The organism is Maribacter sp. HS (assembly GCF_048059195.1).
Classification (GTDB): domain Bacteria; phylum Bacteroidota; class Bacteroidia; order Flavobacteriales; family Flavobacteriaceae; genus Maribacter; species Maribacter dokdonensis.
The window spans coordinates 518833-634175 of the sequence record NZ_JAYLVV010000003.1 but is presented as its reverse complement, the minus strand read 5'-3'; the positions used below and the strand labels follow the sequence as shown (position 1 = coordinate 634175).

Genomic DNA, 115343 nt, shown 5'->3' with positions numbered 1-115343 from the left:
AATAGGATAAGGGTATGCCATTTCGCCCTGAACACCGGCAATTTCGTTCTCTAGCTGTTTAACTGCTTTTACCCCGGTACCAGAAACAGACTGGTAGGTTGAAACGACCACACGTTTCATTTTATATTTTTTATGTAAAGGGTGTAACGCCATGACCAATTGTATGGTAGAACAGTTGGGGTTGGCTATAATTTTATCTTCAGCGGTAAGCTCATGGGCATTGATTTCTGGAACCACTAATTTTTTTGTAGGGTCCATTCTCCATGCTGAGGAATTATCCACGACCGTAGTACCAACTTCGGCAAATTTTGGAGCCCATTCTAAAGAAGTGTCGCCACCGGCAGAAAATATGGCAATATTGGGTCTTGCAGCTACAGCATCTGCTAAGCCTATAACCGTATATTCATTTCCTTTAAAGGTCATTTTCTTACCTACGGAACGCTCAGAGGCAACCAATAATAATTCCGTTAACGGAAAATTACGTTCTGCCAAAACTTTCAACATTACATCGCCAACCATGCCTGTGGCACCAATAACAGCTACTTTCATTTGTGAAACAATTATATTAAGCGGCAAAAATACGTATTACAAGTACTTGCACAAGCAAAAAAGAAAAGAATAATCAAAATATAACAAAATGTTTTATTTGTAACAATTAATTGTTGATGTGAATTTGGATAGTAAACAAAAAAGAACCGTCAATGTTGTTAGCGAAACAACGTTGACGGTTTAAATTAAAATAGGTTGCAGTGCAACGGTTCCCTTTTCCAAGGGTATATTATAAATTACTTTTTTAAAGCATCTCTAATCTCTACCAATAATTCTTCAGCAGTAGGTCCTTTTGGAGCCTCTTCAACTGGAGCAGGAGGAGTTTTAGTTTTGTTGTAAGCTTTAACAATGATAAATAATACAAAACCAACGATAACCAAGTTGATGATAGCATTGATCCACTTACCGTAAAGAATAGCATTCTCTGGTTTGGTCACTGATCCATCGGCAGCAACAACAGCTTCATCCAATACAACTTTCATATCGGCGAAATCAAGTCCACCACTAAAATGACCAACAATTGGCATCATTACATCGCTAACGAAACCGCTAACAACTAATCCCATAGCGCCTGCAAGTAATACGGCTACGGCTAAATCTATGACATTACCTGTCATAATAAACTCCTTAAATTCTTTTAACATGTTCTAGTGTTTTTATTAATGGTTAAATATAATAAGTGAGGCAATTTACAAAAAAAAGCGATTCCTTAAATAAATGTTAACAAATCAGTGAACGATTATTCTTTTAATTCGCTGTGAAAGACCTGTTAAAAGTTCATATGAAATGGTTTGTGCGGTTTCGGCAAATTCGTTTGCCGGTAAGGGTTTTCCAAAAATAATGACCTCATCGCCCTCATCGCATGCAATAGAAGTAACATCTATCATAATCATATCCATGCAAACATTACCGATTATTGGAGCCAATTGACCGTTAATGCTTACAAAAGTTTTACCATGACCGTATTCTCTACCTATACCATCTGCGTGCCCTATAGGTAAAGTTGCGGTAATTCTTTTGGAATTGGAGGTATATTTTCTGTTATAACCCACTGACTCACCTTCAGAAATAATGTGTTTTTGGGCAATTATGGTTTTTAAGGTCATGACGGGTTGTAACGTAGCGTCAACTTCTGGTTCGTTTCCGTAACCATATAAGCCAATTCCACTTCGCACCATATTGTACTGCGCTTCTGGGTAATTTATAATACCCGAAGTATTTAATACATGTTTAAGCGGTTTATCCTTAAAAAGTTGGTCCACCTGCTGGCAAATGTTCTTAAATCGTTGTAATTGCAAATTGGTGAACGCTCTTTCATCATGATCTTCGGTTGCTGCCAAATGTGATAATACCGCCACAATTTTAATGGCTTTTTGTTGTTCAACAAGACTTGCAATTATGGGCAATTCATCTGCTGAAAAACCTAATCGGTTTAGTCCAGTATTAAATTTTAAATGTACGGGGTAGTCTACGATGTTCATAGCATTTGCCGTAGCAATAAAATCGTTCAAAATAGATTGCGAATATATGCTAGGCTCTAACCGGTGTTCAATTAGACTTGTAAAATGTACTTTTTGTGGGTGTAAAACCAAAATGGGTGCGGTAATACCACCTTCTCTAAGGGTAATGCCTTCGTTAACATATGCAACTGCAAAATAATCGGCACCCAACTCTTGTAAGTGTTTGGCAATAGTGACCGAATCGCTACCATAGGCATATGCCTTTACGACCGCCATAAATTTGGTTTCGGGTTTTATTTTTGATCGTAGTACATTGTAATTATGACCAAGTGCTTTTAGGTCGATCTCTAAAACGGTCTCTTCTGCCTTAGCCATTTTCGCTTTTTTTGATCGTATTTACCTCTTCGGAATTTACATCGATCGTTTTCACTTTCTCTTTAAGCATGGCTTTATAATAGGCGCCACGGCTTAAGGGTTCATATTCATTAACCTCACCTAGCATCACCAATTTATCGTTGCTCGATTTTCTAAAACTGTAGTTGGCTAAATTACCGGTACGTGTACATATGGCGTGTACTTTGGTAACATATTCTGCAGTGGCCATAAGCGCAGGCATAGGTCCAAAAGGTTTTCCTTTAAAATCCATATCCAGACCTGCAACAATAACCCTTACCCCTTTATTGGCAAGGTCGTTGCAAACGGTAACTATTTCATCATCAAAGAATTGAGCTTCATCAATGCCTATAACATCACAAGTGTCTGCCAAAATACGAATGTTGGCTGCCGCGGGTACCGGAGTAGACCTAATTTCATTTGCATCGTGCGATACCACCATTTCATCATCATAACGGGTATCAACCATTGGCTTAAAGATTTCAACCTTTAATTTGGCAAATTGGGCACGTTTAAGTCTACGGATCAGTTCTTCTGTCTTTCCAGAAAACATAGACCCGGCAATGACTTCTATCCAGCCGAATTGTTCTTTATGATTAACTGTGTTTTCAAGAAACATTTTGTAATTTTAGACGAAAATAAGTGGATTTTCGTTTATTCTTTAAAGATGATAAAGGTATTTAAAAATCCTGCTATTTAGGTCTTGACCTTAAAAATTGTACTATGAAAAACAAGTTGAAACTGGAATTGAGAAAGTTATCTACAGAAATTTTGACTGCGGAGAACTTAGATGATGTTACAAGTTTGTATGAGATTTCTAAGAACTTGTATGAAAAATTAGCAGTATTAAAATTCATTGAGGTAGAGCTCAATGACATGGAAGTAGATGTTTCTAAAAATGCGATAGCGGCAAAATTTGAGGAAATGGCAAATGCCGTTTTGGATTCTAATAAATCGGTACCGGAAAGTAATCCACATGAAGAGGATATTATTCAATACCCAGGTATGGATACCATTAAAGGTTTTGTTTCTGAAATGCCCAGCACAGATGAATTAGAAGATGTTTTGACAGAATTTATGTCGAAGCCCGATTTGATGAAGAACGATAAAGAATTGTTCACCCCCACAAAAGCAGATCTAAAGCAGGCCGAAGCATTACCAAAGTCGCTTAACGATCGCTTGGCAAAAAGTAATGTAAAGGTAGATTTAAATGATCGCTTGGCTTTTGTAAAGCATTTGTTCAATGACAGTATGGAAGATTATAACCGTGTGTTGTCGCAATTGAATACTATTGATACTGAAGAAAGGTCAATTGCGTTTATAAAGAATATGGTGAAACCTGATTACAATAATTGGGTAGGAAAAGAAGCGTTTGAAGAACGATTCATAGAATTGGTTTCTCGTAGATTTTCTTAAGAGTTATAAACTAAATATCGTAGACCCAGCACTTGTGTTGGGTTTTTTATACGATAATCAAGAGTTGAATCAAATCTACGCTTGCATCTAAATCTAAATTAAATTTTCAATACAATGCTTCGAGGTCGTGCCTTGAGGTTGTTCACTTTAAAACAAATGGGAAAGCTGTATTTAGTGCCAACACCTATAGGAAACTTAGAAGACATGACCTTAAGGGCCATACGGGTTCTTAAAGAGGTAGATTTGATTCTGGCGGAAGATACCCGTACCAGTGGAAAGCTCTTGCATCATTTTGAAATTGGTACACCAATGAAGAGTCACCATATGCATAATGAGCATAAAATGGTCGATTTTTTAGTGGGAAAACTAAAAGGTGGTGAGCATATTGCATTGATTTCCGATGCTGGCACGCCGGCAATTTCAGATCCTGGATTTTTATTGACCCGTGCCTGTGTAGAAGCAGGTATTGAGGTAGAATGCTTACCGGGAGCCACGGCTTTTGTACCTGCATTAGTCAACAGTGGTTTGCCAAATGACAAATTTGTTTTTGAAGGATTTCTTCCGGTAAAGAAAGGAAGGCAAACACGTTTAAAGTTATTGGCAGAAGAACCACGCACCATTATCTTTTATGAATCTCCACATAAACTTTTAAAGACATTAGGAAATTTTGTTGAATATTTCGGTGCAGAAAGACCGGTTTCCGTATCAAGGGAATTAACTAAGTTGTACGAAGAAACCGTTCGTGGAACTGCCGAAGAAGTTTTAAAACATTTTACGGAAAAACCGCCAAAAGGTGAGATCGTTATTATTGTTGGGGGGAATAAATAATAGTTTTACACTTAAATTAAAGTGAATTTAAATCTACATATTCTACAACAATTTTAGAGTTTGAAATATTTTCTACAGCAATATATAAAGTATCGTTAACAATAGTTAAGCCTTCAATATCCACCAAACTCGGATCTATACTTTCAAAATTGATAGAGGTTTCTATAAAAGAATTTGTTTCTACATTTAAGACACCAAAAAAGAAGTTTGGCTCATTCTCCACAAAAGGTAATTTACCAGAAACAAAGATTAGATTCTCATATCTGCAAGCTGTAGTTTCAAATATTCCTTTAGGTAAATCAAAATAATCTAAAGAGCCATTATCCAAGTTGTATTTAAAACCGGTTTTAATTAATTCATATGGATTTGAGTTCTCAACTAATCCGCCAAAAACATATAAATCAGAATCAACTATTTCTCCTTCCGCAATAGTCCTTGATTCCTCTATGGTAAAAACATCTTGTAAATCATAAGTGCTGTTGTTTAAACTTCGAATTTTGAAAGGAACTTTTGGATTGTCTAGAACAGTTAAATCTCCTCCAAGTAAATACACTTGAGAATTAACGAATGCAGAACCAGCTCTTGATAAATTAGAAGCATATGGGTAGGTACTAATTTCAGAATCCAATGTGTTTTTCATTGTTGATACTCGTCCTGAACCCACAACCACTAATTGATCATCAATTAAATGTAATCTGCTTGAAGTAAATTCGGAACCAGTATACGTTATTTCGGTAGAATCCAGAACCTGCGAATTAATATCATATTTGTAGACCCTTCTAACTCTTGGGGAACTGCTATCATCACGATAAGATAGATATAAACTGTTGGTGTTATTGCTCCCTACAAATCCAGTAGTTTTACCATAGCTGGTAATATTGTTGAAATTTGCAAATGATTTAAAGTTAATGTTAGTAGGCGCTATTTTATAATCGTCACTAGTTTTTTGGACCAATGAAACCATTAATTTGGAATTAGTGGCTTCATCAACTATAATTTCACCGGAAATTGTATTTTCAGTGTCCTTAATCAGTGTGAAATCTGGATGTACTATTTCTATATTATCATTAATAATAAAGTCAAGCTCCACAGGCGACGAATAATTATCATTCGCGATTGATGAATTTGCATCAGCAATATGGTTTATACCTTTTCTCTTTTTCCAGGTTAAAATACCTGATACTTCATCGGAAGAATTAGAAGATTTAAAAATAAATTCATCATCCAAAATGCTGCTATTAGCGGTAATATCTAATGTCCCCGTAGCATTAACTAATGAAGCGCTTGAAATGTGCCAAGTCTTTTTTACTCCATTGTTTAATGTATTCTCAATTAAAAGCTGAAGTAAATCATTCTTTGATTGCAATATTTCTTGCTCTGATGGTCCTTCTGGTAAAGGTTCTACAATTTCTTCTTCCGGTTCTTCGACCTCCTCGGTTATTTGATCATCATCATTATCAATAACGATGTCCTCATTTGAAGAGCAGGCTATAATAAAGATAAACAAGAATGAAAATGTGAATTTAATCGAAGATAACCTTAGGAGTCTATTGCTCATATTATAAATGCAAAAGGGTTTGTATATTGAAATATAACGTTTCTTTTCTGACTTTCTGATACTCATAAAACGCTGTTTACCCAAATCATTTAAAATCAATAGCCCTAAGTGTTAATTTGGAGAAATAATTAAGAAATTTTCAAAATGAGAATTACCTTTACTCCAGTTTAGCATGAAAAAAATTCTCACATATACCTTTATTCTTCTTTACCTCACTGCAATGGTAAAGCCGGTATTGCCTGTGCTAGAATATGTGATAAATCAAGATTATATTGCTGAAGTACTGTGTATCAATAAAGACAAACCCATGCTTAATTGTGATGGTAAATGTTACTTGGCACAAATGATCAAAGAGCAACAAGAAAAAGATCATCAAGATATACCTTCTGCCGATCTTCGCGAATATCCTATTGGCTTTGTAAATATTCTTGATGTTGATTTTGAAAGTGTATTGATCAAAACAGCTTTGGTTTCAATGCATCCTAACTTGAACGAACAACAGTTTATATCTACTGTTTTTCGTCCACCAAATTTCATCTCCTAAATAGCATTGTAGATTAGGCAAGCTTATTTAAAGTGATGCCCAGCTATGTGTTATTACCACGGCTCAAATCCTGAAGTCGGGGGTAACTGATCAATTATTTTATTTAAAAATATCTTATGCCTGTGCATAAGGTGAAACCATTACAATGACATGAATGTAACAAGCCAGTTTTACATGGCTTCTGCATTCATAATAATATATCAACAGATGAAATCTATATATAAAATTTTAGCAATAACCTTAGTATTAACCGTATTTGTTAGTTGTAGCAGCGATGATGATACTGCTACGGAGTTAACTGGCGAGAACAGTGTAACGCTTGAGTTTGATAACAGTGTGGGATCAGATGATCTTTTACTGGCAACATCTAGCTATACCAATTCCCAAAATGAAACATTGACAATTACAAGGCTCAATTATATTGTCAGTAATTTTCGTTTAACCAATGATCAAGGTGAAACCTTTACTTATGAAAAAGATGACAGCTACTTTGTTACCAGTGAAGAAACCGGTAATACAGAGGTAGTGTTAGAAAACATACCTGCGGGAACCTATGTGTCTATCACATTTGGTGTGGGTGTAGATCAAGAAAAGTACCTTCAAGGTGCTGAAGGTCAGGGCGATTTTTTAACCGTAGCCGAAGAGACCAATATGATGTGGTCATGGCAGGCAGGCTATAAGTTTTTAAATTTCGAAGGAACGTTTACTTCGGAAACCGTGACCGAAACAACAGATTTTAAGGTGCATATGGGTAGTCATGGTTCAAGCTTGGATAATTATAAGGAAGTTACCCTAAGCCTGGGTACAGACGCTTTGGTAAGTGATGAAATGTCTCCCATTGTTCACCTAGTGGCAGATGCCAATGCTATTTTAGACGGAGCGCATAAATTATCACTTTCTGAACAGTCGGTAATTATGGTAAGCGAAGAAAAGTCGCCATTGGTGGCCTTAAATACGGCAAGTATGTTTACGGTAGATCACGTACATAACGGATCAGAACACTCACATTAATCACATATGGGGTCGCTTAGTTTTAGCGACCCTGTTTTAAAATTAAAACAGATGAAATATCTATTTTGGGTATTGCTGTTAGTGTGTTTGGTGTCCTGTAATAATGAGGAATATCTACCATTGGAGAATACCTTGTTGACGGTAGAAGTTCCTGAGAATTTTCCTGACTTGGTGTATGATATAGAAGCCAACCCGCCAACACAATTAGGTTTTGAGTTGGGCAAAAAATTGTTCTATGATGGTAAACTCTCTTCCAACGGGTTTATCTCTTGTGGGTTCTGCCATGAGCAAAATTTTGCCTTCACCCACCACGGTCATCAATTTAGTCATGGTGTAGATGATTTGGAAGGCACAAGAAATACGCCTACCATTGCTAACATGGCATTTTTTAATGAATTTGCTTGGGATGGTGCTACATCGCATTTAGACCTTTTTCCAATCATACCTATAACCAATGAGGTAGAAATGGGGGAGACCATGACAGGAGTCATCAATAAACTCATAGCGGACAGTGAATATCAGCAACAGTTTGAAAATGCTTTTGAAGAAGGTGGTGTAAACGCCGAGAATTTTTTAAAGGCCTTATCCCAGTTTATGGTCATGATCATTTCCTCAAATTCTAAGTATGACAAGTTTGTACGAAATGAAGAGGGCGGCGAATTAACCGAAGTTGAAGCATATGGTTTATCGGTTTTTCAACAAAAGTGTACTACTTGCCATGCCACTGATTTATTTACCGATGGTAGTTTTAGAAACAATGGCTTGCCACCCAATCCTCAATTGAACGATGTTGGTAGGGCTGAGGTTAGCGGTAGTGTTCATGATAATTATAAGTTTAAAGTGCCCAGTTTACGAAATATCGCGCTAACAGCACCTTACATGCACGATGGTAGGTTCGGTAGCCTAGAATCCGTACTAAATTTTTATACCAATGGCGTGGTAGATTCAGAAACATTGGATGATTCTTTAAGAACTGATGACGGACTTGGAATAGCATTAAGTGATAGGGAAAAAGAAGGACTATTGGTCTTCTTTGAACTACTGACAGATGAGACTTTTATAAATGACGAACGATTTTCAGAATATTAAAAAATGAACAAGATTATAATATATATGTTGTTGCTTGGCGGACTATTAAGTGCCAAAGCAAATGATTTGCCAGAAGTAGGATCTGATTGTATTTGGAAAAATACCGAATTTGAATATTTCTGCGACACCTGTGGCTGCGGGGGTAACGGTGGTAGCATGGGTTTTGGAACAGGGCTGAACAATAATTTCGTAGGGTTGAGATATATAGGTCAGAAGTATCGTTCAAGAGATGGTATTTTTGATAATTCCCCTTGGATCAACGAAAACTTCAATACGGTACAGGCCTGGGGAAAATTCCCGGTTGGGAAAAGGGTATTGATCAATGCCCTGTTGCCGTATCATTTTCATAACAGAACCTTTACAGATAATACTGAGCAGACCATAACGGGCATAGGTGATGCTACTGTTTTGGCATATTACAATGTACTACGGCAAACACCAGATAGTATTATTTCTATAAAACCGGAACATGCCTTGCAAATTGGTGGAGGTCTAAAATTGCCTACGGGTAGTTTTGATGCCGCAAATATTGAGGGCAGTGTTAACCCAAGTTTTCAATTAGGTACCGGAAGCTGGGATTATATTTTGGCTGCCAATTATGGTATTAGCCATAGAAATTGGGGCTTGTCCACGTTAGTTAATTATACCATTAAAACGGAGAACAGTAAAAAGTATCAATTTGGAAATCAATGGAATGTGGCATTAAATACATATAAGACCTACTATGTATCCCCATCTGTATCCCTTACTCCGCAAATAGGTGTTGGAGGCGAATTTTTTGAAGAGAATTTTGAGTTTAGTTTGGCCGTACCAGATACCGGTGGCAATGTCTATTTTGGGCGATTGGCCGTAGAGTTAAATTATAACAGGTATGCACTTGGGTTTTCTAGTATGCTGCCCATTTCGCAAAATTTGAATGAAGGTAAAGTTGAGGTAAAAAACAGGGTTTCATTATATTTGAATATCAATATATGATAGATAACCTTTTAAAAACCTAAATAACTGCCCATGACATTAGTAGAGTTTAAGAAAAAACTAACTGCAGCACCAAAAGAAATATCTTTTTCAGACACTATGCAGGTAATAGATTCTAAATATAGTTTTACGCCTACGGCATTTACCAATGGAGAAGTAAAAAATGAAGCTGGCCAAAACTCTGGTTCGTGCAAATTATTTTCGTTTGCAATCAAAGAGGGGCTCACAAAAGAAGAGACCTTGGTTTGTTTTGGTTCTTATTATTTTGATGAGGTATTATTGGATTTAAAAGGAGACTCTCATCAGAATATTAGAAATTTTATAGAGACCGGTTTTGAAGGTTTGCATTTTGAGGGCGAAGCATTGAAATTATTATAGAATAAGTAAAGAATCTTTATCACAAACCCATGCAAGAATTATTGGTTGAAATAAGAAATTGTAAGGTTTGTGAGGCACATTTGCCATTAGAACCTAGACCTATTGTTGCTGGTTCTGAGAATTCTAAAATAATAGTGATAGGGCAGGCACCTGGTAGAAAAGCCCATGTGGAGAATAAACCATGGGACGACCCCAGCGGAAGAAAACTTAGAGAATGGTTAGGGGTAACCGATGACGATTTTTATGATCCCGATAAATTTGGAATTATTCCCATGGGGTTTTGTTATCCGGGTAAGGGTAAATCTGGTGACTTGCCCCCAAGGAAAGAATGCGCCCCGTTGTGGCACCCAAAAGTGTGGGAAGAGTTCAAGAATGTAAAACTCATTCTACTTATTGGCAAGTATGCGCAAGACCAGTATTTGGGTCAAGAAGCAAAAAAGAACTTGACAGAGAATGTGTTGCACTACGAAGAGTTTTTGCCAAAGTATTTCCTTTTACCACATCCATCACCAGTAAATCGTTTTTGGCGAAGTAAAAATCCTTGGTTCGAAGAAAAGGTGGTTGGAGAATTGCAGAAATTGGTTGCTTCTGTTTTGGAATAGAATATAATTGCGATAATCGTAGGAGTTTGTTTTTAACTAAAAGACTTCCAGTACTGCAAAATGGGTCATGAATAAATAATTCTTAGTATTTCAAATATCCTGTCGGGAAAAAAAATTAATAACATGGTTAAAACTATGATGATTGGTATTACTGCTAATAATAGTATCAAACGAACTGATTTATAAATGTATTTTCCTTCTATTTTATTTAAGATTTTCATTTAAATAAGTATGTTGTACAGGCTATTATTAATCCGTATAAACAATTCTGAAGATTATTTGAGATTTTTGCGTCTCCTTTTAAAAGAATAATTAAGCTAATTACAATTAAAAGAGAAGCAATGATGTTTTTAAAATTTTGCAATAAAAATTCTTCCATTTCTAATTCTTTTATCTATATTTTTCCGTGTAACGTAAAGAATCGGTAATAAAACCAATTCATCTAAACATAAAACGTAAATAGCCAAATAATGGCTAAAAATAGAGGCTATGCACTTGATTATAAGCTATTTGTTATAAATTAGATAACAAACATAAATAATAAATTATGGAAAAAATTGCTGGAAATTTATGGTTTTAATCTTGAGACATATTAGAGCATAGTATTGAAGGCTACAATGTCACTTCGAGTGAATCTTAGAGGCACGAGAAAATTAGTATCGAGAAGCTTTCGTGTTCCAAAAGGCGATGTCCTGAGCTCTGTCGAAGGGTTCTCGATACTTTTTATTATTCAATGAAGTTTTTTCTGCAGGCAACTAGCTCCTGTAATTCAAAATTTTTAACTTTTGCTAATTGCTAATTGCTAATTGCTAATTGCTAATTGCTAATTGCTAATTGCTAATTGCTAATTGCTAATTGCTAATTGCTAATTGCTAATTGCTAATTGCTAATTGCTAATTGCTAATAAACCGATCCATCATGTTTTCCTTTTTCCCAGCCATGTTTACCTAGGTATTGGTCGGCACTTTCAACAGCTCCCGTTTCAATAGATGTCCCCATAGAATCGTTCCAACGGTTAAGATATCCAAAGAGGGAGATTACGCCTAGCATTTCAACAATTTCCCCTTCGTTCCAGTGTTGGTATAAACGTTCTTTTATTTCGGCATCAACACCGTTAGGTACCTGTGAGGCCTGTAAGGAGAAATCTAAAGCGGCACGTTCTGCATCTGAAAAGGCAGGGTGTGTTCTGTATTCCCAAATATTATCCAACTGTTCTTGTTCCGCACCATAACGTTCTGCAGCTCGTATAGCATGAGCTTGGCAATATCTACAACCCGTAGCGTTGCTACTCACCCACGCAATCATTCTTTTTAGGGCAGAGGTTACTCTACCTTCATTTGCCATAACGGCTTTGTTCAAATTTATAAACGCTTTTGAAATTGCAGGCCTATGCTGCATGGTTAATACGGAATTAGGGCAAAATCCTAAAGTTTCATTGAAAAATGCAGCCAATTCTTTGGTTTCTGGATCATGATTTGGGTCAAGAGGTGTAACTAATGCCATACGTTTTGTTTAAGTATTTATTTAAGTTGTGTTAATTGATTATTGGCCATTGAGTACACCACATTGGATATTAAAACAGCCTTTATTGTTGTATTTTTGTAATCTACAAGAAACAAAAAATTATGAGTACAACAAATCATATTAGCACGAAATGGTTGGGTAACATGTCCTTTGAAAGTAACAATCCATCTGGGCATTCATTAAAAATTGATATTGCCAAAGAAGATGGTGGTGACAGTAGTGGGTTAAGACCAAAAGCACTTATGCTTTCTTCATTGGCCGGTTGTTCAGGACTAGACGTTGCGGCCATGTTCAAAAAAATGAAGTTAGAGGTAGATGAGTTTCATATTGAAACCATTGCAAATCTTACAGATGAACACCCCAAGTACTACGATAAGGTAGTGATTGAGTATCATTTTCACGGTGCAGATTTAGCGGAGAAAAAACTGCAAAGAGCAGTAGACCTATCCATTGAAAAGTATTGCGGAGTAATGGAGATGTTTAGACAATTTGCTGAATTGGAGATTAAGACTGTTTTTCATAAGAAGTAAAAAAACTCAAATACAAATTCAAAAATCAAGTTCAAGTTCAAATAAAACATTATGCCAGATAAAAAGTTTGACCTTGAAGATAGGTTAGTTGATTTTGCAGCTAACATTGTACTATTTTGCAAAGACTTACCATCTGATATGACTGGTCAGTATTATGGTAATCAACTATTACGATCTACAGGCAGTTCTGCTCTTAATTTTGGAGAGGCACAGGGGACAAACTCGGATAGAGATTATATAAATAAAGCTTCAATTTCTTTAAAAGAATTAAAGGAATCTAGAGTCAATCTTAAAATCTTATCTAAAGTTGATTATGGTAAGCAAGTAATAAGAACTGAATTATTAGGTGAATTAGAGCAATTAATAAGAATTATAGCAACAATAATTAAAAACAAAAAGCAGAATTGAGTTGATGTTTTTCAAACTTGAACTTGAACTTGATTTTTGAATTTGAACTTTAAAGAATGCGCTGGACAATTAAACCAAAACCGAAACAAGAAGATATTGACACTTTAGCCAATGCGCTTAATGTTGATAGTTTGGTGGCGCAATTATTATTGCAAAGGGGTATCTCGACCTTTGAGGAGGCAAAGCATTTCTTTCGCCCGCAGTTGAGTGATTTGCACGATCCTTTTCTTATGAAGGATATGGATATTGCCGTGGAAAGAATTGAAGAAGCTATTGCCAACGGAGAGAACATTCTAGTGTATGGCGATTATGATGTAGATGGTACCACGGCCGTTGCATTAATGTCATCTTATCTGTTAAGTTATTATCCTAATGTAGCAACCTATATTCCTGATCGTTATGATGAAGGGTATGGAGTGTCTTTTAAAGGAATCGATTTTGCCGAGGATAATGATTTCACTTTGATCGTTGCTCTGGATTGCGGGGTAAAGGCAATTGATAAAGTAGCCTACGCTAAAGAAAAAGGAATAGATTTTATTATTTGTGACCACCATAGACCTGGTACAATATTACCAAGTGCTGTAGCTGTTTTAGACCCTAAAAGAGAAGATTGTTCATATCCGTATGATGAATTATGTGGCTGTGGTGTTGGTTTTAAGCTGATTCAGGCATTGGGCTCACGTAGAGGTGAAACTATAGATGATGTCATCTATTACCTTGATTTATTGGCAACTGCAATTGGAGCGGATATTGTACCGATAACTGGGGAGAATCGGATATTGGCTTATTATGGCTTACAGGTTATCAATCAACAACCCAGAATAGGGTTTAAAGCCATAATTGATCAAATCAATAAAAAAGAATTGACCATTACAGATGTAGTGTTCATAATAGCTCCCAGAATAAATGCTGCCGGTAGAATGAAGCATGGGCAACATGCCGTAAATCTTTTAACGGAAACCAATATGGACCAAGCCATTCAATTTGCTTCTGAAATTGAAAAGTTCAATACGGATAGAAGAGGGCTGGATCAAGAAATTACGATAGAGGCCTTAGGACAGATTCAAGAAAATGAAGAGCAAGAAGGCTTTACCTCTGTGGTATATAAAGATACTTGGCATAAGGGCGTTATTGGTATAGTAGCATCAAGATTAACCGAAACCTACTATAGACCTACTTTGGTTTTTACCAAGAGCGGCGATAAATTGGCCGCTTCTGCAAGATCCGTTAGAGGCTTTGATGTGTATAATGCTTTGGAAGGATGCTCAGACTATATAGAACAGTTTGGCGGTCATAAATACGCTGCGGGCTTAACTTTATTAGAAGAGCAGTATAACAATTTTAAGCATCAGTTCGAGAAAGTGGTCAAAGAAACTATTGACCCACAAATGCTGATTCCTGAAATTACCATTGATGCGGTTATTGAGCTAAAGGATATTAATCCTAAGCTAATGCGCATATTAAAGCAATTTGCACCCTTTGGTCCAGGGAATATGTCACCAGTTTTTATGGCAGAAAATCTGCAAGATACTGGTTATGCCAAAGGAGTGGGTAAAGAAGAAGCACATTTGAAATTGTCCGTGGTTCAGCAGGATAGTCATAAAATTGATGGCATTGGTTTTAATATGGGAGATAAGCTATCGTTGGTAACAGGAAGAAAACCTTTTAACGCCGTTTTTTCTATTGACGAAAATGAATGGCAGGGCAATGTTAGTTTACAACTGAAATTAAAGGATATCAAATGAGAATTGAACATATCGCCATTTGGGTATCTGATGTAGAGGCGATGCGCAAATTCTACGAAAAATATTTTAATGCTGTTTCAGGGGAGAGATACCATAATCCTAGTAAAAACTTCACTTCTTATTTCTTGAGCTTTGATGATGGTGCCCGGTTAGAGATTATGCATAAACCAGAAATTGACCCAACTAGTAACATGAACGTTACCTACACTGGTTACGCTCATCTTGCCATATCGGTTGGCTCAAAAAAGAGGGTAAATACCTTGACCGAAGAACTTAGAAAAGATGGGTTTACTATTGCAGGAGAACCAAGAACTACCGGTGATGGGTATTACGAAAGTGTCATCTTGGATCCTGAAGGAAATCAGATAGAAATCACCATTTAACATTATTATTTATAATTGTTCTAAATAAGATTGTTATTTTTATATAAATATTTACATCTTATGAACGATATAAACCCCATTTATCAGAACGATTTTGGTATTGCCTTTCAATGGAAACGTGATAAACCCCGTGAATCGAACAAAGTTCAGGTGATTTTCAGGGATATTGGGTTACTATTGACCACTAGTGAATTACGCTATTTTTCTAAATGCATTGCACATACCATTGAAAATGGAAAGGGTAATTTATGCGGCGACTGTAAATCAAAGGAATCTTGCCGATCATTACTTTTAAATTCTCCTGCACATCAAATAACTTTTGCCGTAAGCTATCAAGAAGCTATTGAGATTAGAGATCTGATCAACGGCACAATGTTTAGGTTAGAATTGGATTCTTTCTTTGGTGAATTAGGTATTGAATAAGATGCAAAAATTCACGCATCATTAATTACCATATTTGTTGCCTAAATCATATTTGACCATTTTATTAATAAATATCTTTGAGGTCAATTTACCAAAAGCTATATGAGCGTGAACGATCCCTATGCTGCCTTACGATTTAAGGAGTTCAATATTTTTCTACTAGTTCGTTTTGCTATGGTCTTTGCTTGGTCCATGCAATTTATAGTTATAGAATGGCAAGTATACACCATTACCAAAGACCCATTGTCATTAGGCATCATTGGTTTAATGGAGGTAATACCGGCAGTGGGCATGGCGCTTTTTGCGGGTCATATAGTTGATCAGAAAGAAAAACGAAACCTACTAATGAAATGTATATTTGGTTTCTCGGTCATTAGTTTTGGACTGTTTATGTTAAGTCTGCCTTCGGTCTTAGAAACCTATGAAACCAAAACCATTTTATATGGTATTTATGCCCTGGTTTTCTGTGGTGGGTTGGTACGAGCATTTTTAGGGCCCACTATATTTTCATTGATTGCATTGATCGTTCCAAAAAAAATATACCCTAATGCAGCTACTTGGAGCAGTACTACTTGGCAAATGGCATCAGTATTAGGTCCGGCATTGGCAGGTTTTTCCATTAGTATTATAGGAGTACATTGGTCAATGTGCGTAATTTTCGGATTTTCTTTGTTGGCGTTAACGGCACTTTTCAATATTTCAAAGAAACCAATTCTTAATCCTAAGATTGGAGAACCCGTTTTTCAAAGTTTAAAGGAAGGCTTAACATTTGTATTTAAGACCAGAGCGGTATTGGGTGCCCTTACCTTGGATATGATTGCCGTATTATTTGGAGGTGCCGTAGCGTTACTGCCCATATTTGCACAAGATATACTGCATGTTGGATCAGAAGGTTTTGGGGTACTTAGGGCAGCACCGGCAGTGGGCGCCGCAATAACCATGTTAGGATCAACGAGATTTCCATTGCATAAGAATGCAGGTAAAAAATTGTTGCTTGCAGTATTTGGTTTTGGTGTATGTATGATCGTATTTGGTTTGTCCACCTATTTTTGGCTATCCGTTATTGCTTTATTTTTAAGTGGTGCGGTAGATGGAGTGTCCATGATTATTAGACAGACAATTTTACAATTAAAAACGCCCGATAATATGAGAGGCCGCGTAGCATCGGTAAATTCTATGTTCGTAGGATCATCTAACGAGCTAGGTGCTTTTGAAAGCGGTGTTACGGCAAAGCTAATGGGTACGGTAACAGCGGTGGTTTTTGGGGGTAGCATGACGCTACTTACGGTAGGTCTTACCGCAATTGTTTCGCCCAAGTTTAGAAAATTAGATCTACAGAAAGATGTAGAAGACCATGAAAATTAATGATCTATAGTGTCTTTAAAAAAAGCCCTAATGAAAGGGCTTTTTTATATTGTAAGTAGTACTTAAGACTTTCGTCGTAAAGTGGTAGCATTCTCGTAGGTCAGTTATAGTATTGGGAATAAACACTTTATCTAAACTTGTGCGTAAAGATAAAACCAAATTCTATTTTTTGCCAATTTTTATGGGAAGTTGATGCAAGTAGTTGCACAATTTTGATATGTGGGACTTGCAAGTATTAAGTTACAAAAAAAAAGCCCCTAAACATAGGGGCTATTCTTTTAAGTAACACTTAAGGGTTTAAATCTTCAAGTGGGGAAACTTGTAGGTAATGTGAAGATTTGGGATACAACACTTAAACTAACTAACACTGTAAAGGTATGTTGAAAGCTAAGTTTTATAAAACTATTGTTGTGAACTGCTCAATTCTTGTTGTAAGAAAAGGATTACAAATTAAATATTGCATTTCATCGATGATTTTGATGGAATTCAGCTGAATTCTTTCAACGAAAGTTTTGAACCGTCAAACTCGGCATAGGTGTAATATTTTATCCAATCTCCTAAGTTGGTGTACATTGAATCTTTCTTTAATTCAATTTCCAATGGCAGATGTCTGTGTCCAAATATAAAATGATCAAAATGCTGGCTTTCTAATTTTCGTTTGGCATATAGTACAAGCCATTCTTTATCGTTTCCTAAAAATTTAGCATCGTCATCACCGCTGATCAATTTATTACTAACAGATAGATGTTTTGCCAAACGAACGCCAAGATCGGGGTGTAACCACTTAAAGAACCATTTTGCTACGGGGTTGGTAAACACCTTTTTCATTCTTTTAAACCCCTTATCATCCGGTCCAAGACCATCACCATGACCAATAAAGAATGATGTTCCGTTAATGGTATATTGTTGTGGTTTATGATAAACAGGTATATTCAGTTCTTCCTCAAAGTAACCATTCATCCAAAGATCGTGGTTGCCAACAAAATAATGAATTTGAATACCTGCATCAGACAGTTCAGCTAGCTTCCCCAAGGTTCTGGTAAATCCTTTTGGTATTACGGTCTTGTATTCAAACCAGAAGTCGAACAGATCGCCCATCAAAAAAATGACTCCTGCATCTTTCTTAATGGTATCTAACCAACGTACAAACTTAAGTTCTCTCACTCTACTTTCTTTCATAGTAGGTGCACCTAGGTGGTTGTCACTGGCAAAGTATACTTTTTTCCCTGCTGGAAGTTCAATGTTCGTCATCAGAATGTAAATATAATAACTGTTTTGCGTACCTAGGGAATACGTTGGTCAAAATAAGTACATACAGGTGTTTGTGAACTTGGTTTAAACAGTTGGGTCTTTTTCGTTCAATACAATTTTAATGGGGAGATGATCGCTAAAACCATTTACGTTGAAGGTTGAAGCGTTTGGTCTACCAAATTTCACAGGTTTTTGGTAAGCACCGGAAGTTAGTTCAGGGTATGCAATAATTTCTACGGTACTCAATTTAAACGGCAAACCTGATTTTTCTGATAAAATACTTTTAGAGATCATAAACTGGTCTAGCATATTATAGGTGTTGTCAAATACAAAAGTACCGATCTGTGCATCTAAAAACCGATGCATTAAGTTATAGAAGTACTTTAACCGCACCCTATTGCTTTTAACCAATGCCTTGTTGTTAATGGCCATTAAATAATTGGTTATACTTTTATTGTAAGGGTTGTCATTGAAATCGCCCATTAATAGAATATTGGCATCGCTGCCCTGTTCCTCGTAAATGCGTTCAATCCAATATGATAGGTTTTCCGCGACCATTATTCTAAAAGGCTCGCTTGTTAGCTCACCTCCTGATCTTGATGGCCAGTGATTAAGAATACAAATAAGCTTATTGCCGTTGGCAGTATTTATATGTACCTGAAATAGATCGCGTGTAGTATTTCTTTTAATGATACGAAGGCTAAAGGTCAACTGTTCTGGTCCATATTTGGTCTTGTCATAAATAAGTGCAGTATCTATACCTCGTTTATCATCCCCTTCAGAAATAACAAAACCGTAATTTTTTTGTAATGCCGTGCTCATGGCAGATATCAGCAATTCAATTACATGTTCGTTTTCTACCTCACAAACGCCAAGAATATCCGGACCTTCACCATTATTGAATTTGGAAATGATAGCGGTGAGATTGGCAATTTTTTGGTTGAGAATGGTAGCATCCCAACCTTTAAGTTCGTTCCCTAAATGGTTGTTTAAAAATTCGCTTCTTCTAGGCGAATTTTCAATGTCGAACAAATTTTCAAGATTCCACCAATAGATATGATGTTTGGTCATGTTGCTATATATTAAGGAATTACCCTCAAAATAAAGCAATTTATAATGATGAACGGCATTTGAAGTGTAAAGTTTAGATGAACTTAATTATCACTTGCGTACCACTCGGCAAAAGAGGTATCCGTTTCCTGAAGTTTTAGGGAAAACAAAGAAATATTTTCGGGCAACCTCGATTTTATTTTGGCTGCAAAATCTATCACCATATTTTCACTAGTAGGTTGGTAATCCGCTAAAATAACATTGTGTCCCCTATCGGTCAATTCTTTGGCCAGTTCTACGTGTGGTGTATTTTTATTGAACACGGTAGCATGATCAAAAATATCAACAATGTCTTCTTTCACTATTTTTTTAAGGTCTCCAAAATCTATCACCATACCCAGCTTAACATGGTTGGTATCGGTAATAGGGCTTCCAATTACGGTTACGGATAATTTATAGCTATGGCCATGTACGTTTCTACATTTACCATCATAACCATACAGTGCATGACCGGTCTCAAAGTTAAATTGTTTTGTAATGCGAATTTTGCTCATAACCAATAATTATATGGCAAAGGTAGGGAAAGTATAAACGTATTTATACAGAAGAAATTAATCTAATACAATCTCTCTGTTTCCTGTGATTAAGCTAACATGGCAACAATCTGCCCCTACTTCAAATTCTTGGTTTACCACTAACTCATCATTAATATAACCCTTAAAAGTTAGGGTAGTAGCCTTATTTTGATATTGAATGCGGTGTGCATCACTTATCAGTGGGTATATGCCTTGATCATTGTGGTATTCTTCGGCACTTATATCTTTTGCCAAATTTTCACCGGTTGCAGTGTCTATTACTTCTAAACTATCTAAAACTACGGCATTATCAGATGTATCTTTAATGCTCACGGTAATAGTTACAAAATTTAAGGTACATACCGTTGAGGAACAATCTACTACCTCAGTATCAGGTTCATTTTTATCACTACACGTCAATAAAAAGAAGGATAGAAGTATCAATGTAATTTTTGCGAACATAAAAACGGATTTTATTAAAAGATGAATAAATACCGATTAGTTGCGTGGTGATACAGCATTACCTTTTGTATTTTCTTTTTGCGCGGACTTTATTTACAAAATAAATGACCAAAACAAAAAGTGCAAGAATTGGAAATACAAGGTTACCGTTTAAAAATTGAAAGAATTCCATAATAATGATTTAGAAACAGAACGACAGGCTGTTTCGGTTATTGTCTATTTTTTAAATTTTGACAGCGCGTTACGGGTAAATTCCGATAGTGCCAATTTACCTGTTATAGATGCACGATCTGTCAATAAGGTATCCCAATGGTCGGTGCCTACCCATAAAACTTTCTTCCATTCGGTCAATGCATCAGGATTATAGCTTGCCAATTTATGAATGAAGAAATCAAGTTCTTTGTCCATTTCTTGGGCATTGTCATATACTTTGTTGAACAGTCCTTTTTCTTGAGCCCAATAAGCACTCTTCCATTCCGTAGGGGCTAAAGACATTTCGCCCATAGCTGCATTTCCTATTTTACGGGCAACGGCAGGAGCAATAACCAACGGAGCAATACCAATACTAAGCTCAGAAAGTTTAATTGATGAGTTCACGTTAGAATACACATAATCACAAGCTGCGGCAAGACCTACGCCGCCACCAACAGTTTTACCATGTACACGGCCAACAATGACCTTTTTACATTTACGCATAGCGTTTATCACGTGGGCAAAACCACTAAAGAATGCCTTACCTTCTTCTAAGTTGGAAACCTCTAACAGCTCATCAAAAGAAGCGCCGGCACAAAAAGCCTTTTCTCCCTCAGATTTTAAAAGGATAACAGAAATACCCTCGTTTTCTGAAAGTTCATTAATAGTATCGGTTAGGCGTTCTAAAAGTTCAGAAACAAAAGAGTTACTGGCAGGATGCCCAAATTCTACATGCGCAACTTTACCATCTATTCTTGTATATAAACTTCCATTTTTTCTTGTGGTGACCATAGCATCTTTTTTTGCTCGATAATCGAGACGATTTGCATTAGGGATTGCCCTAAGGTATTGAACACAAAATTACTGATTTTGCAATAAAGGTTTGAATTTGTTTCTAAACTTCCACACTAAAGCGGCACCTCTAATAAACATCCAAACGGTAAAGGCCAGCCATATGCCCGTTAGCCCCCAATTGAGGTATTTACCTAAAAAAAGCATAGGAACAAACCCTAAAAAAGTAGCTGCGAGCAGGGTGTTTCGTAAATATTTCATTTCGCCCAGACCTTTAAAGACTCCGTCAAGTACAAAGGCAATGGTGTTTATGGGCAATCCTAAAATAATGATATAGAAAATGGCATAGAATGCGGATAGCACCAAACTTTCATTGGAAAAAAGGGCACCTAAAGGTTTATAAAAAATACCGGCAAAGGCCATAATCACTACACTGACTACGAGTCCGTATTTCGTTATTTTTTTAGCCAATAACCAAAGTGCGTTATAATTTTTTTCTCCCAGCAATCTACCGCCCATAATATTTCCGGCGGCACCAAAACCATCGATAAAAAAAGCTGAGAACAACCAAAGGTTAATAGCAATGGTATGTGCGCCAATATACTTATCGCCTAGTGCAGTTGCTTCCCTAACAGCAAGTATAAGAGCCGTATTCAATGCTATGGCACGAACAAAAAGATTTAGGCTCATAACCACTAATCTACCAAGTTCTGGGTGAATGGGTAGCCTTAGCTTTAGACTAATATCTGTCTTTGTCCAAAGTAAATAAAATGCCATAATGGCCATAATACTTTGCGCCAATAAACTGGCATAGGCCGCACCATCTAAATACATTGCTGGTATAAAGCCATCAATACCGTATACAAAGGCGAAGTCGAAAATTACATTTAATAGAGCTCCTGTAATGGCAATGACCATGGGCCAATAGGTATTTTGTAATCCACGAAATATACCCATTACGGCAAAAACGAATAAGGTCAAGGGAAATCCCCAAACGCGAATACTGTAATAACTAATACAATACTGCAGTATTTTTCCCGAGGCATTTAGCAACTCAAAAATTTCTTGAATGACAAAAATGGTAGAGAGCAAAATTAAAATACTAAGAGCAATATTGAGGTAAATGGCCTGCGCTGGCAGGGTTTTGACCGTTTCTATTCTACCAGCGCCCAAATACTGTGATATTATGGCAGAAATAGCGCTACGTGTTTGCCCTAAAATCCAAATGAGCATAGAAAGAAAAGAACCTACTATACCGGCTGCGGCAAGAGATTCTAGTCCGTCAACCGGAATATTCCCTACTATGGCGGTATCCGTAATAGATAATAAAGGTTCTGCTATGCCTGCTATAGTTGCGGGTATGGCCAAGGCATTTATAGATTTAAAATTAACGGAAGTTTTCAAAAATATAGATTCTATAGTACAAGTTCGTAGCAGTGAAAAGGATGTGCGCTTTGCTTGGGAAAAAAGATATCCTCTAATTTAACATAACCACGTTGCTCATAAAATTTCTGATTTCTTTTGTTTTGGCTAAAGGTATCTAACCTTACTGATAGGGCGTTATTTTTACGTGCAAAGTTTTCGCCAAAATCCATTAATTGTTGTGCAAGGCCCCTGCCTTGATATTTAGGGTGTACCGCTAGTCTATGAACATAGTAGTTGTTGCCGTTTTCTGTTAACCAGGCAACATTTTTATATTCATCGTCCATTACCTGCGATAGTACAATGCAGCCAATAATGGCATCCTCTTCTAAAAGTACATAAAGTTCATTACGCTCAATATCTTTTTCAAATGCTTTTTTAGAAGGGTATTCCGTTGTCCATTGGTAAATACCTTTTTCTTCCATGGCAATTCTACAGGCATTGGTCATGGTTAAAATTTCGGGTATTTGCGATATCTTTGCAGGTGCTATCATAAAAGCCATTTAATTAAATTGTAAATTTAGAGTTATAATCAATACTTTTTATCATGATGAATATTCTTGTTCCTATAGGGACCTCAACAAATGCGAACGAAACTTTACAATATGCCGTTAATTTTGCAGAAGACTTTGGTGCGGATATTTATGTAATGGAAGTTTTCAACGTCAGTGGAAAAACGGGAACCCTTACGAACGTTACCCAAAAAGTTACTGAGAATTCTAAAGAACGATTAAAGGAGGTTATAGCTACGGTAGATACCAAAGATGTATCTATCAAAATTGCAAGTTTTAATGGCGAGCTTAAAGATGGGTTAAGGGAAATTGATAAGGGAATAGGTATTGATCTTATCATTTTAGCACCTAGAAGTAATGATATACAAGAAGAATATTACCTGGGGCATACCTCTGGTGCCATTATCAAAAGAACTAATATACCTACACTGATCGTCCCTAAAGGAACTGCCTATAAATCATTTGAGAATATATTGGTAGCCTTTAAATCAGGTATTTTAAAAAGAAAGAGAATACTTGATCCGTTAATTGAAATAAAGAACAAACATAATGCAAAAGTGAATCTTTTAATGGTGAAAACGCCTGGGTATTCAGATGATGATTTAAAGATCAATACGGCGTTAATGGACATTAGTTCACAATTAACCTTTACGGATAACCCAACCACATATCATGGGGTTTTGGAACATTTTCAAGCAAAACACCCCGATTTATTATGTGTTTTTAGAAGAAAAAGAGGTTTTTTTAAGAAATTATGGGAAAAAAGTACCATTTCAAAATCAGAGTTCTTTGCGCCTGTACCCGTATTGGTGCTCAGTGTAAAGAAAGATTAAATTGTACTTTGATACGTTGTTAAAATGTATTTCCTTTGATCCTCTTGAAAATTGGGGTTTTCATCATGTGAATACCAAGCAATTTTAAGCAATCAATATTGAAGGGGGATTAGCTCAGTTGGCTAGAGCGTCCCGAAAGTTTTCGGGAAGGTCGTTTCGATATTGAATTAAGATTAAAGAAATTAGGGGGATTAGCTCAGTTGGCTAGAGCGCTTGCCTGGCAGGCAAGAGGTCACCGGTTCGAATCCGGTATTCTCCACAACTTTAATGCCTTCAAGAAAGTGAGGGCTTTTTTTCTGGTTTTGAGTAAATAGTGTAATCAAAGGAATAGCGTCCCGAGAGCTTTCGGGAAGGTCACCGGTTCCGGTCCGGTATTCTCCACGATAAAGCTTCCATTTTGGAAGCCTTTGTTTATTTAATTATTTTTAAATATGAGCTTCACAACTTATATCATTTATAGAAAGACTTTAAATTGTTATTATGTGGGGAGTACAGAGAATATTGATACAAGGTTATTACGCCATAATAATGGCAACGGAAGTACTTATACCAAAAAAGCAAATGATTGGGTATTGAAATGGCAGCTTAATTTTAAAACTCGATCAGAAGCAGTCTCGTTTGAACTTCTGGTTAAAAAGAAGAAAAGTAGAAAGTATAGTGACTATTTAATCTCAACAGGAATACAAGAATAGAGCGTCCCGAAAGCCTTCGGGAAGGTCACCGGTTCGAATCCGGTATTCTCCACTTAAAGCTTCCATTTTGGAAGCTTTTTTGTTTTATTTTTTTCTTATAATAATAAACTGTGCTGTAATTCCCTTTTTAAAATTTAAATATGTAGTATCAGGAACGTTGAGTTTTAAACTATCCAGAACAACAGGGTTTATTCCTCCCGCATTACCCAAACTTTCATTACCAAAAATACCATTATAATCATATAATTCTCCTGAACATTCAACATAATCCGTTGCCATATTTGGTCTGTAGGGCTTAAAGGTGTATGATTCATTAATTGTATGTGTTTTATTGTTTTGTACATCAACAAAATTATCGGTATCCACGCTCCAAGTTTTACCATCATCTATGCCGTTCTCATTAATGTCAAGGCGTTCCCCTCCAACCCACATTTTCACCCTTAGTTTACCATTTACCTCTGTATCGGTAAATTGTGTACCCGTAATGTTAACAATGGTTGCTAGATATTCTGGATAGGCAACATCACAATTTCGTGATTGATATTCCGTTGCAAGAACTACATTTGCTGCAGGAAAACCTTCTTTTACATAACTTAATTTATAGGATAAAGGGGAACCGGGAGATTCTTCTGGTGAATAGTTGCCGCCAGCTGCAATATAATCATAAATTTTTTCAAGATTTCCGCCAATAGTTTGGGCCGCACTAGCACCATTGCCTCCAATTATCAATGCCTTAATGTTAGACTCTTCAAGAACATTCTTTGAATCAACATCAAGGTTAAAATCTCCTCCTTTTTCACCCGCTTCTATTGCCGCATTAAAGGCTGTTTCTACTTCCGTTATACTATAATCAGACTCTACGGTATACAATACCATACGACCGTATGTAACAGCTGAAACATAGACAGGGCTTGTGGATCCCAAACTTTCAATACTAGGAAGATCAGTAAAAAGATCGCTTGGAACTTGACCTGGGGAGTCCAAATCAATAGTAAAATATTTTTGAATAAATTTTAGCACGTACTTTTTCTTAACCGTTGTGGTATTGAAATCAAAACTACCCGAAATGTCTTTGGTTTTATCGCGATAATTTGCTCCAAGGGCTATAGATAATTGCTGTTCAGAATAGACTTGAGACTTATCAAATTCTAACTGTGCAGGAGTAGCACCTTTAACTTCAAGGTTGAGCAATTCATTAACACCAGCTCTAACCTCACTCAGCAAATTTGGGTTATTAACAGTTACACTAGTCTTTCCTTTGACATTGTTTAGCGAAATTGACATGGTAATTGGCGCACGATCCTTGTTGATCCTCGCATATTCCCCAGTAGGTATGGTTTCCCCTTTTAACATAGATCCTGGATATATGACATCGGTAGTTGGATCCAACGTGAACAATTCACTAAAACCGGGTGCTCCCTTGAATGTTTGGGTAAAGCATTCAAATTCCGTTGTTCCCTCACGTTCGGGATTGGTCGAGGCGGTCTCAACGATACTCGACTCCTCAGGTTGGTTGAATCCACTTAGATTGGCCACTGCAGAATTAAAGTCATCGGCATCATTATTGGAAAACTGTGGTAAGCTTGGGTCATCAGGAAGTACTTCATCTTTATTACATCCTACAAAGGTCAATAATATTGTACTTAACAATAGTACGCTTATGGTTTTAAAATTTAAATGATTTGTTTTCATAACTTCTTGTTTTTCAGGATTCAACATTCCAAACTTAGAGTAGAAATGATCCCATCCCTAATTTTGTCCATGGACAAAGTATGGACAAGCAACTTGGATTTCGATGAACTACACCATGGACAGCATAAAAAACCTAAAATCATAAAAAATTCAAAAACCCTTTATATTCAACGGTTTACATATTTTATTTATAGCTATGATCTCCAAGAAAGTATAACCTTTTTATGGACAAAGGATTTTTCTAGCAAAGATGCACATGTTTTATGAAGAGAATTATGATTTATCTTAGTGAAAACCAAACCATTGTAATTATGAAAATGAAAATCATTTTTTTAATAATTCTTGCAACGCCAATTTCAATTCTAGCCCAACTCCAAGGTCAAGAGAGAATAGACAGTCTTAGTCAGGTTTATGAAAAGCAATTGGGGCACAAAGAAAAAGTTGCAACACTTAAAGAATTATTTAATATGCAATTATACAATAATCAGTCAGTCGCAAAAAAAAATGCTCATATGATTTTGGAGCTGTCAAACAATACAGGTTATTCAAAGGGAATTGCCATTGGAAACTATTGCATGGGCAACTATTTTTATATGACCAATGTCAATGATTCAGCTCGAATCTATTATAGAAAAGCCATAGATTTCGCTGAAAAACTAACAGATAAATTACTCCTGACCAATTCCCTTTCCAACCTAGCACAAATTGAGGATGCCATAGGTAATTATGATTATTCCATAAAGCTTAAGGATTCAGTTTCAAATATGTACTTACAAAGCAAGAGTTATCTACAGTATGGTATATCCATAGGGGATATAGCAAATACCTATATAAATAAAGGGGATTACGAAAAAGCAATGATAGGTACGATTAAGGCATTAAAGGTTCTGGATACAATCGATAGAGAACCTTTCCGAAAAGCGGACCTATATCGACAATTAGGAAAGGTTAATTATTATCAAGGAAATTACACCAAGTCTATCGAAAACTTTAATCTGGCCTTAGGGGTGTATGAGGATACTGCCGACAATCTCTATAAAGCTTATACAATGGTGGATATTGGCAATTCTTATGTAGAAATGGAAGAACATGAAAAAGCTCTAGAATATTATCAACGAAGTAAAGCGATTAGCGAGAAATTTGGGTTTGATGATAATACTGCCAATGCCCTTGCCAATATAGGTATGGTCCTTGCAAAACAAGGTAACTATGATTTGGCAATTAAAAATTTACTGAAGTGTGTCGAAATGAATAAAACCAGCAACTCATACTTCAACATTATCAGTGCAATGGGGGAAATAGGGAATGCATATGCGATGAAAGGTGATTTTAATAAATCTATTACCTACTTGAACCGAACAATACACCTTGCTGATTCGATTAGATCCATGGATCAGTTAAAGATGGCTTTACGATATCGCTCAAAAGCTTACGAAATAGGAGGGTTATTTAAAGAAGCGCTGGATGATCAGCGGCAATTTCAAATACTTAGTGACAGCCTTTTCACCTCGGAAAAGTCGAAACAAATTGAGCGGCTTCAAATATCCTACGAGACAGAAAAAAAAGAAGCAGAAATTGCCCTGCAAGAAGAAGAAATAAACACACTGAACGAAAAAGCCAAAGTGGATAAATTGACCAAAGGCCTTTATGCCGGTGGAGCCATATCTGGACTGGCTCTATCAGGATTACTTTTCTTTGGGTTTCGGCAACGCATGAAGAAGAATAAGGCCGAAAGGGAAAAACAAGAGGAAATTTATAAGAAGGAAATTGAGTATAAGCAAAAAGAACTCACGAGCCAGACCTTGCATCTAGTTCAAAAGAACACGTTTATTCAAGAGTTAAAAGAGAATTTGGAGAATATAAAGAACTCGCCAGATAAATTTAAAACAGAATTTAGGCGTATTGTCATGCTATTAAAGAAAGAGAATGCTTCTGACAAAGATTGGGAGGTATTCAAAACTTATTTTTCTGAAGTTCATAACGACTTTGACCAGAAACTAAAGACTTTATCTTCTGACGTTTCAGAAAAAGAAATTCGATTAGCAGCTTTTCTCAGAATGAACCTGACCACAAAAGAAATTGCAGCCACCTTGAACGTACTACCAGATAGTATTTTAAAATCTAAATACCGCCTAAAAAAGAAACTTGGGCTAGATAAAGAAACCGATCTAAACCAATTTTTGAATTCACTTTGATTATTTACAAACGCTTACTAATACACATTAAAGTATCATCAATATTAACTGGTGGGGTTGAAATTTTGTACAAAATAATACCTGATGTAGGTGCTTTGTACTCTTTAAGTTTTTCGCCAAATTCATTTGTGGTGTAGCCTACAACATTACCTTCTTTAACGGTATCTCCCGCTTTCAGATCACTGTAGAAAAGCCCTGTTTCGGTAGCGCTTAAATAGGTTTGATTGTTGAGTTGCACAAGATTGGCACTTGGCTCGGAACCGTTATCGTACATGTTCAAATGGTCAAGCATATTATAGATTCCATTTTTTATGAAACGTACGGCATCTTTCTGAACATTGCCCAATTTGCCACTTTCAAAGCTCAATGCTATTTTGCCATCTTGTGAGGCTTGTTTAAAGACATATTTAGCAGGTTCATCGTCCCTTAAACTAAAAGGGTATGAAACTATATACTTGAATCCGCTGATCTCTGTAAGTTCCCTTGCCTTTTTAGTTTGTTCCGGATAATTGGGGTTTTCGTAGAAAAGTGCAAACGGAATCAAATCTTCATTGACACCGCCGCCATGTATATCTATAAAAACATCACTCGCGGGTATAATGTCCGTTGTGATAAAATCAGCTATTTTTTGCGTAACGCTACCGGTAGATTTTCCAGGAAACGCACTGTTTAAATTCACTTGATCATGCGGATTTACAATAGAAGTTCTCGAGAAAAAAGAGCTGGTATTAGCAATGGGTATAATAATTAAAGTACCGTTCAATTTGTCAACATCAATTTCTCTCAAGAGCTCTTGTACGCCAACAATGGGTGGATATTCAAACCCATGAACGCCGGCAACAATGGTAAAAACCGGTCCTTCATTTTTTCCCTTTAGTATAGATATGGGCAAGAAGGTTTTGTTGTTTCTAGCGTCTTGAAATGCTATGCGTATGTTTTCTTTTAATGGTCTTTTAGCGTTGGAGAATACATCTTTAAAAGTGTTTTGGGCTATTGCTGAGCAAAGGGATAAAAACAAGAAAAGGGTAAAGAATAGCTTTTGCATAGTAAATAATTTTGATGCGGATCTGTTTTTTGTCCAGTCTAAGGTATTAAAAAGTAGCTATGTTTTAAAGCTATTACCTGCGCTATAACAAGCATTCAATATCAAATTATACAAAGTATTAAGAAGTTGGCTGCTTTCTATTTTAGATGATTTCTCACATTGCTTATGATTCCGTTTTTGAAACTTAATAACGGAATTATAGTAAAGTTGCAAACTGACCAAAAGTTGTTCTACCGTTACAATTGTATAGGTAGATGGAATTATTTTTATAAACGGATCCAGATTTTAAGTTAAAAAGACGAATTAACAATATATTGAATACATGCTTAAAAATAAAACAGCCGTTTCTAAGACATTTGCTGCATTTTATGCAAAAAGTACAAGTATATTGTGGTAACGTTTAATTTATTTTAGGTGTAGAAAATTAAATCCAAAATGACATTTAAATATTTCATTTTCAATATTTAAATGTCATTTTTATAATCACTACAAGCGTTTCTACAATAGGGTAGATTTCGATGTAAATGTTGCTTTTGATTTTATCAAACTTTAATTTGGTTTGATAATTTTGTTATACATTCTACGTTTGAATACTATTTTGGTTATTTGTAATCTTGAGTAGTCATATAAAAGAACTATTCCTAATGCGGTGCCTACTACTATAAAGGTTGCGTTTTGTATTTTTAGATAGAGAACACCAGATGCAATTCCTCCACCCATATATGATAGCATTATTGCAAATAATAAATATCCTTTTTCAACTAAATTTTTATCTTTTCGGTATTCTTTTTTGGTAAACATGGAAAGTAAAATACCTAAATCTGTAGTTAAACCGGTTAGGTGGGTTGTTTTTACTTTTGCATTGGTTATACTTGCTGTCAAACCATTTTGAAGTCCCATGGCAAACAACATTGCTCCCACTAGAATTTCGGTTTCTTGAAGACTTTCGGTATAGAAATATTGTAGATAGGTTCCCACGAACATCAAACAAGCCATTTCTAAAAATACAGGAATTGCATGAGCAATATATCGGCCATTGGGCGTATTGTTGTGTATAATTAAACAGTTTGATGTAAAATTACCGGCAAAAAATAAGAAAATCCAGATCAATACAACTGCGCCTTGGTACCAATTTCCTTTAGAAATTTCTTGAGCTAATATGGCATAATGACCTGTAACGTTACTCGTAAAGGAAAAAAATATAGTCACAGATATAACGTTTACCATACCTGCAATGAAGGCAGTTAGTATACCTAATCTTATATTGTCTAAAAAACTTCTATAATTACTAAACTTCCTGAGCATTTTTTATTCGTTTAAAGGCTATTCTTACGATTCCCTTTATTTGTAAATCTGAATGAAATTGTATTATTAGTTTATCTTTTGAAATAGTTACTACTTGATAACCTTCAATAATCTCGTTTTTGTGCTGTAATTCTAAAATATTGCCACGACCTTTTACATTCCACTTTAAATCTTCCTTGATAATTCCATTTTCTAAAAAGGTTAGGCTTTTATCTGAGTTAAATCGCCAAGTCTCTGCTTCATGGATAATTAGATCTTGGCATATTTCTTTCTTTAATAAATCATTAATGCTAAAATCTAATTTATTGTTATAATCAAGTTTTTCATATTTCCAAGAAACCTCTTCCCAGTCACCTAGTATTAACGTTTCTGGGCTGTCTTTGTTTATAATAGAATAACTACTGAACAAAAGTAGAATGCCAAAAAACAGATAAATTGACCACAGTTTCATAGTTTTTATTTTAATTTAGAAAGTAATAAATTAGAAAACCTGCCATTTTCGACACTGTTTAGGTTCGCTTCCGGTTCAAAAATTATTTCTGAACAAGAAACCCCACAATTTTTGAGTAATGTCAAAGTATTAAAGCCGTTTACTTTAGAAAAGTCTAAAAAACCTTCGTCAGGAATGAATATTTTGGTGATTTGTAATTTCTTAACAAAACTGTTGAAATAAGCTTTTTGGTCTGATATTATTAAATCTACATGTAATGAGTTAATTTTATCCAGGTACTTGTTTTTTAGTAAGTTACAAGCCTCATTGAACTCATCTGTCTTGAGTTTGTTAATTGTTTTTGATTTTGAAAAAAACAATAGATCTGTAATGGAATTGGAAAGATAGGTGCCATGCAGTAGAACTATAGATAGTGGCTCAGGGGCAGAGGCATCATTTAGAACTTTACGAACTAATTCAAGTGATTTAACCGAAAAGTCGGTAGGTAAAATAATTTTATTTGTCTCCATAATTTCTTTTTCTCAAAAGTATCTAGGAGTCATTAGACCAGGTTTAGAAACAGATTAGAAATAGGTTAGAAATTATATCAGAGATTAAAATTAGATTAAACTAATGAACTCCAAATAGGAATTTTTATATTTACAGAGGTGCCATTTCCTTCTATAGAAGTTACAATGATTTCACCTTTGTGCATACGTATTATATTTCTGCTCAGCGGTAAACCTATACCGTACCCTGCATAATCTGTAGTGTTCGAAGCTCTAAAATATGGATCGTAAATGTACGGTAAATCTTTCGCTGGTATTCCTATGCCAAAATCTCTAATATTAATAACAACATGAGAGTCCGATGCTCCCAAGGCTATGTATACCGGTTGATTGTTTGAGTATTTACAACCGTTGACAACAATATTGGTCAAAGCCAAATGTAACAAGTGAAAATTTCCTTTTACTTTTAGTTTTTTTGGGTTTTCGGGCAGTAAGCTGAAATCTAAACCGACCTTAAATTTAGAATTTAATTTTTGAACGGTCTCTTTTACATCAAGTACTAGCTGATCAGTTCTTAAAATTATAAGTTTTTGGGATTTGCCGTCAAAACCGGTTTGCGCCAGTAATAATAGTGCTTTAGTTTTTTGTTCTAGTTTTTCAGATTCCTTAAGAATATTTGAAAGAGATATTTTGTATTGTTGAGCATCTCTTTCTTTTGACAATGAATAGTCAGCTTCACCAATTATAGTGGTAAGCGGTGTATTTAATTCATGAGAAGCATTGCTTATAAAATTCTTTTGGGTTTCAAAAGTAGTTTCTAACCTGTTGAGCATGTTATTAAAGGTTTGTGCCAAATTACTGATAGTGTCTTTGGTTTTAGGAATCTCTAGCCGTAAATGTAGATTCTCGGAGCCTATTTTCTCGGTTTCACTTATAATTCTCTTTATGGGGTGAATAAGCGTTCTAGAAATTAGCATAGATATTAGAACAATGAGCAGTAACCCGTAAAGAAGAGAGGTGATGAGTAGGTTTTTTAAATAAGCGATATGATGAGAATAAAAATAATTCTCGGCAGAGACTACAACAATATAATCTTTTTGTTTTATAGTCTTGTACCGAATGCCTGAATAAAAGATGTTACCATTTCTATAACTTCCTTCTTTTTTATTTAATAGGGTTTTAAGAAAATTTGATGGTAGTGTGTCTTGTTTTTCGTTAATAACGATTTTGTTATGGATTATAGGGTATAGATATTCCTTCTGATTAGGCATTTTTTCTAGAAACTCCTGTCGCATTTCTTTAATTATTAATGCGTTGTCCGGATTATCCAATTGTATTTTTGCAGTAGTAGCCGCTCTTATTTCAAGGCGCTTGTAAAAATCGGTAAATGAAAAATTTGATATTGAATAATAAATAAAGCCACAGAAAAGTAATGTATATAGAAAGAATACCGATATAAGTAAATATATTATTCGATAATGTATTTTCATTTATCTTGCTTAAGGGCGTAACCCATACCTACTATAGTTTGAATGATTCGTTCCTGACCTTTGCTTTCTAATTTTTTTCTTACGTAATTGACATAGACGTCCACTACATTAGTGCCAATGTCAAAATCAATTCCCCATACTTCGTCAAGCAAATAGTTTCTTGATAATACTTTGCCGGGGTTTTTCATAAATGTTAGCAATAATCGATATTCGGTCGAAGTAAAATTGATTTCTACTTGGTTACGAGATACAGTTTTTGAATAATCGTTTAAGTGGATATTTGCAAAAGAGTAGTGGTCACCGTTTTTATATTTGCTTTCATCTAAAGCAACTGTTCTACGTAGCAAAGTACGAATACGAGCTTTTAATTCAATAAGTTTGAAGGGCTTTGTTAAATAATCATCAGCACCACTATCTAAGCCTAAAACAACGTTCTCTACACTGCCTAATGCCGTAAGCATTAGAATAGGTAGTTCAATATACCCTAAGTCCCTTATTTTCCTGCATACTTCTAATCCGTTCATTCCGGGCAAGAGAATATCCAGAATTATTAAGTTTAAAGGTTTCTTGCCAAGAGTGTCCATCCCACTTATACCATCAATTTCATGTATAACGTTATAACCCTCTTCTTTTAAGCCTTTTTTAATAATATTAGCTACATTCTCTTCATCTTCTATCAATAAAATAGAGCTCATATATTAATTCTAATAGAGAAAGATAAATTTACTTACTTCGTGATAATTTAGGGCGTATAATAGATTAAAATGTTATTAGAATTTGACGTTTGTAATTAAGCGTTGATGGTGTTTAATGTGTTACAGAAAATATGGCGGAATTAATTTAATATCTTTACTCATTTCCTTCCCTTTTACGCTTTCCTGAAAAACTACAATGAAGAAAATACTACCTTATTGGTCAGTTCTAAAACATTACTGCCCCCTACCGTTTTTGGACATTTATCTTATTACTACTAAAACAACTTCAGGTTAATTCTTAATAATGGTATTGCTTGCAAAGCAGTATTTTTAATACTTATAAAGCAATGAATTATTCAACATGTGGGCTACTCTATACCGCCGCAAGCAGATAGTGGATGGACCGGTAAAGAAGGACCCGGACCAAGGTATGGCGATACCAAATGGAAAGACGAAGACCTTAAAGAACCCGTAGGTTTTGATAGCGATTTTACCAATAGAAACACCACCTTTATGACCTATAATCTGTTACATTTAGCCAGAATGATGAAAGACAATAACGGCTACTCCAATTACGGAAACTCTCGCACCGAATGGGACAATGGCAAGCGCTGGGAATTTGAGAACCCAGAATATAGATAGTGGTTTAGTTTATAGTAGTAAGTAAGTAATAAGTATCAAGTATTAAGTACTTAGATGTTACTTTTAAAAATAACTTACCTAATACTTTGTACTCATTACTTAATATTATTTTTCTCCTAACTCCTAAACACGTTATACTAAATACTTCGTACTTAAATCTTCGTACCTCGTACCATTTTCTCTTATCCTTTCCCGTTTTACATTAAAAGAAAATACTATCTAGTGAATTGATTACAATATGCATTAATCCCAACCGGAAAGCCCAATAATTTCTCCGTTGGGTCCTACAAAAAAGGTGTATTTGTCACGAGCGTAGTTTTCGTTTTCCAGTTCGTAACCTTCTTCTTTCAGCATATCACCAATAGGAGCTATATCATTTACCTTTAGCATAAAGTGGTTATGGTTGGTGTTTCCTATAGGTCCAATGGTGTCTATAAATTCTGGAGCCGTTAAAGATAGTCCAATAGTTAGATCATCTGCCTTAAGTTTCATTACCAACATACCTTCAAGTCCAGGTCCGTGAAGTACTTCGGCATCAGCCATTTTAAAACCTAATATTTCTCGATATAATTTTAGGGTTTTCTCAAGTTCCAATACATGTACACTAATGTACTTTAAACCGGTAACCCTTGCTTTTTCAGAACCTATCATTTCAATTTCGCTAGGTGAAGAATCAGATGTTTGTGCAAAGCTATAATAGGTACTTGTTAAAACAAAAGCTATAAAGAAGCAAGTTTTACAAATTAGACGTTGTAGTTCATGGTTTTTTGTACTGTGGTTATAATCAACTTTCATAATAAATATCGTTTTGTTAAAACTATGATATTATGGATGAATCTTAAGCTCAAAATGGCTTAACAAAAACTGAACATTTACAATGTTTGTAATGAGCACACTTAAACATAATCAAGAGAGCTTCAATAAAAACTGAACAATGAAGGTTTACATGTTCAATCTTATCTTTTGGTGAATATTTCTTTGTAAAATTACCATACTCACTTGCTTTGGGATGTTCAATAAAATTCAATTATTTGAATGAAATTGGGTCTCTATATTGACCGGCAATCTACAAGGCATACAACTTAATCAACAACAAGTAATATGAAACATTGTACACTTTATTTACCACTTTTTTTCCTTGTAATTTCCTGTTCAGAGGTAAAAAATGAAGAACAAAAAAATCTAGAAGAAACATATGAGTGGGAAGAATTAATAGATGAAGATCTAACTCAGTGGGATACTTATTTAAGTTACCAACATCAACCAGGTTATGATGGTTCTGTACCCTTAGATGAAAATGGTGAAGAAATTGCCCCAATTGGGTTGAACAATAAAGATTATACGGTTTTTTCAACCTTACAAGAGGGTGAAGAAACCATTATCAAGAATACGGGAGAATACTATGGTTGCCTGATAACTAAAAAGGAGTATAAGAATTATCACTTTCAATTAAAGTACAAGTGGGGAGATAAAAAATGGGCCTACCGAAAGGATCTGTTGAAAGACTCCGGAATATTATATCACTCCGTAGGGCCTATGGCTGTTGAGTACTGGCGTTCATGGATGCTTTCTCAAGAATTTCAAATTATGGAAGGGCATACAGGAGATTTTTGGAGTCAAGCTAATTCTGCAATGGATATTAGGGCATACAAACCAGAATCTGTTTTAGATCCATTGGCACATGAATCACAAGAGTATTTGCCCATTGGTATGGGTAGTCAATACAACAATTATTGTTTACGAAGCGGTAATTATGAAAAACCCCATGACGAGTGGAACACGCTAGATCTAATATGTTACGAAGGCAAAAGCCTGCATATTGTAAACGGAGAGGTGGTCATGATTTTAAAAGATTCAAGATACATAGGTGAAAACGGTGAAGAAATACCACTGATCCAAGGAAAAATTCAATTACAGAGTGAAGCTGCAGAGTTATTTTTTAAGGACATTAAAATAAGGCAGATAGATTCGCTAACACAGCAGCAAAAGGTACTTTTTTAAAACAGATCAAACAATTAATATAGCATCATATGAAATTCAACGTATTTCTAATTTTAAGTATTATTAGTGCATTTATTGCATGTTCATCAAGTTCTAGTGATGAAGAGGAAATGGTAAAAGATCCGGAAAACCCAGAACAAGTAGAGGAAAATGATGAAGACCAGGCAGATGAAATTGAACCATTTCAACTTTCTGATCTAGACCCTGATCTACCTTCTTTCGTGTCTGTTGTAGATGAAACTCCAGAAGGTATGGAGTGGGTGAAAGTAGAGGCCATGTCAGATGAGTTTGATACGTGGAACGAGGACAAGTGGTTTAATTCATTTTGGAATTACGGTAACACCCCGGTTTCTATGCGTAGTGAAAACTCTAGCGTGGTAGATGGCAAATTAAATATACAGGCCACTTTAGATGAGAACAGTTCTCAATGGTTTCAAACGGCTAGGGTACATTCTAAAACCAAAATAAGTTATCCTATGTATACAGAGTGTAGTATGAAAACTTCCAGCATTTCGGCGTTCAATACATTTTGGTTGAACAATGGCGATATCAATGATAGGGATGAGATAGATATTGTGGAAAGCAACGCAAACCCTACTCCTGAGTGTAGTGATCAATCTACCAAACCAAGTAACTATCCATGGACTCCATGGGATTTTCCTACCCAAATGAATTCCCAGTATTTTATAGCTAAAAGTGGTGTTACAGAAAGGCATGAAGATAATTTTGATACTAGAATGTTATCGGATGCCAATCCTAATAAAGGAAAGACTTGGGATGAAACCTACCATATTGTTGGTGCATGGTGGAAAGATGCCAGAACGGTTCAGTTTTATTTAAATGGAGAGCCAGCTGGTGTTGTCACTACTAACCAAGATTTCACAAGAGAATTAGAGTTGATATTTGATCTATGGACATCTGAAGAGTGTTATTTAGGAGGTTTACCTCAAAAGGAAGAGTTAAATGACAATTCTAAAAACACTATGCGTGTAGATTGGGTACGTACTTGGAAACTTGAATCAAAGTAGTAATACATCAATTATTCACGTAGTGTGAAACATTGAAATAAAGAAGCAGTTTGTTAGTTTAAAACGGAAAGGGGGCATGGTATTTACCATGCCTTTTTCTATTTAAATACATTTAAGTTTTATAGATTCTTTAGATTGATGGTGAAATGGAGAAGTAGGTTTATCTTATCTTTTTCACAAGAGTTGCTTGCGTGTTTAAACAACAGGAAATACATTAAGTAAAACGAATGTTACGTTGACCCCATCTTTCTTAAAAATAGTATTACACTAAGGTAGTAGTTGTTTAATCGATATTTAATTTTGGATTATAATCATAAGAGTCGTTATTCATGTACTCTTTGATCATTTTGTATTCTTTACGAACCCTGTTGCCTTTTTCTAAAGATAAATCACATTCAAAACGTACAAAATGGTAATTAGGGTATAATTGGTGGCTAATTCCCCAAGTTATCCCTTTTCCTGGGCTTGTATTTACATCGGTAAAATTCCCAGGTCGGTAAGCACCGCCACCCTTAGGAATGTTTAAACCTTGAATTTTTGGGTAAAAATTTACTCCGTCTTCAGAAAATAGAATGCTGTTTCTTTCAGGTCCTTCTGGTAATATTGCACATACACCGTTACGATAGGGCCATACCATACTGCCATGCCCGCCCATTAATACAGGGTTGTATTTAGATTTAGTATACGGACCTTTAGGGTCATTTGCAATTGCAACACCCGTAGCTAAAGGTATATCGGCATAATCTTTGTTAAATTTACCCGGAGATACATTGGGGGTCCATGGTAATCGGCCATGACTTTTATAGTATAGAAAAAATTGCCCTCCTTTAACAAAAAAGGTTGGTTCATGTATTACTTCTGCATCCCAACTTTCTTCAGAACCGGGTTTTAAAATTGGTTCGTCCAAAGCTTTCCATGGTCCTGCTGCCGAGTTGCCCACAGACATACCAATTACGTTGGGCGTAAAATCTCCAGATGTTCTAAATTGTTTTGACCAGCGCGCATCTTCTATACTTTTTGCTGCTTGATAAACTAAATAGTACTTACCATCTGTAAATAAAATATCTGGATTAAAAACACTGCGGTGGTCATAGCGCCCCGCTGTGCCACGGGAAACAGCAAGTCCCTGTTCTTCCCACTTTAGCCCATCGGTAGAAGTTGCATACCAAATATCGCACAGATCCCAATGAAAAGCCCTTAGTGTATCGTTGGCATCAATAGGACCTACAACCTCACTGTTGGATTGGGGCTTAGAATACCACATATAATATTGATCGTCTGCCTTTATTATGCTAGACGGGTAATAGCGTTCAGCTCCATCTTCGAATCCTTCTATTTTTTGAAACTTAAATTGAGTATTGAACTCGTTGTACTTTTCATAAGAAATGTGGTTTTCACGAAAACGTTTATAGGAAGCACTCTCGTAAGTTTTAGGTTCCTGGTTCTGGCATGAAGTCAAATTTACCACTAATATGGCGTAAAATATCATGGTTACTACTGTGATGAAGGCTCTTCTTGTCATAAAAAAAGTAGATTTTGGTTTTATATTTGATAGGCTTTTTATGGTTATGCGCCGCACATGAAAATTCGTTATATTGAAAAGGACAGTAGCTTCTTATGGCGTACTGTCCTTATCTTAACAAACTCAATAATTATTTTACTCGCCTTTTGCCCTATGTTGGGTCTTTCTTTCTGAAGTAAAGCTCATAATGCTCTGGTAATCCCAGCTATTGTACATATGAGAAAGTCCCCAACGTAATATTTCGGTAGGTTCTTTTTCATTGTCAGCTGATCTGTTTAAGCCAATGGCATGTGCGCTAACTCCGGGAATAACGGACATTATTTCAAAATTAATACCGTCTGGCGCCCATTGAATAGTATTTTTCTCTGGTCCATCTGTCGTAATTAAAGCTGCTACACCGCCATTGTACGGCCAAACACATATTTCGTGTCCGCTATTACTAATTGGATTGTAAGGAGATTTTATATATGGTCCTTCAGGTTTGTCCGCTATGGCAAGACCATGGCGTATTTGTCTACCGCCAAATGTAATTTCCTCACCCATCTGTTCACCTTTGTAGTACAGATAAAACTTACCATTAAGAGGAATAATACAAGGGTCATGAACTTTGTGGCTATCAAAGTCACCTTTTCGTTCAACCGCAAATCTATCTTGTTCTTCACCTTTCCAAATACCATTATCGGCAGGACTCAAAATAGGTTCTTTGCTCTTTGTCCAAGGGCCGTCTGGAGAATTGGACCAAGCCAGGCCAATTTGGTTTTTTACACGAACGGTGTAAGGAGATTTTACGGTCTGGTAGCTTAAATAATATTTGTCTTCATGTTTCATGATCTCTACGGTAAAAACAGATCGGTCATCATATGCTCCGGCTTTACCTCTAGGAACGGCTAAACCTTCTTCTTTCCAAGTTTCACCGTCTTCTGAAGTTGCATACCAAATGTCACAACGGTCCCACGGAAATACCTTGTCGTTTTCAACGTCGCCGCCAAAGCCTTGTGTTGGTCCAGTACTTTTTGAATACCATACATAGTATTTTCCATTTTCCTTTATGACGGCACTGGGATCTCTACGCACAACACCTTCTTCATAGGCTAAGTCTCCTTTTAAGGGCTTTAGATTGGAAAACTCGATAAACCATTCATTGCCTAGGTCTACGGGCCATTTTAAAGCTCTTTTAGAAGCTGAGCTCAAGTGGTTTATATCTGTAATGCCCAAGTGGTCTATCTGTTCTTGTGTTACCCCCAAAGAGTCTAAAATATTTTGGTCATATGTTGTATCCTGGGCTGTACTTTGAAGGATAAACATTGCGAAAAGTAGAAAGGAATATAAGGTTGTTTTGGTTTTACTGATCATTGTATTTGTGGTTTAATTTATACGAATTTTATAGAAAGTTTGCATGGATCTTTTGGTTAAGCCGAATGGTTAAATCCAGATTTTCGCTTAGTACATAATATGGATAATTGCATTTTGCAAAATGTTCATTTGTTAGGTTGTACCGCATAGATTCATGTTCAATGTTTTAAATATTTCTAATCTGTCTATTTGATCTTTTTGGCTTTTATCACATTGGTTTTTATTTTCCCCGTTTTAATTTTTTGCTTTTCAATGTGATGATCGTGATTTATGAAAAGCAACGATTACATATTGGATTAATAATTATGTTGCCATTATATTGACAAATATTAACTATATGCGGGTAAAATCTTCGATTTTTTAATGAATAAAAACTGAACATTCTTAAAAACAGCCCTTATTTACATGAATTTAAGCTGAGCAAATATTATATTGATTTTCACAACTGCACTTTGCTATATGTTCAGTGCAATTTTTGACAGTGTTTAGATTTTTAAAATTGTTCAGTTAATATTTTTCACGATATGAAGACACGTATAGCATTTCAAAAACCGGCCAGTATAGTGGTACTTCTTTTTTGTTTGTGCGTAACCGCCCAACAACCTTATGGTACTAATGAGTACATAGAAAAGGCAAACCAGCTTACAGCTAAAAATTTGGATAGCGCCATCTATTATCTTAAAAAGGGTATTGTTCATTATTCAATAGAAAAGGATACCATTAATTTAATTAATAGTATTTGCCAATTGTCTGGTTTGTATGACAATGTATTGGATTATGGTAAGTCTTATGATGGGTATTGGGAGGCATTGATATTAGCCGATGAATCTAATGATGATATTTCTAAATCACGAATATATCAAGAACTGGGTTGGCTATATACCGCATATAGAAAGGAAGAAGAATCTTTACGATACTTCAATATGTCGCTGGAGCTTAAGAAGAAACTAGTCGAGGAGAAAAAGATAAGTAGGGATTATCTGGTAAGTAACTACTTTGCCATAGTAAACTGCTATAGGGTAAATCGTAATTATGTTATGGCAAAAACATATTTGGATAGTTGTGAACTGTCATTAAAAAAGATCAGTCCAGATAAAAGATCATATTACGTAGAGACAGAAAAGGGATATTTTGATGCGGTAGCGGGTAATTATGAAAAAGCCTTGAGCAAACTGAACGAGACCAAGCTATTTTTTGAAGATAAAAACCCTTCATATTTAACGGTGGTTCATTTCTTAATGGGAGAGGTATATAAGTTTAGGGGAGAATATGATAAAGCAATAAAAAATTACAAAGAATCGTTGAGATTCTCAGAAATGTATAATAAACATTTAGGTTACAAACTATTTAATTATGAAGAGCTATCTAAGTTATATTATGATCAGAATAACTTTAAAGAAGCCTTTTTTTATAAAGACAAAGCACAAGCATTAAATGAAAGCATATTTGGGAGAAAAAGTAAAAACCACAAACATTTATTTGGAATAAAAGATAGATATAGACTTCAAAAAGAAAAAGAAAAGGCATTACTAAAAGAGGTAAGAATAGAGAAGCTAGAAGACCAGAAAAGAATAGGTTTTTTACAAAATATCTTAATGGGCGTGGTAGTGGTTTTTATGTTTTTGTACGGTGTTCTGTTTTTTAGAAATCTTAGGAGAAAACATAAACTTGAAAAACAAAAGACCAATGAGGTAATGATGCTTAAAAATAGAGAGCTAACGGCATCTGCCCTTCAGTTGATTGAAAAAGAAGAATTCATTTCTAAATTAAAACAGAATATCTCTAAGAGTGACGCTGTAGATACAAAGGCCATTCATAATATGCTGAAAGGTTTTCAAAACACCCCAGGTGGTAACTGGAAAGAATTTGAAGCCAGGTTTACTTCTATTAACGAAAGTTTTTATGAAAAGATTAGGGCTAAATATCCAAATTTGGGCCAAACGGATCTAAAATTGTGTGCTTTGGTCAAGTTGGGGTTTTCCAGTAAAGAAATGTCATCTCTATTGGGTATTACCATTGAAAGTGTACATACCTCAAGATATAGACTTCGTAAGAAACTAAATTTGGAAAAAGGTGAAAACCTAATAGATTTTATGTCTACTATTTAATTGCCGTGCAAATCTCCTTTTTAAGTAATTACTGTGTAAAGTTTAAGGCTTATAACATGAACAAATTGGTGTCAACAACCTAGCTTTAATCTTATTTAAGCAGGTTTATATCCTTGTAGTTCATTTTGGTAGTTGAATTTGGTACTTACATGCCTGATCATAGGGTAATATGATAAGTTATAAGTATTGTTCACAAAGATTTAATTGTTTTTGCCATCTCGCCGTAAATAATAATAGGGCAGAAAAGGTCTTTATGTACAGACACGTATTGCCATTGGTTTTTCTAAAACCGTACCTGTAATGATGAGACTAAACATTGGCAAATAAAAAGGGCAGCCTAAAATAGGCTGCCCTTTTGTAATATTAAATACACCAGTTATGGCGTAGTCTATAATTATGGCCTAACGGGAACTTCAGCTAAGAAAAAGTCATCTAAATAGAAGACAAGGTTATTGTCATGAAATTCGTTGTACCCTCTTATAAACCATGAGATATCTCTACCGGCACCTGCCTTGAATATTTGCTTTTGGTAGATCCACTTTCCTGTAGGCATGTCAGAAGTAAATGTAGTAGGTATCAAACCTGGTCCACCCCAGTCATCTGCATAAAGCTGAATATCTGCAGATTGGGTTCCGGTCGGTAAATTGGATAAATCACTTTCAATGTATAGCCAATAGCCAAATTCGTATGTTTTACCAGTTTCTATTGGAAATGTAATAGGATTTCCTCCAGACTCGGGTCTAATGATCATACCACCATTAGGTCTCAAATTAACCTTAAGGCTTTGCGATCCTGTATGGGTATTCAATAAGTCCATACTTATATCAAATCCATCCCATGGTGCACCCCATCCTTGGTAAACATAATTACTAACATTTGTTGTTTCAAAACCGTAATCATAAGAAGTAGTTGTATAAAAGTTATCTAGAGGATCAAATTCTGTTAATAGCGCATCGGTAATAGCTTCAGATTCTACTTCGTCTACCGTTCTTAAGGCTCCGGGAGTGTAACTTACAAAAACTTGGTCGTCATTATAAAGCTGTTCTCCATCTAGTTCTAGGATAACAATAGTAGCTTCATCTTTATCCACGGTTGCCGATACAACTGTAGGAGTAAGTATTTTAGGATTCATTTCATCCGTATTGTTTTCTATTCTAACTGTAAAATCACCAGCATTAACAGAAGTACCATCTATTTCTCTACTAAACTCTAGGGTAACTTTGTCATTTCTTTCCGCTACTCTATCCAAAGTAACAGGCGCAGTAGAAGGAATAACCTTTATTACCTTTTCAAAAGAAAGGGTATCTGCATCTGTTGGTCTAAACCTAGAAGCAATATATTCAATATCCCAAGACCCTAACCTATTGAATCTCATGTCTACTTCAGAATCGTCGCTAATGGTAACAGCATTTGGCTTACCACCTACAGACTTCCAAGATACACTTTGTGGTTCTCCTATAGCTGTATAAGATAGACGAATAGAGTTGCTGGCTTCCAATTCATTTTCAGCACCGTCTGCCAAGTTGATTTCAGCACCGGTAGATCCATCAGGGTTTATTCTAAATGCTTTAAGTACCGATTGTATAGAATCAATAACCGTTACTACAATAGTGGTATCCAACTCTCTAGAGTCAATAGGTGATGTACTATCATCATTTGGGTATACATTACCCTTAAATGTTTGGTTCAACACCACATCATATACGCCTGCTTTATTGAATATCGCTTTTACGACTTTTTCAGATGACGTTGTTCCACTTTCCCCAACAATACGGGCATTGCTAGGTAAGATCCAAGTTCTGGATTCTACACCACGTGAAATGTCTCCAAAATCTATGTCCCCACCAACAATTACTTTGTTTTCAAAGTCCATTTCAGAGGTAACGATAATTCTGTGGTTAGGGTCATTTAAATTTAGCTCTTCTTGCTTTTCACAACTTACTAGAAGTAAGGTGAAAACAAAAAGTATACTTAAAAACTTACATTTTTTCATGTCTAGTAATTTTAGTTGTTAAAGTTTGGATTGTTTAATACTTCTCCTGAAGGAATAGGGAAATAGTTATGTTCTTCAGGTTTGTAGTTTTGAGATGATTGACTAAAATCTGGTCTTACCCTTCCTGAAATAAATAAAGGTGCTACACCTTGCCCGGTAATATCTAGATTTGTTTCTCTCCAAATTTCATCGGCACGTAAATCATCAAAAACTTCTTTTACGATACCCCAACGCACTAAATCCTTATAACGATGTCCTTCAAAACATAACTCAATGGCTCTTTCCACACGTTGAATATGTGTTAAAACAGTTTGCGCGTTAGCGGTAACCATTGGTTGATCGCCATGAACCTGTTTACTAACATGAAGCTGTGGAAACATACCACCGTTCATATCCATATATTGCTGTAAAGTGACAACACCAGCTCTACTTCTCACCATATCAACATAGCTAATAGCTGTGGCAAAGTCACCGTTGGCATTAATTACAGCTTCTGCATACATTAGTAAAACATCGGCATAACGAATATGTCTAAAGTTGATACCGCTACGTCCACGTACAGGCTCACCGTCCATATGATACCAGTTAGAGTGCTTTTTTACGTAAGCACTTTGTCCACCGCCCCAAGTTGCCTTTGCTTCTGAAAAAGGTGCTAGGTACCAATCTCCTTCACCGTTTCTAGGAGCAATGGTATAGTTCATTCTACGAGACTCTAGGTTGCCATCATTAATTGAATTATTAGGGTCAACCTCGTCGTTCACCAACATTTCATGAAGGTTATATGAAGCCAATACGGTATTAAAAGCACCGTACTGTATATGACCAACTTCTGTACTTAGTGTGGTAGATTCCGCACCTGCTCCACCGATAGAGGTATCATCTTCTGCAAAACCACTATTTCCAGGATTTAAATCAAAAGAGTAGTTGACCTCAAAAATAGATTCTTCGTTAAACTCATTGAAATGCGTAAAGTTGTCTTCAATGTTTCTGGTTAAACTATATATACCTGAATCTATGACCTCTTTAAATAAACTAGCGGCTTGCGGCCATTGTTCATCATAAAGATATACTTTGCCTAAAAGTGAAGTGGCAGCGCCCCAAGTAGCTCTACCTGCCGCGGAACTTTCCCAGGTTTCAGGTAAATTGCTCATTGCAAATTCCAAATCTGGAATAATAATTTGTGCGTTCACATCTGCCGTAGAAGATAGCTCTTTACTTAACTCTTCTAGAGATTGTGCCACCTCATCATGAATCATTGCACCACCATAGGTGTGTACAAGCTGAAAGTAAAAGAATGCTCTTAAAAAGCGGGCTTGAGCTTCTATTTCAGTTTTAGTTGTCTCATCTAAAATATCTTCGTCAACTGTTTGTAGCTGAGTAAGAATTGTATTTGCCCTAAAAATACCAACATATAGCTCTTGCCACTTTTCCGATAAGTGATTTTGACCGTTGGTATATGTTAAATTTCTAAACGGAAAAGGTCTATACCAAGCTTCTGTACCAGCTAAATCTGACATTACAAACTCCTGTACCAATTCAGAGCCACTAACAGAACGGTATTGCAACGCACCATATACTGATGTAAGTGCAGAGTTAAAATGGCTCTCTGTTTTCCAAAAGCTAGCTTCTGTAAGCGCATTTGGATTTGGTTCGTCTAAAAATGTGTTTTCGTTACAACTAACACCAACCAGCGTAAGAAGAACAAAACTTTTTACAATTATTTTTTTTATTGATTTCATAGTCTTTTTTTTAGAAACTTAATTGAACTCCCATTATAAACTGGCGCGTAATAGGGTAATTACCATTATCTACACCTCTTTGAAATAGGTTATCGCCACCCACTTCTGGATCATATCCTGTATAATTTGTAAACGTAAAAGGGTTTACGGAATTTAAATACAGTCTTATTTTATCTACGCCGAAATCCTGTGTGTTTGGAATAGTGTATCCTATAGATATGTTACGTATACGTAGGTAGGTTCCATCTTCTAGGAAATAATCTGAAAATGCCCTAACATTAGAGTGGGTACCACTTTGTCTATAGGTAGGAATATCAGAATCAGGGTTTTGAGGTGTCCATTGAAATACTTGCTCTTGATGGCGTCCACCGGCAAAAGCTATTTGCCTACCACCGTTATAAATTTCTGCACCGTATGCTAAATAACTTTGCACACCAAAATCCCAGCCTTTATAACCTAAATCAAAATTTAGACCGGCCTCCCATTGTGGAATACCAGAACCTGAGAATACACGGTCACTATCATTAATAGCGCCATCACCGTTGGCATCAATATATTTTATATCCCCTAGTTGTGGGCTACTAACTGCGCTTAGATCTAATTGTTGGTACTCTTCCAACTCTTCTTGAGTTTTAATTACACCGTCATTTTGGATCAAGTAGAATGATCCCGCTGGGTCTCCAACGCTTAAAAAAGTAGTTGGGTCATTACCTGTACTACCATCTGCATTGGTAAGCGTACCGCCAGAAGCACCAAGTGTTTTACCATTTAAATTGGTGATCTTGTTATCGTTAAGTGTCCAAGTACCTGAAAATCCAAAGGTTAAATCATCACCAATGCTACCCTTATAGTTTGCGGCTACCTCAACACCCTTATTCTGCATGTTACCGGCATTGACCGCCACGGCACCATAAACGCTTTGCGCTCGTGGTTGCCATAAACCGGCAGAAGGAGGGGATAACTCATTAATTAACATATCTTTCTTATCATTTCTATAGACATCTGCCGTAAGGTTTAACTTGTTGTTGAACATGCCTAACTCAAAACCAATGTTAGATGAAATTTGGGTTTCCCATTGTACATTAACATTAGGAAATCTACGTTGTACTAGACCGTTTTGTAAATCTTCATCAGCGCCAAATGGATAATTTACACCAGGTTCTATTACGGGTATGTAAGAGTAATCTGGAATACCGTTAAAACCTACTTGGGCCCAACTACCACGTATTTTAAAATTGTTTACTGTACCTGAGTTAAACCAATTTTCATCGCTTACGTTCCAACCTGCTGAAAAACCATAGAAGTTATTGTTTCTGTTTTCCGGGGCAAATTTAGAAGAACCATCACGTCTAATACTTGCACTTAAAAGATACTTACTATCATAATTGTACTGTATTCTTCCTAGTTTACCAGCTAACGTATTAACATTTCTGAATTCACTTGGAGTTGTAGGATTAGCTCCTGCATTTAGTACTTGCACGTCATTTGAAGCATCGTCGGCAAAAACCGTACCCGTGTTCAAGGTTCTATATTTGTACTTTTCGTAAGAAGCAACCGCTAAGAAATCTAAATTGTGCTTTCCAAAAGATTTTTTATAGTTTAAAATGTGCTCAATGGTTTCTCTTGTAGAAAACCATTGGTTGTATTGTAGAATAGCATTGGGTGTAGAAGCGGATAAACTTAACTCCCCGTTACGATCTAAAGCTAAATACTGAGGCTGAAAGAACTTTCTAAAATACTGACTCTCATTACGTCCTATATTAACTTTGTAGGTTAACCCATCTAAAATTTCGTATTCCAAATTCAAGGCAATACTATTGCTTTTGTTTTCCCTTTCATCAATATTGTCTAACTGGCGCGCTAAAAAGCCATAAAATATTTCGTTTTGTACACTTAACTGAACGGTGTTTTGCCCATTAGGTTGAAATACGCTAAAAGGCGCACTGTGGGGAGCATTACCAATAGCAAAACCGAATATATTCCAAGGTTCTTGCTCACGATTTTCTGTAGTTAAACTAGCAGAAGCAAAAGCTTTAAATTTTCCTTTGGTGAACTGCCCTGTAAGTCGGTTGGTTAAACGATCAAAACCAGAATTGATCAAAACCCCTTCTTGTTCGTAAAAAGTAGTATTGTAGTTATACGTTAAATTTTCAGCACCACCAGATAAGTTTACATTGAAATTTCGCACTACGGCGTTATCGTTTTGTACTTCATCAACAAAGTTTGTATCCCAATCCAATACGTTGCTATCTATTAAAAAATTTAGTGGCTCATCACCACCAGCTTCTGCACTGGTCTCCGTAACGTAAAGAAAATCGGTTGTGTTAGATAATGGTGTACCAGAGGTAATGTTTTGGATACCTGTAAACATATTTACGTCTACCTTCATTTTACCTTTTTTACCACGTTTCGTTGTAATCAAGATTACACCACCAGCACCACGCACACCATATACCGATGCAGAGGCACCATCCTTTAAGATGTCTATAGACTCAATTTGTTCAGGTGCAAGATTTGGATTTCCTTCTTGGGGTATGTTATCTACCACGTATAGCGGTTCTCCACCGTTCAAGGAAACTAATCCACGAATTTGTACGTTTGCGGCTTCCCCTGGTCGGCCACTTGCCGCTTGTATGTTTACCCCGGCAACTTTACCTTGAATGGCAGCTCCAATATCAGATACAGGTATTTTAACCAGTTCGTCAGAATCTACTTTAGCAACGGCACCGGTAACTTCTTTCTTCTTCTGTGTACCGTAACCCACAACAACGACCTCTTCTAATTGTTGGGAATCTTCTTCCAAGGCTAAGTTCATTGTACTGGTATTAGCGGAAACTACTTGTTTTATACTTTTAAAACCTAAGTAAGAGAACACTAAAGTTTCGCCTACGTTGGCATTAATGGTATAATTACCATCAAAATCGGTTACGGCTCCCTTGCCTGATCCTTCAACAACTATGGAGACGCCCGGCAATGGGGTGTTTTGTTGGTCCGTTACCACACCTGAAACGGTTTTCTGTGCGTAAGCCCAGCCTATTCCTAAAAATAGGTAGAGCACAAAGGCACTCATTTTCATAAATTTTGGTTTTTGTCCTTTCATAATGATGAGTTAGGTAGTTGGTATTTTAATGACACTATTAATATGTCATTGAAATAGATTAATAATTTAATTATTGAAAAAAATTCAGGTATGAAATTATCATATTATTAAAAGGAGTAATAAAAAACGCCCTCAATAAAAACTAGACACTGTTTTACTATTTTTAATCTTGGGCTATTTTTAAACAAAGAATTCAGAATATTTGGCGGGTTCTTTTTTGTGTATTCTTAAAATTTTTGAATTTCAGTATTTGTTGATTGTTTTGCCAAGTAAAAATTGCGGAAAACAAAGCTATTTCTGCATTTTACTGTAGGTTTAGCGGTATTTAGAAATAGCATAAAGAGTGCTGGTCTAGGTAGTATGTTCAGGTTTTGTTCAGATGTTCAATGTTATTTTAAGCTTAGGTTTTTGTCAAATTATGAAGCATCTTATTTATATGGCAAAACCTGCTAATGTTTATCAATTTGATGGCTGTATTACCGTATTAAATGCCCAAATGGTGTAAAAAATTCAACGACACCTGAACAGATGTTTGCAGTTTGTTTAGAATAGAGTGGTGAAAAATAGGGTATTATCACTTAAAAGGTTGCTATTTTGGTGAATACGAAAAGTGTAGCACTTATGTTGAACTTTTAACTTCTTACCTCATACCTTTTTTCTCTTTCTTTTACGGTTACCCGTAATTTTCCATGGAAGAAATATACTACCTTGTTGGTCGGTTCTAAAACACTACTTCCCCCTGCCGTTTTGGAGTTTAAATTTTTTACTGTCACATCATTTAGTCCAGAATAAATTATAACAAGTAAGTATCAAGTCTTATGAAACTAGAGCGAATATTAGATAAATTGGGGTCTATAGAAAAAAACTCATTCATTAAAATCATTGATAATATTATATCTAAAAACCCAACGAACGGAAAAGAGATAGATAAGATTTTAAGTTCATCGGATAAAGGTTTAAAATCAGTTGACAATCAAAATATTTCTAGAATTTTCAACTTAACCTCAAGAGAATTCCAAAGTTATATTGAATGTGAATTTCAAGAAATTACCTCGCAATTAGATGTTTTAATAGATATCATTATACGTGATGGTAATTGCATTATGAAGCAGGATTGGTTTTCCCGATTGTATGATTCAGAAATTAAGAATCTAAAATCTAAGATTAAAATTCTTAACTCAAGTATTGAAGACGAAAAGTCTGAGATAAGTTTAGCAAGAAAAAGAGATTATAGAATCTATAAAGCTTGTTTACATACAGCCTATCAAAATGATATAGAGAATAATAGAGATGCAAAAATAACTTCAGATGAATTGTCAATAATTTTAACTCTGGGAAAACAATTAGGACTTTCTCAAGAAGAAGTTAAGCTAATAAACTATTCCATCGTCCCAATTAAGAAACTGGATATACAAGAAGTAATTAAAAGTTTAAAAAATATTGGAGTAATATTTTATTCGAATAAAGAAAATACAATTTATGTAGCTGATGAAATGGTTCGTCTATTGAGGAAAATCAGAAAAAAGGAAGTAGCTACTAAATTTTATAGAAGAACATTAAAATTATTAAGGGACCCTATAATAAATCAAATAGCAAGAGATCATAATATAGATAGGAAATTGTCGTCAGCACAGAAGATTGAAGAGATCATTAAGGAGGGTGTTTCCTTTACAAATTTGCTTTTAGAGGATATATATAAATCAGGAAGTACATTAACGGAGAAGAAAAAAACTTTGAATGAATTATGTGAAAAAGGCTTGAATATAGGTAACCTTAAAGGAAGTGTTTTAGAAGATAAAATAGTTAGTCTAATTCAACATTTTGAGAATGTGGAGAGAGACGAAAAAGTTGGAATATCTTTGGATGGGTTTGAAAAACTACTTTTTGAACTTAATCAATCATTACCAAAATTAAATAAAGAAATTAGGGCGCAATTTGAATTGCAGGATGAATTTGTGTTAAAAGGAGATTATCTATTAGATTATAATATTAAACCTAGGGATATACTTGATTTAATAATAAAACCAGATTTGACAAAATTCATAAAGGATAATGGAATTAAGCAAAGAGGTGATGATATATTGAATATTCTTGAACATTATAAAGATGTAGAGAATTTATATTTGGAAAATTACTCTAATGTTGCTTTTAGAGATTTAAACTTATTAAAAGAGAATGGTATTACAATTAAAGAAAGTGAGTTAGGTTTAAAGTTTGAAGAGCTGACAAAGGTAATTTTTAAGGGATTAGGTTTTGATGTAGATGACACTTTAAAGAATAATATAAACACGCAAAAGGATATGATTGATATTCTTTTGAATCTAGGGAACGATGAGATAATTATTGTTGAATGTAAGACAAGTAAAGAAAGAGGATATAATAAATTTAGTACTGTCTCAAGGCAATTGAAATCTTATCAAAATTTAGCTTTAAAAAACAATTTACGTATAATAAAGATACTTTTGGTTGCTCCTGAATTTAGTGACGATTTCGTAACAGATTGTGAAATGGATACGGAAATGAACTTATCGCTTCTAACTGCTACAACTCTATCTAAAATTTTAGAATCCTTCAAAGGCTCAAATTACACTGAATTTCCTCATGTATTATTTAGAGATATTGTAATTAATGAAGAACGAATTTTAAAAGCATTGAGTAAATAATAAGGAAGATATGGAAATTGTATATTGCTTTCTTTAGTTACAAACCAACCTAATAAAATGAAAATTTCATTTAAAATTTTACTGCTAATTACATGTACTATTTTACAATTAAATGGACAGCAAACGGAAGAGCGATGGGATGGTTACATGGCAGCGTATGAGGAAGGCAAAATAGGCTCAACTACGTTACGAATGGATTTAATAGATACCGCTCCTATTAAAGATTTCAACTATGTTTTGGTCACAGGATTGTCTTATGAAACTGCTGATGAAAATGGATTTCCTGAAAATGAAACTCTAGTTATTCTTCATAATGTAGCTGATCAGTTAATTGAAATAGTAAAGAAGGAAACTGACTATTTCAATGTAGGTTCGTTCATGTATGACAAAGAGCGCTTGGAATATTTTTACCTCAAGGAACCAAAGGATTTGGTTACCATTATTGATAATTTTTATAAGGAAAAATATCCAGAATATAAATTCTATGTCAATATTAAAGAAGACAAAGAATGGACTTATTATACGGATTTCCTTTACCCAAGCGAAGAGGTGCAAAACTACATGGCAGACCAATCAGTGCTTAGAAGTTTAGAAGAGGCAGGTGATCAACTTACAAAAGCAAGACGAATAGATCATTGGTTTTATTTTTCTGCGGAAGATGAAATGATACAATGCAAAAATGAACTCATTAAAGCTAAATTTAATGTTGAGCATACAAATATTAATAAGGAGTCTTTCTTACCATTTGAATTAATAGTTTGGAGAGTGGACCATGTAGATATAGATACTATTTACCCTATAACTTCTAATCTAAGAATTTTGGCAGCAAAGTTTGGGGGTGAATATGATGGGTGGGAAACTATGGTGGTTACAGAATAAAAATACATTCATTAATGATAGATTTAGACGAAAACAAAAAAGGGATTACGGAATTCATAAACAATTCTATTTCTCGTTTTCAAACAGAATATGGGCTACCTACTTCGATAGGTATTTATTGTTGTCCTTGGTCTGGATGGATAACAACAAACTTCAATATAAAAACCAAACTAACGGAAACTGAGAATAATTGTCCGGATTTTGATTTCGTGGAATATGATTATATGGAAATACCTGAATGGGAAGATGAATACGAATCAGAAAATCCAGAATTCAAGACTAGTGGATTAGTGAAAAGAGTAAATCACGACCTTGGAGATGAAGTTTTTAATAAAATAATATTTGATTATTTAAAACCAATTGTTGCTGAAATAAAAGAACAAAAAGATTTGATATTTCTAATACAGATGTTGGATAGCAATTTTGAAATTGTATTATAAAAAATTGTGATCAATTTAAAACTCCAAAACTAATAGCAATACTGATTATTATCTTCACTTATGAGTCAAATCATCTTTTTAAAGATTAAAAAAATCAAGATGAGCTATGTAAATTAGAAGGTATTTAATATTCTCCACTATCCCACTATCCCACTATCCCACTATCCCACTATCCCACTATCCCACTATCCCACTATCCCACTATCCCCACCAAAAAGTACACAACATTCGAAAATGTGTGTAAGTCCTAACGGCAACTTCGCATATACTTTTGTCCTATTCTTTTAGACATTTAAAAAATAGGCGATATGAGTACAACACAATTTGGTAAAAAAGGGTGGACCCCAGATAGAATCAAAAGTCTTAAAGGCAAAACATTCATAATTACCGGTACAACCAGTGGTACTGGTTTTGAGGCGGCAAGAATACTGTTGAAAAAAGGGGCTAAAGTGGTCATGCTAAACCGTAACCCAAAAAAAGTTGCCGATACGTTGTCAACCTTAAAACAGGAGCTTGGCAATGCCATACCTGTAAGCAATATAGAAATGGACTTGGCATCATTGGCATCGGTCAGGAAAGCTGCAGATGAAATTTTGAAAACCGTACCACAAATAGATGCCCTAATGTGCAATGCCGCCATTGCGCAAGTACCCAAACAAACATTTACAGAAGATGGTTTTGAAAGTCAGTTAGGGGTAAACCATTACGGTAATTTCTTATTACAGGCTTTGCTGTACCCACGTATAGAAGAATCAAAAGGGCGTATAGTGACCGTGGGCAGTATGGGCTACAATTTGGGCATAAAGACCATACAGTTCAATGATATGAACTGGGACAAGAACTACAGTCCAAACGGCGTGTACAGTCAAAGTAAATTGGCGCAGATCATGACCGTTTATGAATTGCAAGATAGACTTAAGGCGGCGGGAAAAACAGGTGTGAAGTCATACGCTTGCCACCCGGGAGCCTCTTCAACATCATTGATCAAGACCAGCGGTAGCTTGTTGACAAGATTTATTTGGCAGATCATGAAATTAACGCCCATGGTACAATCTGCAGAGAAAGGGGCATACCCAGAAATCATGTGTGCCACCGAGCCAGATTTAGATCAATCTGGTTTTTACGGACCAACAGGTAAAAATTATTGGACAGGTCCGGTTGGGGAATGCAAATTAGAACCTCACGCCAAGGACAAACCCGTCATGGAAAAACTGTGGGAAGTTTCAGAAGAAGCCGTTGGTTATGAATGGGAGGTGTAGTATTTAACTAATAATGAAATAGGAATAAAATGAAGAGGATAAAAACCATTGGTATCGTAGTAATGCTATTAGCATCACTACACGTTTTTTCACAAGAAAGAAATTGGAAGACCGAAACCACTAAAGACGGTAAAACGATAGTAAAATACGAATTGGTAAAGGAAGACGAAGGAACGCATTTTTATTACGTTGCCCAGACCACTGCCAACATAAGTTTAGAAGCGCTAGATGCCTATTTTTCAAATATGGCCAACCATAAAAATTTCTTGGAGAGAACCCCGGTAACCCAAGAGATAGAAAAAGTGTCGGAAAATGCATGGTTGGCCTACTATTATTTTGATGCTCCTTGGCCCATGGCAGATAGTGATATTGTTATAAAAATCAATAGGGTAAAGCAAGAGGATAAACTTGTTTTTACAGCTATAGCTGCTGCAAACGATTACAAGAAGGAAGATGTAAAAAGAATGACGGACTATAAAGTTGTTTACGAATTTGAAAAGGTAGACAATACAAGCACTAAAATCACCTATAATGCAGATTATGTTCCGGTGGGTTCAGTTCCTAATTTCTTGGCAAAAACATGGTTTCCAGAAGGTCCGGCAAAAATTGTAAATAATATAGGGTCTAGGAAATAGACAAAAACAATAGATTAAATTTTAATTTAGTAGAATAGAGCAATTAAATCATAGAGACATGGATATATTAAAAGCGGCAACAGATTGGGCAAAGGCAGAACTATTTTCAACTCCGTTCTTCATGCTGTTCGGTCTGGCATTTTTAGTGGCAAGCTTGGGGTTTTGGCAATTGGGTAAAACAGATATCGCCAGAGCGTATATAATTCCTACATTGGTAGCGGGCAGTTTACTTTTAATCATTGGTGTTGGGTTGTTTTTTACCAATAAATCAAGAATTCCCCAATTTGAAAAAGCCTACCAAATAGATGCACCGGCGTTTGTAGCATCAGAATTGGAACGCGCCGAAGCTACCTTAAAAGAATACGATACTATTGTTTTTAAGGCGATACCCATTATAATCATAGCTTGTGCCATAGTACTGTTGTTTGTAAGCACACCGGTTTGGAGAGCAAGTATGATTACCACCATAGCTATGTTGACGGTTATTTTATTGGTAGACGGTACCGCCCATGCCAGAATAGATGGGTATAATAAACAATTACAATTGGCAGCTAAAGAAATGAACAAGTAGTATGCAGCATTTTAAAACATTATCGTCCTATATAGCGTATTTGGAACTACCTGGTCCGGAACACCCTATGTTGAGTGTATTTTCGGCAACGGGAGATGGTTTTTTACCTTGCCCCAAAGAAAGTTCGCCGCCCATTACCAATGATTGTTATACCATTAGTTTTAAGAAGTTTGTACAGGGCGATTTAAACTATGGGCGTACAACATACGATTTCAATAACGGAGCGCTATTTTTTATTGCACCAAGGCAAGTATTGCAATGGAACGAGGCAGCGGTGTTTGAACAAAAAGGGTTTTCGATCAGCTTTCACGAGGACTTTTTAAAAGGAACGGAGTTGGCGCATCAGATCAAAAAATATGGTTTCTTTTCCTACTCCGTCAATGAGGCATTGCACCTTTCACCAAAAGAAGAAAAGCAGATAGAATCCATTGTCGAGAATATTGAAATTGAATATCAAAACAATCAAGACGAGTTCAGTAAGGACATTATTGTATCTCAATTGAGTACCCTGCTGAAATACGCCAATCGATTTTATGAGCGTCAATTTTTAAACAGAAAAGAACTTTCTACAAGTTTGTTAGAACAGTTTAATACAAAGTTGTTGGAGTACGTAGAATCTGGTCAGCTACAGGAAAATGGTATACCTAGCATAGAACAGATTGCCGATAAAATGGCAATTTCGCAACGTTATCTAAGCGATACCTTAAAAAAGGAGACCGGTAAGACCACCACGGAACATTTGCAGTTGTTGTTAATAGATGAAGCAAAGAATATGTTGCTGCATCCCAGTAAAAGTATTGCTGAGGTAGCGTATGAGTTGGGTTTTGAATATCCGCATTATTTCTCAAGGTTGTTCAAAAAGAAAGAAGGTATTAGCCCAACGGCTTATCGTGAAAAGTTTAGTGTGAATTAGATACTTCCATTACTATTAAAGGGAAAAGACTATAAAGCCCTCGTTACATCTGTAATGAGGGCTTTGTAGATAATGTATGTTTAACAAGATGATGTTTTATTCTTTCACCAATTCCTTGCTCAATTCCTCTAAAGAAACTCCTTTAGTTTCTGGCATTTTGGTCATTGCCCAAATAAGTTGCAATACCATCATTGCACAGAAGAAGTAGTAGATATACCAAACATGGTCTTTAAGAACACCTTGGGTAGCATCTAGGAAAAAGGGAGTGATCAATGTAATGATCGCTGCAAATACCCAATGTACACTAACACCCCAAGACTGCCCGTAAGCACGAACACTGTTCGGGAATATTTCTGATATAAAGACCCATATTACCGCACCTTGCCCAATGGCATGAGAGGCAACAAAAGTACAGATGAAAGTAAGTGTAAGGGTAGATCCCAGATCCATTTGAAAACAGAGACCCACCATAACCAAACTAATAATGTAGCCTATAGAACCAATAATAATCAGTTGTCGTCTTCCTAGTTTGTCCAACAAGCGAATTCCAATAAAGGTGAATACAAGATTTACGATACCAATGGCGATCGAGTTGAAAAGCGACTCTTTACCGCCTAACCCGGCTTGCTCTAAAATTTCAGGGGCATAATACAGCACAAAGTTGATGCCTGATAATTGATTAAAGAATGCTATAAAGAAAGCGAGCCAAAGTACTTTTGAGTATTTCTTTTGAAGAAGGCTTTCACTTTTGGTGCTGTGCTGTAAATCGGTCTTAATCTCTGCCAATTGTAGCGCGGCCTTTTCTTTAGAGTGTATGATTTCTAATATTTTTAAGGCACCTGCATCATCCTTTTTGTGTAAAGCCAACCAACGCGGGCTTTCAGGTACGGTAAATACCATTGCGGTGTAAATGAAAGCGGGTATGGCTTCTACACCAAGCATCCAACGCCAATCATTTGCACCATCAAAACCTTTTAATAACCAGTTAGATACAAAGGCGATCAAAATACCGAATACCAACCAAAATTGGTAAAGTCCGCCAAGCTTTCCACGATTCTCCTTAGATGTAATTTCAGAAATGTAAATAGGAGCGGCAACCGAAGAAATACCGACACCTACACCACCAATGAAACGAAATAGGGAAAATGAATATGGATCTTGAGCCAAGGCAGAGCCAAGTGCGGAGACCAGAAACAGAATACCTACCCATAACAGCGTTTTCTTACGCCCTAGGTTTTTGGTGGGAATGCCACCAAAAAGAGAGCCTACTACGGTACCCCAGAGTGCCATACTCATGATAAAGGTGCCGTGAAATAAAGGCGATGTGTTCCAAATTTGTTTAATAGGTTCATTTGCGCCGCTGATGACAACGGTATCAAAACCAAATAAAAATCCTGCGAGGGCCACGGTAATGGACCATACGATAATTCTGTTCATTGTTGAGTGTTAAGTTGTTGTTAAATATAATGAATGAAAATCGTAAAATCATAATCTTTTGGGTCAACATAAAAATCAAAGAATTGGTAACTTGTAACAATTTTAAAATTGAACAATGAAAGATTTAAAAAATAAAGTAGCTTATATAACTGGAGGCACTAAGGGAATAGGCTTTGCCGTAGCACAAACATTATTGGGTCAAGGCATGAAAGTGGCCATTAGCGGTAGATCTCAAGAAAGTGTAGATCAGGCGTTAAAAGATTTTAATAACGATGATGTTTTAGGAATTGTATCTAATGTAGCTAAACTTTCAGACGAAGAAAATGCCGTAGCTAAAATAACGGATAAATGGGGGCAAGTAGATGTTGTTCTGGCAAATGCCGGTGTTGGTAATTTTGCACCCATAGATGAAATGACCGAAGAACAATGGCACCAAATGATAGATGTAAACCTTAGTGGTGTTTTTCATACCCTAAAAGCATCTGTAGCGTCCCTGAAGAAAACAGAAGGATATTATATTACCCTAGCAAGTTTGGCAGGTACCAATTTCTTTGCTCAAGGTGCTGGGTATAATGCATCAAAATTTGGTGTGGTTGGCTTTACACAAGCGGCAATGCTAGATCTTAGACAGTACGGTATAAAAGTATCTACCATAATGCCGGGTTCTGTGGCAACACATTTTAACCATAATGAGCCAGGTGACAAAGATGCATGGAAAATTCAACCAGAGGACATTGGTGAATTGGTGTTAGATCTATTGCAGATGAACGAAAGAACCTTACCTAGTAAAATAGAGGTAAGGCCAACAAGACCGGACAAGAAATAAGTTTAGACTTCTTTTTCAGTAAAAGGAATGTCGGCATTACAGATTTCTGTAATTAACTGACCAAGTAGCTGCTCGAAATCAGAAATGACCTCATTGGTAATAAGGTGATTTTTGGGTCCTCGGGCAGTTTCTTTTTGCGCGAACAGCAACGTTCCATCTGCAAAATTCTTTAAAGAGATAATACCTGCTTGAATGGTTAAGTTATCTGCAGGATGCATTTTAAAAAACATTAATCCGTAGCAAAGCAATTGAAAAGCCTTGCTAAATTGATAATCTTCGGTAAGTACGTCCCAATCCATTAATTCAACATTGCGTCTTTCTACCTTACCTGTTTTGTAATCGATAATTCGGGTAACGCCATCAAATTCATCAACACGGTCTAATTTTCCTTTTAAGGTGATGGGGAAGTCCAAACCGGCAATTTCCAGGGGTACTGATAGTGACTGTTCCAGTGCAATTATTTTAATACTATGGTCTTTAATAGCGGCTATTTCTGCATCTATAAATGTTTGAATGTACTTAAGGATGACATGAAAAGAAATATAGTTTTTACCAGAACTGATGTTCCCATCCTTGTACGTTTTTTCAAAGTTACGGGCTACCGAGGTAGTTACATTTTTACGGATATCGTTTAGAGACTCCTTGGTAAGGGTTGTGCCAATTAAAGGTGTATACAACTCTTCTAAGCTATCATGGACAATAGTACCAAAAGTATTGGGGGCAAGGGTTTCTTCAACCTGCATAACCTCATTGATATTCAATAGATTCTGCTTATAGAAATCAATTGGGTTTCTAATGTAGTTGCTCAAAGAGCTTGGTGAAAATCCTTTAGCGGCTTTTTCACGAATAAGTTGTGTAAGCGTAGTTGTCTTTGCTATCTGCTCAATTTCTTTGGCAATAGGTTGTATGGTAGGTGTGGCTATGACTTCTTTGATATCGCTTCTGTTATCATCCGTTAGTAATTGGGTGATCAACCTACTACGTTCTCCACCTTCTAAAGCATCTGGCTCTGTGTTATATAAGATGTATACGTTTTTGGCACGCTGTAATAATCGATAAAAGTGATAGGTGTACACCGCATCTTTTTCTTTGTAGGTGGGTAATCCGTTTTTCGTCTTTAAGTCGAACGGAATAAAGGAATTATTGGATTTTCCCGATGGTAGCACACCTTCGTTTACAGACGTGATGATAATGGTCTCAAAATCCAACAACCTACTTTCTAGCATTCCCATAATCTGTATGCCTTCTATAGGATTTCCTTGAAAATCTAAGGTTTCTGAGCTTAACAACTGTTTAAAAAGGTGTTTTAAACTTTTTAAATTGTTTATGTAGGTAAAATTGTTGCAAAGATCCTTGAGCTGATTGAACAAGGTATAGAATTTATATAACTGCTCTAACAATAATGAATTCTGTTTTACCGCCTCTATGCTTCTCATAGAAGTGATTAAGGCTAGAAAGTTTTCTAAAAGTTTATTGGGATCGTTGTTGATCTCTTCAAATAATAAAGAAACTGTGGCATGCTCAGGTAAAAGCGCATTTATTTGTCCATGGTTGATATAGGTCCAATTATTCAACTTTATTTTTGAAATTAACTGGTGGGTAGAAACCTCATTCGCATCGAATAATATGACAGTATATGAATGCGTCAAAAGATTCAATAGGTGTCTATAGAACCAGCCACGATCTGTTTTTTGTTCATGAAATTCTATGAGGTTTATAAAAAAACTTGCTAGGGTAGTAGATTCTAGCTTTTGACCCATGGTAATATTCGTTGCCGGAATATGATCCGGTATAGCATTTAATAGGGGGTTTAATAATTCTTCATTACCAAGAACAATGGCGGAGTTTTGCAATGTTCCTGGTGCGTTACCTTGAATGTGATTTAAAATATCACCTACATAATTAACCTGGGATACATTTTTGGGTACACCAATAATTTCTATGTGCTTATCAGTATTGTAATAATTGGTTAGACCGGCAAGGGGTTTGTCTTTTAGAACATTCCATGTTTTTTGATACTGGCGTATAAAGTATCCGGCATCATGAATATTGTCTTTTAGAAAATAAGGGTCAATATCCCAATAGATAGCGGCATCTGTTTTTTCAAGAATGGTTTGTATAAGAATACTTTCAGCAGTGTTCAAGGCATTAAAGCCAAGAAAAATATGTTTCTTGCTGTTGGATTCAAGATAACCAGAAAGTTGGGATACCGATGTTTTATATATAAGACCTTGATGACCTAAACCTTTTTGTATGAGGTTATTATTGAATTTGGTATAGATTTCTTCAAGGTGGCGCCAAAAATGAAGGTAATTTTCGATCATTTCAGATTTGTCACTGTTCAATGACCAATGATTTACCTCTTGTATAGCGGCAACATTTTGATACAGAGCAGTGGCATCTACTAAGTAGCGATCCACTTCATTAAAATCTTGTAATAGAATTTGTCCCCATTTCAAGAAAGAATCAAAAGATTCTTTTTCATAGTCACCAACGCTCAAGTAAGCATTATACAGTTCAAATAACTGGGTAGTAGTATTGGCGGTTACCAGGTTGGATACTTTTTCAATGAAGTCTTCAATACTGTAGATTTCAGGAGCAAGTATGGTTTTGGTCAATGATTTGGATAGTGCTTTCTTAAGAAAGACACCAGCCCGTTTACTGGGTAAGATAAAAATGGTATTGGCAATGTTGGAATTGTGTTTTAAAACATCCTGTACTACATCTTGTATAAAGCTCTGCATGATGTAAAAATAAAAAAGCTCCGCAATATTGCGGAGCTTTTATTTTATTAAAACACTTAGGTATGTTTTTTACTTATTTTACTAAGTTGATTTCTACCCTTCTGTTTTGAGTTCTACCAGCTCTAGTGTTGTTTGTTGCGATAGGCTTAGACTCACCGTAACCAACTGCAGATAATCTGAACTCTTCTATTCCTTTGTCAACTAAGAATTCTTTTACAGAAAGAGCTCTTGACTCAGAAAGACTTTGGTTTAATTTTTCGCTACCTACGCTATCAGTGTGACCTTCAACTGTAAATTTAGCGTTAGGGTATTCTTTAAGGATAGTGATAATGTCAACCATTACTGAAGTAGACTCAGCTTTGATAGAAGATTTACCAGTATCAAATAAGATAGTTCTAGCGTAATCGTTCAATTGCTTTTGAACTTCTTCAGTTACTTCAGGACAACCAGCGTTAGCTACAGTACCAGCAACTTCAGGACATTGATCGTCTTTGTCTAATACACCGTCACCGTCAGTATCAGGCCATGGACAACCTTTGTTCTCAGCAGGACCTGCTTCAGAAGGGCAAGCATCATCTTTATCAGCAACACCGTCACCGTCAGCATCTGGACAACCAGCTAAAGCAGCAACACCAGCTTCGTTAGGACAAGCGTCATCTTTGTCAGCAACACCGTCACCGTCAGCATCAGGACATCCGTTCATTTCTTTAGAACCAGCTTCGTTAGGACAAGCATCTTTGCTGTCTTCTATACCGTCACCGTCAGAATCTGGACAACCGTTGAATGCTTCAAGACCAGCAACTTCTGGACAAGCATCATCTTTATCGTAGATACCGTCACCGTCAGTGTCAGTACCACCAAACTTAACTGAGATACCAGCTAAATGTTGGAAATGAGGAGCTAAGTAATCTTCGAAAGCATGCTTATAAGAAGATTGTAAAGTAAGACCTAAGTTCTCAGAGAACCAGATGTTAAGACCAACACCACCGTTTGCAGTACCAGCACCGATTTCATCGATCCAAGTATAACCACCACCTATTTCGATGAATGGGTCAAGAACAGTTTGTCTTTTTATGATATCATATTTAATTGTACCATCTATAGCGTAGTGAGATAGATCGTCAACACTAACGTCACCTAATTTGCTAATTTTGTTAAGAGAACCTCTAGCTCCAACAGAGAAACCATCTCCTATAGATTTAGATACTCCTACATAAGAAATAGAAGGTAAGATATTCCAGTGATCGTTTGCATTGAAGAATTCATTACCGAAAGAACTTACATCCGAAGTTGGATATACGTCAATGGCATTAACCCCAAATTGCACTTGCCAAGGGTTATTCTCGTCTTGCGCTTGTATGTTGTTGATACCTACAACAAGTAGTACAACAACCAATAATTTGCTAAGATGTTTCATGTTCAAATTTTTAAGTTTAAGTGTTTATTAGCTGCAAATGTAACTTGTTAAATATTATTAACAAAATCAATTTCCTATTTTTTTTAATGCATTTAATAGATTAAATAGTGCATTTAAACGATTTTTAATTCCTTGCCTACCTCTGTGAATGCGGTAATGGCAGCGTCTAAATGCTCTTTTGAATGCGCAGCTGAAAGTTGTACCCTAATACGAGCTTTGTCTTTTGGAACAACAGGGTAGAAAAACCCGATAACATAAATACCTTTTTCCAAGAGCTTATTTGCCATTTCTTGAGATAGTTTGGCATCATATAACATTACCGGTACAATGGCAGAATCGCCATCAACAATGTCGAAACCAGCCGCTATCATGCCTTTTTTGAAGTATGCAGTATTTTCTTGCAACTTATCTCTTAAAGAAGTGTCGTTCTCCAACATATCAAATACCTTTATAGAGGCACCTACAATGGCAGGTGCCAAGGAATTTGAAAATAGGTAAGGTCTAGACCGTTGTCTCAATAAAGTAATGATTTCCTTTTTTCCTGTAGTATAACCGCCCATGGCACCACCTAGGGCTTTGCCTAGCGTGCCGGTTATAATATCAATTCTACCCATTACCCCTTTTTCTTCTAAGGTACCTCTTCCTTTTTCGCCTATAAAACCGGCTGCATGGCATTCGTCTATCATTACCAGGGCATCGTACTTATCGGCTAGATCACATATTTGGTCCAGCGGGGCAACAATGCCATCCATGGAGAATACACCGTCGGTAACAATGATCTTAAAACGTGCCCCGTCTTCGTTTGCCTTAATAAGTTGTTCTTCTAGATCTGCCATATCACTATTGGCATATCTATAACGTTTTGCTTTACATAAACGAACACCATCTATGATTGAGGCATGGTTCAACGAATCTGATATGATAGCATCTTCTGCGGTAAGCAAAGGTTCAAATACGCCACCGTTGGCATCAAATGCAGCAGCATATAAAATAGTGTCTTCGGTACCATAGAAATGAGCTATTTTTTGCTCCAGTTCTTTATGGATGTCTTGTGTGCCGCAAATGAACCTTACAGATGACATACCAAAGCCATGGGTGTCCATAGCGTCTTTTGCCGCTTGTATAACCTCTGGATGTGATGATAACCCTAAATAGTTATTGGCGCAAAAATTAATGACCTCTTGCCCGGTATTTATTTTAATGACGGCATCTTGTGGAGAAACAATAATTCTTTCCTCTTTAAAAAGTCCGTCCTTTTTAATCGTTTCAATTTCTTGCTGTAAATGTTCTTTGATTTTTCCGTACATATTCCTTCTATATATAATCTAGTTCTATTTCAGTATTAATATACACAATGATTTTGTGATCAATGGTGTAGCCCATATTTGAAAAACTTTGGGCATAGGCGTTCACCTGTTGGTGATAGTGCTTATTGCGTTCACCGGTTTTATAATCTATAATGGTTGCATGGTTATCCTTAAGCACAACCCTATCTGGTCTTTGGGTAGAACCGTCTGCCATTAAAAGATCTCTTTCGTTCAGCACCTCAAAATCTTGAGTGTAAAATTGCGATAAATCTTTATGATAGATGACCTTTTTTACAACTTCCTTTATCTCATTGACTTCTTGTTCCTTGATCAGACCTTTTTGTAATGCCAGTTGCATGGCTCTTTCTAGGTCTTTTGCGGTATGGATGGCACCCAGTATAAAATGTATAACATTACCTTGATTAATGGCAATATCTAAACCTTCATCCCAAAGGGTTCCTGCCAGTGCCAGTATTTTAAAATCTGCCCTGTCTTTATTGGTATATATATAAGGTATGGTCAGAGGATCGTTATCCATTTCTTTTTTGGCTTGATTAAGAGGGAACTCACCAAAATGGTAATCTAATTTATCTTGTTGGTACGCACCAATACTTTTTAGGAAATGAATGAATAACCCAGAGTAGTAATTGGTATTGTGTTCCCCTTTCTTATCAAGTTTGTTTTCGCTAATTATGAAAAGTGCTTTTACGGCTCTGGTTAAAACAACATATAAAAGGTTGAACGCATCTAACTGTAATTTTTGGTGATCATGGGAATACAACAAGGCTTCGGTTTCTCCGTATTCTTGAACTTCCTGTTTCTTATTGATCAGTATTTCAGAAAAGCCAAGAAACTCATCTTTATCAACCGGCAGCCATAATTTAGGGTCTATTTCTTCAAATATGTTTGAATTTGCATAGGGGAAAATGACCACTGGAAACTCCAGACCTTTAGATTTGTGAATGGTCATTATCTGCACAGATTCAATATTTTCTGGTGTGCTAATGCTTGCTGAATGTCCTTTTTTGTCCCAGTAATCTAAAAAAGACTGCATATCTGAGCCAAATTTTTGCTCTACATCAAAAACAAGATCCATAAAAGCAGTCAAGTGAGCATCTGAAGTAGGTATAAGGTCAAAGGTTTTAATGGCATATGACAATCCATCATAAACAGATGTTTGTCTTAATCTAGAAGAATCAAAGCCGTAAACGTTTAGGAAATGGTTGTTTAGATTATCTAGGTTCTCATAAATATAAGCGTGTTTGTCAGCTTTGTTTTCAGAAAGGAAATGAAGTAATTCATATTGAATTTCCAATTCCGTGGGTTGTACCAAGTGCCTAATTAGCTGTACAAGAAAAATAACCTTTTTGCTCTCGCTCAACAATAAAGAGTCTGAGGAAACTACCGGTATATTATGCTGCATCAACTGATCTGCAAGCAATAGACCGTGTTTCTTTTTTCTGATAATAATGCAAATGTCACTATAGGTATAACCTTGTGCTATACATTTTTGAATGGTCGCTAAAGTGGTTTCGGCATAAAGCTCATCGTCATCCTCTTCCAAAAGAGATATATGAACATAGCCACCTTCTTTATGGTTGATTTCCTGTTGGTTGCCTATTTTAAAAAATTCTTGATAAACCTCATTTTCCAAAAAAGGACTCACACTTTGAAAGAAGTTGTTGTTGAAGTTAATGACTTCCGCGTAACTTCTATAATTCTTTGGTAACGTAACCAAATCAGATGGTACGGTAAAAGGGTGTGTTTTATGGGTCGCCAATTCTAAAAATTGTTCGGCCTTACCGCCACGCCATCTGTAGATGGCTTGCTTGGGATCACCCACAAGAAATAGAGAACCCGTATTGCCTAACTCATCTTGGCCTTCCATGGCATTCCCTATGAGAGGTATAAGGTTTTCCCATTGCATTTGCGAGGTATCTTGAAATTCATCAATAAAATAATGGCGGTATTTTTCTCCCAAGCGTTCATAAATAAAAGGGGCAGGTTGATCCTTTACTTCCTTTGCAATTAATGTGTTGAATTCAGATATGGATAACTGATCCTTTTCTTCTTGAATGATTTTTAGTTCTTTTTGAATAGCGTTCAAGAGCGCAAAAGGAACAATGTTTCTGTTAATGTTGGCAAACAGCCCTCTTTTGTAAATAAGTTGCTTTATAGTTTGATAATAAACTAAAAGTTGATGTGCTAAATCAATAGGGGCATTTTTTACCGTGGCTTTTAGAATTTTACCTTCAATTAAATTGTCTTCTAGTTTATTGTTGTAAAGTTGAGTAGGTGAATAGTTGCCGGCAATTATTTTTTTAAAATGATTGGGTAGGGTTTCCCTTGGAAAATCTTTAAAATCCAATCCGGCATTGGTAATGAGTTCAAGACAAGCGGTTGTAAGTTCCTCAACTTTTTTTTCTATATCCTTAGTTTGTTTTTTAAGGTGATTTTGAAGTTTTAAAAAATCACCTAGCTCAATAGCATTTAAGCTCTTTAAATGTGCAGCATTGTTTTCGTCGAAAATTAATTTTCCGATTTTTAAAAGATCAAAACCAATGTCCCAACTTCTATCGTCCTCTATTTTTTCTAGTGCAAAATCTAAAAGAACCTTGGTAAATTCAGGATCTTCACCAGCTTTGCCTATGACGCGCTCTACGGCTTCTTGTAAAAGCAGATCCACATCTAGAACCACTTCAAAATTTTGAGGGATCTTTAAATCCTTGGCGAATGTTCTAATAAGCCTATGGGTAAACTTATCTATGGTAGAAATATCAAAGAAAGCATAGTTGTGCAAAATTTGCTTTAAACGCAGTTTGCTCAAAGCGGGCAACTCCTCAAAAGTATAATCGGTCTCATTCAGTATATCTTTGAACAATGGTGCTGCATGGTCCATAGAAGTCGTTTTTGAAAACTCAAAAAGACTGTTAAGAATACGATGTTTCATTTCATTTACCGCCTTATTGGTAAAAGTGATCGCTAATATTTTTCTGAAATTTTGAGGAGAAGCCAGTATAATCTTCAAGTACACCTTGGCAAGCGCATACGTTTTGCCTGATCCGGCAGAAGCATTATATATGGTAAACGGATTATTAGACACTGATTTTTACTGCAAATTAAGGATTACTGTACAGTTCTTAACAAATTATTACGTGAATATAAATGTTAAAATCCGTAACTTTGAAATACAATTAATATAAATCTAAAAACACATAAATTATGGCTTTTGAATTACCAAAATTGCCTTACGCTTATGATGCTCTTGAGCCTCATATTGATGCAAGGACGATGGAAATACATCATACAAAACATCATAACGGATATACAACTAAGTTAAATGCCGCTATTGAAGGTACAGATCTTGAAGGAAAATCTATTGAAGATATCTTAACAGGTTTGGATATGAGTAATGGTGCAGTTAGAAACAACGGAGGTGGTTTTTATAACCACTCATTATTCTGGACTATATTATCACCAAACGGTGGTGGTAAGCCTAGTGGAGAATTAGCATCTGCTATTGATAGTGCTTTTGGTTCTTTTGAAGAGTTTAAAAGCAAGTTTACTGCTGCTGCAGGTACTAGATTTGGTTCTGGTTGGGCATGGTTATGTGTTCATGAAGGTGGTAAAGTAGAAGTTTGTTCTACACCAAATCAAGACAATCCGTTAATGCCAGGAGTAGAATGTGGTGGGCAACCTATCTTAGGATTAGATGTATGGGAGCATGCATATTACCTAAATTATCAAAATAAGAGACCAGATTATATTGAAGCGTTTTTTAATATTATCAACTGGGATGAGGTATCTAAACTTTATGCTAGTAACAAATAAGTAAAGGTAAAGTAAATCCTAACTAACTTGTAGGAAACCACTTATGAAAATTTCATAGGTGGTTTTTTTGTTTTTAAAATAGAAAAGGGCGGAGAAGTCTCCACCCTTTTCGTCCCAAATCTTACCATAAACTTAACCTACTTATGCTATGGCGATACTAAATTACTGGTATTGAGTAAATAAAAAAAGGAATTTTAAGAAAAAAATTCACTTTTATTTATGTCGTGTTATATTTCTCTTAGTGAATTATGATAGATAACAGCCTGAAAGTAAACTAGGTTGCATTAAAATAAAAAGACGGAGCATAGCCCCGTCTTTTCCCCAAATCTTACCATGAACTTAACCTACTTATGCTATGGTTCTGTAAATATAGATGATGTTACTGTGGTTGGGCAAGCTAATCGATGTACGTCGTAAACCTAGGTTGTACTACTATTTTAGATGAAAATGATACTTAGGTAACGAGAGCTTTGATGAAATAGGTCCAAAAATAAAAAGACGGAGCATTGCTCCGCCTTTTTCCCCAAATCTTACCATGAACTTAACCTACTTATGCTATGGTTCTGTAAATGTAATATGCTTAACTACAATTGAAAATAGTACTAGTTAAACGTACCGTTAAAACGTTAAAGGGGGCTTTGTGAAGAATTGGATTACAAAATGGTAATCTGTATAAAATAAAAAAGGCGGAGAAGTCTCCACCTTTTTTGCCCCAAATCTTACCATGAACTTAACCTACTTATGCTATGGTAGCTTTAAAAGTAAACAGGGTTAAGTCAAAACGACTATTCAGTCGTTAAAATGCTATATTCGTCGATGAAATACATAAAAAGTGTGCATTTCATCGAATTATTATTTAATAAGCGCGTTCGTTGTTTCCTTCGTAGAAGTTGATGAACGCTCTATTTACAACTCTATTTCCACCAGGCGTTGGGTAGTTGCCGGTAAAATACCAATCACCTAAATTCTTAGGGCAAGCCTCATGTAAGCTAGATATGGTTTGATATATTATGGAAACTTCTGCATTGATATCATCTGGACTCAACAGCTCTCCGATCTTTTTAGAAATTTCTTTTGCAGTGAATGGTGCATAGAAATCCTTTACATAGTTAATGACATCTTGATCACGGCTCTCTACTTGTGTTAAGCATTTTTTGTAGATTTCCTCTACAATATGCATGGAGTTGTTATCCTCGTGCAACGCCAAGGCTGCTTTAAAGGCAATAAAATCTTCAAGCTTTGCCATATCTATACCATAACAATCTGGGTAGCGGATCTGTGGTGCAGATGATACAACTATTATTTTCTTTGGAGATAACCTGTCCAAAATTCTAAGAATACTCTTTTTCAAGGTAGTACCCCTTACAATACTATCATCTATAATAACAAGGTTGTCTCCTTTTTTTACAGAACCATAAGAAATGTCATATACATGTGCCACTAGGTCATCTCTACTGCTATCTTGCGTAATAAAGGTTCTTAGCTTGGCATCTTTAATAGCTACTTTTTCAATTCTTGGACGTACCTCTAGTATTTCATGAAGTTGCTCGCCGGTAATTGCAGGCCCTAATGCAAGTATTTGTTCTTCTTTTTTCTGGTTCAAATAGTTTTGAGCCTCTTTTACCATACCGTAAAAAGAAGTTTCTGCAGTATTCGGTATATAAGAGAAGACAGTGTTTTTGATATCTTCATTTATAGATTCCAATATCTGTGGAAATACCAATTTACCTAAAGCTTTACGTTCTTGGTAAATCTCCTTATCACTACCTCTAGAAAAGTAAATACGTTCAAAAGAACATGCTTTACGTTCTTTAGGTTCCTGAATTTGATGAATGGCGCTAGTGCCGTTCTTTTTAATGATAATGGCGGCACCAGGGTCAAGTTCTTTTACCTCGTCATAAGGTACGTTGAATACCGTTTGTATAGCAGGTCTTTCTGAGGCAACTACAACAACTTCATCATCCCTGTAGTAATAAGCCGGTCTAATACCACTAGGATCCCGTAAGACAAAAGCATCACCATGGCCTAACAAACCTGCCATGGCATAACCACCATCAAAATTCTTGGCAGCTCTTTTTAATATCTTATATACCTTTAAACGTTCTGCAATAATAGGCGAAGCTTGTTGTTTGGTGTATCCTTCTTTTTTTATCTGCTTATATAGTTTAGCAACGGCATCATCAAGAAAATGACCTATCTTTTCCATTACCGTAACGGTATCTGCCATCTCTTTAGGATGCTGGCCAAGTTGAACCAGGTTGTCAAAAAGCTCATGAACATTGGTCATATTAAAATTACCGGCAACAATTAAGTTACGGTGCATCCAGTTGTTCTGTCTTAAGAAAGGATGAACACTCTCAATGCTGTTTTTGCCAAAGGTACCGTAACGCACATGACCTAAAAGGAGTTCACCTATATAAGGTATATTCTTTTTTTGCAAGGCAACATTATGCTCATACTCCGGATGCTCTTTCATCTCGGTATTGATACGATCATTTATTTGTGCAAAAATGTCCTGTATAGGCTGTTGCTGGCAAGAACGAACACGGCTCATGTAACGTTCACCTGCCTTAACATCTAATTTAATGCTGGCAAAACCTGCACCGTCTTGACCACGGTTATGTTGTTTTTCCATCATTAAGTACATTTTATTTACACCATAAAATGCTGTTCCATACTTTTCCTTGTAATACTCTAAAGGTTTTAATAACCGTATTACAGAAATACCACACTCATGCTTAATTGCGTCACTCATTGTTTTTGGTATTAAAAAAACCCCAAAATATTTTGGGGCTAGGGGATTATTGTAATTCTATGTCAAACTGGGTCAATTTTTTAAATTGATGCAGTCTTTCTCTAATTTCTTTTCGGTCTAACTGTAACATTCTTTCCGCTCCAAATTTCTCTACACTAAAGGATGCCAGATTAGAACCGTGTATAATTGCCTTCTTCATATTCTCAAATGAGCTATCTCCGCTTGCTGCCAAATAGCCTGAAAAACCACCGGCAAAGGTATCTCCGGCACCAGTAGGATCAAATACCTCTTCTAAAGGTAGCGCTGGTGCAAAAAAGATCTGGTCTTCATTGAACAAAAGTGCGCCATGCTCTCCTTTTTTGATCACTACATACTTAGGTCCCATGGTAAAAATCTTTTGCGCTGCCTTAACGAGTGAATATTCACCGGTTAATTGTCTTGCCTCTTCATCATTAATAGTTATTACATCTATATGTTTAATAACGTTCATTAAATCATCTAAAGCATTGTCCATCCAAAAATTCATGGTATCCAATACTATTAACTTTGGTCGCTTTTTCATCTGGTTGATTACACCCATTTGAACAATTGGGTGAAGGTTCCCAAGCATAACCACATCTGCATCATTATAACTTTCCGGTACAACAGGGTTAAAGTCCTCTAAAGTATTTAACTCCGTTACTAAGGTGTCTCTGGTATTTAGGTCGTTGTGGTATTTTCCTTTCCAGTAAAAGGTTTTACCGCCTTCAACAATTTCCAAGGCAGAAATGTCAATACCGCGATCGGTTAAAAGGTCTAAATATTCTTTAGGCATGTCATCACCTACAATAGAAATGATAGCTGAATCAACATCAAATTGAGATGCCGCTAAGCCAATATAGGTAGCTGCGCCGCCCAATATTTTATCCGTTTTACCAAAAGGAGTTTCTATTGCATCAAAAGCGACAGTACCTACTATTAAAAGCTTGCCCATAAATGTGAAAAAATTTAAGCTGCAAATATACGATTTTGAAAAGCTAATTAAAACGGTTTATCGAATACAAATTGTAATAGTTATCAAAGGCGAATTGTTGATATAAATTGCCATTTATTTCCTACCGAAATCTGCAGGGATTTCTCCCCAAGCTTTCGTTTCCCATTTGACGATAACGGTTTTGTATTCATTCTTGTTCAGCCAATCTACCGCTCTATCAATAAATTCAAAAAGTGTTTTGTTCTTTGCGTTAGGTGTAAGTTTGGTGTTGCACTTTTTTTTACGCACCCAGCTCATGGCCGTTCTAGAATCTGTATAAATGACACGGTCGCTATTATGTTTTTTTAGAAAAGCTAAACCATGGACAATGGCTAAAAATTCACCAATATTATTGGTTCCATTAGGAAAAGGACCTTGTTTAAATAATTTTTTACCAGTTTTGGTATCAACCCCTTGGTATTCCATAATACCGGGATTGCCACTAGAAGCAGCATCAACAGAAATGGAATGATAATTTGGTAGCCCAATTCTTTCTAATTCTGCTTTGGATAAAGTAGGTGCAGTTTTTTTCTTTCCCTTGAAATCTGCGTAAGTGCCATTATATGCCTTTTTGGCTACCTCAAAAGATTCAAATGATTTGTATTCGGCACCGGCATGGCCGTCAATAGATTTTTTACATTCTTTCCATGTTTCATAAATACCCGGCTTTTTACCTTTCCAAACAACATAGAACTTTTTCTTTTTGCCCATTACTGCTTAGATAATAATTCGTCTATGACCTTTGGAAAAAATTCATATTCCAACAGATGTACTTTTGATGCGATATCCTCGGGCGAATCTTTTGGGTTCACTATAGTTTTTACCTGTTGTATAGTGGCACCCTCATCATAATGTGCATTTACGTAATGGATGGTAATACCGGTTTCCGTCTCTTTAGCCTCTTTTACGGCATTATGAACATGCATACCATACATACCTTTACCGCCGTATTTTGGTAGTAGGGCAGGATGTATGTTTATAATTTTATTGGGGAAGGCATTGGTAATGGCTTCGGGTATTTTCCATAGAAAGCCGGCCAACACTATTAGGTCCGGTTCTAGTGATCGTAGCATTTCTAGAATAAAATTACTCTTTGAAAATGCTTGCCTATTAAAAAACAAGGCGTTGATTCCAAGTCTGTTACAACGCTCAATGACTTTGGCATCGCTTTTGTTAGTAAGTACGCAGCATATAGTAACATCTTTGCGAAGCTTAAAATAATTGGCGATGTTTTCAACATTGGATCCAGAACCTGAGGCAAAAAGTATAATTTTCTTGGTTTTCAATAGAAAGGGTCTTTATAAGATAACGAACAATGAAATTAAGTTTGGCAAATAAAGCAAATTTAAAGCTTGTCAGAATTTAGAAAAAAACGATTAAATAGAATAGTTCTAATACCTCACTACTTTTCAATACCTTTTATCAACGTTACCGAAACAAAATATTAATACGGTAAAATTACAGCACATGTCTTTAATTTTATTAAATTACCATACATTTTAACGACAATTAGTGTAATTAAACCAAAGTTTTTTATTTTTGCCTTCAATTTAAATTTTTAAAACAAATATTATTATGTCAGACATTGCATCAAGAGTTAAAGCTATCATCGTTGATAAATTAGGAGTTGATGAGAACGAAGTGGTAACCGAGGCTAGCTTTACTAACGATTTAGGCGCAGATTCATTAGACACGGTAGAGTTGATAATGGAGTTCGAAAAAGAATTTGATATTCAAATTCCAGACGATCAAGCTGAGAATATCGCAACTGTTGGTCAAGCCATCAGCTATATAGAAGAAGCTAAGTAAAACATGTTTTCTTAAATAGAATTCAAATTATCCATGTGGTAAATGCTCCGCATGGATAATTTTTTTTAATTTACGCTTGGTTTAGATTTAAACAAATACAAAGTTAAATGCAGTTAAAGCGAGTTGTAGTTACAGGTTTGGGGGCACTTACCCCAATAGGTAATAATATTGAAGAGTATTGGGATGCTTTGGTAAACGGTAAAAGTGGATCAGCGCCCATTACTTATTACGATACAGAAAAATTCAAAGTAAAATTCGCTTGTGAGCTTAAGAATTACAAGACAGAAGATCACTTTGATAGAAAAGAAGGCCGTAAGCTGGATAGATTTGCGCAGTACGCACTTGTATCTTCAGATGAAGCTATTCGTGATTCTAAATTAGATTTAGAGAAAATCGACAAATTTCGCGTAGGCGTTATTTGGGGAGCGGGTATTGGAGGTTTGGAAACTTTTCAGAACGAGGTAATGAATTTTGCCAACGGAGATGGTACACCAAGATTCAATCCGTTCTTTATTCCAAAAATGATCGCTGATATTGCCCCGGGGAACATATCCATTAAGCATGGTTTTATGGGACCTAATTACACTACCGTTTCCGCTTGTGCATCATCGGCAAATGCAATGATAGATGCCTTGAACTATATACGATTGGGTCATTGTGACGTCATTGTGACAGGAGGTAGTGAAGCGGCAGTAACTATTGCAGGTATGGGCGGTTTTGGTGCAATGCACGCATTATCAACAAGAAACGATAGTCCTGAAACAGCTTCAAGACCTTTTGATGCAACCAGGGATGGTTTTGTTCTAGGTGAAGGTGCAGGAGCCTTGGTTCTTGAAGAGTATGAGCATGCCGTTGCCAGAGGAGCAAAAATCTATGCAGAAGTTGCCGGTGGAGGTATGTCAAGTGATGCTTACCATATGACCGCGCCACATCCAGATGGAATAGGGGTAGTTAGGGTAATGGAAAATTGTCTAAGGGATGCAGGCTTGTCCATAGAAGATGTAGACGCTATAAACACTCACGGTACATCTACCCCTTTGGGAGATGTGGCAGAATTGAAAGCGATTACTCAAGTATTTGGGGAGCATGCTAAAGACATAAACATTAACTCTACCAAGTCAATGACCGGTCATTTGTTAGGTGCTGCGGGTGCTATTGAAGCAATTGCTTCAATATTGGCCATGGAGCATGGTATGGTACCACCTACCATAAACCATACTACGGTAGATGAGAATATAGATCCTAGTTTAAACTTAACGTTGAACAAGGCACAAAAACGAGATGTTAAAGTTGCAATGAGCAATACATTTGGTTTTGGTGGGCATAATGCATGTGTAGTTTTTAAGAAAATTGATTAATTTTTTATATGCCTTTTCCCACGAACTTATTTAATTCCCATCCTAAAGAGGATGGGGATTTTTTTTGGGGAATTACCAAAATTTTAGGTTTCAAACCTAAAACCTTATCTATTTATAAAAAGGCCTTTCTTCATAGGTCAATGAACAAAAAGGATGATAAGGGTAATGCAATGAATTATGAGCGCCTAGAGTTTTTGGGAGATTCAATGCTAGGTACCATAATATCTAAACATTTATACAGCGAGGTACCTGCAGGGGATGAAGGCTACCTTACTAAAATGCGATCTAAAATAGTAAGTAGAGAGCATTTAAATGAGTTGGGTAAAGACTTGAAATTAATAGATTTTGTACAGAGTAGAATACCTAAATCCCATTTTGGGCAGAACATACACGGCAATGTTTTTGAAGCATTGGTAGGTGCCATTTATTTAGATCGCGGTTATAAATACTGTGAAAAGTTCATTCAAAAAAGGGTGGTAGAACCTTACGTAGATATAGAACAGTTAGAAGGCCGGGTCATTAGTTATAAGAGTTTGGTGATCGAATGGTGTCAGAAACAAAAGAAGTCTTTTGATTTTGATGTTTATGAAGATACCGGAAATGATCCTTTAAAACATTTTGCCGTTAAACTCTCCATTGGGGGAGATGTAGTTTCAAAAGCAAGAGCCACCTCAAAGAAAAAAGCGGAAGAAAGAGCAGCTAAAAGGGCATTTTTTGCACTGCAGGATAAAATGGATAGCTGATCATTTTACCAAAAGGTAAAATGCTAACATTTTAATAACTTTTAGAGTGTTTTTATCAATTTATGAAACTAGGCATTATAGCTTAGAAGTTCTATATTTACCCTTTTGTTGAGTTATGGCTGCAACTATTAAAATAAATGATGATTTTTACGATGAATCCTTTAGCCTTATAGCTTTACACACTACCTTAGAAGATTTTGCTTTGGCCTACGGTTTAAACCAAAGTATGAAGGCAAAATTTGTAAGGGCAAAAAAGAATTTTAATCTTGCTGAAAATAAATCGTTTCCAATCTTTGAATGGGATGACGAGTATAATGATATGTACTGGGTGTTGATTGCCAACCATAGCAGTGAAAAAGAAAGCATTGTACATGACGATTTATTTAAGAACGAAACAACATTTAAGACGCCAAGGTTACTTCCTGAGTATAAAGATGTTGATTATCTTCTAAAGATTGAAACGGATAAGGATTTAGATATAAATTCTATTATTAAGAACATACAATCGTTGCCAAGAATTATGGCAGCGTATGAAATAAGTACAGAGAAACTAAAATCAAAGAACAATCTAATTTTTTAAATATGCCAACTGTAAAAAAGACGAAAATTGTAGCGACCCTGGGTCCTGCAACTAGCAAGAAAGAGGTGCTCAGGAGCATGATTGATGCTGGAGTAGATGTATTCAGGATAAACTTTTCACATGCTGATTATGAAGATGTTAAGGAGCGTGTAAATATGATACGTGAGTTAAATGCCGAAATGGAAACCAACACTTCTATTTTAGCGGATTTACAAGGCCCTAAATTGCGTGTAGGCGTAATGGCAGGTGACGTTGTAGTGAGCCCTGGTGATGAGATAACATTTGTAACAGGTGAGCCTTTTGAAGGTAGTGCAGAACGTGTTTACATGAATTACAAGGAGTTTCCTAGAGATGTTAAAGCTGGGGAGCGTATTTTATTGGATGACGGTAAATTAATGTTCGAGGTTGTAAAGACCAATGGTGAAGACGAAGTTTTGGCCAAAGTAATTCAAGGCGGACCTTTAAAATCCAAGAAAGGGGTAAACTTGCCCAATACCAATATTTCTTTACCTGCACTTACCAAAAAAGATATTAAGGATGCGGAATTTGCAATTTCATTGGAAGTAGATTGGATCGCACTTTCTTTTGTGAGATTCAGTCAAGACCTTATTGATCTACAGAATATCATCAACAAACATTCTGATCATAAAATTCCGATTATTGCAAAAATAGAAAAGCCGGAAGCTGTTGAGAATATAGATAAGATCGTTGCATACTGTGACGGTTTAATGGTTGCTCGTGGAGATTTAGGTGTTGAAGTTCCTGCACAGGAGGTTCCATTAATTCAAAAGCAATTGGTGTTGCGTGCTAAAAAGGCCAGAATACCTGTAATTATAGCCACTCAAATGATGGAAACTATGATTACAAGTCTTACACCAACAAGAGCAGAGGTAAATGACGTTGCCAACTCGGTAATGGATGGTGCAGATGCGGTAATGTTATCTGGAGAAACATCGGTGGGTAATTACCCGGTACAGGTAATTGAAAAGATGTCTAGCATTTTAGAGAGCGTTGAAGGTTCAGATTTAATTCAGGTACCACAAAATCCTCCACACATTCGTACTAAAAGATTTATCACAAAATCTATATGCTATCATGCAGCCTTAATGGCCAATGATATCAAGGCTAAAGCAATTTCTACATTGACCAATAGTGGATATACCGCTTTTCAGATTTCTGCATGGAGACCTAGTGCTTACATTTTAGTATTTACATCTAATAAGAGAATTTTAACGCAACTGAATCTATTGTGGGGTGTTAAAGCATTCTATTATGATAAATTCGTATCAACGGATGATACCATAGAAGATGTTAACCACATTGCTTTTAATAAAGGGCATTTACAGGTTGGAGATATGGTAATTAGTCTTGCGGCCATGCCTATTAAAGAAAAAGGAATGGTAAATACCTTAAGGGTTACTGAAATTGAATCCAAGGATATCTAATGAATCCATTTTCATAATAAAAAAGGACCGCTAACTAGCGGTCCTTTTTTTATGCTTTTTGTTTATGTGTTAAGCAACTTCTTTTTCAAAGGCTATAAAATTAACCACCTTGCCATTATGGTCAAAAACGGGTTCTCCTTGTATTTTACAATTGTAGGTAGTACCGTCTTTTCTATAATTGACAACAGTAACTTCAAAAGGATTTTTTTCTTTTACTGCTTTTGAAACTATTTTTAATGTAGAATTAGAAGTTAAGTCGCCTTGAAACATTTTAGGGTTCTTACCTACTATTTCATCAGGTCTATATTGGCTCATGTTCCACATGTTCTTTGTGGCAAAAACAATGTTTAGGTGAGTATCTGTTACAACAACAATGTTTTTCTCTGTTCTTAATTTTCTATCTAAAATGCTTGTATCAATATTCCAAGAATTAGTAGAAACTAAAGATAACAATGAGTTATAATCTTCATCAAGGTTTTTGATCTCCTCATAATTAGAAGCATAAAAATCCCAAGAAAGAATGGGTAACATGGTGAATTTTAAGCTATTTCTAAACTTGATATGTGCATTATCATAATCTCTTAATTCCATCATCTTGTATAGTTTAGATTAAAAATATCTATATTTTTTCATGGTTTTTGGAAGTTAAAGCTATGAAAAATACTTGCTACGGGAATAACTTTAATAATGGTTTACTATAAATGTTTAAGTAATCCTTGATAATTGGGCAATAGATCTTTAAAAGGTTGAACACCCCATGGCCAAAATTTGTTGAAAATTGGTGGTTTTATAGAAATCCCCAATAGTGTGCTATCACTTTTGGGGACTTATATGCTAAGTTTTCAACAAGAGTATTGCTAGTTCCACCCGCCACCAAGAGCTTGGTATACATTTATTTTTGCAAGTAACTGATCTTTTTTGGTTTCGATCAATTCCATTTTAGATTCCAATGCTTCACGTTGTGTCAACAATACTTCAATATATTCTATCCTTGCAGATTGAAACAGCCGAGTAGACAAATCGATCGAAGCGGTCAAAGCTTCTACTTGGTCCTCTTTCAGCATATAACTCTGCTTAAGATTTTCAATTTTAGAAAGCATATTTACAACTTCAATATAACCGCCTAAAACAGCTTTTTCATATTCATAGACTGCCTGTATTTGTTTGGAATTTGCTGTATTGTAATCTGCTTTAATGGCATTTCTATTGATCAAAGGACCTACAATATCTCCAACGGCGCTATAAATCAAAGATTCTGGGGTATTTGTCAGGTATTTTGGTTTAAATGCCTGTAGCCCAACGCCAGCCTTCAATCCTATTGAAGGATAAAAATTTGCCCTAGCAACCTTTATATTCAATTTTGCCGCTTCCAGTTCAAATTCCGCTTGCCTAATATCCGGTCTATTTAAAAGCAACTGTGATGGTATACCGGCATCAATAGTATTTATTGCCGTTGCTATAAAATCATCGGAATTACGGGCAATATGCTGTGGTTGTCTACCTATCAAAAAATTCAGCTTATTTTCCATTTCAACAATTTCTTGGAGAACTTCAAATTTGTGGCTTTTGTTTTTAGCTACTTCTGCCTCAAATCTTTTTACCGCTAATTCGGTAGCTCTAGCTGCTTGCTTTTGTAGCCGGACCATAGTTAAGGCATTACCTTGTAATTCTAGATTTTGCTCAATGATTGTCAATTGATTATCCAATGCGATCAATTCGTAATATGATTGGGCTATTTCCGCAATTAACCTGGTAACCATAAAGTTTTTGCCTTCAATAGTAGATAGGTATTCTAAGGTGGCGGCCTTTTTGGAATTGCGTAGTTTTTTCCAAACATCCAATTCCCAGGTAGCAAATAGACCGGCGGAGTAATCTGTTAAAGGCTCAGGAAATTCTTCGCCTTCCCTGATATCCAAGTTTTTTTCAACAGCACCGTTACGGGTATATTCGCCAACTTTTTCTACTTCAGCTCCGGCACCATAATTTATAAAAGGCAAATATTCTCCTTTTCTTGCCTTCACTTCGTTCTGGGCAACATCAATTTGTTGCATCATAATGCGCAACTCTTGGTTATTTGCCAAGGCGGTATCTATCAATGCAATAAGATGCTCATCTTCAAAGAAATGGCTCCATTTTAATTGAGCAATATTTAAAGTGTCTACGGGCAAACCATTAAAACTTGAAGGTAAGTCCGTATTTGCCGATTTTAATTGCTTTGTGGGCACACAAGAATAGAAGAGACCCATTAGTATTAAAAATAGCAATAGGATCTTACCATGCTTTATGGTATTGTTTATCTTAATCATTATCTTCTTTTTTGGTTAGTTTTTTAATCATTTGCTTTAATTCGCGAAGCTTTTGGCGTGTTTTACTTTCACCTTCGCTTAGTCTCATAAACTCTTCCGATACGGGTTCGTCCGACTCCCCTTTAATAAGTCCACGACCATCTGCCATTTTTGCGAAAATGTAATACAGGCCAGGGATAATAAGTACACCTATTAATGTACCCATAAGCATACCGCCCATTGCCGACCCACCAATGGTTCTATTGCCTATTGCCCCTGCGCCATGTGCAATAACCAAAGGAATTAGTCCAGCTATAAAAGCAAAGGAAGTCATTAGAATAGGTCTAAAACGCACCTTTGCACCTTCAATGGCCGCTTCTAGAATAGTGCTCCCCTGTCTTCTTTTTTGAACTGCGAATTCAACGATAAGCACGGCATTTTTACCCAGTAGGCCAACAAGCATAATGAGTCCGATTTGTGCATAAACATCATTTGCTAGTCCCATTGCCTTTAGCATAAAGAAAGACCCAAGAACACCTACCGGTAGTGATAGAATGATGGCGAACGGAAGTAGGAAACTTTCATACTGGGCCGCTAGAACAAAGTATACGAAGATCAATACCACCATAAAAATGTAGAGCGATTCATTTCCTCTTTGCGCCTCATCATATGACAGACCTTCCCAAGCCACATCAAAGCCTCTAGGTAAGGTTTGCTCTGCAACTTCGTTAATAGCTTGTATAGCATCACCACTGGTATAACCGCTAGCGGGAAGCCCTCTTATAGAAGCAGAATTGTATAAATTATATCTGGTGATCTCATTTGGTCCCAGTCTCTTTTCCATGGACATAAAGGCGGAATATGGAACCATTTCTCCCTCTTCGTTCTTTACGAACAGTTTTTCTAGGTCAGATGGTAACGCCCTGTATTCAGGAGCAGCTTGGGTGTACACCTTGAAAAATCTACCAAAGCGAATAAAACCTTGTTCATAGGTACTACCAATTAATATATTCAGGTTTTCCATAGCCTTATCTATGGAAACCCCTTTTTGCATGGCAATCTTATTGTTGATTTTTAATTCATATTGGGGGTAATTGGCAGAGTAAAAAGTAAACAGTCCGGTAAGCTCATCCCGTTTAGACAACGCTTCCATAAAATCATTGTTGATTTTTTCAAATTCGTGATAATCGGTTCCGTCCGTTTTATCTAAAAGACGCATGGAGAATCCGCCAGAGGATCCAAAACCGGGTACCGCAGGTGGTTCAAAGTATTCAATTACCGCACCTAGATCTTTGGTTTCTTCCTCTAGCTCTTCCATGATTTCATGAACGGAATGATGACGCTGGCTCCAGGGTTTAAGGTTGATCAACACCGTACCGGCATTTGATCCACGCCCTTCGGTCATGATTTCATAACCAGCCAATGAAGAGGCGGACTCCACACCTTCAGTCTCTTCACAGATTTGCTGTAATTTATGGGCTACATCATTAGTACGTTCTAAGGTAGAACCTGGTGGTGTTTGTATAATGGCATAGATCATACCTTGATCCTCATTTGGAATAAAACCAGCAGGTAAACTTTTGTTGGTGAAAAATATGGCGACACAAAAAGCACCCAGAATACCAAAGGTCAATACTCTTCTTGCAACAATTTTATTAAGGATGTTACCATACCTACCCGTAAGTTTTTCAAAACCTCTATTAAACCAATCAATGAATTTATCTACAATTGTTTTTTTACGTTGTTTACCATGGTTGTTTTTAAGAATCATGGCACAGAGCACAGGTGTTAAGGTTAGGGCTACAATAGCCGATAGAATTATTGAGCCGGCCATGGTTATAGAAAACTGACGGTAGAAAACCCCAACAGGTCCCGTCATAAAAGCAATAGGAATGAACACCGAAACCATTACCAAAGTAATGGCTATTATGGCACCCCCTATTTCGTTGACTACTAATTTTACGGCTTCATAAGGTCCCACATGGGTTTCTTCCATTTTGGCATGTACGGCTTCAACCACTACTATAGCATCATCAACCACAATACCAATGGCCAGTACCAATGCAAAAAGGGTAATTAGGTTAATGGAGAGTCCAAATAACTGCATAATAAAAAATGCCCCGATCAAGGAAACGGGTACGGCAATAATGGGAATTAAGGTAGAGCGCCAATCGCCCAAAAAGAGAAATACAACTATGGCAACCAGAATAAAGGCATCTCGTAGTGTGTGTATTACTTGTTCTATGGATGCATTTAAAAAGTTGGAAACGTCATAACTAATTTTGTAATCCAGACCCGTGGGAAGGTCTTTTTTAAGTTCGTTCAACTTGGATTTTACTTCATCGATAACATCACTGGCATTACTACCAAAAGTTTGTTTCAATACTATAGATGCTGATGGTTTTCCATCTAGATTGGAGTAGATATCAAAAAATTCGCTACCAAGCTCCACGTCTGCTACATCACCAAGCGTTAAAATTTCGCCTTCGGCATTTGCTTTAAGAATAATGTCCTTGTATTGTTGAGGTTCATCATACCTATCTTGGTACATGAGAACATATTCCAAGGACTGTGAGGTTTTGCCGGAACTTTGCCCAATTCTACCGGGACGTGCCAAAATACTTTGCTCTTCCATAGCCTCAAGAATTTCTTCGGCAGAAATATTATAGGCACGCATACGATCAGGCTTTAACCATACGCGCATTGCAAACTTACGGCTACCTAAGATCTGTGCACTTGCAATACCATCTATTCTTTGAATTTCAGGAATCATTTTGGTGTATGCATAGTTGTATAGAAACAGCTCGTGATCATCTGCATTGTCACTATACAGGTTTACGTACATAAGCATACTTGGCTGTACAGGAGTAATGATAACACCTTCACGTTGTACCAGTTCTGGTAATAACGGCATTACTTGATCCACTCTTGTTTTGACCCTCACAACTGCTTGATCAGGGTCTGTGCCAGGCTCAAAGATGATACGGATGGTACCTTCACCGGCACTTGTAGCATCAGAAGCAATATAGCGCATATCTTGTACACCATTAATTGCGGTTTCTAATGGAATAAGCGTTGATTTTACCAGTACGTCTGCACTAGAGCCCGGGTAGGCTATAAAGATATTGACCGTGGTGGGCGCAATATCCGGGAACTGTGAAATAGGTAATTGCTTTATGGAGAGCAACCCTACGAATACTATGATTACCGATATGACGATAGCCAATACCGGTCTTTTTATAAACTTACTGAACATGTTCTTTGTTTTTTGGTTATTCGGCGTAAACGGCCAATTTTGACATTACCTCGGTAGGTTCGGCAAATAGGGTTTCAATCTTTTCATTGTTTTTAACCATTCTGATACCATCTACCAAAATTCTGTCTTTAGGTTGAAGACCTTTGTTGACTACAAAAAGGTGAGGTAATTCAGCGGCAACCGAAATTTCGGTTTGGTGAACAACATTATCATTATCAAGAACAAAGACATAGCGTTTGTCCAATATCTCAAAAGTTGCTTTTTGTGGTATGATCAAAGCGTCATTGAAAGGAATGGTCATGAGTACGCTACCGGTTTCACCGTGTCTTAAAATCTGATCTGGGTTAGGGAAAGTGGCCCTAAAAGCAATGTTACCGGTTTCATTATTGAATTCTCCTTCAATAGTTTCAACAATTCCAGTTTGGTTGAACCTTTTATTGTTGGCCATTAATAGTTGAACCTCTTTTTTAGAGTCTTTGTCCGTACTCATGATATAGTCTAGATACTCCGCCTCAGGTACATTGAAATAGACCCACATTTTAGAATTATCGGATAAGGTGGTAAGTAGTTCTCCCTCGTCTAAAAGGCTACCTTCCCTAACATGTAAATGGTCCATGATACCATCAAAAGGAGCTCGAATATTGGTAAAGCCTAAATGGGTCTGTGCGAGAGAAACTTCTGCGTTGGCCTTATCAAAATTGGCTTTTGCCATGGATAATTCGTTTTCAGAAACCACATTTCCATCAGCTAAAAGTTGGGTGTTTTGTAGTTCTATTTCGGCAACTTTAGCCTCTGCCTTTGCTTTTTGTAAATCTGCTTCATAAATGTTGGGCATTATATTGAACATTTTTTGCCCTTTTTTCACTATCTGTCCTTCGTCTACATGAATTTCGTTCAAATATCCTTTTTCAAGGGCCCTAAGTTCAATGTGTTTAAATGAATGTATTTGACATACATAATCTTTGGTAATAGAAGTGTCTTTTTTAATTGGACTGGTAATTAAGAATTTGGTGTGCTCTTCTTTTTTTTCTTTTTTAGAATTACAGCTTGCCACAATGAACAAAGTGCATGCGGTAGCGATCAGGAGTACGCTCTTGGTCATAAGTATAATATTTAATTGATTGGAAAATAAAATGTGAATATGTGGAGACACGCACAATTCTTAAAGCAGAAGATGATTACATCCTAAAATTGGCTGCTGCTAAAAAAATGTAGACGTGTTTTGGGTCAAATAGAGACTTGACCTGAAGAAATTTTAAATACGAAATACCTGATATAGGACAAAGCGCCTATTTGCTATGGGTAGAAAAGTAAATAGCTTTTGTAGTGTGCTGCTATTTGTAAAATAGCTGAATAAGAATAAAACAGCTAATAAATAAAATGAAGCAGAAGCATGTTGATGCGCTACATCTTTTTGAAAATGAGATTGTTTACTTTCTTCTTCTTCAATTTCAATGGCCTCAATTGCCATTACCTTATCCAGGTTGCCAAATGAGTTTTTAAGAACAGTTTTGTGTAAAGCAACCGTTTCTTGGGTATTGCCTATAGCATGTTGAAATTGCTGAATGTTTTGAAAAGAGGTATGCTCTATATTGTAGTTACCGTATAGAGGGCTGTATATACCAGTTAGTAGTATACAGATGGAAAGAAGAAATTTTAAAAAACTCTTTTTCATTTAAGGAGCCAAAATTATTCTAGCTATAGTTGCTGTACAACTAAAAGCCGTTAATTTTTGTTAACATTTTCAATTATTGGTCAAAAGGCTAAAAAATGGGGTGAATAATTAAAAATCAAACTTTAATTGCACTAAAATCGATTTATCATCAACTTTTTTAGTTTTCTTATCTTCTGTATTTAAATTGGATAAGGAGATGCCTAATAGTCGAACAGAGTTTTGTAACTCCTCTTGATAGAGAAGATCTTTAGCCGTTTCTAAAATGAGGTCTTTGTCCGCAATAAAATAGGGCATAGTTTTACTTCTGGTGTTTAAAGTGAAATCGCTATATTTTATTTTAAGCGTAATAGTTTTTCCTGCTACCTTAGATTTCGTTAGTCTTCTTTCTAGTTCTTGAGCAATATGCTCTAACCTTTCAAGCATAAAAACCTCGCTACTAAGGTTTTCGTTGAATGTACGTTCCGCTCCAACAGATTTTGGTATGCGGTGCGGTTTAACTTCACTATTATGAATGCCACGTACTACATGATAATAGTATGGACCGCTTTTGCCAAAATTTTCGGCAAGAAATTCAAAGGATTTTGATTTTAAGTCCTTGCCCGTAAAAATGCCCAGCTTATACATTTTTTCTGCAGTAACCTTACCAACGCCATAAAACTTGCGTATATCTAAATTTTCTAAAAACGGAATTACCTCTTCTGGATTAACCGTTTTTTGTCCGTTAGGTTTATTGATATCACTTGCTACTTTGGCTATAAATTTATTGATCGAAATTCCTGCGGATGCATTTAAGCCTGTCTTTTCTAGAATACGTTGTCGGATTTCTGTGGCAAGCATAGTGGCAGAAGGGTTTCCTTTTTTATTTATGGTTACATCTAGGTATGCTTCATCAAGCGACAATGGTTCTACCAAATCTGTGTATTCAAAGAAAATGGCCCGTATTTGTTTTGAGATTTCTTTATAACGATCAAACCGGGGTTTTACAAAAGTAAGGTGAGGACAGTTTTTTCTAGCTTGAAATCCGCTCATAGCACTACGCACACCAAACTTACGGGCTTCATAATTAGCTGCCGATACCACGCCTCTTTTCTCACTACCACCAACGGCCAAGGGCTTGCCCTTTAAATCTGGGTTGTCTAACTCTTCTACGGACGCATAAAAGGCATCCATATCAACATGAATAATTTTTCGAAGAGGCATTTCATTGGGCATAAGCAAATTTAAGACTTATCTTAGTTTATGAATAGTAGTTTTACCCATTCATATGTTAGAAATAGAGCGTAAATTTTTGGTAGGATCAGAGGATTATAAATCTGAAGCAAGGTCTAAAACTAGAATAGTACAAGGCTTTTTAAATACAGACCCCAACAGAACGGTTAGAATTAGAATAAAGGGAGATTTAGGCTTTATTACCGTAAAGGGGAAATCCAATGCTTCAGGTACATCTAGGTTTGAATGGGAAAAGGAAATTTCTGTAGTAGATGCCGAAAGTCTGTTGAAGTTGTGTGAAAAAGGAATTTTAGATAAATATAGATATGAAGTGCCGGTAGGGAACCATGTGTATGAGGTAGATGAATTCCGTGATGAAAATGAAGGGTTGACAGTAGCTGAAATTGAATTGAACGATGAGAATGAATTATTTGAAAAACCAGCTTGGTTGGGGGTAGAGGTCACCGGTGAGGTAAAATATTATAACTCCCAATTAAGTAAAACACCTTTTAATCTATGGTAGGAAGTAAGAATCTTTTTTTTGGCATACTGGTATTGATGCTCATTTTGGCATGTAATCAAAAGAAAGTAGAATTAAGCCCTAACGTGCCCAATGAGGAAAAGAAATCGGCGGCACAGTTGAAAACAGAACTAACAGAGAAGGGTTTTCAGATTTTTGATTATGTAGATGAGAAAACCAAAGACACGGTACTTATGCAGGAGTATTATATTGCTTTTTTAAAAAGTGGTCCAAACCGTGATCAGCCAAAAGCTGTAGCGGATAGTTTGCAAATGCTACATATGGCACACTTGGGTAAAATGTATGAATTGGGCTATGCGGATATTTCTGGGCCATTTGGTGATGATGGCGATATAAGGGGAATAACCATTTACAATACACCAAGTATGGAAATTGCCGATAGTTTGGCCAACGCAGATCCCATGGTAAAAGCGGGTAGATTAAAAATAGAAATTCACCCGTGGTGGGCGGCCAAAGGTTTTGGACTTCGGTAATTCACATTTTATTTTTTGATACCATGTAAGGGTACCATAATTAAGTGTTCCAGTAGTTCCTCTGTACTGTAGCTATCAAAAAAGTCTCTATTTGGCAATATAACCTCATTTATTCGAATGAGAAATAGCTCGCATATGAGCTTAAGATTAATATTATCTTTTAAAAGGCCTTTGTTCTTTGCCACTTCAAGCAAATCTAATACATAGGTCCAAACAACGGCTTGGGTAAAATTTTCGTAAAGAATATAGGACTGGGGATAATATTTTTTTAAACTATAAAAAAATGTAGGACTCAGGTTTCTAAGTTCCTTAAGTCCTACATTATAAATATGAATGATATTATTAAACGGATTTGGCTCTTGGTCAGAAATTTGAATAAACCTGCTTATTTTATCATGGGTACGATTAAGCAAAAGAGAAACACTTTCCTGAACTAGATTATTCTTATTTTCAAAAACTTCATATAATGTTTTTTTAGAGATGCCAAGGGTCTCAGCCACATCATCCATTCCGACCCTTTTGCATCCATATTTAGAGAAAAGCAGTAATGCCTGTTCTATATATTCAGTTTTTTTCTGCATTTTTTATAAGCAAAGATTTATTGCCATCCGCCGCCAAGGGAACGATACAATTCTACCGTAGCAGACAATTGATCAAGTTTGTTGTCCACTAAACTTAGTTCTGCGTTCAAAGAGTTTTCTCTTGCCGTTAATAGGTCCAAATACGTAAGGTAGCCACTGTTCAATAACTCTTCAGAATTATCTTCAGCTCTTTTCAAAGCAACAACTTGCTTGCTTACAAAAGCCTCTTTTTCAACAGATATATTGTAGTCATATAAGGCTTCGGACACTTCTTTTCCGGCAACCAAAAGCGATTGTTTAAAGCTTAATAGCGATTGCTCTTGTTGTGCTTTTGCTACTTCATAGGCAGTTCTTACTTTTCTGCCATTGAAAATAGGTTGGGTTAGACCGCCTACTAAATTTGCGAAAATAGAGCTGGAATCTATCCAATTATCCAATTCTAAGCTTTGAAATCCACCTTGTGCGGATAGGGTAATGGATGGATAAAAGTTACTTCTGGCAACATTGGTCAATTCAAAACTATTTACCAATCCGTATTCCGCCTGCATAATGTCTGGTCTGTTACGTAATAAAAGTGCAGGTACACCAAGTTGCATGTTGGCAGATAATTTTTGATCATCTAAAGTTCCACGGTCATAATCTTGTGGTGCCTCACTTAAAAGAATACTTAAAGTGTTTTCTGTTTTGTAAAGAGCATTTTTAAGATCCAATAATTGACTTTGTGCACTATATAATTGCGCTGCTGTTTGGTCTACGCCTACCTGGTTTTCTTGCCCGGCTTCTTTTAAGGCTGTAATGGTCTCTAAACTTTTAGAGCGGGTTTCAATAGTTTCTTCGGTAACTGAAATTTGTTTGTCCAAAGCCAATAATTGATAGTAGGTAGTTGCTATTTGTGATACCAGACTTGTCTTTACCACCCTATGAGCGGCAACAGTCTGTAAGTAACTTGCATCACTGGCCCTTTTTGTACTTCTGATCTTTCCCCAAATATCTGCCTCCCAAGACAATGTTCCAGAGGTTTCAAATTGGTTAAAAGGTTGCGTAAAAAAGCTACCGAATTGTCCGTTCTCACTAGTTCTAGCGGTTCTTGTAGCACTTGCGGCACCGTTCAAGGTAGGTAAATAACCAGCCTTGCCTTGTTTCACGTAAGCCTCTGCGGCCGCAATGTTCTGCAGTGCAATTCTTATATCTAAATTGTTCTGTAAACCTCTTTCAATATAAGTTCTTAGGTAAGTATCTGTAAAAAGATCCTTGTAAGACACTGAGGCAAAAGAAATACTGTCTTGTGGCAGATTATCTGTTCTGTACAGATTCTCTGTTTCTACACTAGGGCGTTCATACGTTTTTGCCGTAAAGCAAGACTGTAATAACAGTGGCAGTATGGCTACCAGTATAAGTTTATTTGCTATTATTTTATTCATGATTTCTATAGTTCTTTATTTTTCTATGGCTTCTTTTGGAGCACCGGTAAATCTTTCTTGAATAGATTGGAAAATGACGTATAGTGCAGGTATTACGAATACACCGAAAATGGTACCGATCAACATACCGCCAACGGCACTCATACCAATAGACCTGTTACCTACTGCGCCTATTCCACTGGATAGTGCCAATGGTAAAAGACCAAGGATAAAAGCAAAGGATGTCATTAAAATTGGTCTAAGCCTTGCTTTTGCACCATCAATGGCAGATTCCATTATTGACATGCCGTGCTTTCTACGCTGAAGCGCAAACTCAACTATTAGAATGGCATTTTTAGATAGCAGACCGATCAACATGATCAATGCAATTTGAAAATAAATATTGTTTTCTAGTCCAAACAGGCTAACAAACCCAATGGCACCTGCAATACCTACCGGAAGCGATAATAAAATGGAGAATGGCAGTATATAAGACTCATACTGTGCACTTAACAAGAAATACACGAATACCAAACTCAATATAAATATGATGATGGTTTGACTACCAGCGCTATTCTCTTCTTTGGTAAGTCCGGAGTATTCATAGGTGTAATTATTGGGTAATACCTGAGCAGACACTTCTTCTATAGCGGTAATGGCATCACCGGTACTATAACCTGGGTTCATGGCACCGTTAATCTTTACAGAATTCAGTAAGTTGAATCTACTAACAATTTCAGGACCATATATTTTTTGTAGCGTTACAAATTGAGACACCGCAACAGATTCTCCATTGGCATTGGTCACAAAGATGTGGTTCAGTGACTCCTCATTCGCCCTATCTTCGGGTTTCGCCTGTATCATGACACGATATTGCTTACCAAACTTATTAAAGTCGGTAGTATACAGTCCTCCATAATATCCTTGCATAGCATTGAATACATCGGTTACTGCTAAACCTGCAGACTTGGTTTTTTCAATATCTACTTGCAGCTCGTATTGAGGGAAATTAGGGTTAAAGGAAGTAATAGCATATTGAACTTCCGGACGTGCATTTAAAGCTGCCAAAAACTCATTGGTCGTTTGACCAATAGACTGCCAATCTTCTGCATCTTTATTCTGTAGATTCAGCTCAAAACCGGCCGAGTTACCAAAACCTCTAACCGCTGGAGGTGTAAAGAAAAAGATACGGGCATTTTTTAACCCTGCCGTTTTAGCAAACAATTGGCCAATGGTAGCCTCTACAGTTTGTGAAGGTTCTGTTCTTTCTTCCCAATCTTGTAAACGAATTACAGAGAAGCCGTAAGAACCCCCGTTAACACTGTTTAATATACTAAAACCGGTAATGTTCATTCTTGCTTTAACAATATCCATTGATTCATAAATAGAATCTAATTGCTTAACGGTTTTTTGTGTTTCTTCCAATGTAGTACCAGGTGGCATAGTAACATCGGCAAAAATGATTCCTTTATCCTCATTTGGTATAAACCCGGTAGGTGTGGTCTTAAACATGAAAATGGTTAATACCGTGAATACTACTAAACTACCAATGGTAAGCCATTTATTTTTGGCAAATACTTTTACGGATCCTACATATTTGTCGGTTATAGTGTCAAAACCGGTGTTAAAGGCTGTAAAGAAACGCTCCTTCAATCCTTTTTTATGTTCTTCTGATGGATTGTGTGGTTTTAAGAACAGTGCTGCTAATGCCGGACTCAAAGTCAAAGCGTTAACTGCTGAAATTAATATGGCGATGGCCAATGTAATACCAAATTGTTGGTAGAATACCCCAGAAGAACCACTAATGAATGATACCGGAATAAATACTGCTGACATTACCAAAGTAATGGAAATAATGGCACCGGATATTTCGGACATCGCAGATTTCGTTGCCGTTTTTGCATTGGTGGCACCTTCCTCCATTTTAGCATGAACCGCCTCTACGACTACAATGGCATCATCTACAACAATACCAATAGCCAAAATCATAGCGAACAAGGTCAACATGTTAATAGAATACCCAAATAGGGATAGGAAGAAGAATGTTCCTATAATGGCCACAGGTACCGCAATTGCCGGAATTAAGGTGGATCTGAAATCCTGTAAGAACAAGAATACAACCAAGAATACAAGTAAAAAAGCTTCAATTAAGGTTTGTACTACGTGCTCTATTGAGGCACTTAAGAAGTCTTTTGTGTTATATGGAATTACATAATCTAAACCGTCAGGAAAATCTGGTTGACTCTCTTGTAATATAGACTGTATTTGGTCAATAATTTCGTTTGCATTTGACCCAGAAGTCTGAAAAACTCCAACTGCTGTTCCAGGGTTACCCATACCTTCATTTTTGGTACCGTAATTAAATGCTCCTAATTCTACCTCTGCAACATCTTTTAAGCGTAAAAACTGTCCGTTTTCTTGAGCTCTAATAATGATGTCCTCATATTCTGCTTCTTCAGAAAGTCTACCTTTATATTTAAGAACATATTCATAAACACCATCCGCATTTTCACCGATTTTACCAGTTGCTGCTTCAAGGTTTTGTTCGTTTAAGGCTGCTTGAATATCAGATGGCATAAGCTTATAGGCGGCCATCTTAGCTGGGTCTAGCCAAATACGCATAGAATAATCTTTGGCACCAAAAACCGTTACGTTACCCACACCCTCTATACGTTGAAGCTTAGGTACTAGGTTAATACGAGCATAGTTTTCTACGAACGTAGCATCATAATTATCATTTTCTGAGAATAATGAAAAGAACAGTAGTGCACTTGTTTGTGACTTTTGTGTAATTACACCTGTTTGTATTACAGCTTGTGGTAATACACTATTTGCCCTAGCTACTCTATTTTGAACGTTAACCGCCGCAATATCTGGATCGGTTCCTAATTTAAAGTAGACATTTATGGTGGCACTACCATCGTTACTGGCATTAGAGGTCATATACAGCATGTCTTCCACACCGTTTATCTGTTCTTCTAATGGTACTACTACACTTTTTAGTACGGTCTCTGCGTTGGCACCTGTGTAAGTACTGGTTACCTGTACTGTTGGCGGTGCAATTTCTGGATATTCCTCAATAGGTAAGGTACTTAAACCTAAGACACCTAGAATTACTATAATAATCGATATAACCGTAGATAGTACGGGCCGATCAATAAATTTTTGAAACATTGTTCTTTATTTATGTATTATGAAATAGCGGATGTTTATTTAACCGGAGAAATGGTCATACCGTCTTTAATTTTTGTAACACCTTCAAGAACAATTTGTGTTCCTGGTTCCAATCCGTTTTTAATGATAAAACCATGCTGCGTATTTGCAATAATGTTCAACGGTTGTGTGGTTACTGTGTTATCATCCTTAAGAAGGTAAACTAGTTTTTTACCCTGTAAATCTATGGTAGCAGATTGTGGTATTTCAAATGCATCTTCATAAACTGTGGGTAATTTAATTTTACCGGTACTACCACTGCTTAGCATGTTGTTTTTATTGTCAAAATCCGCTCTAGCCGTAACACTGCCCGTTGAACTATTAATAATGTTATTGATCATTGCAATTTTTCCTTCTTCGGGATATTCTTCGCCGTTGATCATAATTAAAGATACTTTAGGAGCTTGGCTAAGGTCCATTTGGTTCTTCTCATTTTTAGGCATAGACTCCTTAAGCTTCAAAAGCTCTTTTTCATTTAAGGAAAAGTATGCACGTACCTCACTAATATCAGAAACTGTAGTCAAAGGCTGGGTCATATTAGAGCTGACCAATGCACCTACTTTAAATGGAATTTCACCAATATAACCGTCAACAGGACTGGTTATTCTAGAATAGCCAATATTTGAAGCTACACTTTCATAGTTGGCTTTTGCTTGAGCCAATTGGGCTTTTGCCGTTTCTAATTGAACTTCACTGATAATGTTCTTTTCAACAAGAGGCTTCAATTTATTTACTTCTACTTGTGCTACGTTAACAGAAGCCTTGGCAGCATTGGCATCTTGGTTTAAGGTTTGGGTTTCTAATTTAAAAAGTAATTGTCCTTTTTTTATCTTCTGCCCTTCTTCAACATAGACTTCTTGTACAAATCCCGATACTTTTGGCCATATTTCAACATTTTGCTTTCCTTCTAAGGTGGTTGAAAATTCGTTGTAAACGGTTATTGTTTCGGGGCTGAGAGACGCTACTTTTAAACTAGGTGGCGGTGGTGCCGTAGCACTTTGTGCCGGTTGCTCAGATGAACCAAAGCAAGAGCTCAATAGTAAAACTGAACTTAATATTCCTATAATCGATAATTTTTTCATGATAGATAGTTGTTGTTTGTATAATTGTTTTTGAGTGTTAAGGTTTTGTTAATTCTGTAAGTTCGGTAATAAACGAACTAATTAAATAAAAAAATTAGTCATCTAATTTTTTAAGATCATTAATGGTTTTTTTAAAAATCTTTCTAGTTTCTTCTAAACAGTTAAGGTAAATTTCTTTTTTTTCTTTGTTTTCCTCATATTTTGTAATGTTGTGCTCTTTGTTATATTCAGCGACTTTATCAATCATTTTGCATTCAGTTTCTAATTTTTTTAATGATTGTTTTAATTTGTTACTAAAGAATGCATCTTTTTCTGAAACTTTAAAATAACGTTTGCGATCACCAGATTTAGTAAAATAGTTAATAAAGCCTATTTGTTGTAAAAGGTTCAATGAAGTAGATATGGAGCTTTTACTAGCACCTCTTTTTTCAAGGCAATCATCAAACGTTAATCCATCTTCATCGGTTACCACAAGATTTGCAAATATTCTGGCAGCAAGTGGGGGTAGGTCATACTCTGTCTCAAAGTATACTCCTAACTCCTCAATTAACACTTGTTTGCTTTGTTCTTTGTTCATCATTCTTAATTTGAAAGCACAAAGGTATGATTAGTTCGGTAATAAAGAAACCAAAAGAACTTAAAAAGTGTTAAAATTAGGTTTTATACTGTATTTGGTAGAATATAATTTAAATAACTATCTGTTTCTTAGGATTTTAATAGTAGTATGCTACAGTATTTACCATTGTTATTTGACTACTTTAATTTTAAAATAATTTAGGTTCTCGTTATGTAAAACTTCGTAGTCAGTTGTATTATAAGTAGCGGTTTCTATATCGAAGTAAGGACCACAGCACTCAGATGTTTGATTTAATTCCACAAGATTATGGGTTAACGTATCAATTTCAGATTCTGAAAATATGATACTATAAATATTTTCTCCACTTTTATTTTCAACTATAAAATTTAGAAAATCGTTTGAATTAAAAGGTATTACATCTATTTCAGATTCATTATAGTTTATTGAAATTTCAGAAAGTGGGTATGTACCATTGGTAATTAAATTATTGCCACTGGCATCAACCAGTTCAATTGAAAACCACTGTTCAATGGCACAATCTACTAAAGAGCAATCAGTTCCTTCTTGAGAAACATTACAACTATAGTTTATAATAAGTAAAACAAAAAGAATTGCCGTTTTTAGGTTCATTTTTTATCCATAATACGCCAACTAACAGCGTTGGTTGCTTTAGAACCTATTATTTGGCCATTATTCCTTCTTTATCTATAAGCTGAATTTGGACTAAATTATTTTCTTTAACCGTATTTTTTTCAAACACAAAACGTTTTTCGTACAATTTATTATCGGCATAAAATGTGACAAAAAATTCATTGTTCAAACCTAGAACATCTTCTTGAACAACTTCGATTTTTCTAAAAGATTTTGGTTGCATATCACCAATACCATGTCTCATTGTTGAAGATTTACGATCTTTATCATATCCTTTTGAAACGACCATGGTCATCTCAATAGGAGTGGTGCGATCGTTAATGATATAGGCGTTCCAATCTTTATCCAAAAACTCTTTGTTCCATTCACGGATCATGGCAACATGCACATCTTTGGCAACCGGTATTTCAATATCTTTTTTCACGTAATGGTTTTACAGGGCGCTTTTAAATTGTTCTAAAAATCTAACATCGTTTTCACTTAATAAACGAATGTCGGTGATTTGATGTAAAAGCATAGCAATACGATCTATACCTACGCCAAAGGCGAAGCCAGAATATTCATTAGGGTCAATTTTACAGTTGGTCAATACATTTGGATCAACCATACCACAGCCACCAATTTCTAACCAACCTGTACCTTTAGTTATTCTATAGTCTGCCTCGGATTCTAACCCCCAATAAACATCTACTTCTGCACTAGGTTCAGTAAATGGAAAATATGAAGGTCTTAGTCTAATTTTAGATTTCCCAAAAAGTTCAGAGGTAAAGTATTGAAGTGTCTGTTTTAAATCGGCAAAAGAGACATCTTTATCTATATATAAGCCTTCAACTTGATGAAAGAAGCAGTGTGACCTAGCCGAAATGGCTTCGTTTCTATATACTCTTCCAGGAGAAATAGTTCGTATTGGCGGCTTATTATTTTCCATATAACGTACTTGAACCGATGAGGTATGGGTACGCAATAGTATATCTGGATCAGTTTGTACAAAGAATGTATCTTGCATATCTCTTGCCGGATGATATTCCGGTAAGTTCAATGCGGTGAAATTATGCCAATCATCTTCAATTTCAGGACCTTCTGAAACATTAAAACCTATTCTTGAGAAAATATCAATGATTCTATTCTTTACAATAGATATTGGATGGCGCGATCCTAGTTCAATAGGATTGCCTGGTCTAGTCAAATCACCATATAACTGCTCATCTGTTTTTGAATTCTCTAAAGCCTCTTTTAATTCCTCAACTTTTGCAGTTGCAGCTTGCTTAAGTTCGTTAATGGTTTGCCCAAATTCCTTTTTTTGTTCATTGGGTACATTTTTAAATTCAGCAAAAAAGTTATTAAGAATACCCTTTTTACCAAGGTATTTAATTCTAAATGTCTCAACAGCGTCAATATTATCTGCTGTGAATGAAGCTACTGTAGCAATTTCTTTCTTTATATTATCAATCATAAATGTTGATTAAAGCCGCAAATTTAAAACTTTTACAAGAGGTTTAATATGTTTTTGGCGGTTTATATGGGTTAAGTAGAGTTTATAGAATTAAAATGATACAAATACCTTTATATTAAAAATGTAGATAGAACATTCATTAATAAAAAAACCGATGTATGTACATCGGTTTTTTTAAATACTTTGTTAAAATGTATTTGCGGTTATGCATAAAATTCTACAGCTCCAGAAGCAATATCATACATAGCACCTACAATCTTAATTTCTCCGTTTTCTTCCATTTCTGCAAGTACCGGGCTTTGTTTTCTTATATTCTCTATGGTTAACTCCACGTTTTTAGCTGCTACTTTATCTACAAATTCTAAATTTTTTGAATTTCTAAGGCTTTCATCCGCTGGTTCAGTTACGGCATCTACGGCTGGTTCTATTTTATTGATCAATGCCGTTAGGTTTCCTAGCCTTGCGTGATCACAAGCTCCTTTGATGGCGCCACAACTGGTATGTCCTAGAACAACAATTAACTTGGTTCCGGCTAATTTGCAACCAAATTCCATGCTGCCAAGAATATCTTCGTTTACAAAATTACCTGCAATTCTAACACTGAATATATCGCCAAGTCCTTGGTCGAAAACCAGTTCTGCAGAAACTCTTGAGTCAATACAACTTAATATGGTTGCAAATGGAAATTGTCCTTCACTGGTATCATTTACCTGCTCTAACAGATTTCTGTTTGCTTTAAGGTTGTTTTGAAATCTTTCATTGCCTTCCTTTAAAAAAGTTAATGACTTGTCAGGAGTCATTGTAGCCTGTGTTTCTTTAGTATGTGCTTTCATAATGTTTTTAATATTTTAATTTGTCCAGTAATTTCTTCCCAATACTACTGCTATTACAACTTTATAAACTTAAGCGTTTATAAAGTTTGGGTAAGAAATATGGACATTACTTTTTATTGTGTGTTAAAGGTACTGTTTAACTTAAGCTTAAATTAGATTTTGGTTTTTGCTTAAAAAACTCAATATAGCTAGGAGGGTTTTCAACCACACCTCTTTTGGAAATTAATTTAATATCAATATTTCTCTCCTTTGCCTTTAGGCTAAAATCCTCTAAAATTTCAATGATATCATAATCTAAATATCTAGTTTTCATAACATCCAGTTCTAGGTAGGTGCCTTCTGGTAAACTGTCAAGTTCTTTTAAAATAGCTCCTTTGTTAATAAAAGTCACTTCTTCTGCTAAAGTCATTTTTATTTTGTTTTTACCATCACTATTATCTTCAATATGCAAAAAATGAGAGTTTTGGTAATTCTTTAATAGAATAACTATAATACCAACAGCAAGGCCTAAACTAATACCTATCAGTAAATCCGTAAATACGATACCTAATACGGTTACAAAAAATGGAATAGATTGTTTCCAGCCAAGTTTGTACATTTTCATGAATAACGATGGTTTTGCTAGTTTAAAACCTACAATAAATAAAATTGCAGCTAAAACCGATAGCGGAATCATATTCAACAAAGTTGGTATTAAAATCACCGAAATCAACAACAAGAATCCATGTATGATAGCCGATAATTTGGTTCTACCACCAGATTGAATGTTCGCGGAACTACGAACAATTACTTGTGTTATAGGCAAACCACCGATCAATCCAGATATGATGTTACCGGTACCTTGTGCTAATAATTCTCTGTTTGTTGGAGTAACATTTTTATGTGGATCTAACTTATCCGTAGCCTCAACACACAGCAATGTTTCTAAACTTGCTACTAAGGCAATGGTAAATCCTGTTACCCATACCTGAGGATTGGTTATGGCACTAAAGTTTGGAAAGCTGAACTGACCAATAAATGATGCTGCATCTTCAGGAACTGGAACACTCACCAAATGATCTTTAGAGATACCAAGTACTTCACTATCTTGGGTGATGATATAAAATATAATACCAACGGCAACCGCTACCAAAGGACCTTGTACCAATTGGAAGATTTTTCCTTTTTTAGACAGCACCTTATCCCATAGTAACAAAATAGATAGTCCTATAATTGCAATAAGGGTTGCACCCGGACTTATATTGTTGACAGTATTTAGAATTTCTGAAAAGGTGTTCTCACCATCAACTTGAAAAAATGCCCAATCACCTTCTGGGTCTGGGTCATAGCCAAAAAAGTGAGGAATCTGTTTTAATATAATAATGATACCTATACCTGTAAGCATGCCTTTAATTACAGAAGATGGAAAATAATAACCAATGACACCTGCTTTTAAAACACCAAAAATTATTTGGATAATTCCACCTAAAACCACGGCAACCAAGAAATTTTGATAACCGCCCAGAGTACCAATGGCAGTAAGTACTATTGCCGCCAATCCGGCAGCGGGACCACTAACACCAATTTTAGAGCCACTAAGTCCGCCGACTACGACACCTCCAATTATACCGGCAATTAAACCTGAAAACAAGGGAGCTCCACTAGCTAATGCAATACCTAAACATAAAGGTAGCGCAACGAAAAATACAACGATACTCGCGGGAATATCACTTTTAATATGTTTGAACATGAAATACAAAATTTTGCCCTAAACTAAGGGCAGATTAGTTAAAATATTGAAAACGTTACAATTAACTAATATAATCGGGCGGGGGAGAAAAGACTTCTAAATATAAATCTAGATATCCTATTTTATTATTGTTTCCAATTACGGAATTTTCATAAATTGAAATGAATGAAAAATCAATAAAATTTTCATTTACAAATTTTTCTTCCCCTAAGGATTTTTTACCGGATTCTTGCTCTTCTTCGTTTAAATTGGTAATAATAATAGGGTTTTCAACATCGCACAGGGTAATAATGCTTGGTGCAGTAATTGCAAAAAGCCAAAATATTAAAAGAGTTAAACGTGCGATTAATTGCATATACTAAAATAAGAAAGGTAAAGATAGTACCCAAACGGGTATAAACTGTTAACAAGGTACTAAAAATCCTTTAACAATCTTATATCATCTTGCGGTAACCAACCCGTTTTACCGTCCGTTAGTTTAATTTTTTTCCAGTCTTCCAATTGGTCTAGAACATTCACCTTTGTACCGGCATGTATTACAAAAACTTCAGCGCTGGTGGTATTGGGTTCCGCTTTAACGGGACTCTCTTCTGCAAAAACAATTGCTGGTTGGTCTTTGTCAAAATCAGCTCTTTGCACGTAAGCAAACAATACCGAAATTATACAGAAAAACAGTGCGAGTAAACTACCAATAAACGTAAATCTTTTTCTAGTTGAATAGTTGGAATAATAGAATAAAATATAAAGTATTACAAAAAGGATCATGAAGGTTACTCCCAAATATGCCCATTGGTCAAAGGTTAGTTTACCGGTAACGTTCTTATAAAGTCTTGCCAAACCAGTCTCGGGCATGGTATCAATAGCGTCTATGGTCATATTTTGAGCATAGCTAAGATTGGTTTTTATTTCTTGATCATTTGGCGATAGTAACAAAGCTTTTTCATAGAAATAGATACTTTCTGCAATCTTATTTTGTTTGTAATAAGCATTGCCCAAATTATAATACAGGGCAGATGAATGCTTACCATTATCCAGAATATTGTTATAAAAACTTACCGCTTTCCCATAATCTCCCGCATTATATGCATCGGTAGCCTGCTCAAACAATTGATCGTTCTGAGCGGTACACAGTAGAACCATAAATAGGCCAATAAGAGTAACTAGCTTTTTGAACATGTTTATAATTGTTTATCCATTATAGAAATTACTTCGCTCGCTTTATCATAATCTGCCTGCATCTGTACATTTGAAAAAGGACTGTACCTGGCAGCTTCGCAGTTTTTAAGTAATGCTATAAAACTATCAACAGTGGTAGGGTCTATATTTTTTTCAGTGAGTAATTCGGTAATTTTATCTTTACTGAACTCTGAGGTCTCAATTTTTAACTTGGCTTTCAGGTAATTATGAAGAGCTCTTTCTAAGGCAATATAAAAGGAGTCTTTGTTGCCCAATTCTTTTCTGGCCGCAGATAAATATTTACGTGCCAATTTGTTTGCCTTTCTTATTTTATTACCTACAATATCGCCAGCCATTGCATCTCTCTTCTTTCTAAATACTATTGCAATAGGGATTAATAATAATGGGCATAACAACCAAAGGTAAAATGAGGTGGAACCAAAGAAATATGAATAACCTTTTCCGGTTAAATCAGGATTCAACTTAATAAAATTGAATTGATTTCCACTGGCGACAACCGATTGTTTTTGATTATTGGTAGAAGCGGAAGCATTGGAAGATGCGCTTAGAGGTCCTTCTAAAACATTGATTACTATTTCATCTGAGGTAAGTGTGGCATATTTACCTGTTGATGGATTAAAATAGCTAAAGTTTAAAGATGGAATTGGGTATTTTCCTCTAAATGATGGTACAATGGTATATTGGTTGCTTACCTTACCCTGCATGCCGGCCAATGTAGTTCTGACCCCTTCCGTAAATTCTGGCTCATAAACTTCTAAAGCACTTGGAAGTTCAAGTTCAGGAAGCTTAAACAGTTTAAGATTTCCTTTTCCACTAACTTCTACGGTAGCTTGCAAAGATTCAGAGGCATTTAAACTTGTTTTGCTAGTAGTTACGGCAAAATCAAAATCGCCAACGGCGCCGTTAAAATTGGCGGGCTGATTATCTAATGGTAAAGGTTTCACATTAATAGTTCTATTACCGGCAGATACAGTTTTATTTGTTTGAGCGTACATACGCTGACCAAAGAAATCTCTTCTTCCTGTGGGTACGTCTACGGTAACATCTAGGGATAAGGGTTCTATATCTAGTTTACCGGATTTTTGGGGATATAATACTACACGTTTTAATATGACATAGCGATAAGGTTTTCCCTTATATGTACCATTTTGGGCACTTAGGGCATTCACTTTAATGTCTTGGCTCCAAAAATTATTGTAAGTAGGATTGTCCAACGGTTGATAGTTGGATACACTAATGTTAGGACTAACATACAACTTGTAAATAACCGTAATAGCTTCGTTTAAATATGGGTTGGATTTAGAGACTTCTGCAACTAAATGTAAATTTTCATCGGCTATATCATCAGCGGTCATTTGATCGCTTGGTTTGTCTACCGCGGCAGTAACTTCAACATCTTGCGCTAGTGATTTATAGGTCTCGCCACCAATAACAATAGTAGCCTGTTTTATGGTAAACTTACCCCTGGCGGTAGGTGCCAAGGTGTATGAATATGATTTGGAATAACTTCTAACCCCGTTGATCCAAGATGAACTTATAGATTGCGACGGACCCATAATGACTTTGAAACCAGTAAAGTCAGGAGGGCTAAAATTATCACCATCACGGTTCATGACAAAGTCTACCCTTAACCTTTCATTGATGCCAAGCTTTGGTTTGCTCAACTTCATTTCAAAAGTAACGTCATTATTGCCTTGGGCCATCATCAAAACAGATGATAGAAAAACGGTTAATACTAACCCTAGTTTAGTTATGGACTTAAAGTCTACCAATCCTTTTCGTTTTTAATTTTAGCACCTTTTACTTTCTTGGCATCAATTTTATCTTGAACCTTTTTCTCGGCATTTTGCATTGCCCTTAATAAGTTCTCAACTTGTTGCTTGGAAAGTTGGTTAGGTCTGGGTTGTTGTTGGTTCTGTTCATTTTCTCCATCACCTTGTTCAGGCTTTTTTTGTTGATCAGATTTATTGTCCCCGTCACCTTCACTATTATCATCTTTTTTCTCTTCATCTTGATCCCCTTCATCACCCTTGTCACCGTCTTCACCTTGATCTTTCTTATCCTCGTTTTCTCCTTCGTCCTTTTTGTCTTGATCTTTATTCTCATCTTGATTCTCTTTGTCCTTGTCCTTATCGTCTTGGTTCTGTTTATTTTCGTCTTGATCTTTTTTAAGAAGCTCTTTTGCCAAAGCTAGGTTATAACGGGTTTCCTCATCGGTTGGATCGTTACGCAATGCTTCCTTATATGCCTCAACAGCCTTGGCGTAATCTTTACGTTTCATGAAAACATTGCCCATATTATGGTAGGCTTTGTGTTTGTCAGCTTTGGAGGTAGAGGTCTCACCAGCTTCCTTAAACCTGCTAAATGCTTCATTATACGTTTCATTATTATAATAAGCATTACCTAAATTATAGGGTGCGGCGCTATTATCCGGGCTTTTGGAAATCGCTTTCCTGTAATCTACTTCGGCGGCTATAAAATTGTCTTCTGATAAAGCCTTGTTACCATCCCAAGTTAAATTGGTAGATAACCTTAAAGCTTTTTCTTTTTCCTTCTCGTCTACCTCTTGAGCAAAAGATGAAAAGCAAACAAGAAGTAATACTAAAATTGTGCTTGTGTTATTCATTTCTTTTCTCATTGAACAAATTGAGTTTCTTTAACCAGCTTGTCTTGCGGTCCAAGATAAAAATATCTAAAAAGAGAAGCAATAGTGCCCCGCCAATAAACCATTGAAACTGATCTTTATATTCTGCGAATTGTTTGGCTTCAAATTCTTTTTTATCCATTTTCAACAATTCTTCTTTTATGAACTCTACGGCAGCATCAGTGTTAGACCCGTCAATATATTGTCCGTCACCTTCACTTGCTATATCTACTAGAACACTCTCGTTTAATTTTGTAATTACGGTTTCACCTTGGCTATCTTTCTTCAGGCTTTCTAGTATACCGTTTCTTTTAATAGGTATTGGAGCTCCCTTTTCTTTACCAACACCAATAGTATAAATAATGATACCTTCATCTGCAGCATCTTCAACAGCGTCTATAGTTGATCCTTCTGAGTGATCTTCACCATCAGAAATTATAAATAGAACCCGGTTGGTTTGTTCGGCATCATCGTAGTACGTAGTGGCCAATTCAATAGCTTGGTCAATTGCCGTACCTTGTGATGTTAGCATATCTGTATTCATACTCTGCAAAAACATCTTTGCAGCACCATAATCAGTGGTAATAGGTAATTGCGGGTAGGCTTGACCAGCATAGGCAATTATACCTATTCTATCGCTTGCCAGTTGGTTGATAATTTCGGAGACCAAACGTTTTGCCTTCTCCAAACGATTGGGGGCAATGTCTTCTGCCAGCATACTTTTACTGACATCAACAGCAAAAACAATATCTACACCTTCACGTTTAACGGTTTCTAGTTTTGTGCCAATTTTAGGGTTGACCAAACCAATGATCAATAAAGCCAAGGCCAATATAAATACCACAAGTTTAATACCGCCTTTATTGTATGAACGGTTAGGCGTTAGCCTTTTTAATAGATCGGTATTGGCAAATTTTTTCTGTGTTCTCTTTTTCCAAACCAGTAACAAAAGGAACAGTACCACTATCACCGGAATGATAATAAGCAAATAGAAATATATTTTTTCGTCGTACTGTATCATATTATACAAAGCTTCTAAATACCGTGTTTCTTAATATCCATTCTAATAAAAGCAACCCTAGTGCCAAAAGTGCCCAAAATCTAAATTTCTCTTCGTAACGATAATATTTAAATTCTTCTACTTCGGTTTTTTCTAACTTATTGATCTCATCGTAGATTTCTTCCAATGACTCATTGTCCGTAGCTCTAAAATATCTACCGCCCGTAGCAATTGCAATGTCTTTTAGAAGATTTTCATCGATTTCTACCTGTCTCATGCCATATCTAAAAGAACCATCTGGATTGTATTGTATGGGAGTTAAAGCATTTCCGTTAGTTCCTATAGCGATGGTATACGTTTTAATGCCAAATTCAATAGCTAGGTCTGCAGCCGTCTGCGGCTCTATAAAACCAGAATTGTTTACACCATCGGTCAATAAAATGATAATTTTACTTTTTGCCGTACTCTCTTTAAGTCGGTTTACAGAGGTTGCCAGCCCCATACCAATGGCAGTACCGTCGTCCAATTGTCCATAAGTAATTTCAGACAGCGCATTGAGCACTATAGATTTGTCTGTGGTAATAGGTGTTTTTGTGTAACCTTCACCGGCATATACAACAAGACCTATACGATCGTTTGGTCTCTCTTTTATAAAATCTGCGGCAACTTTCTTTAATGCCGATAATCTATTGGGTTTTAGATCGCGTGCCAACATACTTGAAGACACGTCTATGGCCATAACAATATCAATACCCTTTGTAGTTTTTGTTCTGGTAGAAATATCCTCGGTCTGTGGTCTTGCCAGCGCAACTATAATGGCGCCCAAAGCCAGTAATCTTAATAAGAAAAGTACTGGTTTAAGTTTTGGTAAAATACTGTTATGGCTAAATCCTTTGGCACTAGAAATTCGTAGTGATGCAGTTTGCTCTTTTTGTTTAAAGATATACCACACAATTGCCAATGGCAGTAATAGGAACAGCCAAAAGAAATCAGGATTTGCAAATGATATATTATCGAACATTTATGCTTCTGTTTTTACTTCTACCGATGTTAAAATACGGTCTACTATTTCTTGTGCGTATGTGTCTTCTTCTAACCAGGTGAGTATTACATATTGTTGAAAGCCTTTTCCGCCAAAAAGTAATACTGCATATTCGCCATCAATTAATTCTTCCGATCCGGGCATAGGAAACTTGCCACTACCAAAAACCTTAACACCTTTTACCCCGCTAATAGTGCTAAATTCCTCTTGTTTGGTAATGATGTTCTTAGCTCCCTGACTTTCAAAATTTGATAGTATTTGTTCAATGGTCTTATCAAATTCTGGTTCTATATCTTGTTGTGCTAAAGTGATGCTGGTTGTACCAATGTTAAAAAGTGCAATTGGACTTCTATATTCAAAAGCTTGGATATCCGCTATGGCAGCTTTTGCTTCTGCCGGTAATTTTATCTTTTGGCGTACCAGTACTTGTGGGGTTTCTAATTGTATTGGCGGAAAACCATAGCTACTTTGTACCCATTCACCTTCTAAAAGCTCTTTTGTTGGGTGGCCCAGAACAGTGTCTTTTAAATAACCGAAACCAAATTTAACACCGGCAATGGTAATACCTATCAATATTACGGCTACTGCGGATATTACTGCAATTTGTATTTTTTTCTTTTTTGCCTTTCGCTCTAATTCTTCTTGGTATTCAGCTTGCTCCAGCAATTCTTCTTCTGTAGGTTCAGGTAAAGCCTCGTGTGTTTTTTCTACTATTTGCTCAACCAGTTTTCGATCTTGTTCAGCAACAGTTGTAGAAGGTTTGTTCTTTGCGAATTTTACTAAATCTGCCGTTTGTAAAATTTGTTGAAACTGTTTTATAGTATCATCATCTAGTTTTAATTCGCCAGCATCCTTTAGTAGTTCTAACTTTTCGATCAGTTGACCGGTGGTACTCTCTAAAGCAGTTACGTGGGCATCTTCTTCTAAGTATGAACGTACAATGGTGGTTAATTCAGAATAATATTGCTTGTATTCATCTTGAATTAAATACTTGGAGTTTTCTAACTTTTTAAGTTCAAGTAATGCCCTGTCGTATGGTGGTAACAGTGCTACTTTTTCTTCTTCGGTCAATGGTTTTTTGCGTAAGACGAACCAGTAGAAAAGTCCTCCTAAAATCAAAAGGATCAAAAGACCGATAAGTAGGTATTTCCAAAAGGTATAATTACTTTTTTCTACATTGATTATTGGTTTTATGTCATACATTTTCTGATTCAGGGTATCTACAGGAACCGTAGCTACATTGATCAAAGAAGAATCGGTCATAAAACCGGTGCCGTTGATGTCAATACGTTGAGATGGTAATTTATAGGCGCCGGAATCAAATTGGGTTAATGCGTATATTTTTTGGAGCGTAAGCCGATCCTTATTTCTAGTGGTATCCGTAGCAAAGGCTTCAACGGTTTCCAATGGCGAAAATGTTTGCCCTTCAGGAAAAATTACAAAGTCTGTAGAATCTATATCTACGGTAACCTTCCATTGAACCTGTTCACCTATTTTTATAAAAGTTGTATCTATCTCAGTGGATATTCGTGGACTTTCTTGAGCGCTCATTTTAGAGCCGCATAATAGAAATACGAATACGGGTAATACACGTAAAAAGTACGATACACCTATTTTATTTGTTCTATTAGTATAACTCATTCGTATCAACCTCTTCTTTTAAAATAGCCCAATAATTTTTTCACATAACTTTCATCTACCCTACAGTCTAAAACACCGCAACCTGATTTTGTAAAAGACTCCTTGAAATAGGTAACACGCTCTCTGTGAAACTCAGCATAGGCATTGCGTACTTTTTTAGATTTGGTATTCACCAATTGCAATTTGCCTGTTTCGGCATCTTCCATTTGTACCATGCCCAAGTTGGGAATAGATTCTTCACGCTCATCATAAATACGGATACCCGTGACATCATGTTTGCTACCTGTAATCTTTAAAGTTTTCTCATATCCTTCATCAATAAAATCAGAAAGCACAAAAACAATGGCTTTTTTCTTCATGACACTGCTCAAAAATTTCAGCGCTTGGGCAATGTTGGTTTTATTACTTTTAGGCTTAAACTCCAATAACTCCCTAATGATTCGCAGAACATGCGTTTTACCTTTTTTGGGCGGAATAAAAAGTTCTATTTGATCAGAGAATAATATTACACCTACCTTATCATTGTTTTGTAAGGCGCTAAAAGCTAAAGTGGCAGATATCTCCGTAACAATTTCATTTTTGAACTGGTTGGTAGTACCAAATAATTCTGAACCACTAATGTCTACCATTAGCATCATGGTCAGCTCTCTTTCTTCTTCAAAGACCTTAATGTAGGGTTCGTTATAACGAGCGGTTACGTTCCAATCTATATTTCTAACATCATCTCCAAATTGATACTGCCGTACTTCACTAAACGTCATACCGCGACCCTTAAAGGTAGAGTGGTATTCCCCACCAAATATATGGTCAGAAAGACGTCTTGTCTTAATCTCTATTTTACGTACTTTTTTGAGTAGCTCTTTGGTATCCATTGTAAGGTAAACAGTTTACAGTTTCCGTTTTAAGTATCATTGGTTCAGCACAAAAATAAATCAATGCATAAAAAGCACATGCTGAATAAGTTGTACTGTATTTAAGGAACCTCTATCTCGTTTACAATTTTGTTGATGATATCAACAGAAGTAATATTTTCCGCTTCGGCCTCATAGGTAATACCTATTCTATGTCTTAATACATCATGTACTACGGCACGTACATCTTCTGGCACAACATAGCCCCTTCTTTTTATAAAGGCATAACATTTGGCAGCAGTACCTAAATTGATACTACCCCTAGGAGATGCACCAAAACTGATCAAAGGCTTTAAGCTTTCTAAATTGTATTTTTCCGGATATCTGGTAGCGAAAACAAGATCAAGTATGTATTTTTCTATTTTCTCGTCCATATACACTTCACGAACGGCTTTTTGTGCACTAAGTATTTGATCTATGGAAACAACAGGATTAACCGTTTCATAGCTGCCCTTTAAATTTTGGCGCATGATCAATTGCTCCTCGTTTATTTTTGGATAGTCAATAACCGTTTTCAACATAAAACGATCCACTTGTGCTTCTGGTAATGGGTATGTACCTTCTTGCTCTACAGGGTTTTGTGTTGCCATTACTAAAAATGGTTTGTCAAGTACAAAGGTTTCGTCGCCAATGGTCACCTGCTTTTCTTGCATGGCTTCTAACAGTGCCGACTGTACTTTGGCAGGAGCACGGTTAATTTCATCTGCAAGAACAAAGTTTGCGAAAATTGGTCCTTTCTTTATTGAGAAATCATTCAGTTTCATGTTATAGATCAAGGTACCAACAACATCTGCGGGTAAAAGATCGGGTGTAAACTGAATTCTGCTAAAACTACCTTTAACAGCTTTTGATAAAGTGTTGATCGCTAATGTTTTTGCTAGCCCCGGAACACCTTCCAATAATATGTGACCCTGTCCTAAAAGTCCAATTAATAATCGTTCAACCATATATTTTTGGCCAACGATCACTTTATTCATTTCAAGCATCAATAAATCGATAAAAGCGCTTTCTTGAGCAATTTTCTCATTTACTGCACTAATGTCAATTGAGGTATTTTCTTCCATTTAAAATATTATATTATTGATTGTTAAGGCTTCTAATTTTAACAGTTATGCAAATTGAAAATTAATTCAGTCAGTCGCTGTTAATGATAGGTTAAAAAATTGGAAAAGCCCTTATTTTTATGAACGTTTTAAGGTATTTCTTTTTAATTTCATTAAACAAAATACAATATATTGAAATATTCAAGAATAATTGCAGGAACTATGACCTGGGGCAAATGGGGAAAACAACTTTCTACTGCTGAAATGATAGCTTTAATGAACCATTGTGTTGAAAATAAGATTACTACGTTTGATCATGCCGATATTTATGGAGATTATACAAATGAGGAAGATTTTGGTAAGGCTTTTAGTAAGAGTAGTATCAAGAGAGAAGATGTTCAGCTTATAAGTAAATGCGGAATTCAATTCAACGTAAAAGAAAGAAGTAATAGGGTTAAGCACTATGATTATAATGCCAGCTACATTATTTCATCTGTAGAAAGGTCATTAAAAATGCTACAGACAGATTATTTGGATTTACTCTTGTTACATAGGCCAAGCCCTTTAATGGATCCTTCAGAAATTGCCGAAGCCATAGATAAACTAAAAATTGAAGGAAAGATCAAACAATTTGGAGTGTCCAATTTCTCACCTTCCCAAATACAATTAATAGAGAAAGAGATTCAGGTAGAAGCCAATCAAGTAGAATTTTCACTTTCGTCCAATAAGGTAATGAATGATGGAACATTGGATGACTGCGTAACATTTGACAGACTAGCCATGAGCTGGAGCCCATTAGGAAGTTATTTTAGGGAAGATTCCAAGGCAAATCTTAGGATAAAAACGGTATTGGCAGACCTGACCAAAAAGTATGGCGCTACAGAAGACCAGTTGCTCTTGGCATGGATTTTAAAACACCCAAGTACTATACATCCTGTGGTTGGTACCGCAACACCACAACGGTTGAAACTAGCCATGGATGCCGTTGAAATTGACATGGAGTTACAGGATTGGTTTATTTTACTTGAGGCTAATGAGGGGCACGAAGTTGCATAATTAAAAAAGAAAATGACAAAAACAGCATTTATTACAGGAGCTACAAGCGGCATAGGAAAATCAACGGCAATTCATTTTGCCTTAAAAGGAATAAACTTGGTGTTGTGCGGTAGAAGACAAGACCGTTTAGATGCCCTTGAAAAAGAATTAGGGAAAGAAGTACAAATTCATACGTTGAATTTTGATATTAGAAGTAAGGAAGCTGTTCATGCAGCCATAGCATCTTTGCCAAGCGAATTTTCTCAAATAGATATTCTGATCAACAATGCCGGTAATGCCCATGGTTTAGATACCATACAAGATGGTAGTATAGATGACTGGGATGCCATGCTTGATATTAATGTAAAGGGTTTGCTATATGTTTCAAAGGCATTGATACCGCAAATGATAGCGCGTAAATCTGGGCATGTCATCAACATTGGTTCAACTGCAGGTAAAGAAGTGTACCCAAAAGGAAATGTGTATTGCGCCAGTAAGCATGCCGTTGATGCCATTAACCAAGGTATGCGGATAGATTTAAACGGTACAGGTGTACGTGTTGGTGCCGTTAACCCTGGTTTGGTAGAAACCGAGTTCAGTAATGTAAGGTTCAAGGGAGATGAAGAAAGGGCAGATAGTGTTTACAAGGGTTTTCAACCTTTAAAACCAGAGGATATTGCCGATATTATTTACTTTGTAGTTACCAGGCCATATCATGTAAATATTGCGGATTTGGTAGTTATGCCCACCGCCCAAGCTTCTTCAACAATTGTAGATAAAACATAGGTCATTAATATTTAGAAGTTTACATTTAAGAAAAATAGCTCAAAATGATCAATAAACGGCTTTTGGTAAAAAACTTGCTCGCACATAATGATGAGAACAGTTTTTACGATAAAAAGCGGTTTATTGCCATTGGGGAAAAGGAGGGGAAAGGCAAATTCTTAAAGCACGTTTGTGCTTTGGCCAATAGCAACCCATCCAATAATTCATTTATTGTTATTGGAGTTGAAGATGAGGATAATAGTATTGTAGGTGTAGATTTTTTTGATGATAGCAAGATTCAAAATTTAGTGAACGCTTATTTGGATAATCCACCGTTGATCTCTTATGAAAATATTCCTTTTCCACATTTGCCCGAAGGTAAAGTTGTGGGCTTGGTTACTATAAAATCTATTGGAAAAATCTGCTCGCTCAGAAAAAACATTTGGAAGTATTATGGAGGTTCTGTTTTTTTTAGGGAAGGCAGTATAAGCTTGCCAAAAGTGTTTGATATTGAATTGAAAGATATTAATTCTGAAGCGGTCGCCACCATTGAGCAACACGCCAAGAATAATATTGAACTTACGTTAGACGGTGTAATTGATTTTATTAATCACCGTCACAAAGATCTTGAAAGTGATTATAAAGTTTTTAAAGAACAGTTTGTAGTCTGTTGGGCGGGTAATAAGAAGGTGGTCAATGGTGTTACCTATTATTATCGTGTTGATATAGAATTAATCAACGAGCAAGTAAAACTCTTCTATTCAAATTTAGATGAGGTAACTATAACCTATGATAATGATTCTTTTTCCACAATAGAGTTTGTGCAATTGGGCTTGGGTGCAAAGCAAAAATATTACCCGTTAGAAAAGGTTGTCATTAATTTTAGTGAAAATGGTACCTATCAAATTAAAAGCGATTTGTTGTTCGATCCACCTGTACATGATAAAGAGGTATTGAAGAAAATCTATGAAAGTAACAATGCCTTGGTGATTAAGGCAAAGAAAAATGTAGAACTGACCATTGCTGAGGTAAAGCAATTAAAATATTTGGCAGATTCTTATTTGATATGTTTTTTAAACGGATTTGAAGAAGCAAAGGAGCGGATGGAAAAAGCAAGACAGATTCTAAAACCTAAGTATCCTAATATAAATGCTTCGCTCAAAGAAGCACTTCGTGTTTTACGAAAAGTTAAATATTCTTAATCCACAGTTGCTCGTAGGGTTTTAAAGGTAATTCGTTACGTATTAATTCTAATGTTTTTCCGGAAAGCAAATCAGTAGATTTTTTGCCCGTGTGAATACCTATAGAAAGTAGCCAGCCTACGTTTATCATCTCGGTGACCTCGTTAAAATTACTCAGTACCCAAATAGTTTCGTTTTTATTGGTACGTTCAAAAACAAATATATGTTCATTAGGGCAACCATGTACTTTAAGGTCGTTAGTGTCGGCAAATACGCTATGCTCTTTTCGTATGTGGATCATATCTTTTAATCCGTTATAAACTATAGAGGGGGCACTTTTTATATCTTTTTCAATTTTAGAAACTACATCCCAATTTTGTATCGGTCTATTAACCCACCTATTGTCATTTATATGCTCTTGGTTTTGCTCATAGCTATAATCATTTAAAGTGGCTATTTCATCACCAGCATAAATCATGGGTATGCCACCGTAGGTTAAAATTATGCCGTGCATCATTAAAATTTTAGCGATGGCACAGTCAATAATTTTATCATTCTTTTGCTCAAGTGCGGTTTCTAAACCTAATAAAGATGCAGCACTTCCGGTTATTCTACCATCTCCGTTTTTAGGGTTGTACATGAACATGAGCCCTTTTGCTGGCGACCAATCTAACTTTCCACAATAATAGTTAAGAATAAACTGTTTGTGTGCCGTAGGGTCATAACCCATAGCCCTTACAAAATCATCATCATAGCCAAGACCAATATCATCATGACAGCGTATGTAATTGATCCAAGTGGCATCCTCTGGTTTTGTAGGAATATCAGAAACGCTTTTTACCAATAAAGAGGCTTTTTTGGTGGCTATTGAATTCCAAAGCAATGCCATTAAAGAGGCGTTGTAGGCAACTTCACACTCATTACCGGTTAATATGCCTTCCCCAAAATACTTTATAATATTTCTAGGAGCTACAATAGCTTCCGCTAAAAGAATAACACCGGGTGCCACAACTTGTAAGCACATTCTAAAAAGGGAAATTAGGGTATGGGCTTCCGGTAAATTTTGTGACAGTGTACCTAGTTTTTTCCATAGAAAGGCAAGAGCATCAAAACGGATAACATCTACCCCCAAATTTGCAAGTCCAACTAAATTACTGAGCATTTCAATGAACACTTCTGGGTTTCTATAATTTAAATCCCATTGGTAACTATTGAAACAGGTCATTACCCATTTTTCCATTTCAGGGCAATAGGTAAAATTACCAGGTGCAGATTGCGGAAAAATTTCGGGCATGGTTTTTTCAAACTCGTCAGGGATATGACGGTCAGGGTAAGTATAGTAATAGTTTTGATAATGAAGATCACCCTTTTTTGCTTTTTGTGCCCACTCAAATTCATCTGAAGTATGGTTAACAACAAAATCAAGCATTAAGAACATATTGTTTTTACGTGCCTTTTTGGTGAAATCCAAAAAATCTGCCTTGGTACCATACTTACTATCAATATCATGATAGCTGTTTACGGCATAACCGCCGTCATTTTCACCATCTGGCCGGGTGGTAATAGGCATTAGATGTAGAAAATTAATTCCTAGATCATCAAAATAAGGCAGTTTATCTTTAAGTCCGTTAATGTCTTTGTTAAACCTATCAACATACATTTGCATACCCACCATTTGTTCGCTTTGGTACCAATTACCAGAATTTAAACGGTCAATGTCTTGATTTTGCAGTTCTTTTGGTCGGTTTTTAAAGAGTGATTCTAAGGTGTTTAACAGCGTATTGAAAAATACTTTGTGTTCTTTCTCTTGGTATAAAGAGAAAAATTGGGTTTTAATAAGAGAAATGTTTGTAGCTAACCTCTGATCAAACAAAGATTGGGTACTTCTTTTCTTTTGGTCCCTAGAGGCCAACAATCTTAATAATTCCGCCTGGTTCATATTAAGAATCTAATTGTTGTAAAGTAGGTAGGGATTCTATTGCGCCAAAGTTTTCTGTAGTGATGGCGCCGGCTTTATTAGCTCTGGCAACCATGTTGGTCAATAGGTTTTCGTTTGTAAGTAAGTCTTCAAAATTTGAGTATTGCGCAATTTGTTGAAGAAAGCAGCCAATGAAAGCGTCACCTGCGCCTGTAGTGTCTTTTGGGGAGACTTTTATACTAGGTATGGTCTTCTTGAATTTTTCGGTACTTAATAATGTACCTTCTCCACCAAGGGTAACAACTATAATTTTTGTTCCCATTTCATGAAAAATTTGGCAAGCATCTTCAAGGTCCTCTTTACCTGAAAGAAGTTGGGCTTCTTCAAGGCTAAATTTGCATAAATGAGATTTTTCAATAAAAGGATGGCATTTTCTAATAAATACCTCCTCTTTATTTTTCCAAAGGTCAACTCTATAGTTAGGGTCAAAACTGATAATGGCATTTTTGGTAAGACCATCAAAAAGATATCTGCTATAAGTTTCCTCTAACGGACCTCCCAATAAAGCTGTTGCAGCACCAAAGTGTATTATATTATTATCAAAATTTGATTTTAGTGAAGAATCATAGGTAAGCTCTTTATCTGCACCACGGCTAAACACAAAATCTCTTTCACCATCTTCGGCAATAGAAACAAAAGCTAGAGTTGTGAAGGTATCGCTTTTCTGTGCTAACGAAATATCTACTTTTTCATTTTCAAGAATACGCAATAGAAAAGACCCAAATGGATCATTGCCAACTGCACCAACGAAGAAGCTGTCACCACCAAGCTTACTAATAGCACAAGCTACATTGGCAGGTGCACCACCTGCTTTTTTGGAAAATTCTTTTGCTTTTGATAAATCTTTGCCTTGGTTCTCGGCAACAAAATCAATCAGCAATTCTCCAATACAAAAAACCTTTTTCATAGTACAAAAAGAAAATTAGGAGGTCTAAGTTAAATAGAAATGGTCGCTTCAACCTAAATAATCTTAAATAAATATTAAATTATAGTTGTGTGCGGTTTATTTTTATGATTTATTACCCAAGGTATTTTGGGTCTGTTGCCTAATTGCATATCTTGAAATGCACATTTTTAAAACACAAACCGACTATGAGCATATTTGATGAAATTAAGAAAAAACTAAGTCATGAATTTATTGACATAGTAGAATGGTTAGATACTAGCAATGATACCATTGTACATAGATTTGAGCGTTATCAAAACGAAATTAAGAATAACGCAAAACTGATCGTAAGGGAAGGGCAAACCGCAGTTTTTATAAATGAAGGGCAATTGGCAGATGTTTTTAAACCTGGTACGTACACACTAAACACCCAAAACCTACCTATTCTTACAACGTTAAAAGGATGGAAATATGGATTTGATAGTCCGTTCAAGGCAGAGGTATATTTCGTAAATACCCGTTTGTTTACAGATGAGAAATGGGGAACTAAAAATCCGTTCATGCTTAGTGATGACCGGTTTGGTCTGGTAGAAATACGTGCTTTTGGTACTTATAGTTTTAGAATAAAT

102 protein-coding genes, 1 tRNA gene and 1 pseudogene (2 of these 104 only partly in view) are annotated in these 115343 nt (G+C 36.0%); 42 read left to right on the top strand and 62 right to left on the bottom strand.

The window, feature by feature from the left end; genetic code table 11:
- The 4 genes from VBZ51_RS07900 to VBZ51_RS07885 form a co-directional block, all read right to left on the bottom strand.
- Positions 1-549 carry the 5' portion of an aspartate-semialdehyde dehydrogenase gene (locus tag VBZ51_RS07900; RefSeq protein WP_071340695.1) on the bottom strand. The gene continues 441 nt to the left of window position 1, outside the view, so only the first 549 of its 990 coding nucleotides appear in the window; it begins with the start codon at positions 547-549; its stop codon lies beyond the left edge, outside the window.
- Positions 550-785: 236 nt separating this feature from the next.
- Positions 786-1193 (bottom strand): large conductance mechanosensitive channel protein MscL, encoded by a 408-nt coding sequence (gene mscL / locus VBZ51_RS07895; RefSeq protein WP_058104676.1) that lies wholly within the window; start codon positions 1191-1193, stop codon positions 786-788.
- 84 nt (positions 1194-1277) lie between these two features.
- Positions 1278-2384 carry an alanine racemase gene (gene alr / locus VBZ51_RS07890; protein WP_416576572.1) on the bottom strand — a complete coding sequence of 369 codons (1107 nt, stop codon included), beginning with the start codon at positions 2382-2384 and terminating at the stop codon, positions 1278-1280.
- Entirely contained in the window at positions 2377-3021 is a 645-nt protein-coding gene (locus VBZ51_RS07885) for a thymidine kinase (RefSeq protein ID WP_058104678.1), read from the bottom strand. The genes alr and VBZ51_RS07885 overlap by 8 nt, the downstream gene beginning before the upstream one ends.
- A gap of 104 nt (positions 3022-3125) precedes the next feature.
- Here VBZ51_RS07885 and VBZ51_RS07880 point away from each other — a divergent pair, with 104 nt between their 5' ends.
- Both VBZ51_RS07880 and rsmI read left to right on the top strand, forming a co-directional pair.
- Positions 3126-3818 carry a hypothetical protein gene (locus tag VBZ51_RS07880; protein WP_058104679.1) on the top strand — a complete coding sequence of 231 codons (693 nt, stop codon included), beginning with the start codon at positions 3126-3128 and terminating at the stop codon, positions 3816-3818.
- Between the two features lie 156 nt (positions 3819-3974).
- Positions 3975-4646, top strand: a complete 672-nt coding sequence (gene rsmI, locus VBZ51_RS07875; protein WP_099190686.1) for a 16S rRNA (cytidine(1402)-2'-O)-methyltransferase — start codon at positions 3975-3977, stop codon at positions 4644-4646.
- 16 nt (positions 4647-4662) lie between these two features.
- On the opposite strand, the gene VBZ51_RS07870 is transcribed toward rsmI, so the two are convergent.
- On the bottom strand, positions 4663-6153 hold the full coding sequence (locus VBZ51_RS07870) for a hypothetical protein (RefSeq protein ID WP_416576571.1): 1491 nt from the start codon (positions 6151-6153) through the stop codon (positions 4663-4665).
- A gap of 223 nt (positions 6154-6376) precedes the next feature.
- Here VBZ51_RS07870 and VBZ51_RS07865 point away from each other — a divergent pair, with 223 nt between their 5' ends.
- From VBZ51_RS07865 to VBZ51_RS07840, 6 genes are all read left to right on the top strand, one after another.
- Positions 6377-6748, top strand: a complete 372-nt coding sequence (locus VBZ51_RS07865) for a hypothetical protein (protein WP_074670646.1) — start codon at positions 6377-6379, stop codon at positions 6746-6748.
- Between the two features lie 207 nt (positions 6749-6955).
- Complete coding sequence (locus tag VBZ51_RS07860; RefSeq protein ID WP_074670643.1) at positions 6956-7759, top strand: MbnP family protein; 804 nt, start codon at positions 6956-6958, stop codon at positions 7757-7759.
- Positions 7760-7810: 51 nt separating this feature from the next.
- Positions 7811-8848, top strand: coding sequence for a cytochrome-c peroxidase (locus VBZ51_RS07855; protein WP_416576570.1), 1038 nt, complete (start codon positions 7811-7813; stop codon positions 8846-8848).
- A 3-nt stretch (positions 8849-8851) separates the two neighbouring features.
- Positions 8852-9823, top strand: coding sequence for a transporter (locus VBZ51_RS07850; RefSeq protein ID WP_416576569.1), 972 nt, complete (start codon positions 8852-8854; stop codon positions 9821-9823).
- Between the two features lie 33 nt (positions 9824-9856).
- On the top strand, positions 9857-10201 hold the full coding sequence (locus VBZ51_RS07845) for a HopJ type III effector protein (protein ID WP_058104686.1): 345 nt from the start codon (positions 9857-9859) through the stop codon (positions 10199-10201).
- A 29-nt stretch (positions 10202-10230) separates the two neighbouring features.
- A complete protein-coding gene (locus VBZ51_RS07840; protein ID WP_416576568.1) occupies positions 10231-10803 on the top strand; it encodes a uracil-DNA glycosylase family protein in 573 nt (190 codons plus the stop codon).
- A gap of 900 nt (positions 10804-11703) precedes the next feature.
- Here VBZ51_RS07840 and VBZ51_RS07835 read toward each other — a convergent pair.
- Positions 11704-12306 carry a carboxymuconolactone decarboxylase family protein gene (locus tag VBZ51_RS07835; protein WP_058104690.1) on the bottom strand — a complete coding sequence of 201 codons (603 nt, stop codon included), beginning with the start codon at positions 12304-12306 and terminating at the stop codon, positions 11704-11706.
- A gap of 122 nt (positions 12307-12428) precedes the next feature.
- Here VBZ51_RS07835 and VBZ51_RS07830 point away from each other — a divergent pair, with 122 nt between their 5' ends.
- The 6 genes from VBZ51_RS07830 (at position 12429) to VBZ51_RS07805 (ending at position 17181) form a co-directional block, all read left to right on the top strand.
- A complete protein-coding gene (locus VBZ51_RS07830) occupies positions 12429-12857 on the top strand; it encodes an OsmC family protein (protein WP_071340684.1) in 429 nt (142 codons plus the stop codon).
- A gap of 51 nt (positions 12858-12908) precedes the next feature.
- A complete protein-coding gene (locus VBZ51_RS07825) occupies positions 12909-13265 on the top strand; it encodes a four helix bundle protein (RefSeq protein WP_058104692.1) in 357 nt (118 codons plus the stop codon).
- A gap of 56 nt (positions 13266-13321) precedes the next feature.
- Positions 13322-15010, top strand: coding sequence for a single-stranded-DNA-specific exonuclease RecJ (gene recJ / locus VBZ51_RS07820; RefSeq protein WP_416576567.1), 1689 nt, complete (start codon positions 13322-13324; stop codon positions 15008-15010).
- Positions 15007-15393 (top strand): VOC family protein, encoded by a 387-nt coding sequence (locus VBZ51_RS07815; RefSeq protein ID WP_416576566.1) that lies wholly within the window; start codon positions 15007-15009, stop codon positions 15391-15393. Before recJ ends, VBZ51_RS07815 begins: the two co-directional genes overlap by 4 nt.
- Before the next feature lie 60 nt (positions 15394-15453).
- Positions 15454-15816: a hypothetical protein gene (locus tag VBZ51_RS07810; RefSeq protein WP_058104695.1), complete on the top strand. Its 363-nt coding sequence runs from the start codon at positions 15454-15456 to the stop codon at positions 15814-15816.
- A 102-nt stretch (positions 15817-15918) separates the two neighbouring features.
- On the top strand, positions 15919-17181 hold the full coding sequence (locus VBZ51_RS07805; RefSeq protein ID WP_071340680.1) for an MFS transporter: 1263 nt from the start codon (positions 15919-15921) through the stop codon (positions 17179-17181).
- A gap of 486 nt (positions 17182-17667) precedes the next feature.
- Here the strand turns inward: VBZ51_RS07805 and VBZ51_RS07800 are convergent, their stop codons facing one another.
- The 7 genes from VBZ51_RS07800 to VBZ51_RS07770 form a co-directional block, all read right to left on the bottom strand.
- Positions 17668-18432, bottom strand: a complete 765-nt coding sequence (locus VBZ51_RS07800) for a UDP-2,3-diacylglucosamine diphosphatase (protein WP_416576565.1) — start codon at positions 18430-18432, stop codon at positions 17668-17670.
- Positions 18433-18516: 84 nt separating this feature from the next.
- A complete protein-coding gene (locus VBZ51_RS07795) occupies positions 18517-19503 on the bottom strand; it encodes an endonuclease/exonuclease/phosphatase family protein (RefSeq protein ID WP_416576564.1) in 987 nt (328 codons plus the stop codon).
- A gap of 83 nt (positions 19504-19586) precedes the next feature.
- Positions 19587-20036, bottom strand: a complete 450-nt coding sequence (locus tag VBZ51_RS07790; RefSeq protein WP_058104699.1) for a 6-pyruvoyl trahydropterin synthase family protein — start codon at positions 20034-20036, stop codon at positions 19587-19589.
- Positions 20037-20093: 57 nt separating this feature from the next.
- A complete protein-coding gene (locus tag VBZ51_RS07785) occupies positions 20094-20519 on the bottom strand; it encodes a hypothetical protein (protein WP_416576563.1) in 426 nt (141 codons plus the stop codon).
- Between the two features lie 216 nt (positions 20520-20735).
- A complete protein-coding gene (locus VBZ51_RS07780) occupies positions 20736-21503 on the bottom strand; it encodes an enoyl-CoA hydratase/isomerase family protein (RefSeq protein ID WP_416576562.1) in 768 nt (255 codons plus the stop codon).
- A gap of 69 nt (positions 21504-21572) precedes the next feature.
- Complete coding sequence (locus VBZ51_RS07775) at positions 21573-22907, bottom strand: MATE family efflux transporter (RefSeq protein ID WP_416576561.1); 1335 nt, start codon at positions 22905-22907, stop codon at positions 21573-21575.
- An 11-nt stretch (positions 22908-22918) separates the two neighbouring features.
- A complete protein-coding gene (locus VBZ51_RS07770; protein WP_286814713.1) occupies positions 22919-23419 on the bottom strand; it encodes a GNAT family N-acetyltransferase in 501 nt (166 codons plus the stop codon).
- A 53-nt stretch (positions 23420-23472) separates the two neighbouring features.
- On the opposite strand from VBZ51_RS07770, the gene VBZ51_RS07765 reads away from it, so the two are divergent.
- The 3 genes from VBZ51_RS07765 to VBZ51_RS07755 all read left to right on the top strand — a co-directional run bounded on the left by VBZ51_RS07765 (position 23473) and on the right by VBZ51_RS07755 (position 24962).
- On the top strand, positions 23473-24270 hold the full coding sequence (locus VBZ51_RS07765) for a universal stress protein (RefSeq protein ID WP_058104703.1): 798 nt from the start codon (positions 23473-23475) through the stop codon (positions 24268-24270).
- A gap of 185 nt (positions 24271-24455) precedes the next feature.
- A tRNA-Ala gene (locus tag VBZ51_RS07760) sits at positions 24456-24529 on the top strand.
- A gap of 172 nt (positions 24530-24701) precedes the next feature.
- On the top strand, positions 24702-24962 hold the full coding sequence (locus VBZ51_RS07755; RefSeq protein WP_416576560.1) for a GIY-YIG nuclease family protein: 261 nt from the start codon (positions 24702-24704) through the stop codon (positions 24960-24962).
- Positions 24963-25046: 84 nt separating this feature from the next.
- Here VBZ51_RS07755 and VBZ51_RS07750 read toward each other — a convergent pair whose 3' ends face one another.
- A complete protein-coding gene (locus VBZ51_RS07750) occupies positions 25047-26654 on the bottom strand; it encodes a thiol-activated cytolysin family protein (protein ID WP_416576559.1) in 1608 nt (535 codons plus the stop codon).
- 311 nt (positions 26655-26965) lie between these two features.
- On the opposite strand from VBZ51_RS07750, the gene VBZ51_RS07745 reads away from it, so the two are divergent.
- On the top strand, positions 26966-28849 hold the full coding sequence (locus tag VBZ51_RS07745) for a tetratricopeptide repeat protein (RefSeq protein ID WP_416576558.1): 1884 nt from the start codon (positions 26966-26968) through the stop codon (positions 28847-28849).
- Positions 28850-28853: 4 nt separating this feature from the next.
- Here VBZ51_RS07745 and VBZ51_RS07740 read toward each other — a convergent pair whose 3' ends face one another.
- The 6 genes from VBZ51_RS07740 to VBZ51_RS07715 form a co-directional block, all read right to left on the bottom strand.
- The gene (locus VBZ51_RS07740) at positions 28854-29894 is read right to left on the bottom strand and encodes a succinylglutamate desuccinylase/aspartoacylase family protein (protein WP_416576557.1); all 1041 of its coding nucleotides are present in this window, start codon (positions 29892-29894) and stop codon (positions 28854-28856) included.
- A 549-nt stretch (positions 29895-30443) separates the two neighbouring features.
- On the bottom strand, positions 30444-31199 hold the full coding sequence (locus tag VBZ51_RS07735; protein ID WP_416576556.1) for a YoaK family protein: 756 nt from the start codon (positions 31197-31199) through the stop codon (positions 30444-30446).
- Positions 31183-31650 carry a hypothetical protein gene (locus tag VBZ51_RS07730; protein WP_416576555.1) on the bottom strand — a complete coding sequence of 156 codons (468 nt, stop codon included), beginning with the start codon at positions 31648-31650 and terminating at the stop codon, positions 31183-31185. The genes VBZ51_RS07735 and VBZ51_RS07730 overlap by 17 nt, the downstream gene beginning before the upstream one ends.
- Before the next feature lie 5 nt (positions 31651-31655).
- On the bottom strand, positions 31656-32159 hold the full coding sequence (locus tag VBZ51_RS07725; RefSeq protein WP_416576554.1) for a hypothetical protein: 504 nt from the start codon (positions 32157-32159) through the stop codon (positions 31656-31658).
- A gap of 95 nt (positions 32160-32254) precedes the next feature.
- A complete protein-coding gene (locus VBZ51_RS07720; RefSeq protein ID WP_416576553.1) occupies positions 32255-33628 on the bottom strand; it encodes an ATP-binding protein in 1374 nt (457 codons plus the stop codon).
- A complete protein-coding gene (locus VBZ51_RS07715; RefSeq protein ID WP_416576552.1) occupies positions 33625-34323 on the bottom strand; it encodes a response regulator transcription factor in 699 nt (232 codons plus the stop codon). The genes VBZ51_RS07720 and VBZ51_RS07715 overlap by 4 nt, the downstream gene beginning before the upstream one ends.
- Before the next feature lie 354 nt (positions 34324-34677).
- Here VBZ51_RS07715 and VBZ51_RS07710 point away from each other — a divergent pair.
- Positions 34678-34965, top strand: a pseudogene (locus VBZ51_RS07710) (flavodoxin family protein); the annotation flags it as partial.
- A gap of 243 nt (positions 34966-35208) precedes the next feature.
- On the opposite strand, the gene VBZ51_RS07705 reads toward VBZ51_RS07710, so the two are convergent.
- Complete coding sequence (locus VBZ51_RS07705; protein ID WP_416576551.1) at positions 35209-35760, bottom strand: VOC family protein; 552 nt, start codon at positions 35758-35760, stop codon at positions 35209-35211.
- A 306-nt stretch (positions 35761-36066) separates the two neighbouring features.
- On the opposite strand from VBZ51_RS07705, the gene VBZ51_RS07700 reads away from it, so the two are divergent.
- Positions 36067-36966, top strand: a complete 900-nt coding sequence (locus tag VBZ51_RS07700; RefSeq protein ID WP_416576550.1) for a 3-keto-disaccharide hydrolase — start codon at positions 36067-36069, stop codon at positions 36964-36966.
- A gap of 29 nt (positions 36967-36995) precedes the next feature.
- On the top strand, positions 36996-37994 hold the full coding sequence (locus tag VBZ51_RS07695; protein ID WP_159302464.1) for a family 16 glycosylhydrolase: 999 nt from the start codon (positions 36996-36998) through the stop codon (positions 37992-37994).
- A gap of 283 nt (positions 37995-38277) precedes the next feature.
- Here VBZ51_RS07695 and VBZ51_RS07690 read toward each other — a convergent pair whose 3' ends face one another.
- Together VBZ51_RS07690 and VBZ51_RS07685 are read right to left on the bottom strand one after the other, a co-directional pair.
- Positions 38278-39516, bottom strand: coding sequence for a glycoside hydrolase family 117 protein (locus VBZ51_RS07690; RefSeq protein WP_416576549.1), 1239 nt, complete (start codon positions 39514-39516; stop codon positions 38278-38280).
- Between the two features lie 135 nt (positions 39517-39651).
- The gene (locus VBZ51_RS07685; protein WP_416576548.1) at positions 39652-40869 is read right to left on the bottom strand and encodes a glycoside hydrolase family 117 protein; all 1218 of its coding nucleotides are present in this window, start codon (positions 40867-40869) and stop codon (positions 39652-39654) included.
- Between the two features lie 524 nt (positions 40870-41393).
- On the opposite strand from VBZ51_RS07685, the gene VBZ51_RS07680 reads away from it, so the two are divergent.
- Positions 41394-42977 (top strand): tetratricopeptide repeat protein, encoded by a 1584-nt coding sequence (locus VBZ51_RS07680; protein ID WP_416576547.1) that lies wholly within the window; start codon positions 41394-41396, stop codon positions 42975-42977.
- A 394-nt stretch (positions 42978-43371) separates the two neighbouring features.
- Here VBZ51_RS07680 and VBZ51_RS07675 read toward each other — a convergent pair whose 3' ends face one another.
- Genes VBZ51_RS07675 through VBZ51_RS07665 form a run of 3 tightly spaced genes read right to left on the bottom strand, consistent with a single transcriptional unit; the run spans position 43372 to position 49809 of the window.
- Complete coding sequence (locus VBZ51_RS07675) at positions 43372-44970, bottom strand: hypothetical protein (RefSeq protein WP_348099534.1); 1599 nt, start codon at positions 44968-44970, stop codon at positions 43372-43374.
- A gap of 11 nt (positions 44971-44981) precedes the next feature.
- A complete protein-coding gene (locus VBZ51_RS07670; RefSeq protein WP_416576546.1) occupies positions 44982-46709 on the bottom strand; it encodes a RagB/SusD family nutrient uptake outer membrane protein in 1728 nt (575 codons plus the stop codon).
- A gap of 10 nt (positions 46710-46719) precedes the next feature.
- On the bottom strand, positions 46720-49809 hold the full coding sequence (locus tag VBZ51_RS07665) for a TonB-dependent receptor (RefSeq protein WP_348099536.1): 3090 nt from the start codon (positions 49807-49809) through the stop codon (positions 46720-46722).
- Between the two features lie 818 nt (positions 49810-50627).
- Here VBZ51_RS07665 and VBZ51_RS07660 point away from each other — a divergent pair.
- The 7 genes from VBZ51_RS07660 (at position 50628) to VBZ51_RS07630 (ending at position 57169) form a co-directional block, all read left to right on the top strand.
- Positions 50628-52472, top strand: coding sequence for a hypothetical protein (locus VBZ51_RS07660; RefSeq protein ID WP_348099537.1), 1845 nt, complete (start codon positions 50628-50630; stop codon positions 52470-52472).
- A 57-nt stretch (positions 52473-52529) separates the two neighbouring features.
- Complete coding sequence (locus VBZ51_RS07655; protein WP_416576545.1) at positions 52530-53351, top strand: DUF695 domain-containing protein; 822 nt, start codon at positions 52530-52532, stop codon at positions 53349-53351.
- A 14-nt stretch (positions 53352-53365) separates the two neighbouring features.
- A complete protein-coding gene (locus tag VBZ51_RS07650) occupies positions 53366-53791 on the top strand; it encodes a hypothetical protein (protein ID WP_321825957.1) in 426 nt (141 codons plus the stop codon).
- 308 nt (positions 53792-54099) lie between these two features.
- The gene (locus tag VBZ51_RS07645) at positions 54100-55050 is read left to right on the top strand and encodes an SDR family oxidoreductase (protein ID WP_416576544.1); all 951 of its coding nucleotides are present in this window, start codon (positions 54100-54102) and stop codon (positions 55048-55050) included.
- Between the two features lie 29 nt (positions 55051-55079).
- Positions 55080-55685, top strand: a complete 606-nt coding sequence (locus tag VBZ51_RS07640) for a hypothetical protein (RefSeq protein WP_416576543.1) — start codon at positions 55080-55082, stop codon at positions 55683-55685.
- Between the two features lie 58 nt (positions 55686-55743).
- Positions 55744-56256, top strand: a complete 513-nt coding sequence (locus VBZ51_RS07635; protein ID WP_416576542.1) for a hypothetical protein — start codon at positions 55744-55746, stop codon at positions 56254-56256.
- 1 nt (position 56257) lies between these two features.
- Positions 56258-57169, top strand: coding sequence for a helix-turn-helix domain-containing protein (locus VBZ51_RS07630; protein WP_416576541.1), 912 nt, complete (start codon positions 56258-56260; stop codon positions 57167-57169).
- A 96-nt stretch (positions 57170-57265) separates the two neighbouring features.
- Here the strand turns inward: VBZ51_RS07630 and VBZ51_RS07625 are convergent, their stop codons facing one another.
- On the bottom strand, positions 57266-58606 hold the full coding sequence (locus tag VBZ51_RS07625) for a sugar porter family MFS transporter (protein WP_416576540.1): 1341 nt from the start codon (positions 58604-58606) through the stop codon (positions 57266-57268).
- 115 nt (positions 58607-58721) lie between these two features.
- Here VBZ51_RS07625 and VBZ51_RS07620 point away from each other — a divergent pair, with 115 nt between their 5' ends.
- On the top strand, positions 58722-59432 hold the full coding sequence (locus VBZ51_RS07620) for an SDR family oxidoreductase (protein WP_074670583.1): 711 nt from the start codon (positions 58722-58724) through the stop codon (positions 59430-59432).
- A gap of 2 nt (positions 59433-59434) precedes the next feature.
- Here VBZ51_RS07620 and VBZ51_RS07615 read toward each other — a convergent pair whose 3' ends face one another.
- From VBZ51_RS07615 to VBZ51_RS07600, 4 genes are all read right to left on the bottom strand, one after another.
- Positions 59435-62176 carry a PD-(D/E)XK nuclease family protein gene (locus tag VBZ51_RS07615; protein ID WP_416576539.1) on the bottom strand — a complete coding sequence of 914 codons (2742 nt, stop codon included), beginning with the start codon at positions 62174-62176 and terminating at the stop codon, positions 59435-59437.
- Positions 62177-62249: 73 nt separating this feature from the next.
- Positions 62250-63593 (bottom strand): OmpA family protein, encoded by a 1344-nt coding sequence (locus VBZ51_RS07610; RefSeq protein ID WP_058104732.1) that lies wholly within the window; start codon positions 63591-63593, stop codon positions 62250-62252.
- A gap of 113 nt (positions 63594-63706) precedes the next feature.
- Positions 63707-64900 carry a glycine C-acetyltransferase gene (kbl, locus tag VBZ51_RS07605; protein WP_416576538.1) on the bottom strand — a complete coding sequence of 398 codons (1194 nt, stop codon included), beginning with the start codon at positions 64898-64900 and terminating at the stop codon, positions 63707-63709.
- A gap of 7 nt (positions 64901-64907) precedes the next feature.
- On the bottom strand, positions 64908-68003 hold the full coding sequence (locus tag VBZ51_RS07600) for a UvrD-helicase domain-containing protein (protein WP_416576537.1): 3096 nt from the start codon (positions 68001-68003) through the stop codon (positions 64908-64910).
- A gap of 119 nt (positions 68004-68122) precedes the next feature.
- Between VBZ51_RS07600 and VBZ51_RS07595 the strand changes: the two genes are divergently transcribed.
- Positions 68123-68731, top strand: coding sequence for a superoxide dismutase (locus VBZ51_RS07595; protein ID WP_058104735.1), 609 nt, complete (start codon positions 68123-68125; stop codon positions 68729-68731).
- An 856-nt stretch (positions 68732-69587) separates the two neighbouring features.
- On the opposite strand, the gene VBZ51_RS07590 is transcribed toward VBZ51_RS07595, so the two are convergent.
- From VBZ51_RS07590 to VBZ51_RS07575, 4 genes are all read right to left on the bottom strand, one after another.
- On the bottom strand, positions 69588-71486 hold the full coding sequence (locus VBZ51_RS07590) for an amidophosphoribosyltransferase (protein WP_074670574.1): 1899 nt from the start codon (positions 71484-71486) through the stop codon (positions 69588-69590).
- Positions 71487-71532: 46 nt separating this feature from the next.
- Positions 71533-72459 carry a PfkB family carbohydrate kinase gene (locus VBZ51_RS07585; RefSeq protein WP_058104737.1) on the bottom strand — a complete coding sequence of 309 codons (927 nt, stop codon included), beginning with the start codon at positions 72457-72459 and terminating at the stop codon, positions 71533-71535.
- 114 nt (positions 72460-72573) lie between these two features.
- On the bottom strand, positions 72574-73209 hold the full coding sequence (locus VBZ51_RS07580; protein WP_416576536.1) for a viroplasmin family protein: 636 nt from the start codon (positions 73207-73209) through the stop codon (positions 72574-72576).
- Complete coding sequence (locus VBZ51_RS07575; protein WP_416576535.1) at positions 73209-73784, bottom strand: phosphoribosylglycinamide formyltransferase; 576 nt, start codon at positions 73782-73784, stop codon at positions 73209-73211. Before VBZ51_RS07575 ends, VBZ51_RS07580 begins: the two co-directional genes overlap by 1 nt.
- A gap of 289 nt (positions 73785-74073) precedes the next feature.
- Here VBZ51_RS07575 and VBZ51_RS07570 point away from each other — a divergent pair, with 289 nt between their 5' ends.
- The 5 genes from VBZ51_RS07570 (at position 74074) to pyk (ending at position 78433) form a co-directional block, all read left to right on the top strand.
- Positions 74074-74307: an acyl carrier protein gene (locus VBZ51_RS07570; RefSeq protein ID WP_008269813.1), complete on the top strand. Its 234-nt coding sequence runs from the start codon at positions 74074-74076 to the stop codon at positions 74305-74307.
- 107 nt (positions 74308-74414) lie between these two features.
- Positions 74415-75665 carry a beta-ketoacyl-ACP synthase II gene (fabF, locus tag VBZ51_RS07565; RefSeq protein ID WP_099190754.1) on the top strand — a complete coding sequence of 417 codons (1251 nt, stop codon included), beginning with the start codon at positions 74415-74417 and terminating at the stop codon, positions 75663-75665.
- A gap of 8 nt (positions 75666-75673) precedes the next feature.
- Positions 75674-76408: a ribonuclease III gene (rnc, locus tag VBZ51_RS07560; RefSeq protein WP_416576534.1), complete on the top strand. Its 735-nt coding sequence runs from the start codon at positions 75674-75676 to the stop codon at positions 76406-76408.
- A 115-nt stretch (positions 76409-76523) separates the two neighbouring features.
- Entirely contained in the window at positions 76524-76988 is a 465-nt protein-coding gene (locus VBZ51_RS07555) for an IPExxxVDY family protein (RefSeq protein ID WP_058104742.1), read from the top strand.
- A gap of 2 nt (positions 76989-76990) precedes the next feature.
- Complete coding sequence (gene pyk / locus VBZ51_RS07550; protein ID WP_058104743.1) at positions 76991-78433, top strand: pyruvate kinase; 1443 nt, start codon at positions 76991-76993, stop codon at positions 78431-78433.
- A gap of 69 nt (positions 78434-78502) precedes the next feature.
- Here the strand turns inward: pyk and VBZ51_RS07545 are convergent, their stop codons facing one another.
- The 6 genes from VBZ51_RS07545 to dinB all read right to left on the bottom strand — a co-directional run bounded on the left by VBZ51_RS07545 (position 78503) and on the right by dinB (position 86861).
- Positions 78503-79027 carry a PAS domain-containing protein gene (locus VBZ51_RS07545; protein ID WP_305521937.1) on the bottom strand — a complete coding sequence of 175 codons (525 nt, stop codon included), beginning with the start codon at positions 79025-79027 and terminating at the stop codon, positions 78503-78505.
- A 263-nt stretch (positions 79028-79290) separates the two neighbouring features.
- Entirely contained in the window at positions 79291-80739 is a 1449-nt protein-coding gene (locus tag VBZ51_RS07540) for a TolC family protein (RefSeq protein ID WP_416576533.1), read from the bottom strand.
- Positions 80732-83974 carry an efflux RND transporter permease subunit gene (locus VBZ51_RS07535; RefSeq protein WP_058104746.1) on the bottom strand — a complete coding sequence of 1081 codons (3243 nt, stop codon included), beginning with the start codon at positions 83972-83974 and terminating at the stop codon, positions 80732-80734. The genes VBZ51_RS07540 and VBZ51_RS07535 overlap by 8 nt, the downstream gene beginning before the upstream one ends.
- Before the next feature lie 16 nt (positions 83975-83990).
- A complete protein-coding gene (locus VBZ51_RS07530; RefSeq protein WP_416576532.1) occupies positions 83991-85076 on the bottom strand; it encodes an efflux RND transporter periplasmic adaptor subunit in 1086 nt (361 codons plus the stop codon).
- Between the two features lie 153 nt (positions 85077-85229).
- The gene (locus VBZ51_RS07525; protein WP_416576531.1) at positions 85230-85649 is read right to left on the bottom strand and encodes a hypothetical protein; all 420 of its coding nucleotides are present in this window, start codon (positions 85647-85649) and stop codon (positions 85230-85232) included.
- 108 nt (positions 85650-85757) lie between these two features.
- Complete coding sequence (dinB, locus tag VBZ51_RS07520) at positions 85758-86861, bottom strand: DNA polymerase IV (protein WP_416576530.1); 1104 nt, start codon at positions 86859-86861, stop codon at positions 85758-85760.
- A 52-nt stretch (positions 86862-86913) separates the two neighbouring features.
- On the opposite strand from dinB, the gene VBZ51_RS07515 reads away from it, so the two are divergent.
- Together VBZ51_RS07515 and VBZ51_RS07510 are read left to right on the top strand one after the other, a co-directional pair.
- Positions 86914-87381 carry a CYTH domain-containing protein gene (locus tag VBZ51_RS07515; protein WP_340156837.1) on the top strand — a complete coding sequence of 156 codons (468 nt, stop codon included), beginning with the start codon at positions 86914-86916 and terminating at the stop codon, positions 87379-87381.
- Positions 87375-87872 (top strand): YciI family protein, encoded by a 498-nt coding sequence (locus tag VBZ51_RS07510; protein ID WP_074670552.1) that lies wholly within the window; start codon positions 87375-87377, stop codon positions 87870-87872. Before VBZ51_RS07515 ends, VBZ51_RS07510 begins: the two co-directional genes overlap by 7 nt.
- An 8-nt stretch (positions 87873-87880) precedes the next feature.
- Here VBZ51_RS07510 and VBZ51_RS07505 read toward each other — a convergent pair whose 3' ends face one another.
- The 19 genes from VBZ51_RS07505 to VBZ51_RS07415 form a co-directional block, all read right to left on the bottom strand.
- A complete protein-coding gene (locus tag VBZ51_RS07505) occupies positions 87881-88453 on the bottom strand; it encodes a TetR/AcrR family transcriptional regulator (RefSeq protein WP_058104752.1) in 573 nt (190 codons plus the stop codon).
- A gap of 17 nt (positions 88454-88470) precedes the next feature.
- A complete protein-coding gene (locus VBZ51_RS07500; RefSeq protein ID WP_058104753.1) occupies positions 88471-89874 on the bottom strand; it encodes a TolC family protein in 1404 nt (467 codons plus the stop codon).
- 15 nt (positions 89875-89889) lie between these two features.
- Entirely contained in the window at positions 89890-93027 is a 3138-nt protein-coding gene (locus VBZ51_RS07495; RefSeq protein ID WP_416576529.1) for an efflux RND transporter permease subunit, read from the bottom strand.
- Between the two features lie 35 nt (positions 93028-93062).
- The gene (locus VBZ51_RS07490) at positions 93063-94148 is read right to left on the bottom strand and encodes an efflux RND transporter periplasmic adaptor subunit (protein ID WP_416576528.1); all 1086 of its coding nucleotides are present in this window, start codon (positions 94146-94148) and stop codon (positions 93063-93065) included.
- Between the two features lie 94 nt (positions 94149-94242).
- Positions 94243-94725, bottom strand: coding sequence for a transcriptional regulator (locus VBZ51_RS07485; RefSeq protein WP_340156841.1), 483 nt, complete (start codon positions 94723-94725; stop codon positions 94243-94245).
- Between the two features lie 168 nt (positions 94726-94893).
- Positions 94894-95355 carry a hypothetical protein gene (locus tag VBZ51_RS07480; RefSeq protein WP_416576527.1) on the bottom strand — a complete coding sequence of 154 codons (462 nt, stop codon included), beginning with the start codon at positions 95353-95355 and terminating at the stop codon, positions 94894-94896.
- Positions 95356-95404: 49 nt separating this feature from the next.
- The gene (locus tag VBZ51_RS07475; RefSeq protein WP_071340646.1) at positions 95405-95800 is read right to left on the bottom strand and encodes a hypothetical protein; all 396 of its coding nucleotides are present in this window, start codon (positions 95798-95800) and stop codon (positions 95405-95407) included.
- Between the two features lie 9 nt (positions 95801-95809).
- Positions 95810-96829, bottom strand: coding sequence for a phenylalanine--tRNA ligase subunit alpha (gene pheS / locus VBZ51_RS07470; RefSeq protein ID WP_348099557.1), 1020 nt, complete (start codon positions 96827-96829; stop codon positions 95810-95812).
- Between the two features lie 203 nt (positions 96830-97032).
- Positions 97033-97662, bottom strand: coding sequence for a carbonic anhydrase family protein (locus VBZ51_RS07465; protein WP_416576526.1), 630 nt, complete (start codon positions 97660-97662; stop codon positions 97033-97035).
- 136 nt (positions 97663-97798) lie between these two features.
- Complete coding sequence (locus VBZ51_RS07460; protein ID WP_416576525.1) at positions 97799-99391, bottom strand: SulP family inorganic anion transporter; 1593 nt, start codon at positions 99389-99391, stop codon at positions 97799-97801.
- A 61-nt stretch (positions 99392-99452) separates the two neighbouring features.
- Positions 99453-99746 carry a hypothetical protein gene (locus VBZ51_RS07455; protein ID WP_416576524.1) on the bottom strand — a complete coding sequence of 98 codons (294 nt, stop codon included), beginning with the start codon at positions 99744-99746 and terminating at the stop codon, positions 99453-99455.
- A gap of 59 nt (positions 99747-99805) precedes the next feature.
- Positions 99806-100567 carry a tetratricopeptide repeat protein gene (locus tag VBZ51_RS07450; protein ID WP_416576523.1) on the bottom strand — a complete coding sequence of 254 codons (762 nt, stop codon included), beginning with the start codon at positions 100565-100567 and terminating at the stop codon, positions 99806-99808.
- 2 nt (positions 100568-100569) lie between these two features.
- Positions 100570-102294: a BatD family protein gene (locus VBZ51_RS07445; RefSeq protein WP_416576738.1), complete on the bottom strand. Its 1725-nt coding sequence runs from the start codon at positions 102292-102294 to the stop codon at positions 100570-100572.
- A 59-nt stretch (positions 102295-102353) separates the two neighbouring features.
- Positions 102354-103226 carry a tetratricopeptide repeat protein gene (locus VBZ51_RS07440; protein ID WP_058104765.1) on the bottom strand — a complete coding sequence of 291 codons (873 nt, stop codon included), beginning with the start codon at positions 103224-103226 and terminating at the stop codon, positions 102354-102356.
- Positions 103207-104253, bottom strand: coding sequence for a VWA domain-containing protein (locus tag VBZ51_RS07435; protein ID WP_058104766.1), 1047 nt, complete (start codon positions 104251-104253; stop codon positions 103207-103209). The genes VBZ51_RS07440 and VBZ51_RS07435 overlap by 20 nt, the downstream gene beginning before the upstream one ends.
- Before the next feature lies 1 nt (position 104254).
- On the bottom strand, positions 104255-105253 hold the full coding sequence (locus VBZ51_RS07430; RefSeq protein ID WP_416576522.1) for a vWA domain-containing protein: 999 nt from the start codon (positions 105251-105253) through the stop codon (positions 104255-104257).
- Entirely contained in the window at positions 105254-106915 is a 1662-nt protein-coding gene (locus VBZ51_RS07425) for a hypothetical protein (protein ID WP_416576521.1), read from the bottom strand.
- A 5-nt stretch (positions 106916-106920) separates the two neighbouring features.
- Positions 106921-107787: a DUF58 domain-containing protein gene (locus tag VBZ51_RS07420; protein ID WP_058104769.1), complete on the bottom strand. Its 867-nt coding sequence runs from the start codon at positions 107785-107787 to the stop codon at positions 106921-106923.
- 101 nt (positions 107788-107888) lie between these two features.
- Entirely contained in the window at positions 107889-108890 is a 1002-nt protein-coding gene (locus VBZ51_RS07415) for an AAA family ATPase (RefSeq protein WP_058104770.1), read from the bottom strand.
- Positions 108891-109061: 171 nt separating this feature from the next.
- Between VBZ51_RS07415 and VBZ51_RS07410 the strand changes: the two genes are divergently transcribed.
- From VBZ51_RS07410 to VBZ51_RS07400, 3 genes are read left to right on the top strand one after another with little or no spacing between them, the layout of a single operon-like run.
- Positions 109062-109925, top strand: a complete 864-nt coding sequence (locus tag VBZ51_RS07410) for an aldo/keto reductase (RefSeq protein ID WP_416576520.1) — start codon at positions 109062-109064, stop codon at positions 109923-109925.
- A gap of 12 nt (positions 109926-109937) precedes the next feature.
- Complete coding sequence (locus VBZ51_RS07405) at positions 109938-110690, top strand: SDR family NAD(P)-dependent oxidoreductase (protein ID WP_416576519.1); 753 nt, start codon at positions 109938-109940, stop codon at positions 110688-110690.
- Positions 110691-110734: 44 nt separating this feature from the next.
- Positions 110735-111871, top strand: a complete 1137-nt coding sequence (locus VBZ51_RS07400) for an ATP-binding protein (protein ID WP_416576518.1) — start codon at positions 110735-110737, stop codon at positions 111869-111871.
- Here the strand turns inward: VBZ51_RS07400 and VBZ51_RS07395 are convergent.
- Positions 111858-113789, bottom strand: a complete 1932-nt coding sequence (locus tag VBZ51_RS07395) for an amylosucrase (protein WP_416576517.1) — start codon at positions 113787-113789, stop codon at positions 111858-111860. The genes VBZ51_RS07400 and VBZ51_RS07395 overlap by 14 nt on opposite strands.
- A 1-nt stretch (position 113790) precedes the next feature.
- Positions 113791-114735: a carbohydrate kinase family protein gene (locus tag VBZ51_RS07390; RefSeq protein WP_416576516.1), complete on the bottom strand. Its 945-nt coding sequence runs from the start codon at positions 114733-114735 to the stop codon at positions 113791-113793.
- A gap of 185 nt (positions 114736-114920) precedes the next feature.
- Between VBZ51_RS07390 and VBZ51_RS07385 the strand changes: the two genes are divergently transcribed.
- Positions 114921-115343 carry the beginning of an SPFH domain-containing protein gene (locus VBZ51_RS07385; protein ID WP_416576515.1) on the top strand. Its footprint extends 714 nt past the window's final position, so the window shows 423 of its 1137 coding nt (coding positions 1-423); its start codon is at positions 114921-114923; the stop codon falls past the right edge of the window.

Bases quoted from the DNA above. Each gene is read 5' to 3' on its own strand.
- VBZ51_RS07615 (WP_416576539.1), bottom strand. From the start codon at position 62,176: ATGCAGAGCTTTATACAAGATGTAGTACAGGATGTTTTAAAACACAAT.
- VBZ51_RS07730 (WP_416576555.1), bottom strand. From the start codon at position 31,650: ATGAAACTGTGGTCAATTTATCTGTTTTTTGGCATTCTACTTTTGTTC.
- VBZ51_RS07400 (WP_416576518.1), top strand. From the start codon at position 110,735: ATGATCAATAAACGGCTTTTGGTAAAAAACTTGCTCGCACATAATGAT.
- VBZ51_RS07750 (WP_416576559.1), bottom strand. From the start codon at position 26,654: ATGAAAACAAATCATTTAAATTTTAAAACCATAAGCGTACTATTGTTA.
- VBZ51_RS07795 (WP_416576564.1), bottom strand. From the start codon at position 19,503: ATGACCAAACATCATATCTATTGGTGGAATCTTGAAAATTTGTTCGAC.
- VBZ51_RS07430 (WP_416576522.1), bottom strand. From the start codon at position 105,253: ATGTTCGATAATATATCATTTGCAAATCCTGATTTCTTTTGGCTGTTC.
- VBZ51_RS07515 (WP_340156837.1), top strand. From the start codon at position 86,914: ATGTTAGAAATAGAGCGTAAATTTTTGGTAGGATCAGAGGATTATAAA.
- pyk (WP_058104743.1), top strand. From the start codon at position 76,991: ATGCCAACTGTAAAAAAGACGAAAATTGTAGCGACCCTGGGTCCTGCA.
- VBZ51_RS07555 (WP_058104742.1), top strand. From the start codon at position 76,524: ATGGCTGCAACTATTAAAATAAATGATGATTTTTACGATGAATCCTTT.
- VBZ51_RS07570 (WP_008269813.1), top strand. From the start codon at position 74,074: ATGTCAGACATTGCATCAAGAGTTAAAGCTATCATCGTTGATAAATTA.
- VBZ51_RS07885 (WP_058104678.1), bottom strand. From the start codon at position 3,021: ATGTTTCTTGAAAACACAGTTAATCATAAAGAACAATTCGGCTGGATA.
- VBZ51_RS07865 (WP_074670646.1), top strand. From the start codon at position 6,377: ATGAAAAAAATTCTCACATATACCTTTATTCTTCTTTACCTCACTGCA.
- VBZ51_RS07610 (WP_058104732.1), bottom strand. From the start codon at position 63,593: ATGAAACATCTTAGCAAATTATTGGTTGTTGTACTACTTGTTGTAGGT.
- VBZ51_RS07880 (WP_058104679.1), top strand. From the start codon at position 3,126: ATGAAAAACAAGTTGAAACTGGAATTGAGAAAGTTATCTACAGAAATT.
- VBZ51_RS07740 (WP_416576557.1), bottom strand. From the start codon at position 29,894: ATGCAAAAGCTATTCTTTACCCTTTTCTTGTTTTTATCCCTTTGCTCA.
- VBZ51_RS07695 (WP_159302464.1), top strand. From the start codon at position 36,996: ATGAAATTCAACGTATTTCTAATTTTAAGTATTATTAGTGCATTTATT.
- VBZ51_RS07445 (WP_416576738.1), bottom strand. From the start codon at position 102,294: ATGATGGCCCAAGGCAATAATGACGTTACTTTTGAAATGAAGTTGAGC.
- rnc (WP_416576534.1), top strand. From the start codon at position 75,674: ATGCCTTTTCCCACGAACTTATTTAATTCCCATCCTAAAGAGGATGGG.
- VBZ51_RS07835 (WP_058104690.1), bottom strand. From the start codon at position 12,306: ATGGCATTAGTTACACCTCTTGACCCAAATCATGATCCAGAAACCAAA.
- VBZ51_RS07845 (WP_058104686.1), top strand. From the start codon at position 9,857: ATGACATTAGTAGAGTTTAAGAAAAAACTAACTGCAGCACCAAAAGAA.
- VBZ51_RS07720 (WP_416576553.1), bottom strand. From the start codon at position 33,628: ATGAAAATACATTATCGAATAATATATTTACTTATATCGGTATTCTTT.
- VBZ51_RS07495 (WP_416576529.1), bottom strand. From the start codon at position 93,027: ATGTTTCAAAAATTTATTGATCGGCCCGTACTATCTACGGTTATATCG.
- VBZ51_RS07770 (WP_286814713.1), bottom strand. From the start codon at position 23,419: ATGATAGCACCTGCAAAGATATCGCAAATACCCGAAATTTTAACCATG.
- dinB (WP_416576530.1), bottom strand. From the start codon at position 86,861: ATGCCCAATGAAATGCCTCTTCGAAAAATTATTCATGTTGATATGGAT.
- VBZ51_RS07405 (WP_416576519.1), top strand. From the start codon at position 109,938: ATGACAAAAACAGCATTTATTACAGGAGCTACAAGCGGCATAGGAAAA.
- VBZ51_RS07450 (WP_416576523.1), bottom strand. From the start codon at position 100,567: ATGTTCAAAAAGCTAGTTACTCTTATTGGCCTATTTATGGTTCTACTG.
- VBZ51_RS07455 (WP_416576524.1), bottom strand. From the start codon at position 99,746: ATGCAATTAATCGCACGTTTAACTCTTTTAATATTTTGGCTTTTTGCA.
- VBZ51_RS07460 (WP_416576525.1), bottom strand. From the start codon at position 99,391: ATGTTCAAACATATTAAAAGTGATATTCCCGCGAGTATCGTTGTATTT.
- VBZ51_RS07815 (WP_416576566.1), top strand. From the start codon at position 15,007: ATGAGAATTGAACATATCGCCATTTGGGTATCTGATGTAGAGGCGATG.
- VBZ51_RS07485 (WP_340156841.1), bottom strand. From the start codon at position 94,725: ATGAACAAAGAACAAAGCAAACAAGTGTTAATTGAGGAGTTAGGAGTA.
- VBZ51_RS07425 (WP_416576521.1), bottom strand. From the start codon at position 106,915: ATGAGTTATACTAATAGAACAAATAAAATAGGTGTATCGTACTTTTTA.
- VBZ51_RS07790 (WP_058104699.1), bottom strand. From the start codon at position 20,036: ATGAGCAAAATTCGCATTACAAAACAATTTAACTTTGAGACCGGTCAT.
- VBZ51_RS07420 (WP_058104769.1), bottom strand. From the start codon at position 107,787: ATGGATACCAAAGAGCTACTCAAAAAAGTACGTAAAATAGAGATTAAG.
- VBZ51_RS07785 (WP_416576563.1), bottom strand. From the start codon at position 20,519: ATGTTCGCAAAAATTACATTGATACTTCTATCCTTCTTTTTATTGACG.
- VBZ51_RS07855 (WP_416576570.1), top strand. From the start codon at position 7,811: ATGAAATATCTATTTTGGGTATTGCTGTTAGTGTGTTTGGTGTCCTGT.
- VBZ51_RS07580 (WP_416576536.1), bottom strand. From the start codon at position 73,209: ATGGGCAAAAAGAAAAAGTTCTATGTTGTTTGGAAAGGTAAAAAGCCG.
- VBZ51_RS07530 (WP_416576532.1), bottom strand. From the start codon at position 85,076: ATGACCAAGAGCGTACTCCTGATCGCTACCGCATGCACTTTGTTCATT.
- VBZ51_RS07625 (WP_416576540.1), bottom strand. From the start codon at position 58,606: ATGAACAGAATTATCGTATGGTCCATTACCGTGGCCCTCGCAGGATTT.
- VBZ51_RS07640 (WP_416576543.1), top strand. From the start codon at position 55,080: ATGAAGAGGATAAAAACCATTGGTATCGTAGTAATGCTATTAGCATCA.
- VBZ51_RS07655 (WP_416576545.1), top strand. From the start codon at position 52,530: ATGAAAATTTCATTTAAAATTTTACTGCTAATTACATGTACTATTTTA.
- VBZ51_RS07670 (WP_416576546.1), bottom strand. From the start codon at position 46,709: ATGAAATCAATAAAAAAAATAATTGTAAAAAGTTTTGTTCTTCTTACG.
- VBZ51_RS07595 (WP_058104735.1), top strand. From the start codon at position 68,123: ATGGCTTTTGAATTACCAAAATTGCCTTACGCTTATGATGCTCTTGAG.
- VBZ51_RS07780 (WP_416576562.1), bottom strand. From the start codon at position 21,503: ATGGTCACCACAAGAAAAAATGGAAGTTTATATACAAGAATAGATGGT.
- VBZ51_RS07620 (WP_074670583.1), top strand. From the start codon at position 58,722: ATGAAAGATTTAAAAAATAAAGTAGCTTATATAACTGGAGGCACTAAG.
- VBZ51_RS07715 (WP_416576552.1), bottom strand. From the start codon at position 34,323: ATGAGCTCTATTTTATTGATAGAAGATGAAGAGAATGTAGCTAATATT.
- VBZ51_RS07535 (WP_058104746.1), bottom strand. From the start codon at position 83,974: ATGTTCAGTAAGTTTATAAAAAGACCGGTATTGGCTATCGTCATATCG.
- alr (WP_416576572.1), bottom strand. From the start codon at position 2,384: ATGGCTAAGGCAGAAGAGACCGTTTTAGAGATCGACCTAAAAGCACTT.
- VBZ51_RS07525 (WP_416576531.1), bottom strand. From the start codon at position 85,649: ATGAAAAAGAGTTTTTTAAAATTTCTTCTTTCCATCTGTATACTACTA.
- VBZ51_RS07735 (WP_416576556.1), bottom strand. From the start codon at position 31,199: ATGCTCAGGAAGTTTAGTAATTATAGAAGTTTTTTAGACAATATAAGA.
- fabF (WP_099190754.1), top strand. From the start codon at position 74,415: ATGCAGTTAAAGCGAGTTGTAGTTACAGGTTTGGGGGCACTTACCCCA.
- VBZ51_RS07435 (WP_058104766.1), bottom strand. From the start codon at position 104,253: ATGATACAGTACGACGAAAAAATATATTTCTATTTGCTTATTATCATT.
- rsmI (WP_099190686.1), top strand. From the start codon at position 3,975: ATGGGAAAGCTGTATTTAGTGCCAACACCTATAGGAAACTTAGAAGAC.
- VBZ51_RS07440 (WP_058104765.1), bottom strand. From the start codon at position 103,226: ATGAGAAAAGAAATGAATAACACAAGCACAATTTTAGTATTACTTCTT.
- VBZ51_RS07635 (WP_416576542.1), top strand. From the start codon at position 55,744: ATGGATATATTAAAAGCGGCAACAGATTGGGCAAAGGCAGAACTATTT.
- VBZ51_RS07765 (WP_058104703.1), top strand. From the start codon at position 23,473: ATGATGAATATTCTTGTTCCTATAGGGACCTCAACAAATGCGAACGAA.
- VBZ51_RS07800 (WP_416576565.1), bottom strand. From the start codon at position 18,432: ATGACGAACATTGAACTTCCAGCAGGGAAAAAAGTATACTTTGCCAGT.
- VBZ51_RS07755 (WP_416576560.1), top strand. From the start codon at position 24,702: ATGAGCTTCACAACTTATATCATTTATAGAAAGACTTTAAATTGTTAT.
- VBZ51_RS07510 (WP_074670552.1), top strand. From the start codon at position 87,375: ATGGTAGGAAGTAAGAATCTTTTTTTTGGCATACTGGTATTGATGCTC.
- VBZ51_RS07745 (WP_416576558.1), top strand. From the start codon at position 26,966: ATGAAAATGAAAATCATTTTTTTAATAATTCTTGCAACGCCAATTTCA.
- VBZ51_RS07590 (WP_074670574.1), bottom strand. From the start codon at position 71,486: ATGAGTGACGCAATTAAGCATGAGTGTGGTATTTCTGTAATACGGTTA.
- VBZ51_RS07675 (WP_348099534.1), bottom strand. From the start codon at position 44,970: ATGAAAAAATGTAAGTTTTTAAGTATACTTTTTGTTTTCACCTTACTT.
- VBZ51_RS07465 (WP_416576526.1), bottom strand. From the start codon at position 97,662: ATGAAAGCACATACTAAAGAAACACAGGCTACAATGACTCCTGACAAG.
- VBZ51_RS07725 (WP_416576554.1), bottom strand. From the start codon at position 32,159: ATGGAGACAAATAAAATTATTTTACCTACCGACTTTTCGGTTAAATCA.
- VBZ51_RS07840 (WP_416576568.1), top strand. From the start codon at position 10,231: ATGCAAGAATTATTGGTTGAAATAAGAAATTGTAAGGTTTGTGAGGCA.
- VBZ51_RS07805 (WP_071340680.1), top strand. From the start codon at position 15,919: ATGAGCGTGAACGATCCCTATGCTGCCTTACGATTTAAGGAGTTCAAT.
- VBZ51_RS07660 (WP_348099537.1), top strand. From the start codon at position 50,628: ATGAAACTAGAGCGAATATTAGATAAATTGGGGTCTATAGAAAAAAAC.
- VBZ51_RS07540 (WP_416576533.1), bottom strand. From the start codon at position 80,739: ATGATTAAGATAAACAATACCATAAAGCATGGTAAGATCCTATTGCTA.
- VBZ51_RS07685 (WP_416576548.1), bottom strand. From the start codon at position 40,869: ATGATCAGTAAAACCAAAACAACCTTATATTCCTTTCTACTTTTCGCA.
- VBZ51_RS07630 (WP_416576541.1), top strand. From the start codon at position 56,258: ATGCAGCATTTTAAAACATTATCGTCCTATATAGCGTATTTGGAACTA.
- VBZ51_RS07825 (WP_058104692.1), top strand. From the start codon at position 12,909: ATGCCAGATAAAAAGTTTGACCTTGAAGATAGGTTAGTTGATTTTGCA.
- VBZ51_RS07850 (WP_416576569.1), top strand. From the start codon at position 8,852: ATGAACAAGATTATAATATATATGTTGTTGCTTGGCGGACTATTAAGT.
- recJ (WP_416576567.1), top strand. From the start codon at position 13,322: ATGCGCTGGACAATTAAACCAAAACCGAAACAAGAAGATATTGACACT.
- VBZ51_RS07830 (WP_071340684.1), top strand. From the start codon at position 12,429: ATGAGTACAACAAATCATATTAGCACGAAATGGTTGGGTAACATGTCC.
- VBZ51_RS07415 (WP_058104770.1), bottom strand. From the start codon at position 108,890: ATGGAAGAAAATACCTCAATTGACATTAGTGCAGTAAATGAGAAAATT.
- kbl (WP_416576538.1), bottom strand. From the start codon at position 64,900: ATGTACGGAAAAATCAAAGAACATTTACAGCAAGAAATTGAAACGATT.
- VBZ51_RS07395 (WP_416576517.1), bottom strand. From the start codon at position 113,789: ATGAACCAGGCGGAATTATTAAGATTGTTGGCCTCTAGGGACCAAAAG.
- VBZ51_RS07585 (WP_058104737.1), bottom strand. From the start codon at position 72,459: ATGGGCAAGCTTTTAATAGTAGGTACTGTCGCTTTTGATGCAATAGAA.
- VBZ51_RS07705 (WP_416576551.1), bottom strand. From the start codon at position 35,760: ATGAAAGTTGATTATAACCACAGTACAAAAAACCATGAACTACAACGT.
- VBZ51_RS07500 (WP_058104753.1), bottom strand. From the start codon at position 89,874: ATGAATAAAATAATAGCAAATAAACTTATACTGGTAGCCATACTGCCA.
- VBZ51_RS07650 (WP_321825957.1), top strand. From the start codon at position 53,366: ATGATAGATTTAGACGAAAACAAAAAAGGGATTACGGAATTCATAAAC.
- VBZ51_RS07665 (WP_348099536.1), bottom strand. From the start codon at position 49,809: ATGAAAGGACAAAAACCAAAATTTATGAAAATGAGTGCCTTTGTGCTC.
- VBZ51_RS07490 (WP_416576528.1), bottom strand. From the start codon at position 94,148: ATGAAAAAATTATCGATTATAGGAATATTAAGTTCAGTTTTACTATTG.
- pheS (WP_348099557.1), bottom strand. From the start codon at position 96,829: ATGATTGATAATATAAAGAAAGAAATTGCTACAGTAGCTTCATTCACA.
- mscL (WP_058104676.1), bottom strand. From the start codon at position 1,193: ATGTTAAAAGAATTTAAGGAGTTTATTATGACAGGTAATGTCATAGAT.
- VBZ51_RS07700 (WP_416576550.1), top strand. From the start codon at position 36,067: ATGAAACATTGTACACTTTATTTACCACTTTTTTTCCTTGTAATTTCC.
- VBZ51_RS07645 (WP_416576544.1), top strand. From the start codon at position 54,100: ATGAGTACAACACAATTTGGTAAAAAAGGGTGGACCCCAGATAGAATC.
- VBZ51_RS07810 (WP_058104695.1), top strand. From the start codon at position 15,454: ATGAACGATATAAACCCCATTTATCAGAACGATTTTGGTATTGCCTTT.
- VBZ51_RS07860 (WP_074670643.1), top strand. From the start codon at position 6,956: ATGAAATCTATATATAAAATTTTAGCAATAACCTTAGTATTAACCGTA.
- VBZ51_RS07390 (WP_416576516.1), bottom strand. From the start codon at position 114,735: ATGAAAAAGGTTTTTTGTATTGGAGAATTGCTGATTGATTTTGTTGCC.
- VBZ51_RS07505 (WP_058104752.1), bottom strand. From the start codon at position 88,453: ATGCAGAAAAAAACTGAATATATAGAACAGGCATTACTGCTTTTCTCT.
- VBZ51_RS07680 (WP_416576547.1), top strand. From the start codon at position 41,394: ATGAAGACACGTATAGCATTTCAAAAACCGGCCAGTATAGTGGTACTT.
- VBZ51_RS07690 (WP_416576549.1), bottom strand. From the start codon at position 39,516: ATGACAAGAAGAGCCTTCATCACAGTAGTAACCATGATATTTTACGCC.
- VBZ51_RS07480 (WP_416576527.1), bottom strand. From the start codon at position 95,355: ATGAACCTAAAAACGGCAATTCTTTTTGTTTTACTTATTATAAACTAT.
- VBZ51_RS07545 (WP_305521937.1), bottom strand. From the start codon at position 79,027: ATGATGGAATTAAGAGATTATGATAATGCACATATCAAGTTTAGAAAT.